Origin of the sequence: Streptomyces sp. RLB3-17 (assembly GCF_007113425.2) — a bacterium.
GTDB classification, from domain to species: Bacteria; Actinomycetota; Actinomycetes; order Streptomycetales; family Streptomycetaceae; genus Streptomyces; species Streptomyces mirabilis_D.
Genome location: NZ_CP041610.2, coordinates 10010731 through 10126073, shown reverse-complemented (window position 1 = coordinate 10126073; position 115343 = coordinate 10010731). Strand labels below are relative to the sequence as shown.

Genomic DNA, 115343 nt, shown 5'->3' with positions numbered 1-115343 from the left:
ATGGGTGGCAAGGTGGCTCAGCTGCTGGCCGCACGCAAGCCCGCCGGTCTGAGGGGAGTCGTCCTCGTGGCACCCGCGCCGCCCGCGCCCATCGGGGTGACCGAGCAGGTGCAGGAGACGGTTTCCCACGCCTACGACAACGAGGAGGCCGTTCTTCAGAGCATCGACCTGATGCTGACCCGCGGCGGGCTGACTCCCGAGCTGCGCCGGCAGGTGGTCGAGGACAGTCTGCGCGGTGGCGACGAGGCCCGTCTCGAGTGGCCGCGCCAGGGCCTGGTCCAGGACGTGTCGGCCGGCGTCTCAGCCATCGAGGTGCCGGTTCTGGTTCTCGCGGGCAGCCACGACAAGGTCGACCCGCCGACCGTGCTCGCCGACCACCTGCTGCCGCTGATCCCGACCGCCACCCTGACCGTCCTGAAGGACACCGGCCACCTCTCGCCCCTTGAGGTGCCCGACCAGGTGGCCGCGCACATCGGCGCGTTCGTCGCGCAGCTGTGAGCACAGCGCTCCAGCCGCACATCCCCCGTGGGGCCATCGGCTGTCGCTCCACATGTCGTGCAGCCGCACCCCCATACCCGGCACGCGTGAGCGCGCCGCCCAGCCACCGTACCGATCTGCCCCGGACCGGGGTTCAAATGAAGGAGACACATCATGACCACCGACGCACACCTGTCCGTCTTCGAGCAGCTCGACCTCCCCGACACGAGCCTCACCCGGGACACATTCGCCCTTGCGGCACAGGCCACGCCTGCCTTCATTCACGATCACTGCGTCCGCAGTTACGTCTTCGCCCGCGCCCATGCCCAGAACCAGGGTCTGCGCGCCGGTACCGACTACGACGACGAGTTGCTGTTCGTCGCTTGCGTCCTGCACGACTTGGGACTGAGCGAGGAGGGCAGCAACAGCGACCAGCGTTTCGAGGTCGACGGCGCCGACATCGCAGCGGCATTCCTCCGCGAGCGCGGTGTCGAGGAAGAGCGTATCGCCGTCGCCTGGGACGCCATCGCTCTGCACACCTCGGACGGCATCGCCTCGCGCAAGGGCACGGAGGTGGCGCTGGCCCAGGCGGGTATCGCCACCGACATCCTCGGAATCCAGCGTGAGAGCCTTCCGCCCGGCCTCGCCGACGAAGTGCACGCCCTGCTGCCGCGTCGGGACCTGGCCCACGGGTTCAGCGACCTCATCATCACCCAGGCCGTGGCCAAGCCCCACAAGGCGTCCCCGACGACCTTCATCGGCGACCTGCTGCGTCGCCACCTGCCCTACGGCGCCTATCCCAACTGGTACGACCTGATCGACGCGGCCGGCTGGGGCGACAAGCCGGTCGGCGTCACCGCCCGGCGCCGTGCCGAGACGCCCCAGCAGGTGGGGACCTTGTACATGGAGTACCTGGAGGCCGGTGACGTCGAGGGTCTGGTGTCGCTCTACGAGCCGAACGCCCACTTCGTCCCCACTCCCGGAACCCACTTGGTGGGCACGGACGCAATCCGCAAGGCCATGCGGCAGATGGTCGACAGCGGTGCCCGCCTCAAGCTCGAACCGCGTGAGATCCGACAGGTCGACGATGTCGCCCTGGTGTCGAACAACGCCATCCTCACCGGGGTCGGACCGGAGCCGGTGCTCTCCACCACCACCGAGATCCTCCGACGCCAGCCCGACGGCGGCTGGGTGCACGTCGTGGACGACCCGTTCTTCAGCTGACCGCGTCGGGCAGCCTGGGCACGGAAGCACAGGCCGCCCGCCCCTCCCAGGGCTTGGCGGGCATCTGATCAATGTGCAGGATGCTGTGAGGGATGTTCGTTGCGGGCCAACCGCGTCCCGCCTCATCGCCGCGCGGCCCAATCCCCGATGCCTGTTGTGGAGTTCTTCAACGTCTCCGACCAAGGTCATTGCCATTCCCGTATTCGGTCGGCACGCCGGCGCACCGATCGCCGGCCACATCGCCGACCTCGGCATCCACTCCAGACCCTGGGTCTGGACCCGCCTCCGGTTCGCCCCGTTCGTCCTCGTCACACCCCGTTCGTGCCCCGTAAGACCATCGCCCAGCACTGGGCCGGGGCTTGCGCCGCCGGTCCTCCGTAACGCCGCGGGTCCGCTGACGCCGTGGCGCCCGCGGACCCGGGTGGTGGAGCAGCGAATCGGATCAGTAGGAGAACTGCTGGATCTGGCTGCTGTCGGCCGCGTACGTCCAGCCGGTCCGTGTTGCCGGGTCGAGCTGGATGGCACGCTCGTGATGGCTCGGCAGCCGGCCGTTGAAGGCGCCGGCAGGGAGGTACTCGACGCCGGTCACGGTGCCCACCGTCTCGCCCGTCTTCAGGTCGACGACGGCGATGCGGCCGGTGGCGTTGTTGTCGCCGAAGCCGTACTGCTGAAAGCCGCCCGTCGGCTTCAGGTCCGGGTACCGGAAGGCGAACAGCCCCAGTTGGTGCACGCCGTCGATGGCGAGCGCTTCAGCCGCTTGGTTCGTTCCGAGGTTCACCGGGTCCCCGCTGGGCAACTGCGCGTAGTACCCGGTGCCGGCGAAGTTGACGCTGGCTGAGTGGTACCACGTTTCGTAGAGGTTGCCCTTCTGGTCGGAGGCGAGGTTCCCGGCGCAAGGGACTCCTGCGCCGCTGTGGGTGACCGTTGCGCTGTCCAGGTTGATCGTGGCTATGGTGCCGGACCCGGTCGAGGCCAAGCAGTTGATGGTGCTTCCGGTCTTCTGCGCGGAGAAGACGCCGGTCGACTCGTCTATGTCCAGCAGGCCGTACGTGGCAAAGCCGTCCGGGGTGGGCTCGAGCTCGAGCGGCGTCCCTTGAGCGCCGGTCGCCGTGTTCACGGGGAGCACGAAGCCCGCACGGTCGCTTGAACGGGAGGCGAGCACCGCTGCACGGTGGCGCTTGGCGTCCACCCGCCCGCCGGTCACGACGTACTGGTCGTCGACCCGGACGGGGCTGCCGACCGCGTTGCCGGTGCTCGTGTCGTAGGTCTCGAGCCACTGCTCGCCGGTGGTGGTCTGCTTGTGCAGGACCAGCGTGTGGTGGGCGGAGTCGACGCCGAACACCTCGTAGATGGAGCCGTACGCGGGGTCGCTCGTCAACTTGCGCCCATAGGTTCCGGTGGCGGCGTTGTAGTCGTACACCGAGCCTTCACCGGTGGGGGTTTCGACCGCCGCGACGGACGTGCCGCCGGGGACGATCGCGAAGTTGGTCAGGTTGGTGTCTTCGGGGGCCAGTCCGTCGTCGTATCCCAGCAGGGACGTCGGCGAAGCCTGGCCGACTATCCTGCCGTGCTGGTCGACGGCAAACACCCGCAGGTCGTAGGCGATCGACGAGGGAAGCTTGAGCGCGAGGGCGTCGAGTGCCGCCGTGCCCCTCGTGCCCTTCAGCGAACGGTCGAGCGTGGCCGGGTTGTCCACTCCGTCGTGGTCGCGGGTGGTGCCGTTCTGATTGCTGACCAGGTTGTACGAGTTGTACAAGTTCGGCCCGGGCGCGGAGAACTCCAGCAGCGTGCCGGTGGCGCCCTTGACCCCCGATACGTCGTAGTGCACCGAGAACCGCGGTGCGGCCCGGTTGATCTCCAGCAGGTGACCGAACTCTCCGGATGTCTTCGCGGCCAGGGTCGGCGCTGCCGGGCGCTGTGAGGGGCCACCGCCGTCGACCCGGATCGAGGCGAACTCGCCGTACAGCGGGCCACCCTTGCGGTTGCCTGTGGGGTTCTGGAGGATACCGATCCCGTAGATGCCGCCGCCGGCGGAGAAGGCGCCGGCCGGGACGGTGACCGTGCCGTGAAGGCCCGTCAGCGGGGCGGTGTAGGAGGCGGAGAAGATGGGCGCCGACGCGGGGTTCCAGTGGCCGACTCCCGACACGACCAACTGGGGCGAGCCAAGGTTCCGCACCCCGGTGAGGTCGTAGCTCACCTGAACGGAGTGTCCCGCCTTGACGACGGGCTGGACCACCGGGGCGAGCGACTCGACGTAGCCGCCGTCGGTGGGGCCGAAGGTCAGCTCGTGGGTGGCCGAGGCCAGTACCTGGTGGCCGTGGCGCACCTCGAAGGTGAGCGAGACCTGACGGTCCGTCGCGGAGACGACCGGCAGTCCGGCCGCGGTCAGCATCTGCCTGGGGGTCAGCCGGATCGCCGGCACATCGGAGGCGAACTCGTGATGCCCGATGCGCAGCGCGTAGCTGACGCCTTGCTGGTCGGGCAGGCCGGTCACGTCGGCGCCGATGGTCACCGGTCCCACCAGGCCCTCCCCGGTGGCACTGGAGCCCGAGCCCGGTCCGGCCAGGTCGATGCGTCCGGGGTCGGTGGCCTCCAGGTACGAGCTCCCGAGTCCGCCCGTGGTCTGGCGATGCGCCACGGAGAGCCGGACGATGCGGGGCGTGCCTGTGTGGGCGTGGCCGCCGTGCGCCTTGGCCAGGACCGCTTGCAGCGCGGCGGTGACGTCGAGTTGCGGGCCCACGTGCAGCGGCTGGTCGATCTGCGGCGGTGTGGGCACGGCCCGGCCGGTGCGCTCCAGCAGCGAACGGACGTCATCGGGCGACGGGTGCTGCCCGGTCAGCCGGGAGGCCTGCAGCACGACCGCGGCAGCGGCCGCGATCTCGGGTGCCGACGCCGAAGTGCCTCCGCTGAGGACCTCCGTCACCGACTGCGCGGTCTGGCCCTGGTGCTCGAAGGCGGGAATGCCGTCACTGGGCGCCGAGACGTTCACGCGCGTGCCGAATCCTGAGGAGAAGACCCCGGAACCGTTGAGCCTGGTGGTCGCCCAGGTCCCGTTGGCCGATGCGGCTCCGCCGTTCTGCGGCGGCACGGACAGCGTGTCGTCGGTCGTGGTACCACCCGCGGTGATCGCGCCGGAGTCCAGCACCTTGCTGGGCGTGGTCGACAGCTGGTCGTCGTCGATCCGGGTGGTGTCGGCGGCCTTGCGGGTCACGTTGGTCGCGGTGCTGCCGCCGTCGGGCCCGACGGCCGCGTTGGTGTACAGCCTGGTCCCGTCGTTCGACGAGACCACCATGGTGATGCCGTACTGCTGCACGATGGACGCGATCACGGCCTGCTGGACCGGGTCGTCCTCCAGGTAGCGGCCGGGGAGCCCCGCAGCGTCGGTGCCGTAACCGAGGCTGGCGGTGATCACGGTGGGTCGCGGCTGCTGCCGGGCCGCGGCCAGCAGCGCCACCGCGATCTGGCTGAACGTCGGCTGCTGCGGGACGACGAGCCGGTAGGTGGCACCCGGGGCGATGCCCAGGAGATCGGAGGACCCACTGCCCTGCATGCCCGGGCGCTGCAGTTCGTGCGGAAGCGGCGCCATCACCGAGAAGTCCAGAAGGACCTCACCCAGTGCGGGGTCCTGCCCCTGGGCCGAGCCCGTCGGGTCGAGTGCGCCGGTCGCGTCCGCGGTGTAGGTGGGTATCAAGGGCATCGTGGGGATGTCCAGGTACCGCTGGCCGTTCTGGACGACGGTCGTCGGCCCCGCTGCGCCCAGGTTCGGCGTCGACGTGTCGGTGAGGTCGCCGATCGAGACGTTGGTGATGGTCTCACCAGTGCCGGGCAGCTGGTCGAACTTCTGCTTCAGCAAGCTGTAGGCGCCCGTCGCGTTGACACCGCCGGCGTTGAGGAAGCTCTGCAGCGAGGTGCCGAGAGCCGCGTTCCCGGGCACACCGTCGGAACCGGTCGCCGCGCTGTTGTGCCCTTTCGCCGACGAGCCGGCCTTCCCCGCCGTGGCGGTCACCGAGGAAGGCAGCGGCACGGAGCCGGTGTTCATGGGGGAGACGGTCTGGTCGGGCTCGGCGTAGACGACGCCGGGCGTGGCGGCCAGCGCCCGGGCTGCCGCCGAGGCGTCGCCGCCGGCGAGTTGGACGACCTGGACCTTGGACAGGTCGATCGCCCCGGAGCCCAGCTTCGGCAGGGCGGCTGAGCGCAACCGCTGGGCCTCGGCGACCCCGAGACCCGGCAGCAGGGGCCGCATGGAGACCGCGTGGGCCCTCTGGAGCGCGGTGTTGACCGCGGTGTCCGAGGTCAGCGGGGTACGGACCCGCAGATTGCGCTGCTTGCCCAGCGACTTGCCCGTCGCCTGGGTGGCCGAGCCGAGTACCACGAGGACCTGGTGAGGGCTGTTCTTCGCCGACTGTGCGGGCGTGGGCTTCAGGAACGAGCGCCACGGACCGAGCGCTGAGGATCCGGGTGTGGAGGGCAGCGCAGCCCCCGCGGACGTACCTTTCACGCCGGAATCGGCCGCCGGGTTCTGTGCTCCTGCGGCCGCCGCGTACTGCACGGGTGTGCCGAGCAGTACGGCCGCGCTGGCTATGGTGGCGACACCGCGAGCGATCGCTCTTCTCCGCCGTTTCATGGGCACTCCACTTCTCGCAAAAGAACTCAGGAGGAAGTACAGAGATGGCGCCACCCCCGGACAGCGCCCACGCTTCGGGGAATCTGTCAACCTGGCGAAGCCGGCACAAGATCGCGAGGGCGGCGGACTTACGCCAACTGGCAAGAAGTCGCCACCGAAACGGCTTGATTGCACGGCATTCAACGTGCTGTGCAAGACGGCCGAAGCAGAGTGTTGCCGGGACGCGTCTGCAGCCTGCCGCGGTAAGTGGCCCGAGAGTTGGCGGACGGAAGCGGGACGACCCGTGCCGCGGAATCGGCCGCCCACCTCACCGTGTGGCGCAGGCTCCCCCACCGCGGCCCCCTCGCGGTGACGTTCACACTCGCCGCTGAATCAACGATGCCGCGGCGGCGCCTACGCCAGGCAACGTCGTCCTCGCCGGGCCGCTGGGGCTCCAGGTACGGCTCAGAAACTGTTGCTGATATCAACGGCTGTTGACACTTGGCCGGCCGGAGCCCCGCGACGACTCGACCGCTGATGGGGATACGCGGCTTGATCGCTTCGTAGGGCGCCGCCGGACCAGGCGGCGGGACATGACGGTGATGCACACCCACGGGATGTGCGCTTCGGCTGCCTGGCGCTCGGCGCGGGGACGCCGGCCCGCGGCGAGGGGGGCGGACACCGGAAGGGAAGATGTCGATCACGACACGAGCCACACAAGGCGACAGAGGTGGCCGTCTTCCGCCAGCTGACGGAAGCCGCCATGGAAACGGTGAGAACGCATGGCATTCAACGTGCTGGGTCTGACGGACGAGACGGAGCGCGCGTACGCCGTGCTGGTCGGCCTGCCGCGGGCCACGGCCAGAGAACTGGCGGACGCCTGCGGCTTGTCCACGCCGGCCGTGGCACGGCTCTTGACCGCGCTGGTCAACAACGGCCTGGCGATGCGAGCGACCGGCCGGCCGCCCCGGTTCACCGCGGTGGCACCCGATGTCGCGGTCACCGCCCTCATCCGCCGACGGGAAGAGCAACTGGGCGAGGCCCGGTTGCTCGTGCACCAGTTGATGGACGCTCACCGCGAGGCATCCCGGATCAGCCACCCCGACATGCCGGTCGAACTGCTCACCGACCGCACCGACGTCATCGCTGCGGTACGGCGGCTGACCGCCGAGGCACGCCGCGAAGTACGGGTCTTCGACCGGCCCCCGTATGTCGACCGCCCGGGCAGCAACTTCGAGGGACAGATCCAGCGGCAACGCGCGGGCGTGGCGCACCGAGTGGTCTACGACCGTGCGGCGGTGGCCTTGCCAGGCCGCCTGAGCGACGACATCCTGCCCAGCGTCCGGGCCGGCGAACAGGCCCGGGTCCGAGCCGAGTTGCCGCTCAAGCTCGTGATCTGTGACAGCCGGGACGCTGTTATCCACTTCAGTCTCGCGCCGGGCGGACAGTCCGCCGCCTACCTGGTGCACAGCTCGCCGATGCTGGTGGCCCTGGAATCACTCTTCGAGGCGGAGTGGGAGCGAGCCGTTCCGGTGTCCGTGACGGGCCAGACGCCGCCCGCCGGTACCCCGGAGGAACCTGCGGCCGACGGACCCGACGTGGAGACCCGCCACCTGCTCACGCTTCTCGCCGCCGGGCTCACCGACGCCGCCATCGCCCGGGTCCAGGGCTGGAGCGAGCGCACCACGCAAAGGCGCATTCAGCGTGTGATGGCCCAGTTGGGTGCCCCCACACGCTTCCAGGCCGGCCTCCTCGCGGCTCGCCGCGGCTGGCTGTGACCATGACCGCCGTACCCGAGTGCGGGGCGGTCTCGGCGGGAACTCACGTCGTTACGAACCGCTGCCGAAGCCACCAGGTTCCGTTCTCGCGAACCTTGTCCATGGCAACACGTTGCCCACCAGCATAAATAATGCCCGGCCGAAATGAGGAAACAAGTTCCATTTCCCTCTGCCTCCTTTGGCTTATTTCAACTCCTTGGTGCAGTTGACTTGCATCAGGAAATCTCAATAGCGTGCACATGACCAAACTTTCGACAGGGGGAACTGACCCGTGCACAGAAAAGCGATCAGCCTGTTCTTTGGAGCCGCGACCATCGCGGGCACCGTCGCCATGGGTGGCGCAGCTGAGGCAGCGACGCCCAACTCGGCAGCAGCGGACGTGACGCACCACGTCGTCTGGCAGTCGGGCAAAGTAAGCCCCATGCATGTCCCGAACCACGGCTTCAACACGTACTCCTTTAACGGGGTGTCCTGGCGCGCAACGGTCACCGTCGATTACGGCCGCACTGGGGCGTGGACTCACTGCAGTGATGGCACGGACATCCATGGCCCGCTGCAGGGGCCCGGTTTCTGGGACTTCGGCGGCAGCTGCAGTGGTCACGGCACCATCACTCAGTACGGTTGGTATGACGGCTGATGATTCTTCCGGAGGCGCAGCGGAAGACTAACTGCACCGAATAGACGGCAATGGTGGTGTACCGGAATCTGATTCATTGTCCGGTACACCATCACCCGTGCGGGGCCACACCGAATTTCGCGTTTCCCTTTCGTATAAGCGCTGGGCGGGTTGCCTCCCCGGCGGTCGGTTGCCGGCGGCCGAGACCCGCCAGCTCGCACATTCCGTGCACGCGCGTGCGGAGCGCCGGCGTAAGAAGCCGTCCGGCTGGGCGGAGCACGCTGGACTCTGGAGACGGCACACCCGGCGGGGTGCCTGCGCGAGGCCGTTGACCAGGTCGGGCAGCGTCAGCCACCACACGAGTGTTGGATTTCGGAACGAATCAGCCGAGCAGGCAGTCTTGTTGGCACGTGCGTACGACTGATCATCCTGGCGCTGCCCACCAGCAGGGCCACCCCTGTTCCACAGCGATCCGGCCGCATCCGTCCCCGAGCCTGAGCCCGGGCACTACGAGCGCAAAGCCGTCTGAAGGACTGGCGACGTGCTCAGCCGGTGGCTCGTGGCGTGTCCAGGGAGCGGGCGAAGTCGGCGAGTGTGCGGAAGTCGTCCTCGCGCAGACCGATTCGTGGGTTGACGTGGTGCAGAAGCCCAGGTCCGTGGTGGTGGGCGGTCACGTATGCCTGGTCCAGATCGCTCTGTTCGTCGTCCACCCAGGCGAAGGGACGGCCGTTGGCGTAGTCCACCAGGGGACCGGTCTTCCAGTGGACCCCGTCAGGGCGGTCCTGGAGCAATGCGTCGCCGAAGTCCACGAAGGGGAGTTCGGGAAGGCCGAGCACCGGAGCGATCCACCGGTTGGCGGCGTCCATCCATGTGGTGGCCCAGCACAGCTCGTAGCCAAGCTGGAGCAGGGATCGCCCGTGCTCTGGGTTGAGCCAGACCCGCAGGGGGCGCCGCCGGGCCGAGAGGCCTCTGTGTTCGTCTGAAGTTCCGCTGTCCGGGGGCACTCTGAGTGTGGTGTAGCCGTCGGGGCGCCTCTCCGGCTGGGCCGCATAGGGGTTGAGAGGCCCGTCCACGTCGAGGAACAGCAGCGGTCGGTTCACGATTTCCCCCGGTCTTGCGGAGCATCGGCTGTGCCGTGGAAGCGTAGCTGCAGCGATCGTCTCGGCGTCGGCCTGGTCTGATGTGATGATCCCGGCGTGGTGGGTGTGATCACGGCGTCGGAGCCGTCCTGGACAGCCCCGCACACCGGGCTGAGTCCGCGCTGTTGGCGGCAAGTTGGTGACCACTCCGCGGCGCGACGGAGCAGACGCGGTGCGCCGGCGCCGACCGTGGAGCCTGTCGCCGGAAGACCGGCTGCTGCTTGGTCACGGCGTACTGGCGCACGAACTTGACGCTGCGCCGGCTGTCCCCGCTGTTCGGCGTCTCGAAGTTCGCAGCCGACCGCATCATCGGCCGCCTCGGCTCTCTTCTCGCGCTCCGGCCCCGCGGACGGTTCGGTAGGGACACCGTGCTCATTGTGGACGGCACCTTGGTCCCCACCCGCGCGGCCTGCGCCGCAAAGGCGAAGAACTCTCCATCTGGAAGCAGGAACACAACGAGTTGCACGAACGAGTCCGCGCCCGAGTCGAGCACGCCTTCGCCCGCCCATGAAGTCCAGGAAGGTCCTCCGCAACTGCCGCCCGCCGCAGGGGCGACGGCGTTCACACGCCATGAGCGGCATCACCCCGCCTGCACAACCTCGCCCGTGCTGGATGAACGAGTGGGCCGGACACCGACAGAGCGAAGACCAAGCAGGATGCCGTGAAACCCATAGTCCTCACGGACGCCGCGGAGCGAGTGCTGTTCTGCAGCCCGGTCCGGCCGGGCAGTTGCGCCGACATCACTCAGGCCCGAGAGCTTGGGACTGGTCCAACTCCTGGCCGGCGGTCCGTTCGTGGAGATCCTCGCAGACGCCGACTACCAGGGCCTGGGCGCGCAGCCAGACGGACGGGTGGTGACACCACTCCACCGCCAGTTCAAGAAGAACAGACTTCGACGTGCCACGGCCAACCGTGCACGAGGTCGTCAGGCGTGCGGGTCAGCCGCCCTGACCAGCGCTTCCGACCGGGCCGACCTTCTCCGGGGAGCCGGAGCCGTCCGTGACGGGCAGCGTGGCGGCGCCCGGCCAGTTGAGGGTGACCGACTTCGTCTCGTCCGGCGGGGTCACCACCAGCCCAGTGATGCGAACGCCGGAGCCGCCCGACTTGTTGAACGGGTAGTTGACGGGGAAGTACGTCGACTTCCCGTTCTTGAGGATGGCCGAGCCGGCCTGCTGGCCGGTGCGCTTCGCGGACAGCGATCCCGCGCTGGTCTTCAGGTCGACGCCCGCATACCCGGAGATCGTGCAGTCCCGGCCGCTGTGGTTCGTCAGGGTGACCACGACCGTGCCATCGGGGTCGCCGTCGATGGTGTTGTCCTTCGCCGTGATCTCCAACTCGTCGGTGCGGCACTTGCTGACCTTGGCGTTCGCGTTGGAGCCGGTCCCGGCAGCCGTACCGGTCCCGCCAGAGTTCGTTGTGGAGCTCGTCCCGGCGGAGTTCTTCGCGCCGCCCTGGTCCGAACTGCCCGAGTCCGAACCGCCGCCCGAGGACGACGGGGTGGTCCCGGACGACACGGTGGACGGAGATGACGGGTCGCTCTGTCCCGTGCCGGTGTTGTCGTTCTGGCAGGCCGTGAGCGAGAGACCGGCGGCGACGGCCAGGGCGGCGAAGGTGAGCTTGTGAACGCGCATCGTTTCTTCCTCAGGATCGGTTGGCAGTGTCGGCCGCTCGATACGGGTCGGTACGAGCGAGCGTTTACGACCAACAGGACCGGCCCGGCCCGGTGGGCCGTTCCATACAGTCACCTCATAAGACATCCCTGTTACACGCACAGCCAGGCACAACGCGCGCCATCACCGGGCAGACCTCGCCGGGACGCGCCGCCGGCCAGCCGGGACGGCGGTTCCCGCCACCGTCGCGCGCCTGTTCGCAGCCGCCGCCCGTTGGGACAGACCCGTAACCCGACGGATCACAACCGATCGCCTGCCCTCTTCATCCCGCTCCGCTCGCTCACGGGAGCAACCGCCCGGCCTCACCGCCCAGTCCGCGAGGCCAGGTTTCCAGCACATCGAAGGCACGCATCGACTCGTCTCGTCTCGTCTGCCACGATTTCCGCGGTCTCGGGCCTGGCCCGCCCACCGGGGGTGAGGCCCTGGACCGGCCGGAACAACACCCGGTGCACGGCCACGACGAGCGCCGCCGCCATACGCGGGGTGACGCCGTCCGCCGCACTCACCGCAGCCGGTGCCCAACCAGTCCCAGGGGCCGTGGGGGGAATCGCGCGCTGTGGGCTCGAGGTGCCTGTCAGCGCATAGGCCGCTACCGTCGAATGAGGTGAGGTCGCGATTCAGGACACGTCCCGCGACGCGCTTCCGCAAGGGTGGGCCTGCAGCCGGGAGACGTGCGTCCCTCGCTTTCACGCGGCGACCTCGACGACAGCGCCGCATCGGTCTTCGAGCGGCACCATCCAGCCGGCGCCGGACCCCACGCTTCGACGTGAGGCCGCGGCCATCCCTTTCGTGCTGGGACAGCGCGAGAACGTGGAAGAAAGAGCAGAGCCATGCGAGCACATCGCGCCAAGCGGGCCTTCGCCTGCGTCGCGGCCGGCTTCCTGCTGGCAGGCGGCACCGCAATCGGGGTGGCGGGCACGGCCGCAGCAGCCACCCCCGCCACGACGACCGTCTCGGTTACGGGCTGCTCGTGGCACAGCGGCTGGTACGACCGTTACCACCACTGGCACCAGGGCTATTGGGACTGCAACTCGAACAGGAACAACCGCTGACCTGCCCGCCGTCCGGCGCCTCCATCGTCGGGTTCGCCTTCGCCCACATGCTCGACTTCAAGTTGATGCCGAGGCCTCATGCGGGCCGCAGCGACCGTCGGACATATATGCCCCAGAGTGCTTCACGGACATGCGCTCCCTCTACGTTCGTTTGGTGCGGCTGCAGGGGCCGCGGGACCGCTCGCGGTGACCCTGCAGCTGCACACCCCCTCACTCCTCAGGGTCCGGCGCTGGCGAAGGCCCCCGCATCGCCTGTATAGGCGTACAGATCACGGCGGTGTGGCGATGTCCTCTGGGCACGTGACATACGCATGCAGCGGTGCGGCAGCCTGAACGTCGGATTTCGGGGGCTGCAATCCGGTCTGGAATCAGGCCCGTCGGGCGACGGCGACGCGGCCGGAGCGCAGCGACGTACGGCCCCGCATGCTGGACTCCAGGCGATTCGCGATGGCCAGCAGGTCTTCGTCGGAGACGACTCGCAGCCCGTATTCGGCGAGCAGGGCCGCCATCTTCTGCGGCTTCCACAGGGACCGCCACGGCTCGCTCGCCGTGACAGAGCTGTTCAGGACACGCGCGATCAGCCGGCCTGCGGAGGCCTTTACCGACGGGCCCTGGTAGTTGAGGACCAGCGCGCTCCCCGGCGCCGAACGGTCGGCGACCGCACGTACCGTGGCGCGCACCTCGTCGTGTGTCAGGTACGGGACGACCCCCTCCCACAGCCAGGTCGTAGGGACGGACGCGTCGTGACCGGTGGCCTCAAGTGCGCTGCCCAGGTCGTCGGTCGCAAAGTCGACGGGCGCGAAGCGTACGGAACGTGCCACGACGGGCGGTGTGCCCGCCTCAGCCAGGCGTTCCTGTTTGTCCTGCTGGGAGGCCGGGTGATCGACCTCCCACACGTCCGTGTCCGCGAGCTCCGGCAGCCGCCACGCACGCGAGTCCAACCCGGCGCCGAGCACCACCAGCTGGGGAGTCCCGTGACTGCGCAACGCGTCGTCGATCGCGACCGTACGCGGCACAACGACCTCCGCACAGGCCCGCACACCCTCGTACGTCGCACGCGCCTTCCAGCCCGTGGAGGGAGTACCTGCGCGCACCTCGTCCACAGGGGCCCTCTCCGGGGGCCGCAGCAGCCGCACCGCCACCGCGTCTGCGAACCGGCCCGCCGCAAGCCTGCCGTCCGCTGCCGCCCGCCCCTGACACACCAGGACCGCCGTACGGCTCGCCGTGCGCTCGATGTCGCTCATGAGTGGTAGTTAATACCATCCTCGTGCGGTGTACGGGCTGGGTGATTGCTAAGCGTTTGATCTTGTGTAGGTGCTGGTCAGCTGAGTCCGAGGAGCTTCAGCGGCCGGTCGAAGGGCCGGAAGGACATCTCCCGTACACGTGCGGATGGTTGAGGCGTCCTCGCGGTGGGCGACGTCGCGGATGAAGTGCAGCCGATTCTGCGAACAACCGATGGTCTCTCGGGTGCGCTTGCCAGTAGTGCGCACTGTGCGGTCCCCGTGCCGCCAAGGTCGTGAGGATCGTCAGGCACAGCACGGTCACGACGCGTGTCTCCAGGCGGCCGTGGCCGCGGGTGCGGTCGTAGTACGTCGCCGTAGGACAGCAGATGAGCGGCCGGAGTGCCGGCAGTGCGCCAGCCGCGCGCTCTTGCCGTCCACGGCGAGGGTGGCGGCCCCGGCCGGATCGGCTCCGAGGAGGTCGGCCGGCCTGCCCGGGCACGCCTGGCCCAGCACCCGGCGGATGGCCGCAGTCGAAGGCGCGATGCGCACCGCGAACGCGGTGACCCTGCGCGCCCCGAGGATCGCGAGGGTCCACTGGGGTGCCTCGGCGGCCCATTGCCGATCGCCGTGAACGACATCGCGCCGGCCACTACCGCCGCACAGGCGATCAGCAGCACGGCCACGCGCCGTCGAACCACGGCGACTTGATCGGACAGACGGTGGTGGCAGACTGACGGCACATCGAAGCTCCGGTGGTGGACGGCGACTTGCTACGGTCACCCATCCACAACGGAGCTTCGTTGCGTCCGGCATGCCCCACCTGGCCACTGCGATCAAGCGTTCGGCGGCCGATGCCAAGGCCACCAGCATCGTGGCCGACCTGGCCGTGGGCGCGGACAGCATCGACGACCCGGAGGTGCCGCGGCACGGCGCGATGCCGGTCGCGTTCGGCGGGATCGCTGCCCCGTCCGCCCCGGGCACCTTCCTGCATGCGTTGCCCCACGGCCGCACCCTCCGACTCCACGTCGCGCTCCGCGGATTCCTGGGCGCGCACACCCCGCCGCTGCCCGGCTCCGGCGCGCAGGCGTTCATCGACGCCGGCTCCACCCACAAACGCGTCTGCGGCCGCAGGTGCGCCCCCGGCCGGCCGTTGCCCCTCGGTCAGACAGTGGTGACCACTTGCGCGTACGCCAGACGTGGGGAGCGCGTGAACCACGCGTTCTCGCCCGGCCTGCCGATGTTGACGACGACGAGAACCGAGTGCTCACCGTCGCTGAAGAACTCCTTGTCGATGCCCTCGGCGTCGAAGCCGGTCATCGGTCCTGCGGCCAGGCCGGCCGCGCGGACGCCGATGATGAAGTAGCCGACCTGCAGGAGCGCGTTGAGCTTCGCGGACCGCTCGCGCACCGCACGCTCGGCGAAGAGACTCTTGGCCTGTGGGAAGTGCGGGAACTGGCTGGGCAGTTCCTCGTGGAACTCATTGTTCGTAGATGGCCTCGATCTGGTCGTCCGTCACCGGATCGTCGGTGAAGGTGTTGGCGGTCCGTGCCTCCCGGAACAGGAGGTCCTGGGCGGCGGGATCGAGGGCGAGGGACATGGTGAACCTCTTACGGTTGAGTGTCTGTGGTTTCTCGGTGATGGCGAACTGCGAAGCAGAGGAACTGGGCGCTGACACCCAGCAGGTACACGGCGGTCGTGGCCGTCCCGACGAGCCCCCAAAGGAGGGGCCCTGAACAGCACCGGGTCAGCAACAGGCTGGCCAGCGCGGCGCAAGCCGCCATGGGCAGGTGGAAGGCCGCCCAGATCCGCGTGCCGGCCGGGGCGGACCGCTCCGGCATCATGGGGGCACCGCCGTGTGCGACAGCGGCCAACGCGACGAAGGCGAGCGTCGCGCCGGCGAGGAGCGCCAGGACGTCGGCTGCCCCCGGGGCGCCGCGATCGGACGACGTCACCGCGGTGGCGGTCCACAGCGCCAGGGTGTACCCGTGCGGGGCCGCGCTGGCGGTCACGACGGCCCGGAGCTGGCCGCGGTATCCGCGCTGCGGGCCTGTACGCGCACCGGGCCCGGCCGCCCTGGGCCGCCGTTGGCTATCCGTCCGCGACATGGATGACGGCCTTGCCACGCGGGTGCTCCCTCTCGGGCGGCGCGGCGGTACCGGCAAGGGCGCCGCCGGGGTGCAGAGGGCCCCAGGGCCGGGTGTGCGTGTCCCCGCCCGCCGTGTCGCGTACGACGTCCACCTCGGCCACTTCGAACCGGTGGTCTTGGGCGAGTTGTTCGGGGCCTTCGCGTCGGTGAGCGCGTACTGCGCGCATCGTGTTCATGAGGCGGTCACCTCCTGATGAATGGCGGTGCCGTGCCAAGGGCCACGCCGTTGCGTCCAGCATCACGGTGGTGCCGGAGGCAGGCGTCACCCATTCAAGGGATCCTGGCCGCCGTGTTCTGCGGTCGGTGCGCCGCTCAGTCGGCCCCGTCGGCGCTGATGGCCCGCTCGATCGCCAGCCGGGTCAGCTCGACCCGCGAGTTGATGCCGAGCTTGGTGAAGATGTGCTTCATATGCGTGTTGACGGTGTGCACGGACACGTAGAGCCGGTCGGCGATGGCCCGGTTGGTGAGTCCCTCGACGACGAGCGGGATCAGTTTCCGCTCGGATTCGGTCAGGCTCCCCAGCCCCTGGGGGCCGGCCGTGTGGTTGCGCACGGGGCCGGTGCGCACGCCGAGCCGGCGCAGGCGCCGCCTGATCCGTTCTTGGTCGCGCCCGGCTCCCGAGGCCGATGCCAGCCGGCCGGCTTCTTCGAAGTACGGGATCGCCGGCGTCGTGTCGGCCGATGCCGCCATGAGCTCGCCGAGGTCCTCGCAGGCCGCTGCCAGGGCCAGCGGCCTGCCGGTGCTCCGGTAGCCGGTGATGGCGGACGCCAGTGCGCGGGGGTCGCGGTGGAGCAGGCCGTCCACGTGGGTGCGGACTGCCCCGATGATCTGCCGGCTCTCGTCCTGCGCGGTCAGGCTGCGCAGTGCGCCGGACACGGCCTGCGCGAGCGACCGGTCCTTGTCGCGGAGCGCGATGCGCACGATCCCGGGCCAGTGGGACGGAGGTACGGCGAGCAGCCGCGTCGGCTCACGGCTTTGGAAGCTTGCCGTGAGTGCCGCCGCCGCTTCGCCGTCTTCGCCCTCCGCGTCTGCCAGGCCGGCGCGCGCGAGAGACACCCAAGGGCCGTAGCGCTGCGTCGTGTTCGTGCCGGAACCGGTTTCGGCGGCGCGGAGGTGGTCTTTGGCCTTGGCGAGGTCACCGCGTCTGATCTCCACCAATGCCAGTACGGAGCGGGCCTGCGGGTTCGGCAGAGTGATCTCGAGTTCGCCCGCCACCATCAGGCTGGCCTCGGCTTCCACGGCCGCGTCGTCCAGCGCTCCCTGTTCGAGGAGTGCGCAGGCACGGGCGGCATGCCAGTGGGGTAGTGACCAGCCCAGGCCCAGCGCTTCCGCTTCGCGCTGTCCCTCCCGCAGGACCCGCTCGGTGTCCGCGAGCCGGTCGGTGGCGGTCAGCACGGTGGCCAGCCACAGCGCCGGGATGCGCGGGGGCCGCAGGTAGAGCGCGGCGGACTGGGTGCCGGCGCGCCGGGTGGCTTCCTCGGCGAGTTCGAGGGCGCGGGCCAGGCGCCCGCGGTAGAAGGACGTCTGCGACTGGAACACCATGGCGCTGACGACGACGGCCGGGTCATGGCTGCGATAGGAGGCCTCGACCAGCCAGGGGCCGGTCTGCTCGGCAGCGGTGATGTCTCCGAGGTACACGTGGCCCGTCGCCTTGGTCTTCAGCAGCCGCACGCGCAAGTCGGGCGGCAGCGCGGGAAGGTCCAGTGCCTGCTGGAGATGTGTCATCGCGGCGGCGTCGTCGCCGGCGGCCTGGTGGATCTCGGCGGCCACCAGGCGCAGGTATGCCTCCTGCAGTGGCTCGAGGCCTTCCGGCAGGGTGGTGTCGACCAGGTCGAGCGCCTCGTGGACGCGGCGGGTCCGGCCGAGGTACTCGGCGGCGTCGGTCAGCAGGGTGATACGGCGCCCATCGTGTGGGGGCAGCAGTCCGGCGACCCGCTGGGCCAGGTCCGCAGCCGCGTCGGGGGCCGACGACGACAGTTCCCGTACGGCGGTGGTCAGCGTGGTCACGGCATCGTCGTCGACCGGGCCGCCCGACATGACGACGTGCCAGGCCACCTCGGCCGATCGTGCTCCGATGCCGCGCAGGCTGTCGGCCGCTTCCCGGTGCAGAGCGGTCCGTACGGCCAGGGGGAGGTTCTCGTGGACGGCCTGCCGGATGAGGTCGTGGCGGAAGGCGAGTCGCGGGCCGTCGGCCGAGAGCAGACCGGCGTGCAGGGCGGCCTCGACGCCCGACAGCAGGCTGCCGACCTGTCTGCCGAGCATGCGGGCGGCCGTGCCGAGGTCGAATTCGCGGCCGAGGACGGATCCGATCTGGAGCAGGCGTACGGCATCGTCCGGGAGCCGGTCCAGGCGCGCGGCGATACTCCGCCGGAAACTGACGGGGATGCCGTCGTGCAGGAGGCCCGCCTCGCCCGCCTCCATTTTGGCGGCATCCGTGTCGGCGAACGCGCGCACCAGTTCAATCGCCAGGAAGGGATTGCCCGCGACGGCTCGCAGGAGCCTGGCCAGGCCGGGTGACGGCCTCGCTCCGAGGACGTCGGCCGCGATGTCCTGCAGTTCCTGCTGTGGCAGGGGGCCGAGGGTGAGCCACCGGGCTCCGAGGCGTTCGAGGTCCTCCCGCACTCTGGCCACGGTCGGACGCTCGGTGTCCGACCGTACGGCCAGCACCCACAGGATCCGTGAGGCGGCCAGTCGTCCAGGCAGGGTGCGAAGGACGAAGAGGGTGGCCGGGTCCGCCCATTGCGCGTCATCCACGAGGACGGCCACCGGGGCGTGCTGAGCCCGGTCCTCCAGAGCGTCCGTGATGCTGTCCAGCAGCCAGAGCCGCTGGTCGTCGGTGGCTGCGGCGGCTCGGTTGGAACCGTCGGAGGAGTGCAGGGCGGACTGCAGTGCGGCTCCTGCCGCGTACTGGTCGAGCTCGTCGGCCCGTACCGACACCACGTCGAACCCGGACCGCCGCGCCATCTCGTCCAGTTCCGCGAGCAGCCGGCTCTTGCCGACGCCAGGCGTGCCTTCCACGACGACGCAGGCGCCCCGTCCGCCACGTACCGTGTCCAGGGCTTCACGGACAGCCGTGATCTCACGGTCCCGTCCCCGCAGGCGCAGGCCGGTCATGGCCTGGTTCCCACGCCCGCCTGCCTGGTCGTCGGCGGGGTCTGTGCTGCTCATGGGGCAAGCATGGCTCACAGCCGTATCCGCCCTCAACGCCGGTTTCCCGGTGATCGCCCCTTTCACCCGGGTGATTGCCGGCCGTGCGCCGTCCTGTCACCCCGTCGCGACGCATGCTCCGTGCCATCCGGATCTTTGCCCCTGGAGAGGAGCACGACGTGCGTACAGGCAAGGAATACCTGGCAGCGCTGAACGACGGCCGCAAGGTGTGGGTGGGTGACGAACTCGTCGACAACGTGGCCACGCACCCGAAGACCAGGGCGTACGCCCAGAGCCTCGCGGCCTTCTACGACCTGCACCACCGCCCGGACCTCCAGGACGTCATGACGTTCGTGGACGAGGGTGGCGTCCGGCGGTCCATGACGTGGTTCCAGCACCGCTCCAAGGAAGACCTGCGGCGTAAGCGGCACTACCTGGAGACGGTGCAGCGGGAACTCGGCGGCGGGGCGATCCCGCGCACACCGGATGTCAACAACTACGTCCTGCTGACCTACGTCGACGACCCGGAGCCCTGGAGCAGCCAGTCGGTCGGGACCGACGGGAGGGACCTCACCGAGGGAATCCTCGACTTCTGGAACGTGGTGCGGGACGGCGACCTCAACGCGACGCCGGCGTTCGTCGACCCGCAGGCGGACCGCTCGCGCGATTCCGCACAGGCCGAGTCGCCTGCCCTGCGGGTGGTCGCCACCTCGGACGAGGGCATCACCGTGCGGGGTGTGAAGGCGATCAGTACCGGCGCGGCCTTCGGGGACTGGATCCACATCGGCGTCTTCTACCGTCCCGGAATCGTCTCGGAACAGATCATCTACGGGGCGGTGAAGCCCGACACCCCCGGGGTCACCATCATCTGCCGGGAGAGCAACGTCCGCGACGGTGAGGAGGTGGAGCACCCGCTCGCCTCGCAGGGTGACGAGCTGGACAGTGTCATCGTGTTCGAGGACGTGCTCATCCCCTGGAACCGTGTCTTCCACATCGGTAACCCCCAGCACGCGTCGCTGTACCCGCAGCGTGTCTTCGACTGGCTGCACTACCACTCGTTGGTGCGTGCGATGGTGAAGGCCGAGCTGATGCTCGGCCTGGCCCTGCTGATCACCGAGCACATCGGCACGTACCAGCTGCCGCCGGTCCAGGCCCGGGTCGCCCGGTTCGCCGGCTTCCACCAGACGCTCAAGGCGCATACGGTCGGTTCGGAGGACGAGGGGTTCTTCACTCCCGGCGGCATCTTCAAGCCGAACGTCCTGATGTTCGACTTCGGGCGGGCGTACTACATCGAGCACATCACCGACATGGTCCACGAGCTCCTCGACCTGTCCGGTCGTGCCGCGCTCATCTACCCCACCGAGGGGCAGTGGCAGCAGCCCGAACTGCGGCCGTGGCTGGAGGCGCTGCAGACCGGACCGGTGGGCAGGCCCTACGACCGGCTGAAGATCAGCCGAGTGATCCGCGACATGTTCCTGTCCGACTGGGGCGACCGCATCAGCACCTTCGAGAACTTCAACGGCACGCCCCTGCTGGCCATCCGCAGCCTCACCATGAAGCGCGCCGAGATGTCCCCGAGCGGCAGCATGGCGGACCTCGCGCGCAAGGTCTGCGGCATCGAGAGCGTGAACGACGAGGAGGAGACCGCGTACAAGGCTCAGGCGAACTACGCCCGACGCCAGGACGCATCCCGCCAGGACGCCTCCTAGCAGGATGCCGGGGCCCGGGTCAGAGCACGCCGCACTCCCGGGCCCTGGCGACCGCTCCGCCCCTGTCGTGCGCGTCGAGTTTGCGGAAGATCGCCCGTACCTGTGTCTTGACGGTGTTGTGGGACACATAGAGCTCGGAAGCGATCTCACGCAGCGTCAGCGGACCGCACAGGGCCCGGAGCACCCGCCGCTCCCCCACCGACAGGTCCTGGGGGCGGGGGGCGGCCGATACCACCGCCGTGTCCCCGCCGGCTCGGGCGAGCAGGTCCGTCAGCACCCCGGGCGACTCGCACCGGGCCGCCGCCCGCCCGGCCGCCTCGCGGGCCCTTCGCGCCGCGTCCGTGTTGCGCCGCGCGCTCTCAAGCCGCGACCGCGTGAAGTGGCACAAGGCGCGCACGTGGGGTTCGCTTTCCGTCCGGGGCGAGCCCGCCAGCACCGCTTCCGCGCCGGCCAGAACCCGTTCGGCCTCCTCGGTCTGTCCCTCTTCGAGGAGCAGGCCGGCCCGGCCGATGTAGGCGGGCACAGAGACGAAGTGCCGGCCCAGGCCGACCGCCGCGACTGCCTCGAGGGCCTCGTCACTGAGAATGCGCGCCAGTTCGTGCCGACCGGCCAGGAGCGCACACACCACCCGCAACCCCAGCGCGCGGACGAGCGCCAGGCCGTGCCCGGCGGCATGCGCATCACGGGTCGCCTCGCCGAGCAGCGCCTCCGCCTCCTCGTACCGGCAGGTCCAGAGCAGCGCGGCACCGCGGGCCGTACAGGCCAGGGCACGCCAGGCAGTCAGCGGCAGGGTGCCGGCGACGGCGGCTTCGCCGAGACGGCCGGCGGTCAACACCTCCCCCTTCAGACAGCAGGCCACGACCTGAGCGACGGCTGCGGCGTCGGACACGGTGCTGCCTTCGCCGACCGTCTCCAGTCCCGTCTGCCTGAGCTGGGCCACATCCAGCCAGCGCCGGGCCGTTTCCGGGGCGCCTCCTGAGAGAGCCGCCATCGCCGCCACGACGCACAGCCTCGCGTCGGCGGCGACCGTGCGGGGCGGCAAGAGATCCAGCCAGTTCGAGACCTGCGCACCACGACCCGCCGAGATCGCCTTCTCCCAGCCGTCGAGGACCGACGCGACGGCCGCGGGCTCATCGCCGCCCAGCGTCCAGTGCCGTACGGCCGCGGTCGTCTCCCCCTGCCGGGAGTACCACTGACCCGCCGACCGGTGCAGGGACACGACGGTGTCGGACCCTTCGGACTCAAGGACGTCGGACAGCAGCGAAGCCAGTGCCCGGTGATGCCGGTACGCCGACGGATCGGCGGCGGGCACGAGCAGTTGCACGGTCCGTGCGAGCTCGCGCAGCAGTACGCCCGCCCGGTCCCCGGCCAGGGCCTGGCACGGCCCGGCGCTCAACTCGTCGAGCACACTGGTACGCAGCAGGAACCGGCGCTGTTCGGTGGTGAGCCGATAGAGCACCTCGGTGGCCAGATACTCGGTGACCGCCTGCCTGCCGCGGGCCAGATTACCTTCCGTGTCTGCCTCGTTCGCCGAGCGGGCGAGGGCGCGCCCCATGATGCACAGCCCCGCCGCCCATCCCTCGGTGGCCTCGTACAGCGCGCTCGAAGCGTCCGCGGTCGGAGCGGACCCGAGAAGACCGGTGAGCACTGCCTGTGCTTCCTCAGGGGTGAAGGCCAGGTCGTGCTGGTCGAGTTCGGCGGTCAGACCCCGGGCGCGCAGGGTCGGAAGGGGGCTTCCGGGAACGTGCCGGGTCGACAGAACGACGCGGAAACCGTGGGGAAGCCTGGTCAGGAAGTCCGCCAGGCTGCGCACTGCGTCGGCGTCCGTGATGGATTCCAGCCCGTCGAGGATCAGTGTGAGCGGTCCCTCCCCGCCCAGTCCGGTCACAAGGCCCGGCAGGATCTCCTCGAGCCATGCGTCCACCGTCCACCCATCGCTGTCGAGGCGGCCGGGCAGGTTCGGTCGTGCGTGGTGCACCGCTCGCAGGATGCAGGACCAGAGCCGGTCCGGGGCGTTGTCGTACGCGTCCAGGCTGAGCCAGGCGCACTCCCCGCGGGCCGCCAAGCCCTGCGACCACTCGGTCAGGAGCACCGTTTTCCCGGCACCGGCCGGCGCGGAGAGCACCACCACGGGCTCGGTCGCCGCCTCAAGCCGGCGCAGTAGACGCGGGCGTGTCAGCAGATGCGGGGGCTGGGCCGGAGGATGCAGCTTGAATGTCGCAACGGAGCTGGTCATGGCACTTTCCGTGGAGTCGTCGGAACGGGCGGAGCCCCCGACGGCCATGGCTCACCTCGGGGGAACCGGACATCGGGGGCGGTGGCGGCGGCGGTGGCGGCCGGTCACGGGCCTGGCGGCGGCTTCCTTCGAACCGCCGCCTCCAGGACTAGTGCGGAGCCCGGAGTGCGCCGAAGCCGCCCGCGAAGTGGACCAACGGTCGGCAGTCCGCCTTGTGTGCCCAATGGCGGACGTCGCCCACGAAGATGGTGTGATCGCCGCCGGGGAGCGCCTCGGCGACGTCGCACACGACAGCCGCGATGGCGTCCTTCAACACCGGCACGCCGTGGTCGTCGAAGGTCTCGACGCCCGCGAACTTGTCCGCTTTGGAAGCGGCGAAGTTCCGCGCCAGGTGCTCGCTGTCCTCGCCGAGCACATTGACGGCGAAGCGGCCGTACGCCGCGATCGCGGTCCGCGTGTACAAGTGGTTGCCGATGCACACGAGCAGCTGGAGCGGGTCGAGGGAGAGGGCGGACACGGCGCTCGCCGTCATGCCGATGGGTGTGCTTCCGGAGCACGTGGTGATCACGCTGACACCCGTGGCGAGCCGGCTCATCGTGGCTCGGAAATCGACTGTCATGTCAAGGGTTTCGGTCATCGGAGGACCTCCGTGAAAGTCGGGAAGAGCGTCGGCCTGTCGGGCAGGTCACGGGGTGAACTCACCGCGCCACCGGGTGGGTTGGCGGGCATGTCGTTCGAGCGGGGCAGGAAGGCGGGCGGCTGCCCCATGACGTACGCGAGGTCATCGCGCGCGTGGTGGACGGATCGCGCTTCGCCGAGTTCGGGGCAAAGTTGCGTCCGGTCCCGTACCGGGGGTTGTCACGGTCTGCCGGCTCATCGGCGCAGCCGGTCGGCCAGGCGTCGGAAGTCCGCGGGCGGCGGCACTCCGGGCTCCTTCGCTCTCAGTCCGCGGGCAGGGGTTCGAGGACGAAGGTGTGGCGCAGCAGGGTGTAGGGCACGTCGGTCAGCCCGCGGCAGGGCCCGGCGTCGGCCGCGTATGTGTCGTAGGACTCGACCAGCGACTCCTTGACTCCGAACACCGGATCGGTGTCCAGGTACGGGTCGTCCGAAGGGAACAGCATGCTGGTCACGCGCTGGAATCCCGGAGCCTTGATCAGCAGGTGCACATGGGCGGGACGCATGGGCGACCTGCTGGTCGCGCTCAAGAGTTCGCCGACCGGGCCGTCAGCGGGTATCGGGTAGCTGGACGGGCGGATGGAACGGAAGCTGAAGTGTCCTCTCTCGTCGGTCCGGAACAGCGCGCGCATGGCCGTGTCGACCTGGCCGGGCACATCCACGTCGTAATGGCCCTCGGAGTCGCTGTGCCAGACATCCACCGCGGCGCCGGTCACCGGCGCTCCCTCACGGTTGACGACCCGTCCCTCGAAGAACAGCGGGGTGCCGGGCAGGCCTGCGGAGATGTCGGCGGCGTCGGCGTGCTGCGGCCTGTCTTCCCTGAAGAAGGGGCCCAGGACGCTGTTCTGTGTGGCTTCGGCGGGACGTCGGTTGCCCAGGGCGTCGACCAGCATGGTGATGCCCAACACGTCGGACAGCAGGATGAATTCCTGGCGCGTCGGTGTGCACATCTGCCCGGTGCGTGTCAGGAAGTCCACTCCCCGGGCCCACTCCTCCTCCGTGGGTTCGACGTCACGGACGAAGGAGTGGAGGTGCCGCACCAGTGATTCCAGGATCTCCGCGAGGCGGGAGTCCTTGGTGTCCCGCATGGTCGCGATCACGGCCTCGGTGATGGTGTCGCTGGTCAGATCACGCATGGCGTGCTCCCGTGGTGGTCGAGGGTTCGATGACGGAGTCGGTCTGGGGTTGTTCGTTGCCCGGTGGCGTCCGCGGCGTCTCCCCGGCCCAGGCGCGTGTCAGGAAAGCGCGGACAGCTGTCCGGTCGACTGGGCGCGGATTCCAGTAGCCGTCCCGCACGATGAGTTCGGCCGCCTGCTCGATCCCCGATTCGGGCATGCCGAGGTCTCGCAGTGCCCTGGGGGCACCGAGCCTCCCGGCGAAGTCGAAGAGACCGCTCGCGGCGTCGTCCGTCGACAGCGCCTGCGTGATGCGTGCCATGGCTTCGGGGGCCGCCGGCCCGTTGTAGGCGACCACGTGCGGCAGGACGACTGTGTGGGTTTCGGCGTGCGGAAGGCCGAATGTGCCGCCCAGCACGTGGCACACCTTGTGGTGCAGGGCCATGCCCACCGTGCCGAGGCACGTGCCCGCCAGCCACGCCCCGTACAGCGCATCCGCCCGTGCCTCGCCGTCGTCCGGACGTCGCGCGATGACCGGAAGGGATCGGGTGAGGGAGTCGAGCGCTTCACCGGCCATCAGGAAGGCGACCGGGTCCCGGTCCTGTGCGTAGAGGGCCTCCACGGCGTGCGCCATCGCGTTGATGCCGCTGACCACCGATATCGCCGCCGGCAACGTGAGCGTCAGGTCGACGTCGTAGACCACCGTCCTGAGCAGCGCTTCCGGCAGCCGCCGGGTCGTCTTCCTGCGGCCTTCGGTCTCTCCGAGGATCGGCGTCATCTCCGAGCCGGCGTACGTGGTGGGCAGCGCCAGCTGCGGAAGACCGGTCCGCACGGCGATCGCCTTGCCGAGGCCGATGGTCGATCCGCCGCCGATGGCGAGCACGGAGTCCGCTGCCACGGATCTGGCGTACGTGACCGCCTGGTGCGTGACCTCGACGGGGGTGTGCGGGGCAGCTTCGGCGAACGTTCCCACGGCTGCCGCACCCAGCAGGTCGCGCATCTCCGCTGCCTGGGCCACTTGACCAGGTGTGCACAGGATGAGCACCCGACGGCATCCGAGAGCATCGGCCTCTTCGGGAATACGGCTGCGTGTACCGCTGCCGAAGACCACCTTGGTGATCTGTCCCCGATGCACGAATGTCTTCATGAGAATTTCCTCGGTCCTGCCGATCCTGCGTTCATGGGGAAAGCGTCGGCACTCGGATGATGCGCGTCAACGGAATCCGTGAGTGATAACGGGAATCGGTGAGGGAATACCTTGTTCGCGCGACGCTCACCGACAGTGCGGCCTGGGGATCACGGGCGATATCACTCATCTGCGGGATACCGGCGGATGCCAGGGCGCTGGACCGTGGGGGCAGGTGTCGGTCAGGTGAGATGCGAATGAGACGGACATGTCTGCGGCGGATCCGCTCCCGCGATTTCCGTGACGCCCGCGGAAATATTACAGAACCCGGCCGAATTCTTGACATTGCACGGAAACAGCGTCTGATGGGTCCACATTGACGAGAGGCAGAGTGAAAAAGGATGGATAAAGTGGTCGCCACGGCCTTGGAGGCGGTGGCGGATGTGCCGGAGGGTGCGTCGTTGGCGGTGGGCGGGTTCGGGTTGAGCGGTGTGCCGAACGTATTGGTCCAGGCGCTGTTCGAGCGGGGGGTGTCGGGGCTGTCGGTCGTCTCGAACAACTGCGGGGCGATGGAGTCCGGGCTCGCGGTGCTGCTGTCCGCCGGGCGGATCGCGCGGGTGACCGGCTCCTACATCGGGGCGAACAAGGAGTTCGCGCGGCAGTATCTGGCCGGGGAGCTGGAGGTGGAGATGATCCCGCAGGGCACGCTCGCGGAGCGGTTGCGTGCGGGTGGTGCGGGGATCCCCGCCTTCTACACCCCCGCCGGGGTGGGCACGCAGGTCGCGGACGGCGGGCTGCCCTGGCGCTATGACGGCTCGGGCGGGGTGGCGCTGGCCTCGCCCGCCAAGGAGGTGCGCGAGTTCGACGGCACCGAGTACGTGCTGGAGCGCGGCATCCGCACCGACTTCGCGCTGGTGAGGGCCGCGAAGGGCGACCGGCATGGCAACCTCGTCTTCAGCAGGTCCACCCGGAACTTCAACCCCCTCGCGGCGATGGCGGGCAGGGTGACGATCGCCGAGGTGGAGGAGCTGGTCGAGCCCGGCGGGATCGACCCGGACGCGGTGCATCTGCCGGGGATCTTCGTACAGCGGGTGGTGGCCCTCACTCCCGAGCAGGCCGCCGCGAAGATGATCGAGAAGCGGACGGTGAGCGGCTGATGGCCTGGAGTCGTGAGGAGATGGCGGCCCGTGCGGCACGCGAACTCCAGGACGGGCAGTACGTCAATCTCGGCATCGGGCTGCCGACGCTGATCCCCAACCACCTCCCGGCCGGCGTCGAGGTGATCCTGGAGTCCGAGAACGGGATCCTGGGCACCGGCCCCTACCCCACCGAGGACCAGGTCGACCCGGACCTCATCAACGCCGGCAAGGAGACCGTGACGGTCCTGCCGGGCGCCTCCTTCTTCGACTCGGCGCTGTCCTTCTCGATGATCCGGGGCGGCCACATCGACGTGGCCGTGCTCGGCGCGATGCAGGTCTCCGCGCGCGGTGACCTGGCGAACTGGGCCATCCCAGGGAAAATGATCACCGGGATCGGCGGGGCGATGGACCTCGTCCACGGCGCCCGCACCGTCATCGTGGTGATGACACATGTGGCGAAAGACGGCTCGGCGAAGATCCTTCAGGAGTGCGCGCTGCCGCTCACCGGCAAGGCGTGCGTCAACCGGATCATCACCGACCTCGGCGTCCTCGACGTCACCGACGACGGGCTGATGCTCATCGAGACCGCGCCCGGCGTCACGGCCGGAGAGATCATCGCCAAGACCGCCGCCAAGCTGACCGTCGCGGAGGACCTGCAGTGAACACCGTGTACATCGTCGACGCCGTACGGACCCCGATCGGCCGCTACAACGGCGCCCTGGCGAGCGTGCGTCCGGACGACCTGGCCGCGCATGCCCTTCGTGAACTCCTGGCCCGCACCCCGGACCTGGACCCCGCCCGGATCGAGGACGTCTACCTCGGCAACGCCAACGGCGCCGGCGAGGAGAACCGCAACGTCGCCCGCATGGCCGCCCTGCTCGCCGGGCTGCCCACCTCGGTGCCGGGCGTGAGCGTCAACCGGCTGTGCGCCTCCGGCCTCGAAGCCGTCATCCAGGCCGCCCGCGCCATCGCCGTCGGCGACGCCCACATCGCCCTGGCCGGCGGCGTGGAGTCCATGACCCGCGCCCCCTACGTCCTGCCCAAGAACGACCGGCCCTTCCCCGCCGGACACACCCAGCTGTACTCCACCACCCTCGGCTGGCGCATGGTCAACCCGAGGATGGACCCCCAGTGGACCATCCCGCTCGGCGAGTCCGCCGAACTCATCGCCGACAAACACAAAATCAGCCGCGAGCAGCAGGACGAATACGCCCTCGCCAGCCACCACAAAGCCGCGAAGGCCCAGCAGGAGGGCCTGTTCGACCGCGAGATCACCCCCGTGCCGATCCCCCAGCGCAAGGGCGACCCGGTCATCTTCGCCGCCGACGAATCCGTCCGCCCCGACACCTCCCCCACCGCCATGGCCAGGCTCAAGCCGTCCTTCCGCACCGAGAACGGCACCGTCACCGCGGGCAACGCCTCCCCCCTCAACGACGGCGCCGCCGCCCTCCTCCTCACCGACGAGGAAGGACTGAAGACCACCGGCCGCGAACCCCTCGCCCGCATCCGAGCCACCGGCGTCTCCGCGACCGACCCCCAGTACTTCGGACTCGCCCCCGTCGAAGCCGTCACCCGCGCCCTGGCCAAAGCCGGCAAGACCTTCGCCGATCTCGACGTGCTCGAACTGAACGAGGCCTTCGCCGCCCAGGTCCTCGGGTGTGTGGCCGAATGGCCCGAGTTCGACCCCCAGGTCCTCAACCCCCAGGGCGGTGCGATCGCCCTCGGCCACCCCCTCGGCGCCTCCGGCGCCCGCCTCGCCGGCACCGTCGCCCACCAACTCGCCCGCAAGGGAACGGGAGTTGGTGTCGCCACCCTCTGCATCGGCGTCGGCCAGGGCCTCGCCCTCGTCCTGGAACGCTGACACGGATTCGCCCGCATCGGCGTCGGTTCCGGTTGCGGCAGCTCTACCACTGCCCGCAGACCAGCGACCTGTTCGACGGACACATCGCACTTCCCTCCCAACTGGCCTTAACAGCTTGCCGACTTGGCATCGTGAGATGTCTCAGCGAACAGTGGCGACCGGGCGCGGACGGTGACGGTGCGGTGAGGGTCGAAGACCACGGGGACTGGTCGTTCTTCGCCCTGGAGTACGGGGACGCGTGTCGAAGCCGTCCGCCACGGCCCGTGCGACAGCACTCGCGCAGGGGCACCACCTGGATCACGGGTGAGCAAGGGAAGCCATGCCGCAGCCGGGGCCGGTGACTCTGTTGCGGGGACGGCGAATGTGGTGACGGGCCCGGCGACCGGGCCTCCTGCGCGGGGGCAGCCTGACCTCCCGCGCAGGGCCGGTCGGTGCGGACGTAGGGGTGCTGGTATTCGCGCCATACGGGGAGACGGCGCCGCACAGCCCTACGGGCCCCCGCCGGACCGGTGGCTCGCATTCGAGCTCTACCCCGACGGATCCGGAGTCACCGCAGGCCGCGGCGTGACCCGATGAGCCTCGGACGAGCGTCAGAGCGGCTTGATGCGGGCCTTGAGCAGGCAGAACTCATTGCCCTCAGGGTCGGCCAGGACATGCCACTGCTCGTCCCCGGTCTGGCCGATGTCGGCCCGGCGGGCACCGAGCTTCAGGAGGCGTTCGAGCTCGGCGTCCTGGTCACGGTCGGTGGGGTTGACGTCGATGTGCAGCCGGGACTTCCCCGGCTCCGGCTCGTCCCGGACGCTGAAGAAGATCGTGGGCTGCGGACCGCCGAACCCTTCCGGCGTACCGATCTCCACGCAGCCCTCCTCGCGGCCGACCACGACGTAGCCCAGGACCTCGCACCAGAACTGCGCCAACAGTTCGGGGTCGCGGCAACCGAGCACAAGCTCACCGATACGACATGCCATAAAGAAACCTTCCCTCAGTCGGCGGGCCGCCGGGGCCACGGGCACAGCTCATGGGCTCTCAGCAGCGAAGACAACTCCGCGACCGTACCGAACGAGGCAAGCTTGGGAAAGATCTTTTTTCCGTGCCGAGGGGCGGCTTCTTTCCGTGCCGAGGGGCGGCCGGGCACGCCGGGCGGTCGACGTCGAGCGAGGGACGGGTGGGGGCTTCCCAGGCCAGCTCACACGACCCACCGGACAGGCCCCAGCCGACGGGGTCGGCAGCCGCAGGACACGCGGCCGGCGTCGATCACCTGGTCGGCAACCCGTGCGATCCGCTCCGGCCGGCGCGTACAGAAGCCACGCGTCCAGGCTGTGCACGTCCTCTTCCTCCGCTTCGGCTTCCGCCACTTCGGCCACGCAGTTCCGCACACTCGGCATGCCTTGACAGCGGAGGGGCAGGAAGCCAGCATGGAAACTATGGAAACTACATCAGTTTCGAAAGTTTCCGAGCATGGCGGGCAGCGTGCTGACGTGATCGTGGAGGCGGCCGGCCGGCTGTTCTTCGCGCCGGGTTCCGTGCGGGTGAGCATGGACGATCTCGCCCGTGAACTCGGGATGAGCAAGAAGACGATCTACCGTCATTTCCCGGACAAGCGCAGTCTGCTGGCCGCGGTGCTGGACCGGCAGTTCGCGGCGGTGGAGCGCACGCTGATGGCGGCGGCTCAGGACGCGCAGGGGCAGCCGTTCGATGTGCGGGTCCAGCGGTTTCTGCTCGCGGCGGGCAGTGAGCTCGGGCGGATCGGCGCTGCCCAGCTCGCGGCGGGGCGGGGCGATGCGATGCTGCGCCAGTACGTGGAGCGGCGCGTGGACACGGTGGTCTACCGGCGGCTCGACGAACTGTTCCGGGACGGGCACCGGCAGGGACTGCTGCCGGCGCCACCTGAACTGCTGAGTGAGATCACCCGCGGCGCGCTGGAACGGCTGCTCACCTCGCAACTGCCGCGCGAACTCGACCGGACTGCGGCCGATCTGCTGCGGGCGACCGTCGACACCGTGCTCTACGGCGCGATCCGCCCGGCACACTCCGGGCACCCCGGCACCGGCGATGAACAACTCGAGGCGGTCATTCCGACGGCCCGCGATGAGGAGGTGGGCCCATGACCGGGACAACCGGCAGGGTGGTCTTGGTGACAGGGGCCAGCAGCGGAATCGGTGCGGCCACCGCACGCCTTCTGGCCGCCCGGGGGATGCGCGTGGTGGTCAACTACCTCCGCAACAGCACGGCAGCCGGGGAGATCGTGGCCGGCATCGAAGCCGCCGGCGGCCAGGCCATGGCCGTGCAGGCCGACGTGCGCGAGGCGGCGGCGGTCGAGAACATGGTCGGGCAGGTCCAGGCGGCATGGGGCGGCGTCGACGTGCTCGTGCACAACGCGCTCATCCCGTATGCGGTCAAGTCGTTCCAGGACATGACGTGGGAAGAACTGGGCGGCAAGCTCGACGGCGAGATGCGTGCGGCGTTCGCGGTCACCAAAGCCGTCCTGCCCGCGATGACCGAACAGGGCTGGGGACGCATCATCTACATCGGTACCGGCCTCAGCCGCCTGCCCCGAGAGCACATGATCGCGCTCGGCACCTCCAAGGCCGCACTGGAGCAGTTCGCCCGCTACCTCGCCCAGGAACTGGGCCCGCAGGGCATCACGGTCAACGTCGTCGCGCCCGGCCCGGTGGAGGACACCCGCATGGCCCGCATGACGGATGTGTTCGACGACGCCCACAAGAAGCGCCAGGTGGCCGCCACCCCGCTGGGCCGTCTGGCCCACCCGGAGGACGTCGCCCAGGCGGTCGCCTTCTACGCCGGCGAGGACAACGCCTTCATGACCGGCACCACGGCCGCGGTCAACGGCGGCATGCTCATGTACTGACGCCCCGCCGTCCTTTGCACACGGGGCCATACCGTCCGGGTCCGGCCGTCGGCCGCACCGCCTCCGGCACACCGTCACCTCAGCACCATGAGCCGCAGCACCATGGGCCGCAGCGCCCTGCGCCTGCGGCCCGCGCGGGCACAGGGCGGCGACACGATCAAGGAAAGACATTCATGCACACGATCGATCTCGCCTACGTCGGGCGGGGCCTGCACGAGGAACTGGTCGCCCACATCGCCGACCAGCAGGACTACTACGCCGACGAGGGCGTCCACGTCGCACTGCGCGACGGCTGCTCCTGGGACGAGGAGCGGCTGCGCCGCGGCGCCACCATCGGGCTCGGCCGGGCACTGCTGTCCCGGCTGACCGACAGCACTCCCTGGGTCGCGCTCCAGGTCAACACCACCCGCCCGCTGTTCTGGTTCCTCGCCCGCCCCGGCCTGACCTCCCTGGCCGACCTGGCCGGTCGGCGGCTGGCGGTACACGCCCCACACACCGCACCCGGGTGCTTCACCCGGATCGTGCTGCGCCGGGCCGGCCTCGACCCGGACCGCGACATCCACACCGTGGTCCGCCCGCCCGGCGACTACGGCATGGACCTGCGCCGACTGCACGACGGCAGCATCGACGCCGCCCTGGTCGGCAGCACCATGGCACCGGAGGCGATAGCCGCCGAGCACGGCTGGCAGGTACTGGGCTGGGTCGGCGACCACTTCCGGATCCCCACCGTCGGCCTGGCCGTCGACCCCACCTACACCGACCCGGACGACCCCGCGGTCCAGGCCGTCCTACGAGCCCACCGGCGCGCCCTGCGCGTGATTCACGACGAACCCGACACCACGGTGCGGCACATGCGGACATTCCTCGGCCGCCACACCCCGGACGAAGTCCGGGCCCACTACGAGACGTTCATCTCACCGTATTTCACCACCGACGGCCAGGCCGACCCCGACGTCGGCGCCGACGCGATCACCGCGGTCGCCACCGAACTCGGCGTCCCCGCCACCGTCACCGCAACCGAGTTCTACCGCACCGCAGCCACCACACCCTAGGGCCTGTCCAAGGGGCCACATGACTCGGCTCCACCTCCTGTCGGGTCCGTCAGCACTCCGCAGGTCCTCGCTCCCGGTCAGTGGGGCGATGCCCCGCAGTTGATCCCTGTGCCGCGGGCCGCCACGGGCGCCCGCGGCGATGCGGAACAGTCAGTTCTGCACGCAGGAGGGGAAGAAGCGGTCCACGATCACCATGTCCCGCCCGTACCAGGCGGCCTTGTAATCCAGAAGGCTCCGGAACTCTGCCCACGCGGCATCGCTGATGGCGCGGGCGAGTTTCCGTTCCTGACCATATTGCGTGCGGTCAGGCCCTCGATCACGAGCGTTGGGATTTCGCGCACGAGTCGAGAGGTCGGCTTGTGCAGGCCGTCCCTGCGCCGGTCCGTGATCCCGGTTCGCGGAGCCTTCTCCTTGCGGGCACAGTGGCGCTGTGCCGTGGCGAGGTGAGCGCGGTCAAGGCGCTCGTGCCGGGGGTTGGCGATCTTCTCACCGGTCGACAGAGCCAGCAGGTGGTCCAGGCCGACGTCGATCCCCACCGCCGCATCCGTGACCGCGAGCGGTTTCACCGTCGGGTCGTCGCACCACCAGACGATGTCCAGCGGGCCGGCCATCTTGGGGCTGCGTGCTTCCCGGAGGAGCCGGTGCCGGCCTACGAACCCCTCCCCCAGTCAGCCGACCGCAGTCTTTCCCAGCTGTTCCCGGTGTGCCCGGGCCGTGGCCATCAACCCATCGAGCGTGTCCCTGGTCCGCACGAGGTCGGCGATGTGCGTGGAGAGCCGATCGCGCTCCAGTGCCATCCGCTCCAGCGCAGAGTCGGAGTTTTCCTCGCTGGGCGAGTCCACGCAGGGCAGCAGCTCGGTGATGGTGCGGCTGGACAGACCGGCGGCGTACAACCGCTGGATGAACGCGACCCGTTCGACCTCGCCCTCCGTGTAGTGCCGCTGCCCGCTCGGACTACGGGTACTGGTGAGCAGCCCCTGCTCCTCGTAGTAGCGCACGGACCGGACACTGACTCCGGCGCGTGACGCGAGCTCCCCGATCCGCACAAAGTCCTCCCGGCTGAGTTCTGCGTCACAGACCCTTGCCTCTGACGTCAGTGTGAGGTTTTAGCGTAGCCGCCGTGCCCGAGGTGCGGGCACGGCGGAACGCGAAGGAGTCCCGACATGACGACCCTCTTCACCAGCTACCGGCTCGGCGGCCTCACGTTGCCCAACCGGATGGTCATGGCCCCGATGACCCGGGTCCGGGCCGCCGCCGGTGGCCTGGCGACGTCGTCGATGGCGACCTACTACGCCCAGCGGGCCACAGCCGGGCTGATTGTGAGCGAGGGGGTGCAGCCGAGCGCGATCGGGCAGTCCAACCCGGGTACACCGGGACTGCACACCGACGAGCAGGTCGAGGCATGGCGCCCCGTGACCGCCGCCGTCCACGCCAACGGCGGCCGCATCTTCGCCCAGCTCATGCACGGCGGCCGGGTCTCACATTCCGACACCACCGGCCTGCAGCCGGTCGGGCCCTCAGCAGTCCCCGCCGTCGGCGACGTGTTCACCCCGACCGGACTCCAGCCCGCCCCGACGCCGCGCGCGCTGGACACCGCCGAAGTGCCCGAGCACGCGCGGTCGTATGGCGAAGCCGCGCGCCGCGCCGTCGATGCGGGCTTCGACGGCGTGGAACTCCACGGCGCCAACGGCTACCTGATCTCGCAGTTCCTCTCGTCCAACGCCAACCTGCGCACGGACCGCTACGGCGGCCCGATCGTCAACCGGATCAGGTTCGCCGTCGAGGCCGTCGCCGCCACCGTCGAGGCCGTCGGCGGAGACAGGACCGGCATCCGTCTGTCACCGGGCGGGACGTTCTGGGGAGTTCAGGAGACCGACGTCCGCGAGCTCTACGCCGCGCTGCTGGACGAACTGGCCCCCTTCGGGCTGGCCTATGTGCACCTCGAAGCCACCGCCGACGAAGAGGTGCTCGTCGCCCTGCGGCGAGCGTGGCCGGGCACCCTCGTCGTGAACCCTGTCCTTCCGATGGGTCCGAAGCAGACCAGCCGGGACGACGCCGAGCACTGGCTCGGTCTGGGCGCCGATCTCATCAGCTTCGGCCGCGCCTTCCTCGCCAACCCCGACCTGGTCGAGCGGCTGCGGGGCGGGCTTCCGATCGCCCCCGTCGACGAGGCCACGTATTACCAGGGCGGTGACGCGGGCTACCTGACCTACTCGGCCCACCAGTACGCGGGTTGATTCCCAGCTGCGGCAAACGAGCGTGACCAGCGCGGGCGGTGGTGCTCAGCCTCGCTCACGAGCACTCCCGCCGGCTGTCCCAGCCCTGCACTCACGAGCGTGGAACAACTTAGCCGGACCCAGGTGTCGCAGTCACGTCATCACGTCAGGAGTGGCCGAGGACTCGGTGTGGCTGGTACGGGGCTTCCAGGCGGGCGATCTCCTCTTCGCTGAGGGACAGCCCCACCGCCGCGACCGCGTCGTCCAGATGGTTCAGCTTGGTCGCGCCTACGATCGGTGCGCTGATCGCCGGCTTGCCCAGCAACCACGCCAGGGCGATCTGCGCGGGCGGCAGCCCACGCTCACCGGCGACCTCGCGCACCGTGTCGACCACGTCGAAGTCGGCGTCCCCGTATAGTTCCTCGGCGTACTGGTCACTGCCCGCGCGGACCGTGAGCTGCTTGCCGCCGCGTTCGCGTGAACCGGCGAGCAGCCCGCGCGCCAGTGGGCTCCACGGGAGGCAGCCCACGCCCTGGTCTAGGCAGAGGGGGATCATCTCGCGCTCCTCCTCGCGGTAGGTCAGGTTGTAGTGGTTCTGCATCGACACGAACTTCGTCCAGCCGTGTGTCTCCGCGACGTGCTGGGCCTTGGCGAACTGCCAGGCGTACATGCTGGACGCGCCGATGTAGCGCGCCTTGCCGGAGCGGACCACGTCGTGCAGCGCCTCCATGACTTCCTCGATCGGCGTCTCGTAGTCCCACCGGTGGATCTGGTAGAGATCCACGTGGTCGGTCCCCAGTCGCCGCAGCGAGGCATCGATGCCGGACAGGATGTGCTTGCGCGACAGGCCGCCGTCGTTGGGTCCGGAGGCCATCGGGAAATAGATTTTCGTGGCGAGCACGTAGTCGTCACGGCGGGGGAAGAGCTTGTCGAGCAGCCGTCCGGTGATCTCCTCGCTCAGGCCGTGCGAGTACATGTCCGCGGTGTCGAAGAACGTCACCCCGGCCTCCGCTGCCCGCCGCACGATGGGCTCGGCCGCCTCCTCGTCCAGGAACCACGCGCGCCGGGCGGGGTCGCCGTAGCTCATCATGCCGAGGCAGACCCGCGAGACCTTCAGCCCTGTCGAGCCCAGCCTGATGTACTTCATGTCTGCACCCTTAGACGTTCGCCACCCGTTGCGTCAGCTTACGCTCGGCCGGCGCTCGCGGTCGTAGGGAAGCATCCAGTCGGCGACTTCGCCGGCGATCCGCCGTACCTCGGGTTGCCTTCGCGAGACTCCGCGCGGCTGGAGGCTGGTGCAGTGAGCGAAGCGTCATCTGGTGGGCAATGACCGGACCGGGCCTGTGCCGGGAATCAAGTGGTCGTGGAGCTCCCAGTGGTGGGGCCGCGGTATCGGGCACCATGTCATGGCTGCTCTGCGTTCGCGGCTCCCCTTGTCTGAGCGGGCAGGGGAAGGGGCCGGGCAGGGGCGTCGGAGGTGTAGGCGTCGGCGTCGAATCGGCTCAGTCGGCGCACGAGCCGCCCGGTGGACCATGGCCAGGCGAAGGTGTTCCGCCCGGTGGAGGTGAAGTAGTAGCTGGTGCAGCCGCCCGTGTTGTAGACCGTGGTCCCGAGCGCGTCCTGGACGGCGGTGTTGTGGGCGGCCTGTGCGGCCGACCGGACGTCCAGGGCACGGTGGCCGCCCTGGTCGAGGTGGGCCAGGGCGGCGATGAGGTACGTCAACTGGGCTTCCAGGACCGTGATCGCGGAGGTGGAGCCGCCGAGCAGATTGGGTCCCAGAAGCAGGAAGAGGTTGGGGAAGCCGCTCACGGTGGTGCCCATGTACGCCTGCGGTTCACCGCCCCATGCTTCGTCGAGTGTCCGGCCGTTCGTGCCGTACAGACTCTTGGCCAGCGGCAGCTCACCGACGCGGAAGCCTGTGGCCTCGATGAGCACGTCGGTCGGGACGGTGGTGCCGTCGGCGCCGACGACCTCGTTGCCGCGTACGGCGGTCACCGCGGTGGGATGCAGGCGGACGTGCGGCTGAGACAGGGCCTGGTAGAAGGTGCTGGACGTCAGAAGACGCTTGCAGCCCAATCGGTAATCCGGTGTCAGCTGCCGACGTAGCTGCCGGTCGCGGACCGCGAGCCGCAGGTGTGCGCGGGCGCCTGCTTCGAGGAGGCGGGCGCCCTGAGGGTGGCGGAAGGCGTAGCCAAAGCCCTCCTGCAGGGCGTACTGCCCGGCACGCAGGGCGCCGCGCGCGCCGGGTACGCGGTCCAGAAGCCGGTTGAACGCCGCGGGTAGCAGCAGATCGGGCTTGGGCAGCACCCACTGGGCGGTGCGCTGGAAGAGGCCCACGGACGCCGCCTGGGCTTCGATGGCCGGGACGACCTGGACGGCGGAGGCGCCGCTCCCCACCACGGTCACCCGCCGCCCGGCCAAGTCGACGCTGTGGTCCCACCGGGCGGTATGGAACACGGGACCGTTGAAGTCCTCGATCCCGGGGACCTCCAGGCGGCGCGGGACGTGCCACGGGCCGGTGGCCAGGACCAGTACCGCCGCACTGTAGGGCCCGTCGCTGGTCTCCAGCAGCCAGCGGCCGGCCGCCCCGTCCCACCGGGCCCCCAGCACCTGAACACCGCAGCGCAGCATGTCATCAAGCCGGTACCGCTTTGCCGTCGCCCGCAGATAGGCAAGGATTTCCCGCTGCCCGGCGAAGACCCTGCTCCAGGCGGCATCCGGGGTGAAGGAGTAGCTGTAGAGCGTCGAGGGCACATCGCAGGCGCAGCCGGGGTAGGTGTTCTCCCTCCAGGTGCCGCCGAGTTGCGTGCCCTTCTCCAGAACAAGCACATCGTTGAACCCTGCTTCGCGAAGCCGGACGGCGGCGCCGATCCCGGAGAACCCCGCTCCGACGACCACGGCCCGCAGGTCCCTGTCGGTCCGCGTCCTCTGAGCCGGGATCACAGCAACGCTCCGGTCGGGCGGGGGGCGGTGAGACCACGGCCCGCGCGCAGCTCTCGCGGAGCCGTTCGGCGGACGGATCCCGAAGAGAACCCGGCTCCACGGGCCGCCTCGGCCGCCCGTCGTGCGGTCCCTGCCACAGCCTGCCCACCTGGAACGTACGGCCATGGCGAGGTGTGCGGGTCTGGCTCGGTCACAGCAGCCAATGGCAGACCTGTCTGCATCAGTACCTTCTTTCCCTTGCTCCGGGTAGATGCCGTCGGTCGGCGAGCCACCCGTGCCGGCCGACGGGTCACCCGGACACATCCACGACGTCGGCCACCCCGGCGCGTGGTCGTCCGTGCGGCGTCGTCCGCATCCACGCCACTTCGGCCGAATCCGGCGTGAGCCCCTCATGCGTGCAGTTCACGAGAAGTGCTCGGGTGCGTGAAACAGGGACCACAAAGCGTTCCACTGACGCCACGCACTGCATGATCCCGAAACACTCACGCCGGCAGCCCACGTAACGCCGGCACCGGGTGACGGTGAAGAAACCTCACATGCTGGGGATTTGTTCAGTCCGGGCCGTCGAGAACATCACTCGAACGAAGCACGGCTTATGGAGCCGTGCCCGGCACCCAGACCTCGGCCACGCCGGTGTCGTCGACGTAGACGGTCATCGCCGCGTCCATGCCGGACTTGAACAAATAGGCGATCCCCCGTGTGGGATTGCCCTGGGCGTCCTTGATGCGCACGGTCAGCTTGTGCGTCGGGTCCGCCAGCAACACCGCTGTGTGGGTGACCGCATTCCCCGCCGCGTCGGTCGCGCTCAGCGCGGCGGGCACATCCACTCGGCCGCTTCCGACCTGGAGGACGTTTGTGTTCCCAAGCAGCTGCGAGCTGCTGACCAGCAGGTCCTTCAGCTGGGCGCCGGTGAGTCCGGGGTGGGCGGCGGCGAGCAGGGCCGCGGCTCCGACCGTATGCGGGGCCGCCATCGACGTACCGCTGAGCGTCTGGTAGCTGCCCTCGCCGTCGGGAGCGTACTGGGACCGCGCGGCGAGGGTTTACGGCAGGCGCGGGCCGGAGCGGCGGCGGAGGGCGGCGGCTGGGCACTACGCCTTCGTCACGAAGCGTTCGGTGACGGCCAGGGCGGCCGCCATGATGCTCAGTTGGGGATTCACCTCCGGACAGCTGGGCAGCACGGAGCCGTCCGAGATCAGCACGCCGTCGACGCCGCGCAGGCGCCCGTCCGGGTCGGCGGGTGACCGCTCGGGGTCGGCACCGGCTGCCGCCGTGCCCGTGGGGTGAAACGCGGACACATGCAGATGGCGTGCGGTCACCGTGTCCAGCAGCGCCTCGAGCTGGGCCGGGGTGCGGGCTCGCGGCACCTGCGGTACACCGGTCAGCACCTCCTCGGCGCCCGCCGCGAACAGCAGGCGGCCCATGGCCCGTTGGGCCCGGAGCAGGCGGCCGGCGTCGCGCGGCGTCAGGTCGTAGCGCAGCAATGTGCGGTCCCTGCCGAGGACACGCCCCGAGGGCCGGTCGGCGATCATGGCACCGAGTGTCGCGAGCTGATCCGTCCCCTCCAGTTCGCGGCGCAGCTCGCGACCGAGGCCGGGCAGCACGAACGAACTCATGCCTGCCGGCGCCGCGGTGGCTTCGATCAGGATGCCGTCGTCGCGCAGGTGCTCCACCCCGACGCTCTGCAGGACGCCCTTCCAGCCGGTGACCGGGCGGCCGAAGCGTCCCGCGACGCTGATCGCCGGGTGCACGCTGAGGTTGCGGCCGAGCCGCGGGTGTCCCCCGAGGCCGGAGCGGCGCAGTAGCGGCGGGGTCTGCAGGGCCCCCGCGGCGACCACGACCAAGGGGCTGAGGATCTCCAGTTCGCTGCCGTCCGGGCGGCGAACCAGCACCCCGGCAGCGCGTGGACCGCCCGGCCGGTCGCGGTCGACGAGGATCCGCCGGACGCGAGCGCCCGTCACGATACGGGCGCCGGACGCGCAGGCCTCGGGAAGCACGGACAGCTGGACGCTCTGTTTGGCACCGGTGGGGCAGCCGACGACACACTGGCAAGAGCCCCTGCAACCCGGGGCGTTGCGACGCAAGGGTGCCGCGGCCCAGCCGAGCGTCTTCGCTCCGGCCAGTGCGAGCAGCCCGTTGTTGCCCAGTACCTGCAACGGCTGGGGTGCTACTTGCAGGGTGCGTTCCACCTCGTCGAGGTGGACGTCGAAGCCTTCGGCCGCCGCGAAGCCGTGATGGTCCAGCCAGCGGGTGAGGACGTGGTCCGGTGTGCGATAGCACGTTCCGGAGTTGACGACGGTGGTGCCGCCGACCGCGCGGCCCACGGGCAGGACCAGCGGGGGGCTGCCGAGGGCGATCGTCGCGCCGCCGTCCCGGTACAGGTCGGTGAAGCGGTCGAGCGGGGCCCGGCGCCCGAACGACGCACTGGTGTGGTGCTCCCCCTCCTCGAGGACGACGACACGCATCCCGACGCGGGCGAGTGTCCGGGCGGCCATGGCTCCGCCGGCGCCCGAGCCGACAACGACGGCGTCGGCGCTTGAACGCGTGGGCCAGTCGCGGGACGGCGTGCAGTCGAGCGGCGGGTCGTCGGGGCCGGACGCCGGGGGCGCAGGGCGGTGCTGATGCAGCGTCCGTTCGGTGCCGGCGGCCAGCAGCAGCGGTACTTTGACCGCGTCCAGGAGCGGCAGCAGGGCCCGGTGGGAACCGAGTGAGCCCATGACCTGCTCCCGTTGCGCCGCGCTCAGCGTGGACAGCCGCCTGCCCGTTCGGGCGACGGTGTAGGCGTCGATCGCCGCGGCCGCGGCGCGCACGGCCGTCCGTACCGGAGCGGGCATGGTGTCGAGCAGCGTCTCGGCCCTGCGGGGCACGGCCCGCGTCCACGCGGTCGTGCCGTCGTCCGCGAGCAGGGCGGCTGCGAGTCCCGCCAAGGCGGTGGGACGTCGGGAGTTCATCGGTCGCCGACCTCCGCGTGCGCGGTGCCCGACAGCCGCCATACGGCCTCCCGCCGCCATGTGCCCCACCAGCGTTCCAGGCTGACCACCGCGTCCGCCCTCTCGCTGTTGCGGCAGACCGCGGTGGAGCCGTCGGGGTCGGTGTAGCCGAGCGTCAGTGTCTGTTGCGGCGGCTGGGTGACCGTCACCTGTATGCGGCTCAGGCCCGCCCTGCCCTCGACCCGCCACTCGGGCAGGCGGATGTCCGCGCGGAACCGGCCGATGCCCGCCCAGCCCACGGCAGAGCGTTCCGCGCGCCGAGGCCAGGTACGGCCGTTTCGGTGCAGGCGCAGGAAGACCAGGGGCGGCAGCCTGTCGAGTCCGCGTCGCATGGATACCGCGGCGATGATTTCCAGGACGTCGCCGCCACCCAGGTCGGCGTGGAGCCAGGCCCAGCGGCGGGCGTTGCCGTGGCCGTAGATGCGGGCGCCGGCTCCCGGAGCGTCGTCGAGCCGCAGCTCACCGGTGCCGTACCGGATGGTTCCGCTGTAGCGGGCGCGGGCGGCGGGGAGCATGTGCGAGGCCGGCAGCCAGGGACGTCGCCAGGACCAGCGGGGGAAGGTGTGAAGCGGCGGACCTTCGGGTCTCTCGGTGAGTGCCCAGGTGAACGTCCCGGCGGAGCCGGTGAGCCGGCCGGGCCGGACGCAGATGCCCTCGGCGGTGAAGCCCTCCGGATGCGCCGTCCACGGTACGGGGCCGAAACGTGTGTGTTCGGCGGGGCCGTCCTTGGGGAAGACGGCGATCCAGCCGTGCGCGTAGGCAGCGGAACCGTCGGAGGGCGCCACCAATTCGTGGTGCAGCCAGATCCCGCTGTCGGTGGCCGGATCGGTCAGGGTCGTGTACCAGACCTCGGTCCGCCCCGGTGTGCCGTCCCAGCGCGACGACAGATGCCCGTCGGCAGGGGACGCGGCCGCACGAGGGAACCGGAAGCTCGCGAGGAAGGGCAGCAGGCCGGTGGCGAGGGGGAAGCGCAGCGTGCCCTCGCCCACCCGGTCACCGTCCTCGTACAGGGTGTACGGCAGTACGGTCAACGAGGCGAGCGGACGCTTGGGCGACACCGACTTCCAGCCGTCCAGAGTGAGGCGCCGGCCTTCCATCACGAAGGTGATCCGGTAGCGGATCCTGCGGCGCGACAGGGGCGCTATCTCCAGCTCGCCCTCGGCTTCGGCGTCGTCGGCCCGTCCCGCTATGCGTACCCGTCCGCTCACGTGCGCCCGCGTCGTACGGTGGGGCAGCAGCACGGCGTCGGCACGGGCCAGCAGGTCCAGCCGCACGGGGCGGTCGCCGTCCTCGTCGGCCAGGCGCACACGGCCCAGCATGGTCTCCTTGAACACCGTCCCGTGTGCGCTCACAGGGCACCTTCCCCGCGTCCGCCGGAGCGTGCCAGCCCCTTGAGCATGATGCGTTCCGTTGCCGACAGATAGTCGCCCGCAGCGGTGCGAGCCGCCTCCTGGTCGCCGGCGGCCACCGCCTCGACGACCGGTGCCAGACGGTCATGAGCGGCCCAGGGATCCTCGAAGGGCCCGACCAGCGCCCCGCGCACCGGCAGGTACGCGTTGAACAGGGTGTTGGTCAGCAGGACGTACACCCGGTTGCCCGTGGCACGGGCCAGCGCTCGGTGCACCTCCACGTCCGCGAGCTGCACGGGCTCGCCCCCCGCCGCATCCCCGACGGCCGCCAGCAGCAGACGCAGTTCGGCGACCTGGGCCGCCGTGGCACGGATCGCAGCGCGTTCCACGATCAACTCACCGATGCCGCGCCGGACTTCGAAGATCTCACCGATCCAGTCGGGGCTGTGGCGCACGAGCACCGGCAGGAGGTCCGCTCCGCCCAGCCGCAGGAAATCCCGTACCCGGGTACCCACTCCGTGGCGCGTCTCCAGCAGCCCGGCGTGCGCCAGTCGACCGAAGGCGTGCTTGAGAGAGGTGCGGGTGACCCCGAATCCGTCGGCGAGTTCACGTTCGGGAGGCAGGTAGCTCCCGGCGGGATGACGCCCGGCGAGGATGTCCTCGCGCAGCCGCTTCTCCAGCACGTCGACGATCGTCTCGCGTGGCAGTGCCTCCACCCCGGCCCCCAATGATTCAGTGGTTCAGTGGCTCAGCCACTGAACCACTGTTGATGACACGGCGTCAATAAGAGCGGACGGCACTGATCGACCCGGAGATCGACGGCGCCACCCTGTCCCTGAGGCCGATCGCGGGGCAGCAGTGCCGAAGTCCTGGAAACGGCGCCGCTCCGCGATACCGAGTTCTCTGGTGAACCGGCAGCACGGATTCCCGTCATGACACCGGAGTTTGGGTGCCGGTTTACGGATGGGCTTGCGTGCGGTCTCGTACGATGATCTTTCCGGTGTTCTCGCCGCGCAGCATGCCCAGGAACGCGTCCACGATGTGTTCGAAGCCGTCAACCACCGTCTCGTCCAGAGCGAGCCTGCCGCTCTGCAGTTGCGGCACCGCGAACTCGTACAACTCCTCCTGCAGGTCGCGGTAGTTGCTGACCAGGAAGCCCTCCATGCGCAGGCTCTTCTCCACGATGTCCGCGTAGTTGAAGCGCGGCGGCGGCGCGTCGGGGGTGTTGTACTGGCTGATCGTGCCGACGCGCACGATGCGCCCGAACTCCCGCAGCGCTCCCACCGCCGCGGCCAGCTGGGCGCCGCCGACGTTGTCGACGAACACGTCGATGCCGCCCGGCGCGGCCTTGCCGAGCAGGTCGGCGGCGGGACCGTCGTGGTAGTCGAAGACGGCGTCATAGCCCACCTCCCGCGTGAGTTGGGCGGCCTTCGCCGCCGAGCCCGCGCTGCCCACGAGCCGTCCGGCGCCCAGCAGTCTGGCGAACCGCCCGGTCGCCGTGCCGACCCCGCCCGCGGCGGCCGACACGAACAGGTCCTCCCCCTCCTGGAGCCGGGCGATCCGGGTCAGGCCCACATAGGCGGTCAGGCCGGTGCCGCCGAGGGCGCTCAAGTACGCGGTCAGGGGCACCTTGTCGAAGCGGGGCAGCTGCCGGATCTCCTCGGGCGTGACCACCGCGTGCGTGCGCCAGCCCTGCCGGTGGAACACGATCTCGCCCTCGGCCAGCCGGGGCGTGCGCGAGGCGATGACCCGCCCGATGGTGCGGCCCTCCAGCGGTGCGCCGAGCACGAAGCCGCCGGGCACGTCGTCCATCATCTCGCGGTGGTAGGGGTCGACGGACCAGTAGAGGTTTTCCACGAGCGCGCTGCTGGCCGCGTGGCCGGGAAGTGCGGACTCGACGAAGGCGAAGTGCCCGGCGGTGGGAAAGCCGTGGGGGCGGGCGGTCTGGTGGACGGTGAGCGCGGTCTCGTTCATGCCCGGACCGTAGGGCGGGAATGCGCCCCCCGGGCAGCCGGTTGGGCTCATGCGACACACCGTTCCATGAGCAGTTCTCATACGTTGAGGTGAGCGCCCCGTGACCCGCACGACCGACTCCGATCTCACCCCGCAGGAACTGCGCGTCCTGGTGGCGGTCGCGGACAGCGGCGGCTTCTCGGCCGCGGCCGGCACACTCGGTCTGACCCAGTCGGCGGTCTCCCACTCGGTGCGCGCCAGCGAGCGCAGGATCGGTGCCGTTCTCTTCGAACGCGGCCGCACCGGCGCCCGCCCCACCCCTGCCGGAGAGCAGGCCGTCGCGTACGCCCGCCGCGTCCTGCGCCTGCTGGACGTCCTGACCGCCGAGGCGCGCGGCGCGGCCCGGCCCGGTGCTGCGCAGGGTCCGCTGCGGATCGCGGCTTTTCGCAGCGCGGCTCTCCACCTGCTGCCGGCCGTCCTGGAGCGGCTGCGCGCCCGGTACCCCGGGATCGAGCCGCAGGTGCGGATCGTGCGCGAGGTGGGGCGCGGCACCGCGGGCGAAGTGGCCGACGGGAAGGCCGACATCGCCATCGCCACGCTGGGCGGCTCGGTGCCGCTTCCGCCTGGTCTGATCGCGAGCGGGCTCCTTGAAGAGCCGTATGCGCTGGTGCACGCGACGGGTCATGCCGCCCCACGCTCGCTGCCGCTGGTCGACTGGGCCGAGAACTGTGGCTCGTACACCCGCGGCTGGTGGGCTGCGCAGGACTGGATCCCGAAGGCAACCGTCGAGGCCGAGGACGACGGAGCGGTGCTCTCCTTGGTGAGCGGAGGCCACGGAATGGCGATCATGCCGGCCCTGTCCCTGGTCGGAGCACCGGACTCGGTCGGGATCACTGATCTCGGCCCGGAGCGCCCGACCCGCCAGGTCGGCTATGTCACCACTTCCGAACTGGCCGGATCCGCTGCCGTGCGCGCCTTGGTGAGGGAACTGCGGGCGTCGGTCCCACGGGGTATGAGCCTTGTCAGCGGCGGGGCTTGATCGGGTCGGGTGTGCGGGCCGCCTGAGCCTGGATCCACCGGCTTGATGTCTGTGGACAGTTTCTCGGGGAACGAAGAAGTGCCTTGTGACCTGCGATGATGGGGTTTCTCTAGGACCACATCAGGCGCGATCAGCAAGGCACTTCCGAGATGCAATCTTCCCATGCCGCAGCGGCGGTCTCATCCGCGTTCGACGACCCGAACCTAATCGCGTACGGCGGCCTGGAGCCGGTGGTGCGGTTGGCCGAGCGGTGCGGTCTGCCCGCACTGGTCGGGGAGTACATCCGTCTGCCGGCCTCGAAGGACGGCACCGGTGCCTTCCCCGCGGCGAAAGTGATGTCGCTGGTGGGCGGCATGGTCGCGGGCGCCGACAGCATCGATGACATGCACCGGCTACGGCACGGCGCGATGGGCCGCCTGTTCTCCGGTGTGCGGGCCCCGTCCACGCTGGGGTCGTTTCTGCGTTCCTTCACGCACGGGCATGTGAAGCAATTGCACGCCGTGGCCCGCCGGTTCCTTCCCGAACTGGCCCGTCACGCCCCGCTGCTGCCCGGCGCGGACCAGGTCGCCTACGTGGACATCGATGACACCATCCGCCGCACCTACGGCTACGCCAAGCAGGGCACCGGTTACGGATACAGCAAGGTCAAGGGCCTGAACGCGCTGCTCGGCATCGTCTCCACACCCCTGGCCGCCCCGGTGATCGCCGCCACGAGGCTGCGCAAGGGACCATCGAACTCCGCGCGCGGGGCGGCAGCGTTCGTCGCCGAGACCATCCGCACCGCCCGCGCCTGCGGCGCGAATGGCCTGCTGGTGATGCGCGCGGACTCGGCGTTCTACGGCGCCGATGTCGTCAACTCCTGCCGGGCGCTGGGCGCGCGGTTCTCCATCACCGTGCGGATGAACGCTTCCGTCAAGGCCGCCATCGCCCGCATCGATGAGGACGCCTGGATGCCGATCAAGTACCCCAAGGCGGTCTGGGACGAGGAGGGCCAGTGCTGGATCTCCGACGCCGAGATAGCCGAGACCGGCTACACCGCCTTCACTTCCAAGCCGAAGAAGCAGCAGGTCACCGCCCGTCTGATCGTGCGCCGCGTCAAACGCCTGAGCACTGGCACCGTCCCCGCCGGACAGGGCACGCTGTTTGACACCTGGCGCTACCACGCCGCGTTCACCGACTCCCCGCTCTCCTTGAACGATGCCGAGCGTGATCACCGACGGCACGCTGTCGTCGAGCAGGTGATCGCGGATGTCAAGAACAGCGCCTTCGCCCACGCACCCTCCGGGCATTTCCAGGCCAATGCCGCGTGGCTCGCCCTGGCCGCCCTGGCGCACAACCTGACCCGCGCCGCTGGCGCACTGGCCGGCACGTTCCATGCCAGAGCGACCACCGCCACCATCCGTGACCACCTGATCAACGTGCCCGCCCGCCTGGCCCGCTCCGCCCGCCGCCTCACCCTGCACCTGCCCGAACGCTGGCCCTGGAGCACGGACTTCACCCAGCTCTTCAGCATCGTGCACGCGCCACCAGCCCCCTGACACTCCCCGACCGACCTGCCCGAAAGGGCCCGAGAACTGCGGAAAAGTGGAAAGGCTGGGCAGACCAGCGGCCGCCCCACGCCCGAATCCGCAACTCAGCCCCGACACGCCCTGCACGACCCCGAACCGATCACACCACAATCAAGCCGGTGGATCCGGGCTGAGGCAGGCGGGAAGAACTCCATGGAATCCGGCAGAGGGTACGGCTCCGCGAGCGCGATGCTGTGTGGACTGCGGGGCGTGAGTCACACGTCCCTGCGACCCCAAAAGGGTGTCTGGATGGAGGAGCCCACCCGGCAGCCAGTTGGGCGCCGCCTCCGAACCCGGGCCTTTAGGGCCGGGTCAGGGACTCCTGCTGCCCCGGCGGCTGTTCAGCAGGTGTCTTGCCGGCGAGCACATCCTTGAGGCGCCGCGTACCGAGAGTGACAGCCTGCTGGGTGGAGTCGGCCTCGGTGCCGCCGAGCCCTCCGTTCGTCACCGCGATCGCGTTGGTGCCGACACGGACGGCGGCAAGATCAAGCGTCAGCGTGGCGGGGTTGCTACCCACCGGGCCCTGAAGCCTCAGGCGCAACCCCTGGCGGGAGTCGCCGGCCTTCGGCAGCGAGGTCTCGATGACCTGAGCGGTGCGGGTACTTCCGTCCTTGCCCGTGACGGTGAACTGGTCACACTTCACCGGCAACGTCTTGAGCCAAGCCAGCGACGAGTCCAGTTGTCCACGGTCATGGCCGGCGACCTGATAGAGCATTCGGGCGCCGTCACCACCACCCGAGAAGCCTGCCACCGCACGTGCCCCGGAGGGCTTGCCCAACAGCGCGTCGCTGTAGAGCACGTCGAGCAGCTTCTGGCAGTCAGCAGCGGTCGTTTTGCTGTCGGTGAAGAACTGCGCAGCATCCACTTTGCCGATGAGCAGCGAATCCCGCCAGGTGGCGGCATCGTTGACCCGCGTCCAATTGCCCTCCAGATCCGTCGTGTTGATCAACGCAGTTTCCGCCTCCGCCTGGGTCAGAGCTCCAGCGGACCTGGATGACGTAGAGGTCGCTGCGCCGCTCCCGTTCGAGCAAGCCTCAGTGGCCAGCATGGCGCCCGCAGCCAGGGCCAGGGCGAGGAACCGGGCAGCACGGGGTGGGTGACGAATCATCGCCGATGCCTCCTGAGGGACTCCCAACAGCACACTCCTGTCCCACTGCATCACCGCCCCTCCCGCCCCACGAGTCCTGCGGCCCGTACGGGTGGCGGCTCACCCCCACTCCGTGCGTTCGCCCGTCCGGAGATGCGACCACCTTCCGCCCGCCCCAGACCTCCTGCTGCCGCAGGCGCGCAGCGGAACCGCGAGGCGACCCAAGGGTTGGTGGCCGCGGATGATTCCCCCCAGCCCCCGCCGGACAGCCGTACGCTCCCGGACTGGCATGCGGACGCCCATGGGGCCATAGGCCCCAGCGCCGAGGGGACGGCCACGGGACACCCTCCCCTCCACTGCCCCACCGGCCCCCCTCCCACTCAGTGGGCACCGACACCCCCGCGCGCACCAAGAGGCCACTGAGACGTCCGGCCGCTCGTGGCAGCACGTGCGCCCGGCCGGCATGCCCCGCCTTGCGAGGGCCACCGTCTCCCAGCAGCCTGGTGGACGGGAACGGCGAGAAAAGGGAGCCCTGATGACCCAGCATCCGCCCACGGCGCCGCTCGACCGGCCGGTGGTCGGCTCGTACCCGACCTACGAGGGCGCCCAGCGCGCGGTCGACTTCCTCTCCGACAGCAAGTTCCCGGTGGAGCGCACCGCGATCATCGGCTCCGACCTGCGGATGGTCGAGACGGTCCTCGGCCGGCTCACCCGCGGCCGGGCCGCCCTGGCCGGCGCGGGCTCGGGAGCCTGGTTCGGCCTGCTCATCGGCCTGCTCCTGTCGCTGTTCGCCGCTGGCAACCACCACGTCCTGGTGCTGATGATCAGCGGCCTGTTCTACGGCGCGATCTTCGGTGCGCTCTTCGGCTTCGCCGGCCACGCGTTCACCGGAGGCCGCCGCGACTTCGCCTCCCGCAGCCAGATCGTCGCCGCCCGCTACGACGTGGTCGCCGAGACGGAGGTCGCGGAAGAGGCGAAGAGTCTGCTCATCAAACTCGGCTGGCGCGAAGGCTGAGCGGGACGGCCGCCACGACCGGGATCAGTCGGCCCGCAGGGGCAGGAGCGGCGGCACACGGGGGCGGGAACGGTTGGCGCGCGAGGACGGGAACGGTCGGGGCGGGGTGCTGGGACGGTCGGTGCGGCCGCGGCAGCAGCCCCGGCGGCGGGCGCACGGGGGGGGCAGTGCCGTACGGGCGGCGGGAGTTCGGCCTGCGGTGGGCGTTCCCGCGGCCGGCGCCTTGGTTAATCTGCACGGGTGACCACCGACCTGACCCTGCTGCCACGTGTCGCCTATCGCGGGCAGGAGGTCACCGCGCCCCGGCTCCGCGGTCTCCTCGCGCTGCTCGCGGGCGACTTGCGCACGGGCTGCAGCACCGAGCGGCTGGTGGCCGGGCTGTGGCCGGAAGAGCTGCCGGAGCGGCCGGGAAAGGCGGTGCAGGTCCTCGTGTCCAGGGCGCGGGCGCAGCTGGGCACCGGCGTCCTCGCGAGCACGCCGGCCGGATACCGGCTCGCCCTCGCCGAGGACCAGGTCGACAGCTCCGCCCTGCTGCTGCACGCCGCCGCCGGCGCGGAGCGGGCCAGGGCCGGGGACCACGCGGGATCGCTGGCCGCGGCCGAGGCCGGGCTCGCGCTGTGGGAGGGCACTCCTGACGGGGCCGGCAGCGCCGACGACCCCGTGGCCGCGTTGCGCGCCGAGCGTGCCCCGGTCCGCGGCGCGCTCGTACGCGCGCGGGCGCTCGCGCTCGCCCGGCTGGGGCGGCACGCGGAGGCCGCCGGGCCGCTGGGCGTGGCCGCCGCGGAGCATCCGCGGGACGAGGAAGTGCTCGCCGAGTTGCTGCGCGGTGAGGCGGCGACGGCGGGGCCGTCCGCCGCCCTGATGCGGTACGAGGCGTACCGGCGTGAGCTGCGCGAGACGCTCGGCACGGATCCGGGCGCCGGGCTCAAGGCCGTACAGCAGGAGCTGCTGCGCGGCGAGTCGCCCGTGGTCCGGCACGGTGTGCCGCACGAGCCGAACCCGCTGCTGGGCCGGGACGAGGACGTCGCGGCGGTGGAGCGGCTGCTGCGGGCCTCCCGCGCCGTCACCGTCGTCGGCCCCGGCGGCCTCGGCAAGACCCGGCTCGCGCACGCCGTCAGCCGCCGGGCCGAGCAGCGCGTGGTGTATTTCGTGCCGCTCGCCGGTGTCACGGCGGACGAGGACGTGGCCGCGGAGGTGGCTTCCGCGCTCGGCGCGGGCGAGGGGCGGCCCGGCGCTGTGCGCGGTCACGACCCGGTGTCCGGCATCCTCGGTGTGCTCGGCTCCGGGTCCGCGCTGCTGGTGCTCGACAACTGCGAGCAGGTCATCGCCGGTGCCGCCGGCCTCGTACAGGCACTGGTCTCGTCCTCGAAGGACCTGCGGGTGCTGGCCACCAGCCGGGCCCCGCTGGGCCTGACGTCGGAGGCGGTGTACGCGCTGCCGGAGCTGGGTCTCGGCATCTCCGTCGAGCTGTTCACGCAGCGGGCCCGGGCGGCGCGGCCCGGCGTGGAGCTGCCGCCGGACGCGGTGGCCGGGCTGTGCCGTCACCTCGACGGGCTGCCGCTCGCCGTGGAGCTGGCCGCGGCTCGGGTACGGGTGCTGTCGGTGCCGGAGATCGCCCGCCGCCTCGGTGACCGGTTCGCGCTGCTGCGCGGCGGGGTGCGGGGTGTGCCGGAGCGTCACCGCACGCTGCACGCGGTCGTGGAGTGGAGCTGGAACCTGCTTGCGCAGGACGCCCGGGCGGCGCTGCGCACGCTGTCCGTGTTCCCCGGCGGTTTCGGCGGTGAAGCGGCGGAGCGGGTCCTCGGCGAGGATGCGCTGTTGCTTCTTGAGCAGTTGGCCGGTCAGTCGCTGCTCACCGTCTCCGAGACCCCGGCCGGGGTGCGGTTCCGGATGCTGGAGACCGTACGGGAGTTCAGCGCGGCCCGGCGGGCGGAGGCGGGCGAGGACGAGGAGGCTGTGGGCCGGTTCCTCGCGTGGGCGCGGGACTTCGGGGTCGCGTACCACGACGCGCTCTTCGGCTCGGATGCGCAGGCCGCCTGGGAGCGGATCAAGGCCGAGCAGGACAACCTCGTGCTGGCGCTGCGGCATGCCCTGGCCCGTACGGACAACCCCGCCATTGCCGCCGTCACCGCCGTCCTCGCCAGTCTGTGGTCCACAGGCACCAGCTTTCCCCGCCTCGCCGCCCTCGCCGCGGACACCGGGCCGCCGCTGTCGCACTACCGTCCCGGGCCCGAGTACGTCGAAGTCGCCCGCACCGCCGCGGTGTTGGGGACGGCGACCGTGTTCATGGGCCCCGGCCCGCGCGCCGTGCGCCAGCTCGTCACCCTGCGGCGGCTGCCTCCGGCCCCGCCGGACACGCTGATGCGTGCCACCGCGATCGTCCTGTGCGCGGTCCCCGAGATACGGCCTCCCGGCTACGACGTGCTGCGGAGGCTCTGCGAGGGCGAGGACGAGGGCGGCAGCGCGCAGCCGTTGCTCTCCGGCATCGCCGAGTGCGTCGCCTGCTACGTCTGGGAGTTCGAGCACGACATCGACCGCGCGCTCGTCTCCGCACGGCGGGCGGTCGCCGGACTGGCGGCGGTCGACAATCCGTCCGTGCAGCTGATGGTGCACTCCCGGCTGAGCGAGCTGTGTCTGCGGACGGCGCGGGGCGAGGAGGCGTACGAGCATCTCCAGGCGGCGCTCAAGGTGCTGCCGCGGCTCGGGGACGGGCAGGACTACATCAGCATCCGCTCGCTCCTGGTTCTCGCCTGTCTGCAGCGCGGCGAGACCGACGAGGCCGAGGACTGGCTGCGGCAGGCGGAGAGCGACAACACCCCGCAGGAGGACGACTTCTACCGGCCCGACCTCGGCGGGCGCGCCGAGATCGCGCTCGCCCGCGGGCTGACGGAGGTCGGGCTCGGCCTGTGGCGCGGTGCTGTGGAGCGGATGCTCGCGGCCGGCTCGCTGCGCGGCGGCGACTCCCGGCTCGACCCGTGGGCGTTCCTGATCCAGTCGGTGGCGGTGACGGCGCACGCGCACGCCGGCCGGCTCGGGCTGGTCGCGCAGGTGGTCGACCGGTTGCGGCAGCGGCTGCGGACGCTGCTGTGCGATCCGGTCGGCTCACCCTCCGAACTCCCCTTGTTCGGAACGGTGTTGCACGCCCTCGGCATGGCTGGGCTCGCGTCCGGCGACACGAGTGCCGTACGGATGATCGCGCTGGCCGAACGGCTGGGGGTGATGCGCGAGTTCCAGCCGACGATGTCGGCGGACCGCGCCCGGAAGGCGGCGGAAGACGCCGACAGGGCGGCGTACACCGACGCGGTGTCGGAGTACGCCGCCCTGGAGCGGGACGAGTTGCGGGAGGCGGCCCGCGCTGTCATGGCGGCTACTTCGGGTCGCGGTTGAAGGACGCCGTCGACCAGCGGTAGCCGAGCACGGTCAGGCCGACGCACCAGGCGATCGCGATCCACCCGTTGTTGCCGATCCCGGTGCCGAGCAGCAGACCGCGCAGGGTCTCGATGGCCGGGGTGAACGGCTGGTACTCGGCGATCGGCTGGAACCAGCCCGGCATCGTGTCGGCCGGGATGAAGGCGCTGGAGATGAGCGGCAGGAGGATCAGCGGCTGTGCGCTGTTGCTGGCCGCCTCGGCGTTCGGGCTGGCCATGCCCATCCCGACGGCGATCCAGGTGAGTGCCAGGGCGAACAGCGCGAGCAGGCCGAACGCCGCCAGCCATTCCAGGGCGGTTGCGCCCGTGGACCGGAAGCCGATGGCGACGGCGAGGGCGCCGACGAGGACCACGCTGGCGATGCACTGCAGCACGCTGCCGACGACGTGCCCGACGAGCACGGACCCGCGGTGGATGGCCATCGTGCGGAAGCGGGCGATGATGCCCTCGTTCATGTCGGTGGCGACGGACACCGCGGTCCCGATGACGGTGCCGCCGATGGTCATCATCAGGATGCCCGGGACGATATAGGCGATGTAGTCGGAGCGGTCGGCGCCGCCGATGCCCGTGCTCATCACGTCGCCGAAGATGTAGACGAAGAGCAGCAGCAGCATGATCGGGGTGAGCAGCAGGTTCAGGGTGAGGGACGGGTAGCGGCGCGCGTGCAGGAGGTTGCGGCGCAGCATGGTGTTCGAGTCGCGGACGGCGAGGGAGAGGGCGCTCATCGGACGTTCTCCTTGGACTGGTTCGGCTGGGTGGGCTGGTTCGGCTGGGTGGGGATGGTGGTGGGGCCGGTCAGGGCGAAGAACACGTCGTCGAGGTCGGGGGTGTGCACGGTCAGCTCGTCCGCCTCGATGCCGGTGGAGTCGAGCCAGTCGAGGATGGCGCGCAGTTCGCGCTGGCTGCCGTCGCTGGGGATCTGCAGCGCCAGTGCCTCGTCGTCACGGGTGACCTCGCGCAGGGCGACGGCGGCGGACTGGTAGGCGGCGGGGTCGGTGAAGCGGAGCCGGACGTGGCCGCCGGGGATGAGCCGCTTCAGCTCGTCGGCGCTGCCTTCGGCGGCGATCTTGCCGTCGTTCAACACCGCGATGCGGTCGGCGAGTTCGTCGGCCTCGTCCAGGTACTGGGTGGTGAGGAAGACGGTGACACCGTCGGAGACCAGCTCGCGGATGATCTGCCACATGTTGTGGCGGCTGCGCGGGTCGAGACCGGTGGTCGGCTCGTCGAGGAAGATGATCCGCGGGTCGCCGACCAGCGTCATGGCGAGGTCGAGGCGGCGCTTCATGCCGCCGGAGTAGGTGGAGGCGGGCTTCTTCGCGGCCTCGGTGAGGTCGAAGCGCTCAAGAAGTTCGGCGGCGGTGCGGCGGCCCTCGCTGCGGGAGAGGTGGTGCAGGTCCGCCATGAGGAGCATGTTCTCCTCGCCGGTGATCAGACCGTCGACGGCGGAGAACTGTCCGGTGACGCCGATCGCGGCCCGTACGGCCTGGGGGTCGGCGGCGAGGTCGTGGCCGCCGACCCGCAGCTCGCCGGCGTCGGCGGTGATGAGGGTGGAGAGGATCTTCACGGCGGTGGTCTTGCCGGCGCCGTTCGGGCCGAGCAGGGAGAAGACCGTGCCGGCCGGCACCGCCAGGTCGATGCCGTCGAGGACCGTCTTGTCGCCGTAGGCCTTGCGCAGCCCCTTGGCCGCGATGGCGAGTGAGTGCGAGGTCGTTGTCGTCATGCCGAGGAGGTTGCGGCAAGGCGCATTCAGCGCGGTTTCACGATGGTTTCAGCGCCCTGGAACCGGGCGGCGGAGGGCAATGTTTTGTTGCCTCGCTGCTGTTGCGGGCCTCGGCACGGCAGGCCCCGCGCCCTGGTGGGCGGGGCCTGTGCCCGGGCCGCCGGGTGGGGGCGGGAGGTGTGCACGGCTCGTACCGACGCGGCCTGGACGAGGGGCCGTTGGGGTTGCCGACGGGTCGTCGTCCGGAATCCGGCATCCGCCACGGCGCTCTCCTGGCCGCGGCAGGAGAGGCGGCTCGCGTTCCGAGGCAGGGCTCCTGTATGTGCCGTACAGGGGACGGAAGGGGCCCTTGGCCGGCGGTGACGCCGTACAAGGGCCCCTTCACGCGATGAGTCTGCGTCAGCCGTCGGACTCCGAGGAGGGGATGTAGGCGCCCGGGACGTCCTTGGGCGCGAAGATCTTGCTCTCGCCGGGGTAGGGCTTGGTCCATCCGTGGGTCTGGTACCAGGTGAAGTGGTTCATCTGTGCGGGGTTCGCGAAGTCGGGAATGGCGCCCGGCCCGGTCAGCCGCTGGTGCGTCTTCCACTCCTCCCACGTCGCCGCGAGTGCCCGCTTGGCCGCCGGCACCTTGGCCGAGGGCACGGGCGCCGCGCTGGGGTCCTGCGGTGCCGGGGTGTCCACGCCGCAGGAGGGCGGGGTCTTCAGGCCGTCGGTCAGCGAGGTCCGGTTGGGCAGCGCCTTGAACGGCGTGAAGTCGGGGTGCCGGGTGAACGCCCCGCGCATCGGGCTGGCCGCGCTGTCCTTCTGGTTCATCGGGTGGATCCCGAGGATCTGCTCGATGGTCCGGATCATCGTGATCTGCGAGTAGTAGTGGCTGTCGACGGCGGCGTGCTGGGCCCAGGGGCTGATGATCTGGATGGGGGCACGGTGGCCGTCGACGTGGTCCAGGCCGGCCTGGGAGTCGTCCTCGACGACGAAGATCGCCGAGTCCTTCCAGTACTTGCTGTGCGAGATCTCATCGACCATCCGGCCGACCGCGAGGTCGTTGTCCGCGACCTGGGCGGCCGCGTTCGCCGGGCCACCGGTGTGGTCGTTGGAGAGCCAGAACATGTTCAGGTTCGCCGGACCGTTCTTCTCGAAGTCCTGCTTCCAGATCTGCTCCTTGTAGACGTCCGGGACGCTGGTGTCGAACAGCGGGAAGCCGGGCACCGACACCTTGTTGAGCGACGGGATCGCCGAGCCCGTTTGGATGGGGTAGGCGGTGTTCTGCCCGGTCGCCTCCATGTTCTTGGTGTCGCAGTACAGGTTCTGCCAGGACGCGCCGGCCGGCTTGCTCTCGAACGACTGGAACTCGCCGAAGTCCCTGACGGACTTCCCGGCCGCCTGCGCACCGGTCCAGATGAAGCCGGACTTCTGGTGGCCCAGAGCGTCGTCCTCGGTGTCGTAGCTGCGCGTGTACTCACCGGCCGAGGACTCGGTGTACTCCGGGTCGTCGGCCTGCATCAGCCAGTTGTGACCCTCGGCGGAGTTCGTGCCGATGTCGTAGGTGTTGTCGTACAGCCCGAACTGCGAGGCCAGCGCGTGCTGGTTCGGCGTCACGTTCTCGCCGAACTGCGTCACCGACGGGTCGCCGTTGCCCTGCGGCATGTCACCGAAGACCTGGTCGTAGGTCCGGTTCTCCTTGACGATCATGAAGACGTGCTTGATCGTCGAGGGGGCGCCGAGCCGCGCCGGGACCGGCACCTGCTTCTGGTCGCCCTTGCCATGGGCCAGCGAGACCGAGCCGCGCGTCCAGCCGTTCTGTTGGAAGACCTTGCCCGTCTGGGACCTGATGACGCTGTCGTCCGGCAGCGTGAACTGCGTCAGGCTCGACGTGGTGTCGTGGGTGCCGTGCCCGGCCTTGTTGGTGGGGCGGCGGGCGTCAATGCCGCGGGTGTTGGAGACGATCACCTTCTTGCCCACGGTGGTGATCTCCGCGGGGAAGTAGTCCGTCGGGAGCAGGCCGACGTAACTGGCGGGCTCCTGAGGGGACTTGTAGCGGTAGACGGCGACGGCGTTGGCGCGGCCGAGCGTCACCAGCAGACGGCCGTCGTCGGTGAGCGTCACCGCGTTGGGCTCGTAGCCCACCGACGCCTCCGGCCACGGCTGGGTGGCGATGGTCTGCACGACCTTGTTCTTGCGGGTGTCGATGACCGACACGTTGTTGTCGGCGGTGTTGGTGACGAACACCGCCCCGTTCTTGGCGTACACGGCCGTCGGGTGCAGACCGACGTCGATGCTCCCGACGGCTGCGGTCGGGTCCGTCAGGTCGATGACGCTGACCGTGCCGGTGGTGGTGGCACCGGTCTGCGGGTTGGCCGGAACCTGGGTGCCGTAGGAGTTGATCGTGGTGTCGCCGGCCTTGGCCGGGCGCCCGCCCTCGTTGCTGACGTAGAGCTTGTTGCCGACCATGGCGATGCCACGGGGTGCGTTGCCAACGGCCCAGCTCTGCTTGATGGTCCCGGTCGCCGCGTCGATGGCGGCCACCCGGTTCTGGCCGTTGACCGCGCCGTACACGGTGGAACCGTCGGCCGAGAACACCGCGGCACCCACGAGTGCGTGCTTGGAGCCGTCGGCCGGGATCGAGATGGTGGTCGGGCTGGAGAGGGTGCCGTCCGGGTTCACGGTGAACTTGGTGTAGCCGTCGCTCTGGCCCAGCCACAGCTGCGAACCGTCGGGCGAGTACGTCGGCCCCTCCTGGCCGACGGCGCCGCTCGTGATGCGCAGGTCGTCCGTCGCGGCGGTGCCGACGCGCTGCTGCACCTGCCCGGTCTTGAGGTCCATGACGACCAGCGACGCATCGCCGTCGGTGACCGAGGCCGCGAGATGGCTCCCGTCCGGGCTGACCGCGGACGACATGATCTTGCCGTTGTTGATGACGGTGCGGCTGCCGTACGGGGCGATGTACTGGTCGCTCGAGATGACCTGGCCGTTGGCGGTGACCTGACCGACCTGCTGGGTGGCGAACTGGCTCGTCGAGGCAACAGCGGTGCCCGTGACAGCGAGGGCCACAGCGATGCCCGCCGCTACCAGAGTGCTACGGCGGCCGACGCGTCTGCCAAAGAGGTTGATCTGTTCCTTCTCGTTGCTCCGACGCTGCCGTGCTACCTGCATGGAGTTATCCCTTCGGGGTGGCGAGCAGGTCGACGTTGCCGTCGAACTGCCACAGCGGGTTGGGTGCGTCCCCGGTCGGGGTGCGGACCAGGAAGTAGCCGTTGACTTCCTTCGGTCCGTCGCCGTCGGCCATGAAACGACCGTCAGGTGTGAGGTCGAGCTGGTAGATCGCCGTCCCCACGACGTCGATGCCGGGCAGATGCCAGGACACGACGCAGCGCCAGTCATTGCCCGGCCCCTCGGCGGCGACCTTGACGCTGCCCTTGTCGCACGTCGCCGTGGCCTTCAACTGCGCTTCTGTGACGGCGGGGCGGTTGAGCTGCTCGGTCTGCAGGCGATAGAGGTGGGCGAACGCCGTGGCAACCGAGCGCTGCACTTTGTCCTGCTCAATCCCGGAGCCCGAGGCCCCGCTCGCCGAGGCGAGCACCGCGACCGTGACGGCGACCAGAGCGGCGAGCGGCAGGCCTGCGGCGGTGACCGCGCGGCGCCCCGAGCCGTCGTAGGTCGGGTTGGTGAAGTCGCGCCGCAGGAAGAGCACGTAGGCCAGCGCGGTCGCGGTCACGGCCCACAGCAGGCTGACCCCGATGCCGATCAGGAGCGGGCCGAGTTGCATGGGGCTGGTGAACAGGCCGTTCCAGGCGATGAAGGCGTAGCTGGGCAGGGCGAGGCGTACGGCGACGGGCAGCGGCATCATCTGGGCGAGCTGCATCGCGAGCGCGACGAGCGCGGGCAGCAGCAGTCCCATCGGGGAGCGCCCCAGCGTGACGGACCCGAGCAGTCCGATCGCGGCGAGGGCCAGGGTCGGGGCAAGGACGCAGATCCAGGCGAGCAGGACCTTGCCGGCGGCGTCCGCCGGGCTCAGCAGGTGGCCGTCGAGGCCAGCGAGCGGCTGGTTGCCGACCGCCACGATCCCGCCGGCCGTGCTGGATGTGGCCAGTCCGGCCACGAGCAGCAGGATGACGGTGAGGCTGGCCAGTGCCTTCGCCGCGAAGATCCGCCTGGGTGAGCGGACCGCCACGAGCAGGTGGCGCCAGGTGCCGAGCCTGTCCTCGGAGGCGAACACGTCGCCGGCGACCACCGAGGTCAGCAGTGGGAGCGCCCAGGTGCCCGCGAAGCCGAGCATCACCAGCGTTCCGGCCCATCCGGTGGCGTGCATCCAGCGGCCGAAGAGGGTGTCGGAGGGGAGTGTGCTCTGCTGGCTCACCGCGGCGACGAAGAGCGCCGGCGCGATCCAGCAGGCGAGGACCAGCAGCCGGATCCGCCATTGCGAGACGAGTTTGACCAGCTCGAAGCGGTAGGCGCGGGGAACGGAGACACGGCGGGCCGCGGCAACGTTGTCGTGGGTGAGGGTCGCGGTCACCGGCCGGTCTCCTTCTGCTCGGTGAGGGCGAGGAACGCCGCTTCGAGCGGCGACACCTGGGGGGCGAGCTCGCGCAGCGCGATGCCCGCCTGTACGAGCCGCACCACCAGTTCGTCGAGGGCGGGCACCGGCGCGCGCACGACGAGCGCCTCGGCGTCGTGGCGTGTCCCGGTGTCGTCGACGACGCGGATCGCGGCCGCATCGAGGGCCAGCCGGCGGGCGGCCTGCGGGTCGGAGGTGAGCAGCCGGTAGTCGAGTTCGCGGCTCTCGGCGGCCAGCTTGCTCAGCGGGCCGGAGAAGACGACCCGTCCGGTGGCGAGGATGGTGGCCTCGGAGCACAGTGCCTGGAGGTCGTCCATGCGGTGGCTGGAGAGCACGACGCTGGTTCCGTCCGCGGCGAGCCGGGTGAGGACACCGTGTACGTGTCTTTTGCCGGCCGGGTCGAGGCCGTTGGAGGGTTCGTCGAGCACGAGCAGCCGGGGCTTGGTGAGCAGGGCGGCCGCGAGTCCGAGCCGCTGGCGCATGCCGAGGGAGAAGCCGCGGGCCTGGTCGTCGGCGACATCGGTGAGCCCGACCTGGTCGAGCACGTCGTCGACTCCCGCTGTCCGCGCGTCGCGGCCTCGCAGAGCGGCCAGCGCGGCGAGGTTCTGCCGGGCGGTGAGCGAGGGGTAGAGGCCGGGTCCGTCCACGAAGCCGGCGACGCCGTCGGGAGCGGCGAGCGCGCGCCTGAGCGGTGTGCCCAGGATCTCGAGGTGGCCGCTGTCGGCGACGGCCAGGCCCAGCAGGAGACCGAGCAGCGTCGTCTTGCCGGCGCCGTTCGGTCCGACCAGGCCGTGGATCTGGCCCTGTGCCACGTCCAGATCGACGCCGTCGAGTGCCACGACGTCACCGAAACACTTGGTGATCCCGCGAGCCTGAACTGCGAGAGGTGTGTCCATGAGCCCCTTCTTCCGAAACACTCAGGGACCTTAGGGACGGCACACAACGCAGACACAGGCGGCTGGCTGAACGTGCAGGAAACGGATCGTCAAGGCGTCGGCAAGTCCGGGTGCACAAAATGGCCAGCATCGAGCCAGAGTTGGGCAACCGGTCCTGAGGACTGAACGGGAGTGAGTCCTGATGTCATTCCGGGCGGGTACGGGCAGGACGCGGCCGAACGGATCCGGCAAGCGGGCTTCCGGGGGGAAACTTCGACGCGTTCATCGACACGTTCGGCGACGGCTACGTGGAGCCGGCAGTGGAGTTGGGCGTGCGGCCGGAGGGGATCGACACGATCGGCGGCCGGCGGGCCACGGCCAGGTGGGGGCGCGAGCCTACGGATAAGGTACGGCGGTACACCCACAGCGAGATCATGCTCCGGCCCCAGGAGCCGTCCCGCCGGTCATGTGTCCGTTTCGTGATCCGTTGCAGCCGCCGGCTGCCCAGTTTCCCGCTGCGGGTTTTCCACCGGGAAGTGGATCGGGCTGAGCAGGTACTGTGCCCGCTCAGGGCTCGGCCGGTTGGCCAGTCTCGGTGCGATGGCCGCGCGGAGTTCACCGGTCAGTTCTTCCAGTTCTGCTGGGCTGAGCCAGAGTGCGTGTTGCCGGTAGCCCACTTGGTCGGCCACCGGGTCGGCCCCTTCGCGGGCGAGATAGGCGTTGAACTCGGCCAGCAGGGCGGTCATCGCGGTGGCGAATGTCTGGCGATGGTCCGTCGGCGTGAGCGTGCGGACCGTCTCGGAGCCGATCACGGCACGGTCCTGCCGCAGCCGGTAGTGCCGTTGTACTGCGCCGCGCACCCTGTGTTCCTCGGCGACCTCCAGAATCCCGCCGTCCACCAGCAGATCGATGTGGCGGTAGACGGTGGCCTTGGAGGCTTCGGGGATACGTGCGCAGAGCTGAGTGGTGGTCAGCAGCCTTCCGCCGCCCATCGCATGGACGATCCGCAGTCGGATGGGGTGGGCGAGCAGGTCCAGGGAGTCCATGCCCAGACTTTCTCACAACTGCTACCTTTCTCAATCATGAGAATTGACAAGGGTGGGGCCATGGAGGTGGCGCGAGGCTTCGCCGCGCTGCTGCAGGCGGAGCGTTTTGACGAGATCGTGGAGCTGTTCGCGCCACCCCTGCGCGCCGCGGTCTCTGCCGAGGCGCTGAGGCTCGCATGGGCTGCCCAGGCAGCCGGACATGGCGGGGTCAGGGCGGTCGAAGAGCCGGCGAGCCAGGCCGACGAGGCCGACCCCGTGCGCGTGCACATCGCAGTGACCTGCGCGAACGGCGGCTTCACCGTGGTCACTTCGGTCGGAGGCGACGGCCTGCTGCACGGACTGCGCCTCGACCCGCACGGCGGCTCCGAGTGGCATCCACCGCACTATGCGGATACGGCCCGGTTCACCGAGCGGGACATCATGCTCGGGACCGGTCCGCTCGCCGTGCCCGGCACGCTCAGCCTGCCTGTCGGCCCCGGACCGTGGCCCGCCGTAGTGCTGCTCAGCGGTGGCGGTGCGTTCGACCGAGACGAGAGCAGCGGCCCGAACAAGCCGCTCAAGGACCTCGCCTGGGGGCTCGCCACCCGGCAGGTGGCCGTGCTGCGCTTCGACAAGGCGACCTTCGCGCACCCGGATCGCCTGCCGCAGGACTTCACCATGGCCGACGAGTACCTGCCGCCCGCGCTCGCCGCCGTCCGTCTGCTCCGGCAGCAGCCCGAAGTGGCCCCGGACCGGATCCACCTGCTCGGCCACAGCATGGGTGGCAAGGCGGCACCCCGGATCGCCGCCGCCGACCCGTCGATCGCGGGCCTGGTGCTGCTCGCGGCAGACGCACAACCGATGCACGAGGCGGCCGTCCGGGTGGCCCGCCGTCTCGCGGCACTCACCCCCGGGCCCGGCGCGGAGGATATGGTTGCCGCACTCGTCCGGCAGGCCGCGCTGGTGGCATCCCCCGGCCTTACCCCTGACACACCGTCAAAGCTGCTGCCGCTGGGATTCTCCGCCTCCTACTGGCTCGACCTGCGCGCCTACGACCCAGTGGCCACGGCAGCAGGGCTGACCTGCCCGATGCTGATCCTGCAGGGCGGCCGGGACTACCAAGTGACCGTCACCGACGACCTGGTCCGCTGGCAGAACGCCCTAGCGCACCGGCCCGAGGTGACCATCCGGATCCACCAGGACGCCAACCACCTTTTCTTCTCCGGCAGCGGCCACCCCACCCCGGCCGAGTATGCGCGGTCAGGACACGTCGAGCCGACGGTGGTGGACGAGATCACGGCCTGGCTGACGCGACGGTAGGCGACAGGCCCTCTGGCACAGAAGGAACTCCCGGGCTGTCGCCACCCGTCACGGCAAGCGCGGCTCCGTCTCCCAGGCACCGTCACCGCAGCAGCACTCGTCATCCGGCTCCGCATGACCGGCCGGACAGTTCCTGGCACTGGACGCCCGACGAACGGGCCCGGTCCAAGGGCGCGACGGACAGCGGGCCGGACGGAGCCGATCAGAGCCTGCCCAGAGCCGGCAGAGCCCAAAGGCGTACATCCCCGGACTGACACGCCGCCCGGAAATCCGCCGGAGGCTCGATGCCGCCCGGCGGCTCACCCTGAAGGGTGGCAGCATGGGTGAACCCAGAACACTGACGAAGCGTCATAAGCGTTTCCTGCCAGGCAGGTCGGCGGCTGTCGCGGCCGCCCTCTGTCTCACCTCGGCCACCGTGGCCCTCCTGCCCGCGGCTTCCTCCGCCGCGACGGGGCCGGACGGCGAGACGGTGGCCGAGGGCGGGCACACGGCCCAAATCAGCCGGACGGAGTACGGCATCCCGCACATCCTGGCCCGGGACTTCGACGGCCTCGGATACGGCTACGGCTACGCGTTCGCGCAGGACAACGTGTGCGAACTCGCCGACCAAGTGGTGACCTTGCGGGGCGAGCGGTCCCAATTCTTCGGGCCCGGCGGGGAGTCCGGCGAGGGCGCCAACCTCGCGAGCGACACGTACTACACGGGGCAACGGCGCGCGGGCACCGTCCAGCGGCTGCTCGACCGGAAGGCGCCGCTGGGGCCGACGGCGGAGCTGCGCCGGATGGTCGATGGGTACGCCGCCGGGTACAACCGTTATCTGCGCGACACGGGCGTCGGCAAGCTGCCGGACCCGCGTTGCAAGGGCAAGCCCTGGGTGCGGCCGATCACCCCGCTCGACCTGTGGAGCGTCGTGTACGACGTCAACAGGGTGACCGCGGAGGTGCCGCTGGCGCCGGACATCGGCGACGCGAAGCCTCCGGCGGCAGGCACGGGCGGCACGGCGGCCTCCGGGGCCCCGGGCGGCAAGGGCATGGCAGTCTCAAAGACCCCGGACGGCAACGACGCGGCAGCCATAAAGACCCCGGCCGTCAAGGGCACGGCGGCCTCCGGGACCTCCCGTGCGACGGCCCTGGGCGCGCAGGGCCTCGCCACGACCGGCGTCGGCAGCAACGGCTGGGCACTCGGCCGGGACGCCACCCGCACCGGCAACGCGATGGTCCTCGCCAACCCGCACCTTCCCTGGGCCGTCGGCCGCTTCCGCTTCTACCAGGTGCAGTTGACGATCCCCGGCACCCTGGACGTGTCCGGGGCCGGCCTGTACGGCACTCCCCTGGTCGAGATCGGCCACAACCGAAGTCTCGCCTGGACGCACACCGCGAGCGACGCCCAGCACGCCTCCTTCTACGCCTTGAAGCTCGTGCCCGGCGACCCGACCAGCTATGTGGTCGACGGGAAGGCCGAGCGGATGAAACGGCGCACGGTCCCGGTCACCGTCCGCGATGAGAACGGCAAGCTGTCGACCGTCGACCGCACCCTGTACACCTCACGCTTCGGCCCGGTCCTCTCCTCCGCCTGGACCACGAAGACCGCCTACGCCGTCCGCGACGCCAACGCCGACAACCTGCGCTCCATGAACGCCTGGCTGGCCATGGGCAAGGCCCGCGACCTCGCCCAGCTGCGCACCGCCCAGGACACCTACCAGGGCATCCCCTGGACCTACACCCTCGCGGCCGACACCAGCGGCGGTACGTACTTCACCGACTCCTCGGCCGTCCCGCACCTCACCGACGCACAACTGGGGCGCTGCACCCTTCCGGCCGGCGAGGAGACGCCCGCCGCCCTGGACGGTTCGACGTCGGCCTGCGCCTGGGGCAGCGACCCCGACGCGCTCGTGCCGGGCATCTACGGCCCCTCCCACCAGCCGAAGCTGAGCCGCACCGACTACGTCGCCAACTCCAACAACGGACCCCAGTACACCAACCCCGAGGCGCCCCTCACCGGCCTCCCGGGCGTGTACGACATCGATCCCCGCCTCGACCAGCGGGCCCAGCTCGGACTCCGCATGATCGCGCAGCGCGCGGACGGCACGGACGGACTCGGCGCCCCGGGCTTCACCCAGGCCACCCTGCGCGCGTCGATGCTCGGCAACCGCGTCCTGTCGGCCGAGACGGGCCGCGACGACGTGGTCGGCATGTGCCGCGCCCACCCACGCCTGACGACCACGGACGGCACGGAGGTCGACGTACAGCATGCATGCACGACTCTCGCCCGCTGGGACACCCGCGCCGACACCACCGGCCGGGGCGCCGCGCTCTGGATCACCTTCTTCAACCGCCTCCTCGACAACGGCCCGTCCGACACCTGGCGCCGCGTCCCCTACGACCCGGCCCGGCCCCTCACCACGCCGCGCGGCATCAACGGCGACGACGTACGCGTCCAGCATGCGCTGGCCGACGCCGTCCAGGACTTCGCCGCCCGTGGACTCCCGGTCGACACCGAGCTCGGCGCCGTACAGAAGTGGGCCGGCATCCCGCTGCCCGGCTGCGACGTGGGCTGCTTCGACGTCGTGGACGCGAGCCCCCGCTCTGGCACCGGCACCCCGCCCGTCGGCGCCTTCGGCAGCAGCTTCCTGATGGCCGTCGAACTGACCCCGGACGGGCCCCGCGCCCACACCCTCCTCACCTACGGCGAGTCATCGAACCCGGCCTCGCCCCACTACACGGACCAGACCCGCCGCTTCTCCCGCAAGCAGTGGGTCACCGAACGCTTCACACAGGCGGAGATCGCCGGCGACCCGGCCCTGACGGTGACGACCTTGCACAGCTCACCCGGCCCGGCGTGGAGCGGGCCGATCCGGGTGCGGTGACCACCAGCGCCCGAACCGGTCCGAACTCCTGATCACTCACCGCCTGCCGCACGCCGTACGACAACGCCGTCCGCCATCATCCATCAGCCCTCTTGCCGCCTTCTGCCTGCTCACGGCCCGGTCCGGCCGCATAGGCCAGCGGAGGAGCGATCGCCTGGACATCCGCTTCCTCTGCGACCCACAGCGCGATGAACAGCGCGGCGGTCGCCTCCAGGAGCCCCGCCCGTTCGAGACCGCCGCCGGCCACGGGCGCGCAGCCCACGTCCCGCACCAACTCACGTACGCGCGCGAGGGCCGCACGGTCGTCCCCGCAGACCGGAACGGCCAGTGGCCGCCCGTCGAAAACGGGCGGCCGCATGCGCCACACGTCCTCGTGGCAGAGATTGAACGCCTTGACCACATGGGCGCCCGGTGCCGCCGCGGCCAGCTGCCGTGCGGCCGAAGGGCCGCCTTCCGTCAGCAGCCGGAAACCCGGCCCGACCGGATTGGAACAGTCGAGCAGCACCTTGCCGTCCAGGGCCACCCGCAGCTCCCGTGCCACGCTCACCCCAGCGTCAAAGGGCAGCGCGGCCAGCACCACCTGACCGAACTCGGCCGCCACACGCAGACTCGCAGGCTTCGCGCCGCCCCCGATGCGCGTCGCGAGCCGCTCCGCCTTGTCCACGTCCCGTCCCCCGACGGTCACCTCGTGCCCGGCCCGCACCCAGTGGGTGGCGAGTGCGTCCGCCATGCCGCCCGTTCCCAGCACGCCGATCCTCATCACGCGATTCCTCTCCGTGCCTGCTTCGACCTTCCAGGACGACGCTAGGCGGCCTTTCGGGCACCATTCGGTACGTGACCACCGACGCCTTCCTCGCCGACTGCCGCGCCCGCCTCGCCTTCGACCTGCTCTCCAACACCTGGAACGCCGTAGTGCTTTGGGCACTGCGCGAGGGTCCCAGGCGCCCGGTCGAACTGCGGGAGCGAATCGGGGGCATCAGCTCCAAGGTCCTCACCGAGACACTGCGGCGCCTGCAGTTCAACGGACTGGTGGACCGGCACACACATCCCGGAGCGCCACCGCGGGTCGAGTACCAACTCACCGCCCTGGGACAGACCTTGTTGGCCCCCATCGACGCCGTCGGAGCATGGGCCTTCGAGCACGGCGATGAGGTCATGGCCGCCCAGGAAGCCGAGACGCCGCCGGAGCACACAAAAATGGGCCGCAGGCCGTGACGAGCCGGACCCTCACGCGCCCGAACGCTCCCGCGGCGGACTGAGCACCAAGGTCCGCCTGGCCGCTGACGACGGCACACGTCCCCTTGCCTTCGCCGTCACAGCGGGCCAGACCGGCGACGCACCGGCCTTCGAAACCGTCATGGCCCGCATCCGCGTCCCCCGCCCGTTGGTGTCTTCGCCGGCCGCGGCCCCCGTAGACCCAACCGCATCGGGGTGACGTGCTGCGCCATCGAATCCGGCCACGGCCGCGAACTGACGGTGCTGGGCCTCGACGCGGTCTTCGGCACCCCGGTCATCGACCTGGAGCCGACGCTGGCGGAGTTCCGCGCGGTGAACATCAAGCAGCCGGAATGGGTCAGCCGCCTGATGTCGGAGTACTTCCAGCCGTAAACGGCCCCCCGCCAAACCGCCCGCACTCACCGAGAGACACGCCCAAGACCACTCGGCGGCGTGAGCTCGGACGTCGCCGGCAGATGAGTACGCAGGATGGGCGTCTTGAAGTCCCCTTTCGCGCCGCGCAGCTTGTCCAGAAGGGTCTGGCGCAGCCGGGGCCGCACACCGGCCCAGCGGCGAAGAACCGAGGGAATCCGCTGACCTGCTGAAACGCGGCTCGTACCGGGTGGAGCCCGCGTTGGGGCGTGGACATTCCCTGTGCCGTTCAGGGCTGTTCAAGGGTTCTGCTGCTCCAGGGCACCGCTCTTTCGGTGAGGCCGCCACACGCCTGCCGCCTCCGTCCCTGCCGCCACCTCTCACGCCATATTGGAGACATGAACGCAGACGACAGGAACATTCTGGCCGGGGCACGTGTGGCGACCAGGCTTCCCGCCCAGGACCTGGACCGAGCACGGCGCTTCTACTCCGAGCAGCTCGGTCTGGAGCCCGTCGATGAGCGGCCCGGCGGGCTGCTGTACCGGTGCGAGGGCGCGGACTTCGTCGTGTTCCGGTCGACGGGAGCCTCGCCCGGCACCTTCACTCAGATGGCCTTCGAGGTCGACAGCATCGAGACGGTCGTATCGGAGCTCAAGCGGCGCGGCGTGGTGTTCGAGGAGGTCGACGTGCCCGGGTTCCGGACGAGGGAGGGGATCGCGGAGATCGACGGGAACTACCCGAGCAAGGGCGCACGGGGTGAACGCGGCGCCTGGTTCCGTGACAGCGAGGGGAACATGCTGGGCATCGGCGAGCCGGTCGTCTGAGGAGAGTGCCCGATCGGCGTCCGTGTCCGTTGTCGGCGACGGTGGTCGAAGGCAGCCGAAGGTGATGAACCGAGCTGGTCGGACTAGATGATCGATTCCAAGGGGTAGTTGCGGCCCCGGGTGACCGATGAGCCTTGCTGATTCCTGTGACCGGCGTTCTTCGTGGTGACAGTCAGGTCCGGTGGACGGGCCTCGTATGGGGACAGCCGACGGGAGTAGATTCTGGCCCTCAATACAGGCGCGGATGAGGAGCAAGGCCAGTGACCAGCGACAATCGCATAGGACCGCCCAGTTTTGGAAGCGAACGCGACATGCTGCGGGCTTTTCTCGACTACCACCGCGCGACCCTCGCCATGAAGTGCGAAGGGCTTACCGACGAGGAGCTGCGGCAGCAGTCGATGCCGCCGTCCACGCTTTCGCTGCTCGGTCTGGTGCGGCACATGGCGGAGGTGGAGCGTGCTTGGTTCCGTCGAGTGTTCGAGGACAACGACGCTCCCATGGTCTGGTCCGACAAGATCGACTTTCAGGCGGCCTACGACGCGAGCGCGTCGACCAGGGACGAGGCGTTCGTGGCCTGGGAGGCCGAGGTGGAGAACTCGCGCCGTATCGAGCGGGAGGCCGAGTCCCTGGACCGGGCCGGGTATCAGCCGAGATGGGGCGAGGAGGTATCGCTGCGAATGGTGATGGTGCATGTGCTCCTGGAGTACGGCCGCCACAACGGGCACGCGGACTTTCTGCGTGAGGGTGTCGACGGGACAGTGGGCGCCTGATTCCGCAGGAGCCATCGGTATCCCATTGCTGGTCCGTTCCAGGGAATCGCCGGCACGACTGGAAGGGGTGCTGCTCCGAGTCGGTTGGTGGAGGGGTGCTGATCAAGCGTGGTCTGGGAGGAACTACTCGGCGGCCCTGTGCAGCGACAGGACTTCGGCAGCGGGTGAGGCCGCCGAGCAGTGCGTTCCTGGTACCGGTCCCACCAGTACAACGCGTATCTGGCTGGTGTGCGGCCGGGGGGACAGCATCGGTCGGGCAAGGAAGACATGTGGTTGGGGAGCGCGGCTCGGGCAGGGCGGCCCAGGTCTCCAGAGAGGAGTTCGCAGCCTCGGTTCCACGCCAGGATGTCGAAGCGGGGGTTGACGATGAAGGCCGGGTTCGGGTCGAGGTGGGCCAGCAACAGTTCGTACTGCCGGGGCAGTTCGGCGCGGACCCGGGAGGCGGTGTCGCCGGGCGGCATCTCGCCCGCGAGGCGGAAGAGGTGGTTCCGCTCCGCGGCGTCCAGACCGAGAGCGCCTGCCAAGCTGCCGAGCACCTGACGCGAGACACGGATCTCGCGCGCCTGTTCCAGCCAGGTGTACCAGGTGATGCTCACGCCGGCGATGGTCGCCACCTCCTCGAGCCGAAGGCCCGGAGTGCGCCGGTGGCCGACGGACGGAAGCCCCACGTCCTCGGGCCGGTGCCGCTCTCGCCGGCTGCGGATGAACTGGGCGAGCTCGTGGCGCTGTTCGTCGGAGGGCACCTGATCTCCTTCTCCTCTACCCCTCCACCCACCGTAATCGGCGGACACCGGTGAAACGCAGGCGGCCGGTTACGGCCGGCGCGCGCACGGGTGTTCAGCCGTTGGCGCGGGTGGTGTTGCCCCGACTCGGGTGGCGACGGCAGCCAAGGCCGCGGCCATGCTCCCACCCATATGTGTGGTATCTGCGCTCACCCGGCGGCAGTCACCCCGGCAGGCCCGTCCGGCGCCACGGTGGACCCCCGGGCGCCGGGTGCGCAGCCGCTTGTTCAGGTCCCCGCGTGCGCCCGCGGTGCCGTCACATGTGCGGAAGTGTGCCGCTCACTCGAAGGGGGTCAGGAAGTCCCGGGTGGCCAGGGCCCTGTTCACGACGCGGGTGTCGCCGATCCATCCGTAGAAGCCCTGCCCGAACCGCTCGTCGAACTGCGTGGCGCCGATGACGAAGGGCTTGCCGAGCGTGGTGATGCCGGTCGACGGCTGCGACGGATTGCGGGCGATCTTCGAGCCGTCCACGTACATCACCGTCCGGCGGCCGTCGTTGACGAGTGCGATGTGGATCCACCGGCCGACGGGCACGGCGTGGCTCCACGACGTGGGGTCCGCGTCCTGCTTGTAGGGGTAGACGACGAACTGGAGGAACCTCTCGGGCGACAGGTTGAGGCTGCAGGTGGGCTCCAGCGGGGACCAGCCCGTGGTCTTGCCCGCGTCTCCGTTGCGGCCCTCCCAGCTGAGGATGCCCATCCAGCTGTGGTCACCCTCGAACGGCTCGGGCAGCATGAGGTACGTCTCGATGGTGTAGCCGCCGGTGAACTTCTCGCTGTTGAGGGCGGCGCCCGCGGCGGTCGTCAGCACGGCACCGCGGTCCGGGCTCTTGCCGCCGTCGAAGCGGAGGCTGGCGTGTGCCGGCTGGCCGGGGTGGTGGTCCGCCGACCAGGTGAGCGCGTCGGGCCCACTGGAGTGCAGACGGCTCACGGTCAGGTGGTTGCCGTTGCCCGTGAGGTCGCGCACGACCGCTCCGTCGGCCACGGTGGCGCCCGGCGATCCGGCCGCAGCCGTCCCGGACGCGTCGAAACGCCAGTACGCGACCGTGCCGCGGGGCATCACGGCGGATGCCGGACGCGGCTTCGGCGAGGCGGCCGGGGCGAAGCCCTTGAAGCGCTCGTCGAAGTCGACGCTCAGGCTGAACCGGTCGGTGGGGCCGGTCAGTTCGATCGTCTCCGCCTCCAACGGCGACCGCTTGTGCGGGTCGCAGGCGAGGAACCACGGCGAGAAGGTCTCGACGTCGATGACCTTGCGGACCAGGTCGAAGCCGTACAGGCGGATCATCCCGGCGCCGCCGTAGTAGCGGTCCTGGTAGTTGGTGATGTGGACGTGGACATCGTTGTCGGCGTCGTTCGTCAACACGGTGCGCCCCGGCGGCCAGTAGTGGCCGCCCAGCGCGAGGAAGATCTGGTCGTTGCCGCGGATGAGACCGTCCCACAGCCGCCTCCCGTGGTCCGACAGCTGCGCCGCGCCGTCGTCGTCCGACCAGGCGAGGTCGTGCGTGGTGAGGACGGCGGGCAGCGTGGGGTGCGCGTCGAGCACCCCCTGCGCCCAGCGCAGTCCGTTGTCCGACACCCGCCAGTCGAGGGCGAGGACCAGCCACTCCCGGCCCGCCGCACGCAGTACGTGGTAGCTGTTGTAGCCGTCGGGAGAGGCGCCGCGGAAGGTCGGCATCGAGGCGTAGCGCTGGGGTCCGAACTCCGCGAGGTAGGCGGAGTCGCCGCGCTGGTCGTCCGTGGAGGAGCGGATGTCGTGGTTCCCCGCCAGGACGCTGTAGGGCACCTTGCCGTGGATGGTCCTAAAGGTGTCGGCGGCGAGTGCGATCTCCTGCTCGGTGCCGTGTTCCGTGACGTCGCCGAGGTGCGTCATGAAGGCGATGTTCGCCTCCTCCCGCTCGGCGGCGAGATAGCGGAACGTGGCGCGCAGGGGTGCCGGGTCGGAGCTGTCGGCGTCGAAGAGGTACTGCGTGTCGGGCAGGACGGCCAGCGCGAAGCGGGGGCTCTCGGTGTCGAAGTGGGACCGGCCGCCGCTGGGGGCTGCCGTGTCGGCGTGTGCCGCGGTCGCCTCGAGTACGGTCGCCACCGCGCCGGCCGCGGGTATGGTGACCGCGGCCTGCAGCAGTGCGCGTCTGTCCAGTCGGTTGTGGTGCCCTGCTGTGCTCATGTGCCCTCCAGATGAGGAACGTTGGGTTCGCAAGGCACGGTCCTGAGCGGCCGTGGCCATGTGGTGGCAGGTAGCTGAACGCCGCGTTCTGTTCGCCGCACGTTTGGCTTCCCTCGCTGCGGTGCGAGGCGGGGTGCGCCGTCGGAAGAACGGCTCGCGTGCGTTGTCCCTGCCGGCTCGACCGCTGCCCCCTCCTCCCTCTCCCCCGGGGCCCTGCCCTCCCCCGGGCCTCTGCGTGGCCGCTGCGGTCGGGGACGCCCGGAGCCGTTCGGCGAGGCCGACGAACACGCGTAACGCCGCCGTCTGGGGGGAATCGGCTCCGCCGACCCCCGGTCCGGTCCGGTCCGGCCCTGCCACACCGGCCGGGGCGCGGCCCGGGGGGCGGGAGCAGCCGTAGGCAGGAGGGTCGTGGCCGTACGGCGTGAAGCGGCCGCCCCTCGCATGGGCCGCCCCTCGCACGGGCCGCCCCTCCAGAGCCGGCAGCTGCGCCCGGCCGTCCGCCCGGCTCGCGCAGGGCCTCCAGCCGGACCCGCTCACCCGGGCCGGGCAAGCCCCGTCACCTTCCTGCGGCCTGCCCCCGAGCGGCAGGCCCTCGGCGTCCCGTCGTCGGCCGGTCAGCGGTCAGCGGTCAGCGGTCAGCGGTCAGCGGTCAGCGGTCAGCGGTCAGCGGTCAATCGTGGTCCTCCTCGTGCTGGTGCGCCGCGACCAAGGCCTCGATCATGTCGACGGCGCTGCCCTCGTGGTCGCTGCCGGCTGTTCCGCTGCCCTGCTGGATGTTCGCGGTCCGGTCCACCTCGAGGATCGAGTCGGCGTGCGAGTTGTCGAGGACGGTGATCAGGCTGTCGCCCGCGGCCGCCGGTGTTGCCGCGGCGCCCAGCAGGGCCGCCGACAGCACGGCGGCCGTGCGCAGTCGCGGTGGCGGGACGCGTGCCGGAGTCACGCGCTCACGCCCTGGGGTTCCGGCCGCAGCCGGGCGATGTTGCGCTCCAGAAGCTGGGTGGCGGTCTTGACGCCGACGCCGTCCGCCGTGTTCACCACGGGGAGCCGGCCGTCCGCCCTTCTGAGGTCGGCGAGCGCGGAGTGCATGGCCTGGTGGGCCGCGAACAGACACGGGGTGCTGTAGATGGCGACGTCCACGCCGAGTTCGGACAGTTCGGTCAGCGAGAGCCGGGGGGACTTCCCGCCCGCGATCTGGTTGAACAGCAGGGGCTTGTCGCCGACCACCTTGCGGATCCGCCGGATCCATTCCACGCTGCGTACTCCGTCGACCAGCACCACGTCCGCGTCGGTCGCGGCCAGTTTCTCGGCCCGGTGCAGGATGTCGTTCTCGTCGGTGGCGTCCGTACGGGCCACCACCACCAGGTCCTGCCGGGTCGCCAGTACCATCTCCAGCTTGGCGAGGTACTCGGACAGCGGCAGCACCTGCTTGCCGTCGGCGTGCCCGCACCGGCGCGGACGCTTCTGGTCCTCCAGGATCACTCCCGACGCCCCGGTCCGCTCCAGTCCCTCCACGACATGGCAGGCGACCTCGGGGTCGACGTATCCGTCGTCGATGTCCACCAGCAGGTGGTGGCGCGGGAACGCGCCCCGCAGCCGCTGGACGAACGCCACCATGTCCGGCCAGGCGATGAAGCCGATGTCCGGCAGCCCGTAGTACGAGGCCGCGAAGCCGAAGCCGGAGACGAACATCCCGTCGTAGTGCTCGGCCGCGATCGACGCCGAGTACATGTCATACACGCCGATCAGCGGAGTGGTCTCCGGCCCGGCGATCTGTTCCCTCAGCTTCTTCCCGTAGGTCAACGTCCGGTTCCTCTCGTGGGGTTGAACACGTCACTTGGCGAGGACCGCCGCAACACGACCACCCTTTGCCAGAACAAGAGGATCCCTATAGCGACACCGGACTCTCTCCTTGTAATTGCTTTACTCACCTCAATGGCGCAAGCGGTTCACCGGAGAAACGTCACTGGTCCTCCGTCCGGGCCGCCCAGTTGATTCCGCCGCGCGGACGGGCGTGGAAGCCCCGGTCCGCGCAGGCGGCCGGGGCCGCCACCCGGGGGGACGGCGACTCGTCGGCGGCACTGTCGTCCGGTTGCCCGAGAGGTCTCCTGGCGCGGCGCCGCGGTCCCCCGGCGATCAAAAAAGCAGCCCCGTCTCCGGGAGACCGGAGGCGGGGCTGTGCGGAGCGCCGGGCAGGCCTTGCACCTGCATCTCCCCGCAGGAAGCGGGGCGTCTTTCCTTGGACCACCAACGCGAGGCCGACCGCCGGAAGTTCAGCGGCTTGCTCAAGATCAATGGTAGCGCAGTCCCAGCGTCCCGGATCACGCGGCGGCGCAGGAACCGCACCGGCTGCCGTGCGGGACAGCGTCCGGGTCCCCAGGCGTTCAGGTCAGCGGAATGACGACTTCGTCCTCGACCGGCGGGTCGAGTTCCTGCGCGCGGTTTCCGGTGGCCGCGAAGCAGCGCAGCCGGACCGACTCCGGGGTGACGTCCAGGCGCAGGAAGCACTTGAAGAACGGCGGGCTGTACGTCGCCGAGCTCGGTGAGAAGAGCTGGGTGTAGATCTTCCGCACGGGCAGGCGGAAGCGCGAGGTGCGCTCGGGGCGGCCGCCCGCGCCCAGCAGGTTCGCGATCAGACGGGTGCGCCGGGTGACGCGGGCGGGCGGGCCCTGGGTACGGGTCGGCGGGATGCCGAGGCGCTCGGCGACGACGGCTGTCGCCTCGGCCTCGGTGAGGGTGAACAGGCGGCGCAGGCGGAGCCGGTGTCCGTAGAGCCTGCTGTAGAAGGCGAGGGAGTCGCCGCGCAGCGGGTAGCAGCGGAACTCCTGCTCGGTGACGTTCGCGACGGAGACGCGGGGGATGGTGTGGGTGGCGTGCATGAAGGCTCCGCCGCCGCCCGACACCACGTACTGGATGGTGCGGCCGTCGACCTGCACCGGGTAGCGCTGGTAGTTGTGGATGTCGCCGCCTATGGCCGCGAGGTAGCGGTGGTCCGGGTCGCGGACGAGGTCGTCGACGGTGCCGCCGCCTTCGATGGGGCAAGGGTGGTGTTCGCCGTCCACGTACAGGGGCGAGCCGGTGACGAGGATCTTGGGGAGAGGTCCCTTGGACACCTCGCGCAGCCATGCGCCCTGCTCGGCGTCGATGGTTCCCAGAAGTCCCGTGTCGATGCCTATGATCCGCACCGGACCGGCGTCGATGGCCCAGTACGGGCCCGGCTGGACGGCCTGTTGGGCTGGTGACGAACGCAACTTGCGTGCCTCAGTGAGGTGTTGTCCGTCGGCCGGGTGCGGCCGGTGCCACAGCAGCGACCGCAGCCAGGCCCGTGAGAGGGGGCGCGGCGCGGGCTGCGGGGCGAGTGGCGGGGCGTCGTCGCAGAAGACGCGCATGAAGCCACCGAGGTCTTCGTACCAGTCGTGGTTGCCGGGTATCGCGTATATGGGTGCCTGGTAGTCCTGGTACGGGCGGAAGAACTTCGTGCCGTAGTCATCCGTCCGGCCGACTGGGTAGATCACGTCGCTGGCGATGACGGCGAATTTCGTTCCCTGACTGACCTTCAGGAAGCCGGGGACGACGGCGTATTGGGGGTCGTCGCCCTCGCCGGTGTCTCCGATGACCATGAAGGAGAAGTGGTCCGGGTCGTCGCGCCGGATCACCTTGGCGGCGGGTGCTCCGGCGGCCGTCCGCTGTGCCACCCAGCGGCTGCGGGTGCGGCCCGTGGGGTCCCCGAACCAGGAAGCCAGCACGCCGTTGCGTGCGGCCCACAGGGTCTTCGGGTTGAGCCATGAGACCTTGTCGACCTGGTGCGGCATCAGGTGCTTGTATTCGCCGTGTTCCAGGGTGCCCCAGCCGGCGCCTTCGGCGGTATCGCGTGAAGAGTCAGACACCGGTGAACCGTAGCAACGATCCAGGAACGGACCGGGGGAAGGGTGCCTCGCGACACTGCCGCCACTTCGTCTCCAGGCGGGCGAAGACGTCGAGTTCGTACATGTGCAGCGGGCCGTGGTCGTGCTCGGCGGCCTCGCTCCTGTCCGGCATCCCGTCGCGGCCGAACAGCGACGTCTTGTCGTCGTCTGACGTCCGCCCGACTCGGGACAGTCCGCAGACTTCACCGGTCCTGGAGCGAATCGGGCTGTTCCCGCCCTCCCCCAGATCACCCGGATCACCCGGATCACCCGGATCAGACTGCCCTCAGCTGCATCGCCTTGCGGGCAGCCTCCTCGTGGCCGGTGCGCGCCGCACTACCCGGCTGCTCAACGCCGACCACGGCTCGGGGGGGGCGGTCGGAGGGCCGCTCGGGTCCGTGGCCCCGGGCCGCGGCCAGACTGGGCAGTTTTGGAGAAGCATCGGCGACCCGGCTGCCCCTACCGTCGAAGACATGAACTCCATCGACTCCGTCTCCCTCGAGGTGGCCGACACCACGGCCGCCGCCCGCTTCTACTCCACCGCCTTCGGACTGGACTCCTCGCACGTGCGCCTGCGCGCCTGCGAAGTCCCCACGACCGGCTTCCGCGGTTTCACCCTGTCGCTCGTGGTGTCCCAGCCGGGCAACGTCGACGCCCTCGTCGGCGCGGCCCTCGACGCCGGCGCCACCGCCCTCAAGCCCACCTCGAAGTCGCTGTGGGGCTACGGCGGCGTCGTTCAGGCCCCGGACGGTACGATCTGGAAGATCGCGACGTCGACGAAGAAGGACACAGGCCCGGTCACCCGGGACTTCGACGAGCTCGTGCTCCTGCTGGGCGTCGAGGACGTGAAGGCCAGCAAGCAGTTCTACGTCGAGCAGGGCCTCACCGTGGGCAAGAGCTTCGGCGGCAAGTACGTCGAGTTCGCCACCGGGTCGGGCCCCGTCAAACTGGCCCTGTACAAGCGCCGCGCTCTCGCCAAGGACGCGGGTGTCCCCGCCGACGGCACCGGATCGCACCGGCTCGTGCTCTCCAGCGCCGCCAGCCCGTTCAGCGACCCGGACGGGTTCGTCTGGGAAGCCACCGCCCCCCTGGCTGCCACCACCTGAGCCGAGCCACCTCCGTCCACGGGACAGCACTTTGGGGCTGGCATCTGCGGGGCCATGCTTTCGCCGCCATCGGTCCCACTCAGGCCACGGTCGTCCTCCCTCCTGCACCTGGCACGGTCGGGGCTGCGTACATTCGCTCTCGGTGACGAGGAACTGCTGCTGGGGATGCATTGGATCGTCTTGCTCAACGGCAGATGCGAGGACCAGGGACCTGAACATCGTCTGTGTCCACCGCCGGTGGGGCATGGCCAATCTGCCGAAGGTCGGCCGCACAGCGCAGGAAGCACCCCGAGCCCGGCGCACGCACCTCCCGCCGGCCGCGGGGAACCGACGAAATGCGGCTCCCGGGGTGACGGAATGCGCGGAGCAGAGTCAGCGGGCCGGACGGCCGCCGCGGTTTCGTCGACGCTCACGCTGCGATGGGTTCCCGGTCTGGGAACGCGGGATCTGCTCGGAGATCTTGGGGCGTTCCTGGTAGGTGAACGTTCCTGGTAGGTGAACTCGGTGGCGAGTGCGAGGGCCCGGCGGGCCGACTCGGTGGTCAGTCGGCTGGGCGGCTGCCACATGTCCGTCGGTTCTCGCGGGACTCACAGTGATGCGTCGGCGCCCGCTAGCCGAGCTTCCGCAACACCTCGGCGATGGTGGCCCGGTACGTCCGCAGCGCCTGCAGCCCGGCGGCGTAGCGGTCGCGGTGCCGTGTGATGTCCACGGCCTGCTTCTGCGCCCGTGCGGCGTGCCAGAGCTCGGCCGTATGGTGGCGGCGCTTGCACGTGACGTCCGCGACGGCGGTGGCCCGCTCCCGCTGCGTATGCCTGGTGTTGCCGTCACTGCCCCGGTGCCAGGCGGTGTCCGTGTACGCCGCGACGGGGTCGGGGTAGCGCGTGAATCCTTGTTCCGCCACACAGCGGGACCACACATCCCAGGCCGCGCGGAGGCGCGGGTCGCGCTTGACCGCCTTGTCGACCTCGATCGCCCGTGTGCTTGCGTAGAGCCAGTCCCGCTTGAGGTCGATGCCGCGCAGCAGCCGCCGGCTCGCCTCGGCGCTGCAGGCGGGGAGGTCCGCATACTCGGCGTTGGTCATCCGTCGGCCCTTCGGCCGGAGGGCCGGGGACTTCGCCGGGTCCCAGCCGTAACCCCAGCGGCGGGCAGTGGCGAGATCCAGGACGCCGTAGTCGGTGCTGACTGCGGTGGCGACGATGGGATCGCTGGGGTAGCGGGGGTCGAGCGGGAAGTCCGGGTGGCCGTGCTCCGCCATGCACTGCCGGATCAGCAACGCCGATGCACTCTGCGATCGCTGGTAGTCCTGCGGCGTGTAGTCGTAGCGGTCGGCCGGGAGGGGGCCGAGGTCCGACGCCGTGCGGATGACCTCCGGGCGTTCTGGACCGGCGGCGCAGATCGCCGCCAGCACCACCACGGCACCCAGCCGCCACCCCCGCCTCGTCATACGAAGGGATGCTAGCGGGCGGCGTGCAGCGGGCGGCCGTGGCCCCCAGCGACTCATCCACGCACGCCGACCCTCCAGTTCTGGCCGGGGCTGCGTCTCCCCCCATTCACCAGCTTCGCCACGTGAGGGTGTTGTGGTGGGGCCGTGCCGTTCGTGGTTCGCGTCGGCGGTGATCGCAGAGGGCAGGGGGTGCGTCGCCGCGTTCGTCGCCGTAGGGGGCGCGGGGCCCGGCGGGCTGCGCCGGGACCGTTCTGCGGCCGGAGTGGACGGCCCCGAGGGAGATAGGCAGGCTGCCTGATAATATTTGTCAGGTGGCCTGCTCATCTCCGCCGGGATCTCCCCAGCAGGCCTGCCCCGTTGCGGAAGGTCCCGGAGGAAGGAGCCGCGCCGTGCCGTCTGCCGGTGACACCCGCGCTCCGGAGCGGATATCCGAGGCCGGAGCGCCCCGTGGCAATCCCTTCGGTGCGCGTTTTGTGGCGCCGCTGTACCTGGGGGCCTCGCTCAACCCGGTCAACAGCTCGATCATCGCGACGGCGCTGGTCGCCATCGCCGCGGCCCTGCACATCCCCGTCGGGGACACCGCGATCCTGATCTCCAGCCTCTATCTCACCAGCGCGCTGGCCCAGCCCGCCGCCGGGCGTCTCGCCGAGGAGTTCGGGCCCCGGCGGATCTTCGTGGCCGGTATCACGCTGGTGCTCGTGGCCGGGATCGTCGGCTCGCTGGCCCACTCGCTGACGGCACTGATCGTGGCCCGGGTCCTGATCGGCGCGGGCACCTCGGCGGGCTACCCGGCGGCGATGCTGCTGATCCGCCGCCGCGCCGAACAGGCCGACCACGCGGCCCCGCCGCGCGAGGTGCTGGGCGGTCTGTCGATCACGGGTGCCGCCACCGTCGCCGTCGGCCCCGCCATCGGCGGACTGCTGATCGGCGGGGCGGGCTGGCGCGCCGCCTTCTGGATCAACATCCCGGTAGCCGCCGTCGCCCTGTTCCTGGCGCTGGCCGGGATCGCCCGGGACCCCGACCCGGTGCGTTTCGGCTCGCCTCGCGCACTCGCCTCCCGCATCGACCTGCTCGGCATGCTGGGCTTCGGCGGCTCGCTCACCGCGCTGATGATCTTCCTCGACGCGCTGCCGCGCCTGGACTGGCCCGCGCTCGCCGCCGCCCTGGTCCTCGCCGCCGCCCTGGCCGGCTGGGAACTGCGCGCCGCCCAGCCCTTCCTCGACGTACGGCTGCTCGTCGCCAACGGCGCCCTGACCCGTACCTATCTGCGCAACGGCCTGACCCTGATGGGCACGTACGTGATCCTGTACGGGCTCACCCAGTGGTTGGAGGTGGCCCGCGGGCTGTCCGCCTACCAGGCCGGGCTGATGCTGATGCCGATGGGTGTGCTGACCGCCCTGGCCGCCCGGGTGGTGTCGCGGCGGGCGGCGGTGCGGTGGCCGCTGATCGCCTGCGCGGTCCTGCTGCTCGTCGGCGCGGTGGCCACGCTGTTCGTGGGCAGCGGCACCCCGATCGCGGCGGTCATCTGTGTCACCGCGGTCTTCGGCCTGACCTCCGGCGCCGGGACGGTCGCCAACCAGACCGTCCTCTACCAGGAGGCCCCCGCCGCCGCGCTGGGCACCGCTTCCGGACTGCTGCGCACCTTCGGCTACATCGGGTCCATCGCCTCGGCGGCGATCACCGGCACCGCCTTCCACCGCGGCGTGAGCGACAGCGGCCTGCACTCCATAGCGTGGGTGCTGGTCGCGATCTCCGCTCTCGTCCTCGTCATGACCGTCCTGGACCGGCAGTTGGCCCGGGCCGACCGGCACCACACGAACCAACCCCCGGCCGGGGCCCGGAATCCGGGCCCCGCGCCCAGCACAGAACCCACTCGTGCAGAACCCACTCGCACAGAACCCACTCGCACAGAACTCCCTCGTACAGAAAGCCGATCCGCTGACATGACCACTGGTACGCACACCACCCCCACCCCCGCCCTCGACCCGGCCCGCACCGCGCTGCTGCTGATGGACTTCCAGCCCGTCGTGCTCGGCGCCGTGCCCGACCCGCAGGGCGTGCTCGCCCGCGCGGGCGAGGCGCTGGCCTGGGCCCGCACCCACGGGGCGCATGTCGTCTTCGTGCGCGTCGCGCTCGCGGACAAGGACGCCGCCGCCGTGCCCGCCCACAACAAGACGTTCTCCCAGGCCGTCGCGGCCGGGTACCTCACCGACGGCACCGCGGCGACGGCGGTGCACGAGTCGCTGAAGGCCGAGGAGGACGATCTGACCGTGCGCAAGACACGGATCAGCGCCTTCGCCAGCGACACCGACCTGCCCGCCGAACTCCGCGCCCGCAACGTGGACACCCTGGTCCTCGCCGGGCTGACCACCAGCGGCGTGGTGCTGACCACCCTGCGCCAGGCGGCCGATGAGGACTACCGCCTGTTCCTCCTGGCCGACGCCACCGCCGACCCCGATCCGGAGGTGCACCGGGTGCTCATGGAGAAGGTCTTCCCCCACCAGGCCGAGATCATCAGCACCGCGGACCTCGCCGCCCTGAGCACGGCAGCGCAGTAGCCGGCACGACGCTAGGCGGTCTCGGAGTCCGCCAGGCGATTCATGATCTCGGCGGCCTTGTCGAGTGTCCGGCGCTCGGGGGCCCGAAGCGCGGACCCGATCACATCGGCCAGCCACGCCTCACGGGCCGCCGGGATCCGCTTGGTCAGCGTCCGCCCGGCCGGGGTCGCGCTCACCAGGGCCTTGCGCCCGTCGCTGGGGTCCTTCGCGGTGGTGACCAGCTCACCGGCGCGCAGCGCGGCCACGGTCTCCGCCATCGACTGCCGCCGCACGTGCTCGGCCTGCGCGAGCTCGCTCACGGTCATCGGGCCGTCCGTGACGATCCGGTGCAGCGTGGTCAGATGCGACCAGTTCCACGGCAGGTCGTCGATCGGCGCCTCGGTGCGCAGCCGCGCGCGCAGCCGCGTCATCGCCCGCATCAGCTCGACGGCGGTGCCCTCTGGCGGAACCGGTTCGCTACTCACCAAGCCAGCATATTGCAGGGCGAAGACGCCCTGACCAGGGATGGGAACCGGGAGGGGTGGATCCCCGCGCAGACAGACCCGATGCCCCGTCAACGGCTCGCCGGACAGGACCGGTTGCCCGTACGGAGCTCACCTGTTCCACGGGGGGCCGGTGCCCACGCCGCCGCTCCCGCCGCTCGTCCCCGCGACGGGCCGCACGATGTCTTCGTGTCTTCGTGTCTTCGTGTCTTGGGTCCGGCGCCGGGCCCCCGGACCCGTCAGCGCGCCTGGGTGTGCTCGCGTCGCGCCGCGGTGTCGCTGCCGTCCCACTGGTAGCGGTCCGTGCCAGGCAGGCCCAGGAACTGCAGGACGCGTTCGACGAACTCGTCCCGCAGCTGCGCGAGTGTCTCGGGCACGTTGTAGTACGTGGGGATCATGGGGTACACGGTGGCGCCCGCTTCCGTGACAGCAACCATGTTGCGCAGGTGGATGAGGTTCAGCGGCGCTTCCCGCAGGCACAGGACGAGTCTGCGCCGTTGCTTCAGCATCACGTCCGCGGCTCGTTCGATGAGGCTCTCGGTCTGGCCGTGAGCGATGCGTCCGAGTACGCCGGCCGCGCACGGCAAGATGATCATTGCGTCGCTCGGGTAGCTGCCGCTGGTCACTGGTCCGGACATGTCGGCCGGATCCAGGAAGCGTACTTTCGGTGACGTCGCCTCCAGGGCCTGGACCACCGAGTCCGGGTCTTCGCCGGTCCGGAATTCGAAGGCCACCAGTTTGCGCCCGTTGGCCGACACCAGAAGATCGACATGGCCGACCCGGTCGTCCCTCTGAAGTGCGGTGAGCAGGGCCTTGGCCACACCGGTGCCGCCCGCTCCCGTGACAGCGACGGTCACATTCTGCTGGGTCACGACTGTCCCTTTTCCTGACTCATCGGGTCGGCAACCGCGCTGACTCGTGCCACACAAGTGATGTCTCGACGCCTGGGGTTGGAGGACCGCTGTCCGCTTCGGTCCGACGCGCACGCTGATCGGTACCCGCCGGTGATCGCGAGATCCCCTCGGTCACTCGACCAGCGGCTACTCGTCATTCCTCATTCACCCGGTCGGCGTCCACCGCTCAGCGAGGTACGGGCCCGCGCACGTCGATCCACCCGGTTCCGCGCCTCGGCCACTGGGCCCGGTCCGACGCCCGCCCCCTGACCGCCGGGCTGTGGCCGGTCAGGGGGCGGGCGTCGTGCCGGTCGTGTGGCGGGCCACGACCACCTGGTGGTGGCCTACGTCCCAGACGTCTTCGGCAGCGCAGGTGCCGGCTCTACGGCACCCGAGTGTCAGCTCTACGGCACCGCAGGTGTCAGCTCGATGCGGCAGAGCCACTGTCGCCCGTCTGCTCGGCGGAGCCGGTGTCGCCCGTCTGCTCGGATTCGGCGGCCAGGACCTTGGCGCGCACGGCTGCCGGGAAGACGCCGTCGAAGGTGGCGGGCGGAACGCGTCCGCTTCCCACCGCCGGGAGCAGGGCGTCGTGTACGACGATGGCTCCCCAGCCGTTGTGCAGTTCCTCCTCAAGGAAGCACGGGTACCACGGCATGATCGGCCCGTGCCACTGCTCCTGACGGAGCGACGGATGCACTCTGGTGGCCAGCGCCCACAGGAGATCCGAGTCGTTCGCCGGGTCCACGTCGTCGTCGAGGACGTAGACGACCGGGGAGAGCCGGCCGACCCGGGTGCCGTTCAGTACCTCGCCGATGCGGTGCACGAATCGCGCGGTGTCCATGCCCGGCAGCACATCGCGCCAGTTCTGCGGGACCGTGATCACCGTCCAGAAGCAGGCGGCGCCGAGCGGCAGCCAGGCGGTCGTGATGGGCAGTCCCGCCCCCTGCAGGACCGCGACGACCTCTGCGGAGATGCCCGCGGCCGGTGCGACATGCGAGTCGTCGACAGGCCGCCCGGCGGCGGCCAGCGGCCAGATCGGGTCGTCGCGGTAGGTGATCGCTTCGATGCTGAAGAGCGGTTGCGGCGATGTCTCGGGCAGGGCCCAGCCGTGGAACTCCGCGAACGGGCCCTCCACGGCATCACGCGTTGCGGACAGGTACCCCTCGATGACGACCTCGGCGGAGGCCGGCACCTCCAGGTCGTTCGTCTCGCACTTCACCACGTCGACCGGCCTGCCCAGCACCGCTCCGAGATACGCTCCCTCGTCGACCTCGGTCGGAACGGTCATTCCGCCGACGACGGCAGCGCCCGGGTCGCCTCCCTGGAATAGGGCGTAGGGCATCGGCTCGCCGATGGCCTCCCACTCACGCCAGATCATGCCGAGGTGCTGACCCGGCAGCACCAGTCCGGTCATGTGCCGGTCGTCGATCATCATGATTCGGGAAATGGACCAGTTCGTCCATCGGCCGTCCGGTGTCCTCGCGACGATGACACCCCACGTATTGACGTAGGGACCGCCGTCGCTCTGGTGAACGAACGGGATCGGGAACCGGTCGAGACGGGCCTCTTCCCCCGTCAGGATGTTCTGTTTGCAGGGCGCCGAGTCGGCTGCCACACGCCGCGGCGGGATCAGTTGCCCGGTGCCCGCCTGCCTGAGGTGTTCGACCAGTTCGGCGGCGGTCGTGGTGTACGGCAGGCCGAGGGAGAGGGAGACCCGGGCCAGTGGGTGCCCGGGAACGCTCGACAGGGCGCCCGGGGCTCCGATCATGCGAAACCCCTCGCCGACCCCGCTGAGGTGCTCGAAGAACGGGGCGGGCCGGCCGTTCTCGGTGGACCGCCGGGTGACGGCCGCCGCTTCCAGATTCGGATCGATCACGCGCGTGATGCGCTGGATGTCCCCCAGCGCGTCGAGCGCGGAGAGGTAGGACCGCAGGTCATTGGTTTCGGACATCAGTCCCTTGCGCCTTTCAATTCGGATGGGCGAGGCATTCCGTCCCAGCGCCGCGCCGACGGCACCTGGATATCCAGCTGGTCCAGCACTCGGACAACGACATGCTCAACTAGTTCGTCGATGCTTTTCGGGCGGCTGTAGAAGGCCGGCATCGGCGGAACGATTCTCGCTCCCATACGGGAGAGTGCCAGCATGTTGTCGAGATGGATTTCACTGAGCGGGGTCTCCCTCGGCACCAGCACCAGGGGACGCCGCTCTTTGAGCGTGACATCGGCGGCGCGGGGGATGAGACCATCGGCGTATCCGGTTCGAATTCCGGCGAGCGTCTTCATGCTGCACGGTGCGATAATCATTCCATCAATTCGGAATGACCCCGAGGAAATCGCCGCACCCTGATCGTTCCATGAATAGGTCACGTCCGCCAGATCGGTAACTTCGCGAACCGACAGGCTGGTCTCCAGATGGATTGTCGCTTTGGCCCACTGGGACAGAACGAGATGTGTTTCCACGTCCGGCTGGTTCCGCAGCCGGCGGAGCAGTTCGACACCGAAGACGGCGCCGGTCGCCCCGGTCATTCCCAAGATCACTCTTCGCGGCACGGGAACCACCTTCCGTACACGGTAAGTCCGTACACGGACGAATGTAGAGGATGAAGCTTTCGGTTGCAAACAGTCCGTGTACGGACTCACAGTGCACGGATGTATCCTGAGCCGGTGACGATCGGAGCTCGATACGACGGGGTGCTGGCCGACGGCATGGCCCACCAGCTGCGCCGCGCCTCGCAGGCGGTGAACGCCTCGTGGCAGCTGCGCAGCAGCGACCTCACGCCCGCACAGTTCGCGGTGCTCCAAGTCCTGGACGAGCGCGAAAGTCTCGACCAGAAGACCCTCGGTGCCCTCGCCGCGGTCGACCGGTCGACGCTCACCCCCCTCCTCGACCGGCTCCTGGCCCGTGACCTGATCACCAAGAGCACGGATCCCGGCAACCGCCGCCGGCAGCTGATCGCCCTGACGCCCGCCGGTCACGAACGAGCGGCTCTGGGCCGTCGGCAGGCACAGGAAACGAGCCGCTGGATCGAAGACCTGCTCGGGCCTGAGCGGCTCGCGACCCTCACCCTTCTCCTCAAGGAACTCGGGGACGCGGGCCGCGACCAGCAGCCCGGCAGCAACCGCTCATGAGCAAGCCCTCCGGGCGCCGAGCCGCCATCCGCTGCACCCGCCGCACCGGCCGCACCTGACGATCCCGGCATCGCGGCAGGCGCCGGCTGCACCACCTCCCGTACGGCCCCGGCGGCGGCAAGCCGACGGGCTGGTCCTGCCCCGGCCGCCGCGCGCCACGCCGCCGTGGTCGCCCTGTCGCCCTGTCGCCCCGGCCGGCCTCGGTCCAGAGCCCGGGATGCCGCGGCCGGGATGTCCCGGCCGGCCGGGCTGCGCGGGTGCGGGCGCGTGCAGCGGCGACAGGGCGTCCTGGCGCACCGGACGCATCGCATCCCCGGGCTGCCGGGCGGCCCGGCTCTTCACGCATCGACCGCACCGCACTCCCCCGGTCAGGCCCCCTGTTGTGCCGGGTGCGGGCCGCCGCCGCGGACTCCTGAACCACGCGCGTCCGGCGTGCGCCACCTCGTCCCGCGGCTGCGCGAACCCCGCCGTGCTCACTGCCGGACAGGGCCTGGCCGCTGAACTCCGGGGCTGTTCGGCGGGGTTGATGCCACCGCGCGTCACAGGCGGCGTAGCGCGCCGTCCGCTCGGAGGTCCTCAAGAGCCGGGTAGCCGTCCACCGCCATGATCAGGTCGGCCTCGGCAAGCAGCGCGCGCAGGACGTGGACGATGCCCTGCGTGCCTCCGAGAGCCAGCCCGTATGCGTACGGGCGGCCCACACCCACGGCGGTGGCCCCCAGCGCCAGCGCCTTGACCACGTCCGCACCGCTGCGGACACCCGAGTCGAACAGAACCGGCAGGCCGTCCGCCGCCTCGACCACTCCCGGCAGAGCCTCCACGGCGGGCAGTCCGCCGTTCGCCTGGCGGCCGCCGTGGTTGGAGCAGTAGATCCCGTCCACGCCTCCGTCCCTGGCGCGGCGCGCGTCTTCGGGGTGGCAGATGCCTTTGAGGACGAGCGGCAGGTCGGTGATCGACCGCAGCCAGCCGAGATCGTCCCAGGTCAGTGGATTGCCGAAGATCCGTGCCCACTCCAGCACCGCGGCCCGCACATCCTCCTCGGGGGCTTTGGCCAGCCGGGCCCTGAAGACCGGGTCGGACGTGTAGTTGGCAAGGCAGTGGCCGCGCAACTGCGGGAAGTTGCCGGTTGCCAGGTCGCGGGGGCGCCATCCCGTGATCCAGGTGTCCAGCGTCACCACGATGCCCTTGAAGCCCGCCGTTTCGGCCCGGCGCACCAGGCTCTCGGCCAGATCCCGGTCGGTGGGGGTGTACAGCGAGAAGAATCCCGGGGTTTCCCCGAACTCGGCGGCGACCTCCTCCAGCGGATCGGCGCTGAGGGTGGAGGCCACCATCGGCACGCCCGTACGGGCGGCTGCGCGGGCCGTGGCCAGGTCGCCGCGGCCGTCCTGCGCGCACAGCCCGATCACCCCGACGGGTGCCATGAACAGCGGGGAGGGCAGGCTCGTCCCGAACAGGTTCACCGACATGTCGCGCCGAGCCGCGCCGACCATCATCCGCGGCACCAGCCCCCACCGCAGGAACGCCGAGACGTTGGCCCGCTGGGTGGACTCGTCTCCTGCGCCACCAGCGACATACGACAGCAGTGACGGCGACAGCGCCGCCTGTGCTCGTGCCTCCAACTCCTGGAACTCCATCGGCAGGGCGGGCAGCACGCCGGACAGCCCGTCGATGTAGATCTCGTTCTGGTAGTCGCCGAACTGCCCGTCGAGCTCCCGGTTCATCCGTGGGGTCACCGCCCTCGCCTCACCTGCCCCGGCCGTCGGGGACCAGTGCTTCTCATCGTGCGGCCGAGACGGGACGGCGGCCAGGTCACAGCGGTACAGACCGCGCTGAAGGGGTTGTGGCCGGCGTACATTGATCCGCCGCCCCTTGGTCACGTCCGCGTGCGCGGTCCGCCGATGAGCAGTCGGTGATCTCGTTTTGTACGATCGGGGCATGGCTGCGGAGTATCCCGAGGCCGCAAAGCAGCTGTCCGTGGTCGCGGAGAGTGTGGGGGCACATCTTTCCGACGTCAGCCGTGACATCGGGGAGCAGCTGCTCACGGAGATCCCGGAGCTCCGAGGTGACGGGACCGTCATCAAGATCCTCGAAGCGAGCGTCGCGGAGAACGTCGCCACGCTCCTGCACATTTTCGAGAACGACATACCGCTGGACAACGTCGAGAGGCTCCCGGTCGCCTCGGAGTACGCCAGGAGACTGGCCCAGCGGAACGTACCCCTCAGTGCGCTGATCAGGTCCTACCGGATCGGGCACTGGCGTTTCCTGCAGTGGTGTCTCGACGAGCTCAACCGTCAGGGCGCCGACGAGTCCCTGGCCGCCGCGACCAACTGGCGCATGCTGAGCCTGAGCTTCGGCTACATCGACCGGGTCACGGAGCATGTCATCGATGTCTACCAGCTCGAGCGCGACCACTGGCTGCTGAGCCGGACAGCCGTGCGCGCCGCGCGCGTGCGGGACATCCTCGCCGGGAAGGACGTCGATCTCGACTGGGCGGAGTCGGCTCTGGGTTACCGCATCCGGCAGTACCACCTCGGGCTGGTGTCCTGGCTGCCCCCGCTGGCGGAGGCGGGCGCGGGGCTGGCCAGACTCGACCGGATGACCACCGTGATCGCCGAAGCGCTCGGGTGTCCTGCCCGGCCGCTGTTCGTTCCCCGGGACGAGGCGCTGTCCTGGGCGTGGCTGCCGTGCGGCTCGCACCACGACGTCTCCTGGGAACAGCTGTCGGACGCGATCGACAGCACTGATCCCTCGGTGCATGTGTGCGTGGGGAACGTGGAGCCCGGCATCGGGGGATTCCGCTCCACGCACCATCAGGCACTGCGCACCCAGGAGCTGGCGACGCTGGCCAGTCCCGGTACCCGGTTCACCGAGTACTCCCGGGTGGCTCCGATCGCCTTGATGTGCGCCAATGTCGAGGACATGCGCGCTTGGGTGTGGGAGGTTCTGGGCCCGCTGGCTGTCGATGACGAGAACTGCGCGCGGCTGCGGGAGACCGTGCAGATCTTCCTGGACACCGGCTGCAGCTACACCGCCACGGCCGGCGCCCAGATTCTGCACAAGAACACCGTGCACTACCGCATCCGGAAGGCCGAGGAGATCATGGGCCATCCCGTCCAGGAGCGCCGCATCGATCTGGAAGTCGCGTTGCTGGCCGTCCAGTACCTCGGCCTGACGCTCCTTCGCAGCACCCCGGCATGACACGCCCTCGCGCCGGCCGACGGGACTGCCACCCCCGGGCGATCGGTGAGCCGCTGCTCGCCGTCAGTCGGTGCCGGCCGTGACCGGCTCCCAGCGGGCGTACTCGTCCATCAGCTCGGCGAAGCGGCCGCGCACCATCTCCAGGCCGGCGGTGGCCACCGCGAGGTGCAGCGGGGGCTCGTCGATGCCCGTGATGTCGGCGACGGCGGCCATGGACTTGCCGAGGTCACCCCGCACCGCCTGCTGGTCGAATGCGGCCATGGCGGCGTAGGAGGGCGCGTAGGCGGGGATGGACGTGGCGGGGAGCTTCGCGTTGGTCCCGAAGCTGGTGTTGTAACCCGCCGGCTCGACCAGGGTGACGTGGATGCCCAGCGGGCCGACCTCCTTGGCCAGTCCCTCGCTCAGGTTCTGCACGGCGCTCTTCGAGGCGCAGTACACGGCCATCGTGGGCAGGCTGACGTGGCCGCCCATGGAGCCGATGTTGATGATGTGGCCGCGGCCGCGTTCCCGCATGTGCGGGAGTACGGCCTGAATCACCTGGACGAGGCCCACCACGTTGGTTTCGAACTGGTCGCGCAGTTGGTCGGGGCTGACTTCCTCGACCGTGCCCACCTGCCCGTAGCCCGCGGCGCCCACGAGGGCGTCGATGGCGCCGAAGCGGTCGACGGTCTCCTTGACGGCCTGCTCGATGACGGCGGCGTCGGTGACGTCGAGGCGTGTGACCAGGACGTTGCCGAGGCCGGCGAAGGCCGGATTGGCCTTGGCCGTGTCGCGCATGGTGGCCACGACGTTCCAGCCTCGCGCGGCGTACTCGAAGGTGGCCGCTTCGCCCATACCTGTCGAAGCACCTGTGATCAGAACGGTCTTGCGCATGCTGCCCTCTCTCGTGGCGTGGCCTCTGCACCCACACTCACTACTAAACAGAATCTACAAAACATGTATAGCATGCTCATTCGGTATGGTGTGCATATGGCAGCGACCCGGGGGGACACCCAGCGCCGCGAGCAGGTGCTCGCGGCGGCACTGACCGTTTTCGCCACGTTCGGCTATCGCAAGACGTCGATGGACGCGGTGGCTCAGGCGGCGGACATCTCCCGCCCCGGCCTGTACTTCCTCTTCTCCGGCAAGGAGGAGCTGTTCCGCGAGACCATGCGGCAGGCGCTGGACGAGGCCCTGGGCGACGTCCGCACGGCGCTGGCCGCGCCCGGCGCGGACCTCAACGCGCGTCTGGTGGCCGCGCTCGACGCCAATCTGGGCCGGTACGTCGGCACACACATCAACGAGGGCGTCGACGACCTGCTGGAGCACGGCACGGCACAGCTCCAGAGCATGTACGACGACTACCGGGGCGCCTTCCTCGACGCGCTCACCGAGGCCGTCGCCGCCTCCGGCCGGCCCACCGCAAGCGTCACCCCGCGGCAGATCGCCGAGGTCCTGAACGCCGCCGCCGAGGGCTGGAAGCACCGCGTCGCCGACCGTCCGGCATTCGTCGGCAAGCTCACCACGGCCGTCGACGTCGCCTTGCGCCCCTGAATTCCGCCGACGGCATTGCCGCAGACGGGCGTGCCGGGCCCCGCGTCTGCGGCCTGGCCGGCCGGGCACGCCCTAGAAGCTCCTGCGCACGCCCCCGTCGACCGACAGCATCACGCCCGTGAGGTAGGACGCGGCGGGCGACAGCAGGAAGGCGGCGCTGCGGCCGAACTCCTCGGGGGTTCCGTAGCGGCGCAGAGGGACACCGGCGGTCGCACGGGCGCGGGCGGCGTCGGCGTGGCCGGTGTGCGCGTCGAGTTCGCGGACCCGGTCGGTCTCGATGTGGGCGGGCACCAGGCCGACGACTCGGATGCCCCGGGGTCCCAGCTCGTTCGCCAGGTTCTTCGCGTAACCGGCCAGGCCCGGCCGGAAGGCGTTGGAGAGCGCGAGACCGGGAATCGGCTCGTACACGGAGCTGGAGAGGACGAAGCCGATGACCCCTCCCCCGTCCAGCTCCGCCGCGACGGCGCGGGACAGCCGCACCGCACCGAGGAAGACCGACTCGAAGGCGGCGCGCCACAGGTCGTCGTCGATGGTGTCCGACGTACCTGCCGGCGGGCCCCCGACGCTGATGAGCACCCCGTCCAGCCGATTGAAGGCATCGCGTGCCGCGCCGATGAGCCGGCCCGGGGCAACGGGGTCGGCGTTGTCGGCCACGACACCGACCGCCTGCCCCCGGCCGCCGAGCTCCGCCTCGGCGGCGGCCACCGACTTCTCGCCGCGGCCGCTGACGACCACCCTCGCCCCGTCCGCCACCAGTTCGCGCGCGGCGGCCCTGCCCAGACCGCGGGTGCCACCGGTGACGATGTACACCCGGTCCTTCAGTCCAAGGTCCATGACCGCTGCCTCCTGTCCCGCCGTGTCGCTCGCATGTCCCGCCGTACCGCTCGCACGGCCTACAACATCGCCTTCTGGGGCTGCGTGGGCACCACGATGACGGTGGTGGTGCCGGCGGTCAGGGCCGCCTTGAACTCCCGCTCCAGGTCCCCCGCGGTCTCCACCTCGACCGCACGGCATCCGAATCCGCGGGCCACGGAGGCGATGTCGAGCCCGGGCAGGTCGAGTCCCGGAACGCCCGGCGTCTCCTCCAGCACCGCGAACGACTTGAGGATGGAGTACTCCTGGTTGCGCATGACCACGTACACGACCGGGAGGTTGTGCCGGGCCGCCGTCCAGATGGCCTGCACGGAGTACTGGAAGGAACCGTCACCGATCAGCCCGACCACCGGCCGCTCGACGCCCCGCTCCCGGTCGCCCAGCGCGACGCCCACCGCGGCCGGGGTGCCCCAGCCGATCCCTCCGCTGGCCGTGGCGAAGAACGATCCGGTCCTGACCGTCGGAAGCCACTCGACCTGCTGCGCCATCGTGGAGGTCGACTCGTTGACGATGACCGCGTCCGGCGGCCGGACCCTGCTCAGGGCGGCGTACACCTCCGGCGGGGTGAGCGGGCTGCTCGGCGTCTGCGGCAGCTCACGGGGCCGCGCCATCGGCTCCGGAGCGGTTCGCGCGGACCCCTCGGCGACCATGTCCAGGAGCAGTTCGATCGCCGTCGCCGGATCGCCCAGGAGGCTGTCGCCCACCCGTGCCGCCGCGGCAACCCCCGGATTGCCGGTGATCTGCAGGAGCTCGGTGCCGTCGGGGAGGTAGTCGCCGGGCACGTAGGGGTAGTAGCGGAACGCCTCCGCGCCGATCACGACCACCAGGTCGTGCCCGGCCAGCCGGTCGCTGATGGTCTTCACCGACATGCCGAGCGGGCCGCGGAAGAGGGAGTGGTCCTCGGGGAAGGAGGCGCGGTCCAGCAGCGGGGCGCCGTAGACGGAAGCGCGCAGCTTCTCCGCCAGGGCCACGGCCGCGTCCCAGCCGCCGGCGCGGTCCACCTCCGGCCCGAAGACCAGCGCGGGACGGCGGCTTGCGGAGATGCGGTCGGCGAACAGCCGCAGGCGCCGCGCGTCGGGGGCGACCCGGTCGCTGACGGTCCGGACCCGGGTGAATCCGGACAGCGGCCGCTTCCAGTCGTCCATGGGAATCGACAGGTAGACCGGTCCCGCCGGCGGCTGCAGTGCCTCCGCGTAGGCCCGCATGAAGGCCTCGGGGACGTCTTCGGCGCGGGCCGGCTCGTAGGACCATTTCACCCACGGCTTCGGCAGCGTGGTGGCCTCGCGGTTGCCGAGATACGGCTCCCCGATCACGAGTTCACGGTGCTGCTGTCCCGAGGTGATGATCAGGGGCGTGTTTCCGTGGTAGGCCGCCACCAGGTTGCCCACCGCGTTTCCCACGCCGGCCGAGGAGTGCACGTTGACCAGTGCCGGGCGGCGCGTGACCTGGGCGAAGGCATCGGCCATCGCGATGACGGACGCCTCCTGCAGCGCCAGGACGTAGGTGAAGTCCTCGGGGAAATCCTGCAGGAAGGTCTGCTCGGTCGAACCGGGATTGCCGAAGACCGTGGTGAGTTTCAGGGTCCGCAGCAGGTCGTAGGTCACGCTGTGGACGGTGGATCGCTCGGTCATTGTTGCCACCGACTTTCGTGCTGGAGTCGGGCGCAGGGTCAGCGGCCCTGCCCGTGGGGTGCGCGCTTCTCGGTGAAGGCCCGGGTGCCTTCCCTCGTGTCGTGGGACGCCGGAACCAAGCGCCGATCCGATCCTGCTCGACACCGGCGCCCTCGTCGCGAAATGCGGTCCGTTCGGTGACGGCACGTCCGACGGCCGCCACGACCAAGGGGGCGATGCCGCAGTGGACCTCGGTCTTCCCTCGCGTTCATGCACCGTTCCTTTGCCGCGCTCGTGTACGGCTCCTTCGGGTCCGGGGACCGGACCGCTTCCGTGAGGACGACGCTAGAAGCGTGCGCGGATGGAGCCATTGGGCGACGAACACCACGTTTGCCCGGAACTTGGTTTCCTGGCACCAATATGCGCGGCACTGACTGGTATTTACTTGCTTGACAAAGCAGATGACTGCCTGGGCATACTCGGTCGGTCGGTCCGGAACACGGGAGCCCGCATGAACCTCGGCATGGCCATCGCTGACTTCACCCAGCCCCAGGGCCCGGCAGGCATCGCACGTCACGTGGGCCGGCTCGCCCGCACCGCGGAGGAGTACGGGTTCACGCGCATCGCCGTCATGGACCATCTCTTCCAGATCGGGATCGTGGGGACGTCCGAACAGGCAATGCTGGAGGCGTACACCACGCTGGGCTACCTGGCGGCGAGCACCGAGCGCGTGGAGCTTCTCGCCCTGGTGACCTCGGCCGGCTACCGCGAGCCCGGCCTGCTGGCCAAGATGGTCACCACGCTCGACGTGCTGTCCGAGGGCCGGGCGGCCCTGGGCATCGGCGTCGGCGCGGGGTTCAACGTCGCCGAGGCGCGCGGACTGGGCCTGCCCTTCCCGCCCGTCGCGGAGCGGTTCGAACGCCTCGAGGAGACGCTGCGGATCTGCCTGCAGATGTGGAGCGACGACGAAGGGCCCTTCAACGGCCGCCACTACCGGCTCGAACGCACCCTCAACTCCCCCGCCACGGTACGGCGCCCCCATCCGCCGGTCCTGATCGGCGGGTCCGGCGAGCGGAAGACACTGCGGCTCGTCGCGGAGTACGGCAACGCCTGCAACCTCTTCCACGGACCGGACCTCCGGCACAAGCTCGACGTGCTGCGCGGGCACTGTGACCGGGCCGGGCGGGACTACGACACGATCGAGAAGACCGTCCTCTTTCCCCTCGACCCCGGGCCGCGGGGCGAGCACGTGCCGGGCCTGCTCGCCGAACTGCGCCGGCTGCACCAGATCGGCATCGACCACGTCATCGGCCCGGTACGAGGAGCCGACCAGCAGGCAGCCCTCCATCTGCTCGGAGAGCGCGTCGTTCCCGAGACAGCGCATTTCTGAGATACCGCATCTCTGAGATACCGCATCCCCGACCGCAGCACGCGGCAGGAACCCGACCGGCCCCGCAGTATCAATTTGCTTGAAGAAGCATCCAAAGATGCATCCCCTGACAAGTCCTCGGAGGCAAGTCCGTGAGCGACAGCAACGACCGGCCGGGCAAGGACGCCGATGTCATCGTCGTCGGAGGCGGATCCGCGGGCGCCGTACTCGCCGCCCGGCTCAGCGAGGACCCGCAGCGCGAGGTCCTGCTGATCGAGGCAGGCCCGGACTACCCCGCGGGGCAGTTCCCCCACTGGCTGCGGACCCCGCATCTGCTGGCCGATCCGGACCACGACTGGGGCTACACCGCGCGGGGCACCGACCGGGCCCCGGGCATCCCCGCTCCACGCGGCCGGACCATGGGAGGCAGTTCCGCCGTCAACGCGGGGGTGGCCATCCGGGCGCGCTCCGCGGACTTCGCCGCCTGGGCGGACCGTTACGGCATCAAGGGCTGGTCCTACGAGGACGTCCTCCCCACGTTCAGGCGCATGGAGAACACGCCGGCCGGCGACGACGCCTACCACGGGCGCTCCGGACCCTTCCCCGTCCGCCAGTGGTCCTACGAGCAACTCACGTCGCCTCTGCGGGCGTTCGTCGACGGCTCGGCGGACCGCGGGTTCCGGCGTGTCGAGGACTTCAACGGGGCCGAGCAGGAGGGCGTCGGCGGCTACCCCGTCAACATCGTCGGCGGGGTGCGGCAGAACACCGCCCTGGCCTATCTGACGCCACCGGTGCGACGGCGCCCCAATCTCCGGGTGCTGAGCGAGGTCACCGCCGACACCGTACTCATCGAGGACGGCACGGCGCGCGGCGTGGTGAGTGCCTCCGGCACCGTGTACCGGGCCGCCGAGGTGATACTCGCCGCCGGCAGCTACGGCAGTGCGGCCATCCTGCTGCGCTCCGGCGTCGGCCCGGCGAAGGACCTGCGGGCACTGGGCATCGACGTGGTCGCCGACCTGCCGGTCGGCCGGAGGTTGCAGGACCATCCCTTCTTCCACTCGCTGTTCGCCCTGGCGCCTGGGCACCAGACGATGACGGACGCCTTCTCGGCGGGCCTGTGGTGCGCGTCGGCCGAAGCCCAGGCCGGCGAACTGGACCTCGGCATCGTGGCCGTGCACCTGCTGGACGGCTCCTTCAGCCCGACCGGCGCAGCCCTGCTCCTGGCGACGGCCGTCACCCGGCCGGAGTCACGGGGCTCCCTCCGCCTGGCCGGCCGGGACCCCTACGCCGCTCCGGTCATCGACGACAACTACCTCGCGACCGCCAGGGACCGCAGCCGCATGCTGGAGGGCGTGAAGCTCGTGCGCAGCCTCGCGGGCACGCCGCGGTTCGCACGGGTACTGGCCGGCGAACTCGTTCCCGGTGACGCGGTCCGGGGCGACGAGGAACTGCTCGACACGATCGAGACCGGGATCTCCACCTACGGTCACCCCACCTCGACCGTGCCTATGGGAGGGCCCGGGGACGAATGGGCCGTGGTCGACGAGTCGGGCGCGGTCAAGGGGGTCGAGCGGCTGCGCGTCGTGGACGCCTCCATCATGCCGGAGGTCCCGTCCACCGTGACCAACGCGACCACCATCATGATCGCGGAGCACATCGCCCGCCGCGTGTACCGGGCCTGACGGGACGTCTCATACATCGGGCCGGACGGGGCCGTGGGGAACCCCGGCGCCGGGGAGCGCGACGCGGACCACCCGGCCGGTGCGATCCGCGTCGGCTTCCACCGCGTGGGCGCGCAGGCCCGCAGGCGGCGACCGCGTTGATCAGGTACTCCCGCGTCACGGACGCGTCGCTGAGCCACGCCTCGACGGCAGCGGACGCCGGTGACCGCCTCGATCCGTCATCCCGGCGAATTCGTCGAGCAGGACGGCGGCGGGCTCGTCGTCGAGCGCGGACCGATGGCCGACCGGACCGGGACACGGCCGTCCGTGGCCTGGTTCAGTCGAGCTTTTTCACCACGGCCTCGAACTGCCGCACCAGAGCGGGCAGGGAGCGTCCGTCGAGCTGGTCGACGACCCGCTTACGGGCACTCGCCAGATGAACGGGGTAGGCGGACTGAAGACGCTTCAGCCCCTCCGGGGTCAATGAGGCCACATTGCCCCGCCCGTCGCCTTCGTGGCGCCGCTTGGTCACCTGGCCCCGGGCCTGGAGGGTGTCCACGATCCGGGTGATCCGGCTCGCCGACAGGGCGCTGGCCGCGGCGAGATCCGTCATCCGCAGCTCCTGGTTCTCCGCTTCGGAGAGACTCATGAGGACGACGTACTCGGTGAGCGTCAGTCCCGTGGCCCGCAGCAGATCGTCGTCCAGCGAGCGCGGGAGCGCGATGATGACGCGCATCAGGGCACGCCAGAATCGTTCTTCCTCGGCGGCCAGCGGATCAGCGTCATTCATCCGTGCAGCTTACATGCTCAAGCAAGCAAGCTCAAGCGGTGATCGGATCCCGGATTCCCGTGCAGTCTGCGGCACCGACAGGACCGGCCGACGACCGCCTACGCCTGCGCCTGGGGCAGGCCATGGACCGACTGGATCCCACGACCGCCAGCCTGTTCGCTGCACAGAGATACTTGCTTACGCAAGGAACAATCCGTCGGAAGCTATCAGGTCGATCGGCGCGATCGTCTATCACCTTCACCACCCGGCACATGTTCGGCCTTGGCAGGGTGAACGGCACTTTCGCGCTGGAGTCGGCGAGCATCTCCGTCGCCGAGTCGGTGACCGAGTCGGCCGTGTACGCGGTAGTCGCTGCGGGCAGCTTCCACACCGGTGCGGCTCGCCGGGACGATCACGTGCGCTCGCCCGCGTTCCTGGACACGGACCGGCACCCGGCCATCCGCTTCGAGTCGAGCAGGGCAGTCCGCGGCGACGACGGCGTCTGGACGGTGGAGGGGTCGCTCACGGTCCGTGGGCACCGGGCTCCCCTCCGGCTGACGATCGACTCACTGGCTCTCAGGGACGGATCGCTGCGGCTCTCCCTGACCGCCACCGCACCCCCCACCGCCGGCCCCACCACGAACCCGACCGCGCATCCGACCGCGCACCCGGCCCTCGGCACGGCGACTCGCGCCGTCGTGCCGGCAGAAGAAGCAGAAGAAGACGCCGTGCCGGAAGCCGGCTGCCGGGTGGTCGCGGGCGGGGTCCGTGCCGGTGCGGTGGTCGCAGAAGGCGCTGGAGTGGTCGCGCCGGCCGTCGCGGCCGGGGAGGCCGTGGGCGGCTTGCGTCCGGACGCCACCGGCGGGGCAGCCGTCTCCTGGGAGCCGGCGACGGGCGTGGTCGCGGCGTTCCCGGTACCGGCGTCGCGGCCGGAGCGGAGGACCACGATCAGGGAGACGAGCAGAACGGTGGCGACCATCGCCAGCGCCGTGCCGGTCACCAGCCCTCGCCTGCGCGGGCGACGCCGCGCGGCCTGCCTTGTTGCCTTCATGTCCGTCCGATCACAAGAGCGAGTCGATGGTGCGCTGTTCAGCGGCCGCAGGAGCCGGAAAGCTTGCTCTCGCCGCGCACCGGCTGGACTCCCCGCCCTCACCGCCGTCCCGTGAAGGAAGAGGGCGATCGGGTCCGTACCCCGCCGCACGCCGCCGGGTCGGGGCGGCGACGACGTTCCCCGCGCGGGGCGGGACATCAGGTCAGCGGAGGACTGAACGGCCCCGCGACACTCTCAAAGACTTCGAGGGTGATCTCCGGGACGAAGACAGCATCGCTCTCCAGGCCCTCGGGAAGGTGTCCCCGCATGTCCTCACGGCACAGGAGCGTGCCGTCGGGAATGACGATCCCCGCGCCGAGCCGGTCCGCCAGCTCGATGATGATCTTCCACACGTCGCCGGCCTGCGGGCGTTCGACACCGATGCCGCTGTCGAAGACGAACACCTCGGCCTCGCTGCCGTCGGCGGCACGGATCCAGAACTCCGTATCGTCCTCGGCCGCCTTCTCGGGCGCGGCGTCACAGGGCGAAAGGACCGCCCGGACCACGTCCATGTCCGGCTTGGCCGGCTCACCGTCCAAGAACCGGTAGAAGCCCAGGCTGTAGCTCATTGCGGTGGCCCCGGTCTTACCCCGGGCCCGATCGCCCCGACGTCGTTACCGAAGGGCTCGATGTCCCCGCTGCCCAAGAGGGGCCTCCTTCGCTGTCGTGTGCGGGGATCATCGCATCGGCGACTGACAGCAGGCGCCAGAACTCCCGAACCAGCCGAACCGCTCCCCGGTCCGGGGAAGAACGCACCTCGCACTAACGTGGCCGCATGCGCTTTGCCTTCAAGACGTCACCGCAGAGCACGACTTGGGACGGCATGCTCCAGGTGTGGCGGGCCGCCGACGACATCGAGACATTCGAGTCCGGCTGGACCTCCGACCACTTCTACCCGACGCACGGCGCCGACCCGGCCCTCCCCCGCCTGGAGGGCTGGATCACGCTGACCGCGCTGGCACAGGCGACCAGCCGACTGCGGATGGGCACGCTCGTCACCGGCATCCACTACCGGCACCCCGCCGTGCTGGCCAACATGGCGGCAACCCTCGACGTCGTGTCCGGCGGCCGGCTGGAGCTCGGCATCGGGACCGGCTGGAACCAGGAGGAGTCCAGCGCCTACGGCATCGAGCTGGGCACACCGAAGGAGCGCAGCGACCGGTTCGAAGAGGCGTGCGAGGTCATCACCGGTCTGCTCAGCCGGGAGACCACGACGTTCAAGGGCAGCTACTACGAGCTGACCGGCGCCCGCTGCAACCCCAAGCCCGTGCAGCGGCCGCACCCGCCGCTGTGCATCGGCGGCAGCGGCGAGAAGCGCACCCTGCGCACCGCCGCCCGTTTCGCACAGCACTGGAACTTCGACAGCGGCACGGTCGGGCAGTTCATCCGCGCGCGCGACGTACTCCACCAGCACTGCGCCGACGTCCGCCGGGACCCGGCGGAGATCCTGCTGTCGAGCCAGGTGCGGTTCAGCGGCGATCCGGCCGCGACGGCGGCCACCGCCGCCGAGCTCGGCGAGGCCGGTGCGGAGCTTGCCATCGTCTACCTGCCGCCGCCCTACACCCCCGCCGTGCTGGAACCACTGGCCACAGCACTGGGCCAGCTGCCCTGAGCCCAGGAACGGAGCCCTCCAACAGACCTGGCCAACCGTCAAACGCCCAGAGAGCCTGATCGAACGGGACGGAACCAGACCCTGACTAGGGTCGTGGGAGACTCCGAGTCTGTTTCAACCCCGGTGGTCAGGTCGCGGTGGGGATATGGCGCGCTGCTGCCAGTTTGGCCATCGTTCGAAGTCTCGCGAAGTAGGCGGCGCAGTACTCCTCGTTGATCAGGGGCACGATCTTTTCAAGGTCGGCGATGCACGCCCAGAGGATGGCAATGCCACGGTCGTCGAGTCCGCCGTTCAGCTCCCTCTGGACGAGGCCATGGACGTCGGCGTCCAGGAGGACCAGGTCCACGCCCTCGATGTCGACGCCGCGGAAGCTTGCGGGGAACAGCGCGCGCCGGTGTTCCTCCCACAGCCCGGCGAGTTGGTCTTCGGGCTGTGCTCCGCTCGTATCGGCGGCTGTCGCTTCTGCCACGACTGATGGGCGAAGGAGCAGGGAGACAGCGTCGAAGACGACACGCACCATGTCGGTGGCCCTGACCGGGCCGAGGGCGGCACTTGTCACGGCGCCCTGCGTGATCTTGTCGCGCAGCAGTCGGCCGCGGTCGAGTTCGGCGGCGAGTTCGGCCGCGATCAGCCCCGCGTCGACGGCCCTCTCGATCAGGTCCTGGAGTGGCTTGTCGACGGCCAGACGCTCGGCAAGGACGTGCTCCAGGGCGTACAGGGAGTGCATGACGGCGACGGTGGCGAACTCGTACCGGTAGTAGGAGTGCCGGATGAGCTCGCGGGAGGTTTCCATCGCACTCATCACGTACATCGACGCGTCGCCGGGCAGAACCAGGTCAGCAACCAAGGCGTGCATGCCCGCATAGTCGAGAACGACGTCGTGGGCGCGCGGGTCCGGTACCGGTAGAGGGAGCGGGCCGGGCGACGGCGGCAGGGTGTTCACGCGTGCAGTCTTGTCGTCTGAAGGCTGCCGGTGCCATCGGATTTGCTCGGGGTGATCGGCGACGCGGCTGCGGCATGTCGCCACTGGCCCGGTCCGACCTTGAGGAACAGGTTTCGCAGACGAGGCCTGCGATGGCACGGCGGACACAGTGTGTGCCGCCATCATCACCCAATCCGCTCCGCCGCAGGTCAAAGTGGTTGTGATGTGTGATCGGCGGCGCACTCGTTCGGGGTGCGCGCGAAGGTGGCCGGAGGTAGGCGGGTCAGCCGGCGGCTTGGGGCTTCACCTGGCAGGCAGTCCTGCGACGACCTGAAGGGCGGGAGCTGCATCCGTCGCGGCTGTGGCGCTGTCACAAAACCGATCGCTATTCGGTCATTAGGGGAAAAAGGGGCGAATCACTGGAGCCCCGTGCCGTCGACTTTCCCAGACCCCTGAGGACAGCACTTGATGACTACGACCAGCCTCGACGCGATAGCACTCGGTAAGCAGTTGCACGCGTCTGACATATCCGACACCGCAATCGCGCTGCTCGACGAGCAGGGGACGGTCGCCGCATGGACGCACACCGCCGAACGGCTCGTCGGATTCCGTGCCGGGGAGGTCGTGGGCCGGTCCGCCGCACTCGTGCTGCCGTCCTTCAAGGAAGCGACCACGACATCAGCGTTTGTCGAGCGGTGCCGTGCCGAAAACGGCTGGTCAGGGGCGACGGCAGTGCGCCACCGGGACGGCCGCGTACTCGACGCCGGCGTACGGCTCACGATGCTGCACGGTCAGGACGGGACAGCGCGATGGCTCGCGTCCGTGACCGACGCCGTCCCGCAGTCCGGGGACGCGACAGACAGATCGGTGCGGGGACCGCTTCTCGCCCACACGCCGATCGGTGTCGGCATTCGTGACCGGCAACTGCGGTCCACCTACGTGAACGACGTTGCTGAGAGCCATGACGGCCTTCCCCGTGAGCGACGTCTCGGACGTCGAATCACCGAGGTACTGCCCGGTGCCAATGCCGAAGCGATCGAGGCGGTGATGCGGCAGGTACTCCAAAACGGTACGACCAGGATCCACGAGTACCGGACGTGGCTGCCGACGTGCCCGGAGCACCAGTTCGCGGCCTCATTTCAGTGCCTCCAGGGCGCCGACGGCCAAGCGCTGGGGGTGTGCACCATCGGCGCCGACGTCACCGCGAGCCGGCGGACGCGTGAGCGCCTCGCCGTCCTCAGCCAGGCCAGTACGCATCTGGGCAGCACCCTGGACGTGACACAGGTCAGCCAGGAACTGGCAGACCTGGCCGTGCCGTTGCTCGCCGACCACGTCACCGTGGACCTGGAGCAGTCGATCTCGTTCGGGGAGGGGGCCCCGGTCCACATCGGCGCGACGGGCCAGCGCCTCCCCTGTCTCCGACGTGCCGGTCTGGCCTCGATCCACCAGGGGGACCGGCCATCCCCATGGGCGCGCGGCGAGCCGGTATTCGTGCCGCCGATCTCACCCTTCACCGACGTCCTGCGTGCCGGGAAGTCCGTCCTGGAGCCGGTCCTGGACACCTCCTCGGGCACATGGGTCGACAAGGTGCCGGAACTGGCGCACGGGGTCCGCGAGCACGGCGTGCACTCGATCATGATCGTACCCATCCGTGCACGGCGCTCCCTGCTGGGCGTGGCGCTGTTCGTCCGGACAAAGGATCCCGCGCCGTTCCATGAGGTCGATCTCCTCCTGGCCGAAGAGCTCGTCGGCCGCGCCGCGCGGTCGTTGAACAACGCCCGTCAGTACGCTCGCAAACACACCGCCGCCCTCACCCTGCAACGCCATCTGCTGCCCCGCCGGTTGGCAGGCGGCACGGCGGTCGATGCGGCGTCGCGCTACCTGCCCGCGGACCTGGACCACGGTGTCGGCGGCGACTGGTTCGACGTGATCCCGCTGTCCGGCGCACGGGTGGCGCTCGTCGTCGGCGACGTGATCGGACACGGCCTCCACGCCGCCGCGACCATGGGCAGGCTCCGCACCGCCGTCCACACCCTCGCCGCCATGGAACTGCCCCCCGACGAAGTGCTGGCCCATCTCGACGACACGGTCCAACGACTGAGCGAGGAAGACGCCGACACCCCGGTCCAGACCCCCGCGGTGGTGGGCGCCACCTGCCTGTACGCCGTCTACGACCCTGCCACCCGCCGGTGCACCATGGCGCGGGCCGGGCATCCCCCGCCCGCGATCATCGACCCACAGGGGCGGGTCACGTACCTCGACCTCCCCACCGGAGCCCCCCTGGGTGTCGGCCTGGGGGACCCTCCCGAATCCGTGGAACTGGAACTGGCCGAGGGAAGCGTCCTCGCCCTGTACACCGACGGCCTGATCGAGACCCGCGACCACGACATCGAAGAGGGAATGCGCCGGCTGGGCACCGTCCTCGCACAACCGGGCCGGTCTCTGGAAGACCTCTGCGACATCGCGACGCAGTCCCTTCCGGACCAGGCACCGTGCGACGACGTCACACTCCTCCTCGTCCGCACCCGCTCCCTCTGCCCGACCCGGGTTGCCTCCTGGACCCTGCCCGGGGACCAGTCCGCCGTCCGCAGCGCCCGCACCCTGGCCGCACGACAACTGACGGAATGGGGCCTGCAAGGTCTTCAGGACGCCACGCAACTGATCGTCAGCGAACTCGTCACCAACGCCATCCGCCACGGCACCGGGCAGATCGAGCTGCGGCTCGTCCGGCACCAGGTCCTGACCTGCGAAGTGTCCGACACCGGCCCCTCCACCCCGCGTCCGCGTCGCGCACGCACCATGGACGAGAACGGCCGCGGCCTCTTCCTCGTCACCAACCTGTGCCGCAGGTGGGGCTCCCGCCCGGTACCGGGCGGCAAGGTCGTCTGGGCCGACCAAGACCTCCCCCACACATCCGGCCTCCGAGCGGCGGCGGCCTGAGGCGAGCCCACCGACCCCGCGAACGGGCTTCACAGAGGCGTCCGGCACGCCTCCGCCCCTCTCTGCACCACTTGCGCCTGGCGGCCACTTCGCAAGGTCGACGGCACCACCACCGAGGTCACGGTGTTCCCCGGCCGGTCCCACCTGATGCCCGCCCAGGACGGCCGGCAGGAGATCGTCGATCACGCCTCGGCTGGCCGCTCGCCCACTCCTGACACTCCAGCCTCTTCCTGCGGGGTGGCGGCAGGTTTTCGCGGGTCGCGCCGCGGCGGCCCACACCACCGGTGGGTGCCGGCCGGCCGCAGCATCGAAAGGCCGAGCAAGTTCAACTTCCCATCATCACCTACGTGTTCACGCGCCGATCTGGTCAAGGTGGCGACGCCAGGCCGTCGCCCGCGGCGCACCGCAGATCGAACGTCCTACGGTGCGGCCAAGGCCGCCATCAGGGGACGTCCTCAGTCCGACCGAACCACTTCACCGCTACGGCTCCCTTTACCCGCCGACCGCACACCTGGGACACCCTGAGGCTCCGCCGGCAGGGGCGGAGCCTCTCGGTGGCCTGGTTGAGGGGGCTACTGGACGAGTTCCCAGTCCTGCGAGCCGTCCGTGAGCGCGTTCTCCAAGGTGAGCGGCGCGCCGTCGGACGGGCCGGTCAGGTACAGGTTCGTGTTCCTGACCGACTGGAGCTTGTAGAACCCGTCGGTGGTCTTGACGAGGTTCCAGCTGCCGGTGGCGCTGTTGTCGACCCACTGACCGATCCGCTGCCCGGCCGTCGCGTTGCCGGTCCAGACGGCCGCCGCGCGGCCGCCGGACTTGTTCAGCAGGGTCACGCCGCCGTTCGGCTCGGTCACCACGTGCCAGTGCTGGGTGTCCGGGTTCGCCGCGGAGCCGGGGGCCTCCAGGACGACGTCGGGGACGTCCGCGTTGCCGATGTTCGCGTCGTTGGTCTTGTTCCCGGTGCCGATCACCTGGCCGGTCCTGCGGTTCACCAACTGGTAGTAGGCGCCGCCCGATTGGCCGAGGTCGACCTCGGCGTAGGCGATCGTGGAGGTGCCCTGGTTGTTGAGGATCGCGATACGGCCCGTGCCGTCGACGTACTGCAGGCTACGGCTGTAACCGGCCTTCGAGGTGGTCTGGTACTCCTTCCACGTACCGTCGCTGCGTCCACTCTCGTTGACCCACACATTGCCGCTGCCGGCCGCGTTGTAGACCAGGCGTCCCCCGGGAAGCCTGATGACGACCGGGCTGCCGCCCGTCGCGAGCGGCCGGGAACCGGTGTCGACCGGCAGTGAGGTGACGGCTTCGCCGGTCGGGGAACCTCGGTAGAACTGCAGCGGGTTGTCGGCGACCACGTACCTGGTGTTGGCTCCGCCGCCCCAGTACTCGAAGGTGAGGAGCCACTTGCCGTCCGCGGTGCGGACGACGTTCGCCATGCCCGGCCGCCCGCCGCCGATCTGTGTCCTGCCGCCTCCCACGCTCTGGGTCAGGCCCGCGATGTCGACGACGGGAACGCTCCACTGCGCACTGCGCCCGTCCCAGGTCCTATGGGCGAGGATCTGGCCGTGCGAGTCGGTGGCGGTGGTGTTGGCGGGGTCGAGGGTCGGGACGCCGGTGGTCGCGTTGAAGCCGGTGTAGTCGTTCTCGTCCGAGTAGTAGCACACGAGTTGGCCCTGATAGACCATCAGATACGGCTCCCAGACGGGGTCCACCTGCTGGTGTGTGTTGGCGGCGGCGATGTTCTGGCCGATCGCGCCCGCGCTGCCGCCCTGCCAGCCGCCGGTCGCGATGACGTTGACGACCTTCCAGGACGCGCCCTCGTCGGTGCTGGAGTACAGCGCGATGGCGAGGTCGCCGCGGTCGCCGTCGTTGGAGGGTGTCCAGCTGGGGTCGGCCGCCTTGTGCTCACGGTAGTACTGGTCGTCGCCCGACACGACACTCGCCAGGAGCAGCGTGCCCTGCTTCAGGTTCCCGACGTCCTGCGGCAGCGTGTAGAGGTACGGGTTCGTCCAGTTGCTGGTGTACTTCGCGTACTGGCGGTCGCTGGAGAGGTACGCGGGAGCCTTGACCTCCGACAGCGGCTGCCAGGTCGTACCGTGGTCGTCGCTCTTGTAGACCGGGAGGGTCTGCCTGTCGGCGCTGCCCGTCGCCGCTACGACGGTGGACTTCTCGAACGACGCGACCAGGCGTCCGCTCGGCAGTTGCGCCGACTTCGGGTAGACGGCGCAGTTGCCGCGCCCCTTCAGGCACGGTTCGTTGCCGAGCTGGTAGAGGATCCCGCCCGTCGGGTTGTAGGCCTGCGCACCGGTGGTCATGGGTATGGCCAGTATCGCGGCTGCCGCGATGAACGTGCCCAGTGCCTTGGCCGCTCTTCTTCCCTGCACAGCTTGCACGGCTACTCCTTCGGGGAGACGAGTACGCGTACGTCCCACGGGCCGAGGTCCAGCACGGTGCCCGCGGGCAGGAGGGTGCCGTTCAGGGCGTCGGCGAGGTTCACCGGAGCGGGGACGCTCGTGGGCTGCCAGCTCCAGTTGTGGACGATGTGGACGCGGCGGCCGTCGGGCGCTGTGCCGGTCGTCGCGGTGACGGACGCCGGCAGGTCACGCCACGCGCTGCGGGAGGCCGGCGCCATCCAGGCGGCCAGCGCCCGGGCGAGGTCGCGGCCGGGCACGGTGCCGACGCAGGTGACGCGGCCTTCGCCGTGGCGGCGGGTGGTGATGGCGGGAAAGCGGCCGAAGTGCGGGTGCTCGTAGGTGGCGAGGACGTCGGCGTCGGTGACGGTGAGGCCGTCGGCCCAGTGCGTCGCCGTCGCGGTCTCGGGCAGTGGGAGGGGGCTGTCCGGTGCGGCGTGGACCGGGAGGGCGTGGGTGAGGTTGCTGAATTCGTCGTACGTCACTCCCGCGGCGCCGGTGAGGCGGGCGGGGGCCGCCTCGTGCCGGGCCCGGGCCTCCTGGTCGGCGTAGCCCGTGCGGGGGCCCAGGACCAGGTGGCCGCCGGCGTGGGCGTAGGCGGCGAGCCAGTCGAGGGTGGTGTCCTCGGCGAGGTACAGGGCGGGGACGACGAGGACGGGGTGGCGGTGCGCGGCCTCGTGGGGGGCCATGCCTTCCCGCTGGCCGCGCGGGTCGTGCAGTTGGCGGGCGTGGACGATGCGGACCTGCCGTCCGGCGTCGAAGGCGCCGCGGTAGAAGGGGTCGAGGATGCGGTGGTAGGCGGTCGGGTCCGGTGCGCCGTCGGAGGTCGCGAGGGGCGGGTGCTTCTGCATCAGCCACTTGCTGGGGGTGGAGTAGACGATCGTGACGTCGGCATCGGGTTCGAGCCCCGCGACGAGCGGCCCTACGGCCTCGAACTCCTTACCCAGCCGGGCCAGTTCGGCGTACGTGCGGCCCGGTCGGCCGCTGTGCGGCAGAACGCCGCCCCAGTAGGTCTCCGCGCCGAAGCGCAGGGTCTGCCACTGCCAGTACTCGATCATGCGGGCCCCGCGGCCGACGAGGGCCCAGGCTGCCTGGCGCCACTGGCCGTCGTAGGCGGGGCGGTTGTCCCACGCGTAGCCGATGGAGGAGGCGTTGGTCTCGGTGACCAGGAACGGTTCCTGCCGGGAGGAGAACATCCAGTCGGCGGTCTGGTACAGCGACCAGACGCCGGTGCTCTGCCACTTCTGCTCGTGGTCGTCCGGTGTCGGGTCGGGCAGGAGCAGGCCGTCCTGCATGGCGTAGTAGGGGTTGCCGGTGGCGATGTCGAGGCGGTCGGTGAGCTCGTCGTCCTCCACGGCGGGGCGGGTGTAGGAGATGCAGGTGGTGACGAACTGCCCGGGGCGGGCGTACTCGCGGACGAGGTCGGCCTGCCAGCCGATGAACTCGGTGCACTGGCGGGCCTGGAACTCCCGCCAGGCGACGTCGTATTGGGGCTGCACGTTGCCGTCGGGCGTCCACAGGTCGGCCCAGGTGGACAGGCGGTGGGACCAGTAGACCAGGCCCCATTCGCGGTTGAGGGTCTCGACGTCGCCGTACTTGGCGCGCAGGTGGTCGGTGAAGCGCTGGAAGACGCCGTGGTTGTGGAAGAGCTCCAGGCCCGGTTCGTTGTCGACCTGGAAGCCGATGACGGCCGGGTGGCCGGCGTACCGGGCGACGATCTTGCGGATGATCCGCTCGGCGTGGAAGCGGAAGGCGGGGTGGGTGAAGTCCACTTCCTGGCGGGCGCCCCAGCCGATGCGTTCGCCGGTGCGCCGCTCGCCGGTGATCTCCGGGTACTGGCGGGCCAGCCACGGCGGTACGGCGTACGTGGGGGTGCCGAGGATGACGGAGATGCCGCGTTCGTGGGCGCCGTCCAGCACCGGCTGGAGCCAGTCGAGTGCGAAGCGGCCGTTCTCGGGTTCCCAGGTCGACCAGACCGACTCGCCGACCCGGATGACGGTGAAGTGCGCGTCGGCCATCAGGTCGAGGTCGGTCTTGAGCTGTTCGTCGGGCCGTACGTCCGGGCCGTAGGCGGGGTGGTACTCGTGGTAGTAGGCAGCGCCGAACAGCACGCGGGCGGGCAGGTCCGCCATGGACAAACCTCCAGGGATTAGGGGGTGTTGGGGGTGCTACTGCTTGACGCCGCCGGTGGCCAGGCCGCTCTGCCAGTACCGCTGGAGCATCAGGAAGGCCAGGACGAGCGGGACGATCGAGATGAGGGAGCCGGTCACGACGAGGGCGAGCATGTCGCTGCTGGCTCCGGCGCCGCCGTTCTGCGCCTGGTCGGCCCAGCGGGAGAGCCCGACGGTGATGGGGTACAGGTCCGGGTCGTTGAGCATGATCAGCGGCAGGAAGTAGTTGTTCCAGGTGGCGACGAGCGTGAAGAGGATGACGGTCACCAGGCCGGGGGCCAGCAGCCGCAGCCCGATGGTGAGGAAGATGCGGAGCTCTCCGGCGCCGTCCATGCGGGCGGCCTCGACGAGGCTGTCGGGGACGGCGTCCTCGGCGTAGATCCGCATGAGGTAGAGGCCGAAGGGGCTGATGAGGGAGGGCAGGATGACCGCCCAGGGGGTGTTGACCAGGCCTGCCTTGGCGAAGAGGAGGTAGGTGGGGATCGCCAGCGCGGTGGTCGGGATCATGATGGCGCCGAGGACCAGGTTGAAGGCCGCGCCGTGGCCGCGGAAGCGGTACTTGGCGAACCCGTATCCGGCCGCCGCCGCGAGCAGCGCGGCGCCGAGTGCGCTGGCCCCGGCGTACAGGACCGTGTTGAGCAGCCAGCGCCCGAAGACGCCGTCGTCCTGGGTGAAGGTGGCTTTGATGTTCGACAGCAGTTGCGGGGCGTGCGAGAACCACAGGCCGAAGCTGTTGAACAGGTCCTGGGTGCTCTTGGTGGAGGCGATGAGCAGCCAGAACAGCGGGAGCAGGAAGTAGGCCAGGACGGCCAGCATGGCGATGGTGAGCGGGGTGCTGCGGCGGTGCATCGATGAACGGCGCGGCGGGCGGGCCTCGGCGGGCAGCCGTTTCGCCTTCGACGGGGTGGCGGCTGGGGGCGTCACGGTCGTCATGCGGTCCTCCTGCGGTTCGCGGTGAGCAGGAAGGCGTACGACACGATCACGATGACCAAGCCGAGGATGAAGGACACCGTGGCCGCGTAGTTGGTCTGCTGGCTGATGAAGGCGACGGAGTAGGCGTAGACGTTGGCGGTGTACGAGCTGGTGATGACGTCCGGTGCGACCTTCATCAGCAGGTTCGGTTCATTGAAGAGCTGGAAGCTGCCGATCACCGAGAACAGCAGGGTGAGGGTCAGCGCCGGGCGCAGCGCGGGGAGTTTGATGGACCAGGCGATGCGCCAGGCGCCTGCGCCGTCCATGGCGGCCGCCTCGTACAGCTCGGCGGGGATGGTGCGCAGGGCGGCGTACAGGATGATCATGTTGTAGCCGACGAACTCCCAGGTGACGATGTTCGCGAGGCTGCCGAGCATCCAGCTGTCGCTGAGGAAGTGCGGGGCCGGCAGGTGGAGGTCGTGGCTGATCTGGGCGAAGGGGCCGAAGTCGGGGCCGTAGAGGTAGCCCCACATGAGGGTGGCGATCACGCTGGGGACGGCGTACGGGACGAAGATGCCGAGGCGGATCACGCGGGCGAGACGCAGCAGGCCGCTGTCGAGGGCGAGTGCGAAGAACAGGGCCAGCAGCAGCATCACCGGGACCTGGATGACGAAGAACAGGGCGACGCGGCCGATGCCTTTGAGGAGGAGGGGGTCTTTGAGGGCGGTGATGTAGTTGTCGAGGCCGACGAAGGTCGAGCCGCCGATGAGTTTCTCCTGGAAGAGGCTCAGGTAGGCGGCGTAGCCGAGCGGGGCGAGGAAGAGCAGCAGGAACAGCGCCATGAACGGGGCGATGAACAGGGCTCCTGCGGTGCCGTGGCGTCGGCGTGGCGTGGACTTCGTGCGGTTCGTGCGGGCGGGCGACGCGGGGGTGGCCGCTGTGGTGGCCATCGTCAGCCTCCCTTGACCGTGAAGCCCTGGCCCTTGGCGAAGGTCGTGATGCGCGACTGCCACGAGCCGAGGGCGCGGACGGTGTCGGTCTTGTCGGCGAGGGACTTGCCGACGGTCTCGGTCCAGTCCGTGGCGACCCGGTCGAGGAACGGCGGCCACTGGAAGGCGGGGTTGACCTGGGTGCTGATGTCCGCGAAGACCTGGTTGACCTTCTGGCCGCCGTAGAAGGCGGGCGTGTCCCCGAGGAAACTCGCCTCCGCGAGCAGGGTCTTGGTCGCCGGGAAGAAGAACTGTTCGGTGGTGAACATCCTGGCGCTTGCGGGGTCGCTGTTGAGGAACTGGGCGAACACCGCCGCCTGGATGGGGTTCTTGGTGGAGCGGATGACCGCGGTGGTCGAGCCGCCCCAGTTGCCCGCGCTGGGCTTGGCGGCGTCCCACTGCGGCAGCGGGGCCGCGCGCCACTTGCCCGCGGTGGCCTTGGCGGAGCCGGACAGGAAGGCCGGGCCCCAGGCGCCGGTGAGCCAGGTGGCGTACTTGCCCTTGTTGAGGGCGGCGTACCAGGAGTCGGTGAAGTCCGGTTCGACGCCGATCACGCCTTCCTTGGCGAGGGCGCCCCAGTACTGGCCGAGTTTCTTCGAGACCGTGTCGTCGACGCTGATGGTGATGTCGCTCTTGCCGGAGGTCACGTACGGCTTGGCGCCCGCCTGCCAGAGCAGGCCGTGCCAGGCGGCGACCTGGTTGGCGGCGAGGTTGGTGAGGTAGACGTCGGGGTCGGCCTTGTGGAGTGTGCGGGCCGCGGCGGCGAACTCGTCCCAGGTGGTGGGGACTTGGATGCCGTGCCGGTCGAAGATGTCCTTGCGGTAGAGCATGCCCATGGGGCCGGTGTCCTGGGGGATCGCCCAGATCTCGCCGCCGCTGCCGGAGACCTGCCCCCAGGTCCAGTCGACGAAGGTGGACTTGAGCGCGGAGGCGCCGTACGGGCGCAGGTCCAGCAGGCTGCCGGTGATGGTGAACGTCGGGATGGCCTGGTACTCGATCTGCACCATGTCCGGGGCGCCGCTGCCGGCCTTCAGCGCGGTGCGCAGCTTGGTGTACTCCGGTGTGCCCTGACCGGCGTTGACGACCTTGATCTTGACGGCCGGGTACTTCTTCTCGAAGAGCGCGACCTCCTTGTCGATGTTCGGGACCCAGGTCCAGAACGTCAGCTGGGTCGGGGTCTTCATGGCCTTGTCGATGTCGGCCTGGCCGACCGGCTTGGCGGAGGAACCGGCGGTGGAGCCGCCATCGCCGCCGCAGGCGGACAGGGTGGCGGCCAGCGACAGCGCGCCCGTGGCGGCGAGGAAGCCCCGGCGGCTCAGGGGTGACGGGCTGGAGGAGAGGCTCGGGAAGGGGCTGGAGAAGGGTCCGGACATGGTGAACTCCCGCGGAAGGGTGTTGAGGACCGGCACACCGGGCGACGGCGTGCTGAAGCTGGATGCGGTGGTGTCAGGCGCGGTGTGGCGTGACGGGCGGGGCCGGGAGGGCGGGCCTGTCAGAGGTCGCGCCGGGGAGGGCGCGAGAGGAAACGGCGGCCGGTGCCGGGCCTGATCGAGGCCCGGGGAGCGGCGGTGGGTACTGCTGAGGAACTGGGCTGGGCTGAGCTGAGCTGGCTTGGGCTGAGTTGAGTTGGGCGGGGGCTGGGCTGGGGCAACGCCGGCAACGGTGGAAGCGGTGGAAGCGGTGGATGGCTCTGGTGGGGCGGACCTCCGTCGGTGAGGGGGACTGCGGTGGCCCGGCGGCTAGCGGGGCGGCGGGGGTGCTGACGAGGCGCGGACGACGAGTTCGACCGGTGGGTCGGTCATCGGCAGCGGGTCGGCCTGCGGGTTCTCGATGGCGTGCACGAGGAGCTTCAGGCCGTCCTGCGCCATGGCGTCGAACGGCTGACGCACCGTGGTCAGCGGCGGGGTCACGTAGGCGGCGACCGGGATGTCGTCGAAGCCGACCACACTGACGTCCTCCGGCACACGCCGCCCGGCTTCCGTCAGCGCGCGGATCAGGCCGATGGCCATGTCGTCGTTGGCGGCGAACACCGCGGTCACACCGGGGTCGGCGAGAAGTTCACGGCCGGCCGCGTAGCCGGAGGCGGCCGACCAGTCGCCCTCGGCGACCGGCGGCTCGGCCCGGCCGTGCGCGGCGAGCGCCTCGCGCCATCCGTCGAGACGGTCCCGGGCGGAGTACCAGCGCTGTGGACCCGCCAGGTGGTGGACGGTGGTGTGCCCCAGCTCCAGCAGGTGCTCGGTGGCCGCCCGCGCCATCTGGCTGGAGACGATGCCGGCCGTCACCACATGGGGGGCGGCGAAGGGCGGGGGTGCGCCGAGGACGAGGACCGGCACATCGACCCGTGCGGAGAGATCCGCGCCGTCCGCCTCGTCGATCGGCTCGGAGATGACGATGCCGTCCACGCCCTGGTCCAGGAGCGAGTCCACGGCCCCGGCGATGCCCGCCCTCTCGCCTTCCATGGTGTTGACCACACGGAGTGCGTAGCCGGTGTCCCGCACGGCACGCTCGACACCCATGAGCAGCGAGGCCGGACCGTAGAGGGCGGTGCCGAGCGTCACCACACCGATGGACCGGGTGCGTCCGGAGGCCAGGGCGCGGGCCGCGTTGTTCGAGCGGTAACCGAGTTCCTCGGCCGCCGCCAGGACGCGGCGACGCACGTCCGCCGAGACGTACGGCTCGTCGTTCATGACACGGGACACCGTCTTCTGCGACACACCCGCCAGGCGCGCCACGTCCACACTGCGCGGCGCGGCTCCCGCGCCGCGTCCTGCCACTGGTGTCATGGTGTCTCCCGATCTTCGGCAGTCGGATCCTAGTCCAGATCCGTTGTATGACTGCGCTGTCATGACTGCGCTGTCATATCTACGCAACGGGGCGGGGCGCGTCAAGACTTCGCGCAACATCTCTGCCGTCCGGAGGGTGCGGGGCGCGAGTGCCCGCCGGTGCCGCCGGGCGCCGATGCGGCCGGTGTCCGGCATGGCGGTGCGGGGCGCGCGGCTCGCACCGCGTGCCCCGCACCGCCCGGGACGACCTTCTTCAGCCCTGCCCTAGCGGCTGCTATTCATTATTGTTGTTGCCGTTGTTTCCACCGATTTTGATGAACTTGACACTCTTGGTCGTCTTGACGACCTTCTTGATCACGACGCCGTCGGAATTCTTGGTTATTTTGGTCGTCTTGGTGATCTTGGTGATCTTGAGGCCGTTGATGGTCAGTTCCTTCTTGACCGTCGTTTTGGTGGTGGTGGTCGTACTGTTCTTGACCAGCCCGGTGATCTCGGCGGCCCGGTGGCCCTGGTGGCTTGCCGTGACCGCGGCCACGGGCCCGGTGTGTGGCGTCGCCGGGGCGGCGAAAGCGCTGGAGGGTATCAGCGCGCCTCCTGCCGCCAGGGCGGTCGAGGCGGCAAGCATCACAAGGCGCTGAGTACGGGAAGTGCGGGTCATGGGAATTCTCCTCCGTGAGAAATAATCGGGGTTTCCGAACAGTCCTGATAATTCGCGGCCATTCGGTGAGGGCCAGCTGCTGTTGAACCGGCCCGCATCTCTATTAGGCACTGGCGGACAAAAGGAGTCATGCCCCTGGAATGCGTGGCAGGAGAACTCGGGACTTGACGGACGACGGCAGCTCCGCTGCGGACGCACGGCACATCAGGGGCACATCAAGGGGCCCGGAGCGGGGGCGGAGCGGGTGCGGGCTAGCCTGGCAGTTCCGGGCTGGATCACCGGCACCTGACCGCCCGATGCCGGCGGAGCACCCCGCCGCTGTCCACCCGGGCCGGACGAGAACGGAGCAGCCGACGTGAGCGACGCCCAAGCCAGCACCCAGGAAGGAGCCGTGTCACCGGCGGCCGATCTGCTCGAGCGGATACGCCGGCACCGGCGCCACACGCTGGAGCTGCTCACCGTCTGCGCCCTCGGTCTTGTCCCGTGGACTGTCCTGCTGGCGATGACGCTGCCGTCCGTGTACGAGGTCCGCCAGTGGCGCGTGACGTGGGTCGGATTCGACGCCCTGCTCATGGTCGCGATGGCGGCCACGGCACTGCTCGGGTGGCTGCGGCACCGCGCTGTGATCGTGTCGGCGACCGCGACGGCGGTGCTGCTGATCTGCGACGCGTGGTTCGACGTGTCGCTCGCTTTCGGCACCGCGGGGGTGTGGCTGTCGGCGGTGCTCGCGGCGTGTGTCGAACTGCCGCTGGCCTTCTACCTCATCCGCCGGGTGATGGGGATGCTCTCGCTGGCGCAGTGGCCCACCGCCAAGACCGCCGCCGACAGCAGCAGACAGCCGGCCCGCCCGGACGCCTGAACTCGCCCCGCCTTCCCGCGGAGGAGACGACCGGCGACGGTTCCTGACTGCGCTCACCGGGCCGCACCCCGGACGCTGCCGGCGGGGCGGGCCCCTGGGAACGCAGCGCTTCCCGCCCGCCGGACGCCCAGGCGCGGCGCCACTGGTCGACCGACTTCTCGCTCACCCGTAACTCCCGGGCGACGCACGGGACTTTTACGTCCTCCTCGAAGAGGTCAGCGGCCCGCATGCACACCTCTTCGCGGCGCTTGCGCTGCTCGGCGGTCAGGCCGCCCTCGTCCGGATACCGCATACTTCCGGGCTACCAGCCACGACGGACCCGGCCACCAGGTCCGACAAAGATCCAGACGCCATGACGCCACGGTCAGTAGCAGCGCTGCGAGGATGAGCGAGGAGACTTCATGCCAGACATCAGCAGGTTCGCACTGGGTCTACGAGCACGGCTGGCGGGAGGGGTCCGGCAACACCCCGTCCTCTCGATCGCCCTCGCGCTCCAACTGACAACAGCCGTGGCGCTGGGTGCTGTGTGGCAAACCAAGATCCGCCACTCCGGAGACCTCAACGACTACCGCGACCTTCTCGTGGACGACCCCGGCGGATCAAGTGGAGCCACGGTCAAGGTGACCTCATTGGGCACCACCATGATGCTCGTCGACGACGGCACCACGCAGATCCTCATCGACGCTTTCATCACCCCGGCCGGCCTTCTCGATGCCGCGCTCGGTCGACCGGTCTCCACGGACCCCGACTCAGTGGACACCGCACTCGACAAGGTGGGCGCGGACCGCGTACGCGCCATCTTCATCTCTCACTCCCACCACGACCACGCGCTGGACGTCGCCTACATCGCCCACCGCACGGGAGCCACCGTCCACGGATCACCGTCCACGTTGAACATCGCCAGGGGTGGCAACGTCCCCGAGGACCGCTTGGCACTTCTGGACCCGGAGAAATCCGTCACGGTGGGCAGCTTCACGGTGCGCACCATCGCCTCCAAACACTCCCCCAACCCGATGGGCGGTGAGGGTGCGACCATTGACAAGCCGCTCCTGCAGCCCGCCCCCATCAGCGCATACAAGGAGGGCGGCACCTACGACTTCCTCGTGGCGGCACCAGAGACGAGCATGCTGTTCAAAGGCTCAGCCAACTGGATCCCCGGCGCGCTCGCCGGAGTCCACGCTGACGCCCTGTTCCTCGGCATCGGCGGTCTCGGACGCGCCGAACAAAGTTTCAGCAAGGACTTCCTCGACGCGACCATCGGCACCGTTCAGCCTGCCATTGTCATCCCCACCCACTGGAACGACTTCTTCTGCCCGGTTCACGAGGGCCTTCCGCTGCAACGCAAACTGATCGACAACACTCCCGCCGCGTTCGACACCGTGCTCGCCCGCACCAAAGCTGACGGCGTCGACATAGGCCTGCTGGAAGCGTTCGCCAGCATCACGATCCACTAATCGGATTCTCGTGGCGGCGGTCTGAGTGAGGTCAGTGCAGTGGGTCGTACTGCGCCGACGGCGGCCGAGCCGAGCAGTAGTTCGGTCAGGTTATGCGGCTGTGCCTGTTCACTGGTCGGAGCCGCTGCTGCGATCCGGTCCAGCCGGAAACCCCGGCCGGCCCGGCGTGTGCGGCACCAGGCGATGAGGTACCAGCGGCCGTCGGCCGTGAGCAATCCGGCCGGTTCCACGACGCGGTCGCTTTCGTGTCCGGCCGCGTCGGTGTAGGACAGCCGCAGCACCAGGTTGTTGGCGAGGGCCTGCTCCACCGCGGTACGGACCTCGCAGTCGCTGCGCGTCGGCAGGGTAACGATCCGCGCGGCGAGTTCCTGCGCCGCCGCCGAGGCGGGGCCGGTCATCGAGGCCGCAATCTTCTGGGCCGCCGTGCGGGCCGCGCCGACGTAGGGGGTGGAGGCGTCGGCCGCGGCGAGCGCAGTAATCAGTGCCGAGGCTTCGTCGGCGGTGAGGCGGACCGGGGGCAGGGTCATCTCCGGATCGATCGACCAGCCGCCGCCTCGCCCGGGTATGGAGCGCACCGGGACACCGGTCTCCAACAGGGTTTGCAGGTCACGCTGCACCGTGCGTGTGCTGATCTCGAACCGCGTGGCGAGCACCGCGACCGTCAGCGGCCGCGGTGCCACCGCGCGGTCACGCAGTGGCCAGGAAATCCCGCTCGCGCCGCAGTTCCCGCTCGGTGATGGTCAGGGGGAACAGTGTGAAGCCGTGCATCGCGCCGGCGACGACGCCGAGCTGCACAGGCGCGCCCGCCGCCTGCCACCGTTGGGCCAGGAACAGCGAGTCGTCCAGCAGCGGATCCTCGGTGCCGACGACGATCCGGGCAGGCGGCAACCCGGTCAGGTTCGCGAACAGGGGCGACACCTCGGGAGCGCGGCGCTGCTCCTGCCCCATCCCTGGCGTGAACAGCTCATAGCTGCCTCGGATCGCGGCGGTGTTGCTCAGTAGTTGTCGGGGGCCAAACGACCGCTGGCTTGGTGTCATCGACAGGTCGTAGGGGCCGAAGAGCAGGTGGGCCGCCCGGAACGCGCCGGTGAT

89 protein-coding genes and 5 pseudogenes (2 of these 94 only partly in view) are annotated in these 115343 nt (G+C 70.1%); 36 read left to right on the top strand and 58 right to left on the bottom strand.

Going from position 1 to position 115343, the window contains the following annotated elements; translation table 11 throughout:
• Together FNV62_RS45430 and FNV62_RS45425 are read left to right on the top strand one after the other, a co-directional pair.
• Positions 1 to 498, top strand: partial view of an alpha/beta fold hydrolase gene (locus FNV62_RS45430; protein ID WP_144316205.1) — the 3' portion only. The gene continues 303 nt to the left of window position 1, outside the view; the window shows 498 of its 801 coding nt (coding positions 304-801); the start codon falls outside the window, past its left edge; its stop codon occupies positions 496 to 498.
• 153 nt (positions 499 to 651) lie between these two features.
• The gene (locus tag FNV62_RS45425; protein ID WP_144316204.1) at positions 652 to 1701 is read left to right on the top strand and encodes an SgcJ/EcaC family oxidoreductase; all 1050 of its coding nucleotides are present in this window, start codon (positions 652 to 654) and stop codon (positions 1699 to 1701) included.
• Between the two features lie 442 nt (positions 1702 to 2143).
• Here FNV62_RS45425 and FNV62_RS45420 read toward each other — a convergent pair whose 3' ends face one another.
• Positions 2144 to 6325 (bottom strand): S8 family serine peptidase, encoded by a 4182-nt coding sequence (locus tag FNV62_RS45420; protein ID WP_144316203.1) that lies wholly within the window; start codon positions 6323 to 6325, stop codon positions 2144 to 2146.
• Positions 6326 to 7086: 761 nt separating this feature from the next.
• Here FNV62_RS45420 and FNV62_RS45415 point away from each other — a divergent pair.
• Both FNV62_RS45415 and FNV62_RS45410 read left to right on the top strand, forming a co-directional pair.
• Positions 7087 to 8082 (top strand): TrmB family transcriptional regulator, encoded by a 996-nt coding sequence (locus FNV62_RS45415; RefSeq protein WP_143604043.1) that lies wholly within the window; start codon positions 7087 to 7089, stop codon positions 8080 to 8082.
• 271 nt (positions 8083 to 8353) lie between these two features.
• Positions 8354 to 8719 carry a hypothetical protein gene (locus FNV62_RS45410; protein WP_097287663.1) on the top strand — a complete coding sequence of 122 codons (366 nt, stop codon included), beginning with the start codon at positions 8354 to 8356 and terminating at the stop codon, positions 8717 to 8719.
• 524 nt (positions 8720 to 9243) lie between these two features.
• Here the strand turns inward: FNV62_RS45410 and FNV62_RS45405 are convergent.
• A complete protein-coding gene (locus tag FNV62_RS45405; RefSeq protein WP_144316202.1) occupies positions 9244 to 9798 on the bottom strand; it encodes a hypothetical protein in 555 nt (184 codons plus the stop codon).
• 96 nt (positions 9799 to 9894) lie between these two features.
• Between FNV62_RS45405 and FNV62_RS45400 the strand changes: the two are divergent.
• A pseudogene (locus tag FNV62_RS45400) lies at positions 9895 to 10453 on the top strand (transposase family protein).
• A 322-nt stretch (positions 10454 to 10775) separates the two neighbouring features.
• Here FNV62_RS45400 and FNV62_RS45395 read toward each other — a convergent pair.
• Positions 10776 to 11468, bottom strand: a complete 693-nt coding sequence (locus FNV62_RS45395; protein ID WP_144316201.1) for a DUF4232 domain-containing protein — start codon at positions 11466 to 11468, stop codon at positions 10776 to 10778.
• 869 nt (positions 11469 to 12337) lie between these two features.
• Here FNV62_RS45395 and FNV62_RS45390 point away from each other — a divergent pair.
• Complete coding sequence (locus FNV62_RS45390) at positions 12338 to 12559, top strand: hypothetical protein (protein ID WP_143610217.1); 222 nt, start codon at positions 12338 to 12340, stop codon at positions 12557 to 12559.
• Between the two features lie 368 nt (positions 12560 to 12927).
• Here the strand turns inward: FNV62_RS45390 and FNV62_RS45385 are convergent, their stop codons facing one another.
• The 5 genes and pseudogenes from FNV62_RS45385 to FNV62_RS45365 form a co-directional block, all read right to left on the bottom strand.
• The gene (locus tag FNV62_RS45385; protein WP_144316200.1) at positions 12928 to 13803 is read right to left on the bottom strand and encodes a class I SAM-dependent methyltransferase; all 876 of its coding nucleotides are present in this window, start codon (positions 13801 to 13803) and stop codon (positions 12928 to 12930) included.
• A gap of 1140 nt (positions 13804 to 14943) precedes the next feature.
• Positions 14944 to 15457 (bottom strand): annotated as a pseudogene (locus FNV62_RS45380) (nitroreductase family protein).
• Positions 15390 to 15791, bottom strand: coding sequence for a hypothetical protein (locus FNV62_RS45375; protein WP_164657674.1), 402 nt, complete (start codon positions 15789 to 15791; stop codon positions 15390 to 15392). The pseudogene FNV62_RS45380 and the gene FNV62_RS45375 overlap by 68 nt, the downstream one beginning before the upstream one ends.
• A gap of 79 nt (positions 15792 to 15870) precedes the next feature.
• Entirely contained in the window at positions 15871 to 16104 is a 234-nt protein-coding gene (locus tag FNV62_RS45370; RefSeq protein ID WP_144316198.1) for a hypothetical protein, read from the bottom strand.
• Between the two features lie 136 nt (positions 16105 to 16240).
• Complete coding sequence (locus FNV62_RS45365; RefSeq protein ID WP_144316197.1) at positions 16241 to 19096, bottom strand: helix-turn-helix transcriptional regulator; 2856 nt, start codon at positions 19094 to 19096, stop codon at positions 16241 to 16243.
• Positions 19097 to 19254: 158 nt separating this feature from the next.
• Between FNV62_RS45365 and FNV62_RS45360 the strand changes: the two genes are divergently transcribed.
• Positions 19255 to 20784: a 4-hydroxyphenylacetate 3-hydroxylase family protein gene (locus FNV62_RS45360; RefSeq protein ID WP_225900618.1), complete on the top strand. Its 1530-nt coding sequence runs from the start codon at positions 19255 to 19257 to the stop codon at positions 20782 to 20784.
• A 19-nt stretch (positions 20785 to 20803) separates the two neighbouring features.
• Here FNV62_RS45360 and FNV62_RS45355 read toward each other — a convergent pair whose 3' ends face one another.
• The 4 genes from FNV62_RS45355 to FNV62_RS45340 all read right to left on the bottom strand — a co-directional run bounded on the left by FNV62_RS45355 (position 20804) and on the right by FNV62_RS45340 (position 25957).
• A complete protein-coding gene (locus FNV62_RS45355; RefSeq protein WP_144316195.1) occupies positions 20804 to 23020 on the bottom strand; it encodes a helix-turn-helix transcriptional regulator in 2217 nt (738 codons plus the stop codon).
• A gap of 148 nt (positions 23021 to 23168) precedes the next feature.
• Entirely contained in the window at positions 23169 to 23657 is a 489-nt protein-coding gene (locus tag FNV62_RS45350; protein WP_225900617.1) for a flavin reductase family protein, read from the bottom strand.
• A gap of 304 nt (positions 23658 to 23961) precedes the next feature.
• Positions 23962 to 24831, bottom strand: a complete 870-nt coding sequence (locus tag FNV62_RS45345; protein WP_143610211.1) for a dioxygenase — start codon at positions 24829 to 24831, stop codon at positions 23962 to 23964.
• Positions 24824 to 25957: a maleylacetate reductase gene (locus FNV62_RS45340; protein WP_143656461.1), complete on the bottom strand. Its 1134-nt coding sequence runs from the start codon at positions 25955 to 25957 to the stop codon at positions 24824 to 24826. The genes FNV62_RS45345 and FNV62_RS45340 overlap by 8 nt, the downstream gene beginning before the upstream one ends.
• 380 nt (positions 25958 to 26337) lie before the next feature.
• On the opposite strand from FNV62_RS45340, the gene FNV62_RS45335 reads away from it, so the two are divergent.
• The 3 genes from FNV62_RS45335 to FNV62_RS45325 are packed head-to-tail and all read left to right on the top strand — an operon-like array spanning position 26338 to position 28936.
• Complete coding sequence (locus FNV62_RS45335) at positions 26338 to 27093, top strand: CoA transferase subunit A (RefSeq protein ID WP_144316194.1); 756 nt, start codon at positions 26338 to 26340, stop codon at positions 27091 to 27093.
• Positions 27093 to 27737 (top strand): CoA transferase subunit B, encoded by a 645-nt coding sequence (locus FNV62_RS45330; protein WP_144316193.1) that lies wholly within the window; start codon positions 27093 to 27095, stop codon positions 27735 to 27737. The genes FNV62_RS45335 and FNV62_RS45330 overlap by 1 nt, the downstream gene beginning before the upstream one ends.
• Complete coding sequence (locus FNV62_RS45325) at positions 27734 to 28936, top strand: thiolase family protein (protein WP_144316192.1); 1203 nt, start codon at positions 27734 to 27736, stop codon at positions 28934 to 28936. Before FNV62_RS45330 ends, FNV62_RS45325 begins: the two co-directional genes overlap by 4 nt.
• Positions 28937 to 29526: 590 nt before the next feature.
• On the opposite strand, the gene FNV62_RS45320 is transcribed toward FNV62_RS45325, so the two are convergent.
• On the bottom strand, positions 29527 to 29904 hold the full coding sequence (locus FNV62_RS45320; protein ID WP_054228059.1) for a VOC family protein: 378 nt from the start codon (positions 29902 to 29904) through the stop codon (positions 29527 to 29529).
• Between the two features lie 510 nt (positions 29905 to 30414).
• Here FNV62_RS45320 and FNV62_RS45315 point away from each other — a divergent pair.
• The 3 genes from FNV62_RS45315 (at position 30415) to FNV62_RS45305 (ending at position 32857) form a co-directional block, all read left to right on the top strand.
• Positions 30415 to 31044 (top strand): TetR/AcrR family transcriptional regulator, encoded by a 630-nt coding sequence (locus FNV62_RS45315; protein ID WP_205523195.1) that lies wholly within the window; start codon positions 30415 to 30417, stop codon positions 31042 to 31044.
• Positions 31041 to 31805: an SDR family NAD(P)-dependent oxidoreductase gene (locus FNV62_RS45310; protein ID WP_097287648.1), complete on the top strand. Its 765-nt coding sequence runs from the start codon at positions 31041 to 31043 to the stop codon at positions 31803 to 31805. The genes FNV62_RS45315 and FNV62_RS45310 overlap by 4 nt, the downstream gene beginning before the upstream one ends.
• Before the next feature lie 173 nt (positions 31806 to 31978).
• On the top strand, positions 31979 to 32857 hold the full coding sequence (locus tag FNV62_RS45305) for an ABC transporter substrate-binding protein (RefSeq protein WP_143629441.1): 879 nt from the start codon (positions 31979 to 31981) through the stop codon (positions 32855 to 32857).
• 165 nt (positions 32858 to 33022) lie between these two features.
• On the opposite strand, the pseudogene FNV62_RS45300 reads toward FNV62_RS45305, so the two are convergent.
• Together FNV62_RS45300 and FNV62_RS45295 are read right to left on the bottom strand one after the other, a co-directional pair.
• Positions 33023 to 33471: pseudogene (locus FNV62_RS45300) on the bottom strand (RNA-guided endonuclease TnpB family protein); the annotation flags it as partial.
• Positions 33472 to 33525: 54 nt separating this feature from the next.
• The gene (locus FNV62_RS45295; RefSeq protein WP_164657673.1) at positions 33526 to 33903 is read right to left on the bottom strand and encodes a MerR family transcriptional regulator; all 378 of its coding nucleotides are present in this window, start codon (positions 33901 to 33903) and stop codon (positions 33526 to 33528) included.
• Between the two features lie 117 nt (positions 33904 to 34020).
• Here FNV62_RS45295 and FNV62_RS45290 point away from each other — a divergent pair, with 117 nt between their 5' ends.
• Entirely contained in the window at positions 34021 to 35094 is a 1074-nt protein-coding gene (locus FNV62_RS45290) for an alkene reductase (protein ID WP_144316190.1), read from the top strand.
• Positions 35095 to 35239: 145 nt separating this feature from the next.
• On the opposite strand, the gene FNV62_RS45285 is transcribed toward FNV62_RS45290, so the two are convergent.
• From FNV62_RS45285 to FNV62_RS45255, 7 genes and pseudogenes are all read right to left on the bottom strand, one after another.
• Entirely contained in the window at positions 35240 to 36220 is a 981-nt protein-coding gene (locus FNV62_RS45285) for an aldo/keto reductase (RefSeq protein ID WP_144316189.1), read from the bottom strand.
• Between the two features lie 257 nt (positions 36221 to 36477).
• Entirely contained in the window at positions 36478 to 38016 is a 1539-nt protein-coding gene (locus FNV62_RS45280; protein WP_143604025.1) for a flavin-containing monooxygenase, read from the bottom strand.
• A gap of 593 nt (positions 38017 to 38609) precedes the next feature.
• Positions 38610 to 39026: pseudogene (locus FNV62_RS45275) on the bottom strand (S8 family serine peptidase); the annotation flags it as partial.
• A gap of 78 nt (positions 39027 to 39104) precedes the next feature.
• On the bottom strand, positions 39105 to 40964 hold the full coding sequence (locus FNV62_RS45270; protein ID WP_144316187.1) for a GMC family oxidoreductase: 1860 nt from the start codon (positions 40962 to 40964) through the stop codon (positions 39105 to 39107).
• Positions 40961 to 42355 (bottom strand): hypothetical protein, encoded by a 1395-nt coding sequence (locus tag FNV62_RS45265; RefSeq protein WP_225900616.1) that lies wholly within the window; start codon positions 42353 to 42355, stop codon positions 40961 to 40963. The genes FNV62_RS45270 and FNV62_RS45265 overlap by 4 nt, the downstream gene beginning before the upstream one ends.
• Positions 42352 to 43068 (bottom strand): FadR/GntR family transcriptional regulator, encoded by a 717-nt coding sequence (locus FNV62_RS45260; protein ID WP_143604022.1) that lies wholly within the window; start codon positions 43066 to 43068, stop codon positions 42352 to 42354. Before FNV62_RS45260 ends, FNV62_RS45265 begins: the two co-directional genes overlap by 4 nt.
• A gap of 241 nt (positions 43069 to 43309) precedes the next feature.
• The gene (locus FNV62_RS45255) at positions 43310 to 44326 is read right to left on the bottom strand and encodes an MDR family NADP-dependent oxidoreductase (RefSeq protein WP_144316186.1); all 1017 of its coding nucleotides are present in this window, start codon (positions 44324 to 44326) and stop codon (positions 43310 to 43312) included.
• A 100-nt stretch (positions 44327 to 44426) separates the two neighbouring features.
• Between FNV62_RS45255 and FNV62_RS45250 the strand changes: the two genes are divergently transcribed.
• Together FNV62_RS45250 and FNV62_RS45245 are read left to right on the top strand one after the other, a co-directional pair.
• Positions 44427 to 45344 (top strand): LysR family transcriptional regulator, encoded by a 918-nt coding sequence (locus FNV62_RS45250; protein ID WP_143629432.1) that lies wholly within the window; start codon positions 44427 to 44429, stop codon positions 45342 to 45344.
• Positions 45345 to 45493: 149 nt separating this feature from the next.
• A complete protein-coding gene (locus tag FNV62_RS45245; RefSeq protein ID WP_144314448.1) occupies positions 45494 to 46882 on the top strand; it encodes an IS1380 family transposase in 1389 nt (462 codons plus the stop codon).
• 331 nt (positions 46883 to 47213) lie between these two features.
• Here FNV62_RS45245 and FNV62_RS45240 read toward each other — a convergent pair whose 3' ends face one another.
• Positions 47214 to 47861 carry a hypothetical protein gene (locus tag FNV62_RS45240; RefSeq protein ID WP_318658487.1) on the bottom strand — a complete coding sequence of 216 codons (648 nt, stop codon included), beginning with the start codon at positions 47859 to 47861 and terminating at the stop codon, positions 47214 to 47216.
• 673 nt (positions 47862 to 48534) lie between these two features.
• On the opposite strand from FNV62_RS45240, the gene FNV62_RS45235 reads away from it, so the two are divergent.
• Positions 48535 to 49014 carry a general stress protein gene (locus FNV62_RS45235; protein WP_054231705.1) on the top strand — a complete coding sequence of 160 codons (480 nt, stop codon included), beginning with the start codon at positions 48535 to 48537 and terminating at the stop codon, positions 49012 to 49014.
• Between the two features lie 240 nt (positions 49015 to 49254).
• Positions 49255 to 52401 carry an ATP-binding protein gene (locus FNV62_RS45230; RefSeq protein WP_144316185.1) on the top strand — a complete coding sequence of 1049 codons (3147 nt, stop codon included), beginning with the start codon at positions 49255 to 49257 and terminating at the stop codon, positions 52399 to 52401.
• Here FNV62_RS45230 and FNV62_RS45225 read toward each other — a convergent pair.
• The 6 genes from FNV62_RS45225 to FNV62_RS45200 all read right to left on the bottom strand — a co-directional run bounded on the left by FNV62_RS45225 (position 52382) and on the right by FNV62_RS45200 (position 60638).
• Complete coding sequence (locus FNV62_RS45225) at positions 52382 to 53167, bottom strand: ABC transporter permease (RefSeq protein WP_144316184.1); 786 nt, start codon at positions 53165 to 53167, stop codon at positions 52382 to 52384. The two genes, FNV62_RS45230 and FNV62_RS45225, sit on opposite strands and share 20 nt — an antisense overlap.
• Entirely contained in the window at positions 53164 to 54162 is a 999-nt protein-coding gene (locus FNV62_RS45220; RefSeq protein WP_097287633.1) for an ATP-binding cassette domain-containing protein, read from the bottom strand. Before FNV62_RS45220 ends, FNV62_RS45225 begins: the two co-directional genes overlap by 4 nt.
• A gap of 399 nt (positions 54163 to 54561) precedes the next feature.
• Entirely contained in the window at positions 54562 to 57315 is a 2754-nt protein-coding gene (locus FNV62_RS45215; protein WP_143656451.1) for a bifunctional YncE family protein/alkaline phosphatase family protein, read from the bottom strand.
• 4 nt (positions 57316 to 57319) lie between these two features.
• Entirely contained in the window at positions 57320 to 58675 is a 1356-nt protein-coding gene (locus FNV62_RS45210; protein WP_143656450.1) for an ABC transporter permease, read from the bottom strand.
• Entirely contained in the window at positions 58672 to 59613 is a 942-nt protein-coding gene (locus FNV62_RS45205; RefSeq protein ID WP_144316183.1) for an ABC transporter ATP-binding protein, read from the bottom strand. The genes FNV62_RS45210 and FNV62_RS45205 overlap by 4 nt, the downstream gene beginning before the upstream one ends.
• A 443-nt stretch (positions 59614 to 60056) precedes the next feature.
• Positions 60057 to 60638: a helix-turn-helix domain-containing protein gene (locus FNV62_RS45200; RefSeq protein ID WP_143604014.1), complete on the bottom strand. Its 582-nt coding sequence runs from the start codon at positions 60636 to 60638 to the stop codon at positions 60057 to 60059.
• Between the two features lie 36 nt (positions 60639 to 60674).
• On the opposite strand from FNV62_RS45200, the gene FNV62_RS45195 reads away from it, so the two are divergent.
• Complete coding sequence (locus FNV62_RS45195; RefSeq protein ID WP_144316182.1) at positions 60675 to 61937, top strand: serine aminopeptidase domain-containing protein; 1263 nt, start codon at positions 60675 to 60677, stop codon at positions 61935 to 61937.
• Between the two features lie 319 nt (positions 61938 to 62256).
• A complete protein-coding gene (locus tag FNV62_RS45190; protein ID WP_144316181.1) occupies positions 62257 to 64803 on the top strand; it encodes a penicillin acylase family protein in 2547 nt (848 codons plus the stop codon).
• 76 nt (positions 64804 to 64879) lie between these two features.
• Here FNV62_RS45190 and FNV62_RS45185 read toward each other — a convergent pair whose 3' ends face one another.
• Positions 64880 to 65563 carry an NADPH-dependent F420 reductase gene (locus FNV62_RS45185; protein ID WP_144316180.1) on the bottom strand — a complete coding sequence of 228 codons (684 nt, stop codon included), beginning with the start codon at positions 65561 to 65563 and terminating at the stop codon, positions 64880 to 64882.
• Positions 65564 to 65637: 74 nt separating this feature from the next.
• Here FNV62_RS45185 and FNV62_RS45180 point away from each other — a divergent pair, with 74 nt between their 5' ends.
• From FNV62_RS45180 to FNV62_RS56255, 4 genes are all read left to right on the top strand, one after another.
• Entirely contained in the window at positions 65638 to 66018 is a 381-nt protein-coding gene (locus FNV62_RS45180; protein WP_144316179.1) for a winged helix-turn-helix transcriptional regulator, read from the top strand.
• 216 nt (positions 66019 to 66234) lie between these two features.
• Positions 66235 to 66411: a hypothetical protein gene (locus FNV62_RS45175; protein WP_263986808.1), complete on the top strand. Its 177-nt coding sequence runs from the start codon at positions 66235 to 66237 to the stop codon at positions 66409 to 66411.
• Between the two features lie 377 nt (positions 66412 to 66788).
• The gene (locus FNV62_RS45170) at positions 66789 to 67214 is read left to right on the top strand and encodes a VOC family protein (RefSeq protein ID WP_054231693.1); all 426 of its coding nucleotides are present in this window, start codon (positions 66789 to 66791) and stop codon (positions 67212 to 67214) included.
• A gap of 260 nt (positions 67215 to 67474) precedes the next feature.
• A complete protein-coding gene (locus tag FNV62_RS56255) occupies positions 67475 to 67984 on the top strand; it encodes a DinB family protein (protein WP_060895750.1) in 510 nt (169 codons plus the stop codon).
• A gap of 335 nt (positions 67985 to 68319) precedes the next feature.
• Here FNV62_RS56255 and FNV62_RS58175 read toward each other — a convergent pair.
• The 6 genes and pseudogenes from FNV62_RS58175 to FNV62_RS45135 all read right to left on the bottom strand — a co-directional run.
• A pseudogene (locus tag FNV62_RS58175) lies at positions 68320 to 68652 on the bottom strand (helix-turn-helix domain-containing protein); the annotation flags it as partial.
• A 393-nt stretch (positions 68653 to 69045) separates the two neighbouring features.
• Entirely contained in the window at positions 69046 to 70929 is a 1884-nt protein-coding gene (locus tag FNV62_RS45155; protein ID WP_144316178.1) for a LamG-like jellyroll fold domain-containing protein, read from the bottom strand.
• A 670-nt stretch (positions 70930 to 71599) separates the two neighbouring features.
• The gene (locus FNV62_RS45150; protein ID WP_181360956.1) at positions 71600 to 71869 is read right to left on the bottom strand and encodes a hypothetical protein; all 270 of its coding nucleotides are present in this window, start codon (positions 71867 to 71869) and stop codon (positions 71600 to 71602) included.
• Positions 71866 to 72729: an isocitrate lyase/PEP mutase family protein gene (locus FNV62_RS45145; protein WP_143604009.1), complete on the bottom strand. Its 864-nt coding sequence runs from the start codon at positions 72727 to 72729 to the stop codon at positions 71866 to 71868. Before FNV62_RS45145 ends, FNV62_RS45150 begins: the two co-directional genes overlap by 4 nt.
• 581 nt (positions 72730 to 73310) lie before the next feature.
• Positions 73311 to 74813 (bottom strand): metallophosphoesterase family protein, encoded by a 1503-nt coding sequence (locus tag FNV62_RS45140; RefSeq protein ID WP_144316177.1) that lies wholly within the window; start codon positions 74811 to 74813, stop codon positions 73311 to 73313.
• Entirely contained in the window at positions 74806 to 74964 is a 159-nt protein-coding gene (locus tag FNV62_RS45135; RefSeq protein WP_164657672.1) for a hypothetical protein, read from the bottom strand. Before FNV62_RS45135 ends, FNV62_RS45140 begins: the two co-directional genes overlap by 8 nt.
• A gap of 340 nt (positions 74965 to 75304) precedes the next feature.
• On the opposite strand from FNV62_RS45135, the gene FNV62_RS45130 reads away from it, so the two are divergent.
• The gene (locus FNV62_RS45130) at positions 75305 to 75937 is read left to right on the top strand and encodes a glyoxalase (RefSeq protein ID WP_144316176.1); all 633 of its coding nucleotides are present in this window, start codon (positions 75305 to 75307) and stop codon (positions 75935 to 75937) included.
• A 610-nt stretch (positions 75938 to 76547) separates the two neighbouring features.
• Here the strand turns inward: FNV62_RS45130 and FNV62_RS45125 are convergent.
• Complete coding sequence (locus FNV62_RS45125; RefSeq protein WP_225900615.1) at positions 76548 to 77381, bottom strand: hypothetical protein; 834 nt, start codon at positions 77379 to 77381, stop codon at positions 76548 to 76550.
• Between the two features lie 389 nt (positions 77382 to 77770).
• On the opposite strand from FNV62_RS45125, the gene FNV62_RS45120 reads away from it, so the two are divergent.
• Positions 77771 to 79939, top strand: a complete 2169-nt coding sequence (locus FNV62_RS45120; protein ID WP_144316174.1) for an MFS transporter — start codon at positions 77771 to 77773, stop codon at positions 79937 to 79939.
• Between the two features lie 11 nt (positions 79940 to 79950).
• Here FNV62_RS45120 and FNV62_RS45115 read toward each other — a convergent pair whose 3' ends face one another.
• The 4 genes from FNV62_RS45115 to FNV62_RS45100 all read right to left on the bottom strand — a co-directional run bounded on the left by FNV62_RS45115 (position 79951) and on the right by FNV62_RS45100 (position 83864).
• Positions 79951 to 80403 carry a MarR family winged helix-turn-helix transcriptional regulator gene (locus tag FNV62_RS45115; RefSeq protein WP_143604004.1) on the bottom strand — a complete coding sequence of 151 codons (453 nt, stop codon included), beginning with the start codon at positions 80401 to 80403 and terminating at the stop codon, positions 79951 to 79953.
• 257 nt (positions 80404 to 80660) lie between these two features.
• Positions 80661 to 81293, bottom strand: coding sequence for a UbiX family flavin prenyltransferase (locus FNV62_RS45110; protein WP_060897432.1), 633 nt, complete (start codon positions 81291 to 81293; stop codon positions 80661 to 80663).
• 442 nt (positions 81294 to 81735) lie between these two features.
• Positions 81736 to 83265 carry a UbiD family decarboxylase gene (locus FNV62_RS45105; protein ID WP_143604002.1) on the bottom strand — a complete coding sequence of 510 codons (1530 nt, stop codon included), beginning with the start codon at positions 83263 to 83265 and terminating at the stop codon, positions 81736 to 81738.
• On the bottom strand, positions 83265 to 83864 hold the full coding sequence (locus FNV62_RS45100) for a non-oxidative hydroxyarylic acid decarboxylases subunit B (protein WP_225900614.1): 600 nt from the start codon (positions 83862 to 83864) through the stop codon (positions 83265 to 83267). Before FNV62_RS45100 ends, FNV62_RS45105 begins: the two co-directional genes overlap by 1 nt.
• Positions 83865 to 83978: 114 nt before the next feature.
• Between FNV62_RS45100 and FNV62_RS45095 the strand changes: the two genes are divergently transcribed.
• Positions 83979 to 84443: a MarR family winged helix-turn-helix transcriptional regulator gene (locus tag FNV62_RS45095; RefSeq protein WP_164331854.1), complete on the top strand. Its 465-nt coding sequence runs from the start codon at positions 83979 to 83981 to the stop codon at positions 84441 to 84443.
• Between the two features lie 539 nt (positions 84444 to 84982).
• Here FNV62_RS45095 and FNV62_RS45090 read toward each other — a convergent pair.
• Entirely contained in the window at positions 84983 to 86161 is a 1179-nt protein-coding gene (locus FNV62_RS45090; protein ID WP_144316572.1) for an alpha-hydroxy-acid oxidizing protein, read from the bottom strand.
• 214 nt (positions 86162 to 86375) lie between these two features.
• Between FNV62_RS45090 and FNV62_RS45085 the strand changes: the two genes are divergently transcribed.
• A complete protein-coding gene (locus FNV62_RS45085) occupies positions 86376 to 87638 on the top strand; it encodes a PucR family transcriptional regulator (RefSeq protein ID WP_143629405.1) in 1263 nt (420 codons plus the stop codon).
• A 63-nt stretch (positions 87639 to 87701) separates the two neighbouring features.
• Here FNV62_RS45085 and FNV62_RS45080 read toward each other — a convergent pair whose 3' ends face one another.
• A complete protein-coding gene (locus tag FNV62_RS45080; protein WP_143610182.1) occupies positions 87702 to 88511 on the bottom strand; it encodes an SDR family NAD(P)-dependent oxidoreductase in 810 nt (269 codons plus the stop codon).
• Between the two features lie 96 nt (positions 88512 to 88607).
• On the opposite strand from FNV62_RS45080, the gene FNV62_RS45075 reads away from it, so the two are divergent.
• Positions 88608 to 89171, top strand: coding sequence for a TetR/AcrR family transcriptional regulator (locus FNV62_RS45075; RefSeq protein ID WP_164657671.1), 564 nt, complete (start codon positions 88608 to 88610; stop codon positions 89169 to 89171).
• Between the two features lie 72 nt (positions 89172 to 89243).
• On the opposite strand, the gene FNV62_RS45070 is transcribed toward FNV62_RS45075, so the two are convergent.
• Entirely contained in the window at positions 89244 to 90005 is a 762-nt protein-coding gene (locus FNV62_RS45070) for an SDR family oxidoreductase (protein ID WP_097287612.1), read from the bottom strand.
• Between the two features lie 59 nt (positions 90006 to 90064).
• A complete protein-coding gene (mdlC, locus tag FNV62_RS45065; RefSeq protein ID WP_143604000.1) occupies positions 90065 to 91675 on the bottom strand; it encodes a benzoylformate decarboxylase in 1611 nt (536 codons plus the stop codon).
• Positions 91676 to 92165: 490 nt separating this feature from the next.
• Between mdlC and FNV62_RS45060 the strand changes: the two genes are divergently transcribed.
• Both FNV62_RS45060 and FNV62_RS45055 read left to right on the top strand, forming a co-directional pair.
• Positions 92166 to 93044, top strand: coding sequence for an LLM class F420-dependent oxidoreductase (locus FNV62_RS45060; RefSeq protein WP_144316172.1), 879 nt, complete (start codon positions 92166 to 92168; stop codon positions 93042 to 93044).
• A 131-nt stretch (positions 93045 to 93175) separates the two neighbouring features.
• Positions 93176 to 94705 carry a GMC family oxidoreductase gene (locus tag FNV62_RS45055; protein ID WP_144316171.1) on the top strand — a complete coding sequence of 510 codons (1530 nt, stop codon included), beginning with the start codon at positions 93176 to 93178 and terminating at the stop codon, positions 94703 to 94705.
• A gap of 316 nt (positions 94706 to 95021) precedes the next feature.
• Here the strand turns inward: FNV62_RS45055 and FNV62_RS45050 are convergent, their stop codons facing one another.
• Positions 95022 to 95474: a MarR family winged helix-turn-helix transcriptional regulator gene (locus tag FNV62_RS45050; protein ID WP_054231675.1), complete on the bottom strand. Its 453-nt coding sequence runs from the start codon at positions 95472 to 95474 to the stop codon at positions 95022 to 95024.
• Positions 95475 to 95596: 122 nt separating this feature from the next.
• Here FNV62_RS45050 and FNV62_RS45045 point away from each other — a divergent pair, with 122 nt between their 5' ends.
• On the top strand, positions 95597 to 96619 hold the full coding sequence (locus FNV62_RS45045) for a YceI family protein (protein WP_144316170.1): 1023 nt from the start codon (positions 95597 to 95599) through the stop codon (positions 96617 to 96619).
• Between the two features lie 82 nt (positions 96620 to 96701).
• Here the strand turns inward: FNV62_RS45045 and FNV62_RS45040 are convergent, their stop codons facing one another.
• Positions 96702 to 97112, bottom strand: coding sequence for a hypothetical protein (locus FNV62_RS45040; protein WP_144316169.1), 411 nt, complete (start codon positions 97110 to 97112; stop codon positions 96702 to 96704).
• Between the two features lie 206 nt (positions 97113 to 97318).
• Here FNV62_RS45040 and FNV62_RS45035 point away from each other — a divergent pair, with 206 nt between their 5' ends.
• Positions 97319 to 98155, top strand: a complete 837-nt coding sequence (locus tag FNV62_RS45035; protein ID WP_144316168.1) for an LLM class F420-dependent oxidoreductase — start codon at positions 97319 to 97321, stop codon at positions 98153 to 98155.
• Between the two features lie 127 nt (positions 98156 to 98282).
• Here the strand turns inward: FNV62_RS45035 and FNV62_RS45030 are convergent, their stop codons facing one another.
• Positions 98283 to 99098 (bottom strand): hypothetical protein, encoded by an 816-nt coding sequence (locus tag FNV62_RS45030; RefSeq protein ID WP_225900613.1) that lies wholly within the window; start codon positions 99096 to 99098, stop codon positions 98283 to 98285.
• Positions 99099 to 99545: 447 nt separating this feature from the next.
• On the opposite strand from FNV62_RS45030, the gene FNV62_RS45025 reads away from it, so the two are divergent.
• Positions 99546 to 102017, top strand: coding sequence for a SpoIIE family protein phosphatase (locus FNV62_RS45025; RefSeq protein WP_143603995.1), 2472 nt, complete (start codon positions 99546 to 99548; stop codon positions 102015 to 102017).
• Positions 102018 to 102589: 572 nt separating this feature from the next.
• Here FNV62_RS45025 and FNV62_RS45020 read toward each other — a convergent pair.
• The 7 genes from FNV62_RS45020 to FNV62_RS44990 all read right to left on the bottom strand — a co-directional run bounded on the left by FNV62_RS45020 (position 102590) and on the right by FNV62_RS44990 (position 111938).
• Positions 102590 to 104329 carry an RICIN domain-containing protein gene (locus tag FNV62_RS45020; protein ID WP_144316571.1) on the bottom strand — a complete coding sequence of 580 codons (1740 nt, stop codon included), beginning with the start codon at positions 104327 to 104329 and terminating at the stop codon, positions 102590 to 102592.
• Between the two features lie 80 nt (positions 104330 to 104409).
• Positions 104410 to 106557, bottom strand: coding sequence for a beta-galactosidase (locus FNV62_RS45015; protein WP_144316167.1), 2148 nt, complete (start codon positions 106555 to 106557; stop codon positions 104410 to 104412).
• 36 nt (positions 106558 to 106593) lie between these two features.
• Positions 106594 to 107529, bottom strand: a complete 936-nt coding sequence (locus FNV62_RS45010; RefSeq protein ID WP_144316166.1) for a carbohydrate ABC transporter permease — start codon at positions 107527 to 107529, stop codon at positions 106594 to 106596.
• A complete protein-coding gene (locus FNV62_RS45005; protein ID WP_143603992.1) occupies positions 107526 to 108458 on the bottom strand; it encodes a carbohydrate ABC transporter permease in 933 nt (310 codons plus the stop codon). The genes FNV62_RS45010 and FNV62_RS45005 overlap by 4 nt, the downstream gene beginning before the upstream one ends.
• Before the next feature lie 2 nt (positions 108459 to 108460).
• On the bottom strand, positions 108461 to 109870 hold the full coding sequence (locus FNV62_RS45000; RefSeq protein WP_144316165.1) for an ABC transporter substrate-binding protein: 1410 nt from the start codon (positions 109868 to 109870) through the stop codon (positions 108461 to 108463).
• Between the two features lie 366 nt (positions 109871 to 110236).
• Positions 110237 to 111280 carry a LacI family DNA-binding transcriptional regulator gene (locus tag FNV62_RS44995; protein ID WP_054231664.1) on the bottom strand — a complete coding sequence of 348 codons (1044 nt, stop codon included), beginning with the start codon at positions 111278 to 111280 and terminating at the stop codon, positions 110237 to 110239.
• A 274-nt stretch (positions 111281 to 111554) separates the two neighbouring features.
• Entirely contained in the window at positions 111555 to 111938 is a 384-nt protein-coding gene (locus FNV62_RS44990; RefSeq protein WP_144316164.1) for a hypothetical protein, read from the bottom strand.
• A 355-nt stretch (positions 111939 to 112293) separates the two neighbouring features.
• Here FNV62_RS44990 and FNV62_RS44985 point away from each other — a divergent pair, with 355 nt between their 5' ends.
• Positions 112294 to 112797, top strand: a complete 504-nt coding sequence (locus FNV62_RS44985; protein WP_097287601.1) for a hypothetical protein — start codon at positions 112294 to 112296, stop codon at positions 112795 to 112797.
• On the opposite strand, the gene FNV62_RS56240 is transcribed toward FNV62_RS44985, so the two are convergent.
• Positions 112700 to 113026 (bottom strand): helix-turn-helix domain-containing protein, encoded by a 327-nt coding sequence (locus tag FNV62_RS56240; RefSeq protein WP_225900921.1) that lies wholly within the window; start codon positions 113024 to 113026, stop codon positions 112700 to 112702. The genes FNV62_RS44985 and FNV62_RS56240 overlap by 98 nt on opposite strands.
• 172 nt (positions 113027 to 113198) lie before the next feature.
• Here FNV62_RS56240 and FNV62_RS44975 point away from each other — a divergent pair, with 172 nt between their 5' ends.
• Entirely contained in the window at positions 113199 to 114251 is a 1053-nt protein-coding gene (locus FNV62_RS44975; protein WP_144316163.1) for an MBL fold metallo-hydrolase, read from the top strand.
• Here the strand turns inward: FNV62_RS44975 and FNV62_RS44970 are convergent.
• Together FNV62_RS44970 and FNV62_RS44965 are read right to left on the bottom strand one after the other, a co-directional pair.
• Positions 114248 to 114931 carry a helix-turn-helix transcriptional regulator gene (locus tag FNV62_RS44970; RefSeq protein WP_225900612.1) on the bottom strand — a complete coding sequence of 228 codons (684 nt, stop codon included), beginning with the start codon at positions 114929 to 114931 and terminating at the stop codon, positions 114248 to 114250. The genes FNV62_RS44975 and FNV62_RS44970 overlap by 4 nt on opposite strands.
• A 7-nt stretch (positions 114932 to 114938) precedes the next feature.
• On the bottom strand, positions 114939 to 115343 hold the 3' portion of the coding sequence (locus tag FNV62_RS44965; protein ID WP_097287598.1) for an alpha/beta hydrolase. The gene runs 528 nt beyond the window's last position; the window shows 405 of its 933 coding nt (coding positions 529-933); the start codon falls outside the window, past its right edge; it ends in the stop codon at positions 114939 to 114941.

Excerpts from the sequence above, each read along its gene's own strand:
- FNV62_RS45045 (WP_144316170.1), top strand. The coding sequence starts at position 95,597 with ATGGACCGACTGGATCCCACGACCGCCAGCCTGTTCGCTGCACAGAGA.
- FNV62_RS44995 (WP_054231664.1), bottom strand. The coding sequence starts at position 111,280 with ATGACACCAGTGGCAGGACGCGGCGCGGGAGCCGCGCCGCGCAGTGTG.
- FNV62_RS44990 (WP_144316164.1), bottom strand. The coding sequence starts at position 111,938 with ATGACCCGCACTTCCCGTACTCAGCGCCTTGTGATGCTTGCCGCCTCG.
- FNV62_RS45390 (WP_143610217.1), top strand. The coding sequence starts at position 12,338 with ATGCGAGCACATCGCGCCAAGCGGGCCTTCGCCTGCGTCGCGGCCGGC.
- FNV62_RS45010 (WP_144316166.1), bottom strand. The coding sequence starts at position 107,529 with ATGACGACCGTGACGCCCCCAGCCGCCACCCCGTCGAAGGCGAAACGG.
- FNV62_RS45385 (WP_144316200.1), bottom strand. The coding sequence starts at position 13,803 with ATGAGCGACATCGAGCGCACGGCGAGCCGTACGGCGGTCCTGGTGTGT.
- FNV62_RS45350 (WP_225900617.1), bottom strand. The coding sequence starts at position 23,657 with ATGACCGAAACCCTTGACATGACAGTCGATTTCCGAGCCACGATGAGC.
- FNV62_RS45135 (WP_164657672.1), bottom strand. The coding sequence starts at position 74,964 with ATGCCGGACAGGAGCGAGGCCGCCGAGCACGACCACGGCCCGCTGCAC.
- FNV62_RS45105 (WP_143604002.1), bottom strand. The coding sequence starts at position 83,265 with ATGTCCGAAACCAATGACCTGCGGTCCTACCTCTCCGCGCTCGACGCG.
- FNV62_RS56240 (WP_225900921.1), bottom strand. The coding sequence starts at position 113,026 with ATGCGGGCCGCTGACCTCTTCGAGGAGGACGTAAAAGTCCCGTGCGTC.
- FNV62_RS45015 (WP_144316167.1), bottom strand. The coding sequence starts at position 106,557 with ATGGCGGACCTGCCCGCCCGCGTGCTGTTCGGCGCTGCCTACTACCAC.
- FNV62_RS45345 (WP_143610211.1), bottom strand. The coding sequence starts at position 24,831 with ATGCGTGATCTGACCAGCGACACCATCACCGAGGCCGTGATCGCGACC.
- FNV62_RS45085 (WP_143629405.1), top strand. The coding sequence starts at position 86,376 with ATGGCTGCGGAGTATCCCGAGGCCGCAAAGCAGCTGTCCGTGGTCGCG.
- FNV62_RS45395 (WP_144316201.1), bottom strand. The coding sequence starts at position 11,468 with ATGCGCGTTCACAAGCTCACCTTCGCCGCCCTGGCCGTCGCCGCCGGT.
- FNV62_RS45060 (WP_144316172.1), top strand. The coding sequence starts at position 92,166 with ATGAACCTCGGCATGGCCATCGCTGACTTCACCCAGCCCCAGGGCCCG.
- FNV62_RS45285 (WP_144316189.1), bottom strand. The coding sequence starts at position 36,220 with ATGAAGTACATCAGGCTGGGCTCGACAGGGCTGAAGGTCTCGCGGGTC.
- FNV62_RS45000 (WP_144316165.1), bottom strand. The coding sequence starts at position 109,870 with ATGTCCGGACCCTTCTCCAGCCCCTTCCCGAGCCTCTCCTCCAGCCCG.
- FNV62_RS45090 (WP_144316572.1), bottom strand. The coding sequence starts at position 86,161 with ATGAACCGGGAGCTCGACGGGCAGTTCGGCGACTACCAGAACGAGATC.
- FNV62_RS45370 (WP_144316198.1), bottom strand. The coding sequence starts at position 16,104 with ATGAACACGATGCGCGCAGTACGCGCTCACCGACGCGAAGGCCCCGAA.
- FNV62_RS45170 (WP_054231693.1), top strand. The coding sequence starts at position 66,789 with ATGAACGCAGACGACAGGAACATTCTGGCCGGGGCACGTGTGGCGACC.
- FNV62_RS45365 (WP_144316197.1), bottom strand. The coding sequence starts at position 19,096 with ATGAGCAGCACAGACCCCGCCGACGACCAGGCAGGCGGGCGTGGGAAC.
- FNV62_RS45245 (WP_144314448.1), top strand. The coding sequence starts at position 45,494 with ATGCAATCTTCCCATGCCGCAGCGGCGGTCTCATCCGCGTTCGACGAC.
- FNV62_RS45425 (WP_144316204.1), top strand. The coding sequence starts at position 652 with ATGACCACCGACGCACACCTGTCCGTCTTCGAGCAGCTCGACCTCCCC.
- FNV62_RS45200 (WP_143604014.1), bottom strand. The coding sequence starts at position 60,638 with ATGGACTCCCTGGACCTGCTCGCCCACCCCATCCGACTGCGGATCGTC.
- FNV62_RS45330 (WP_144316193.1), top strand. The coding sequence starts at position 27,093 with ATGGCCTGGAGTCGTGAGGAGATGGCGGCCCGTGCGGCACGCGAACTC.
- FNV62_RS45125 (WP_225900615.1), bottom strand. The coding sequence starts at position 77,381 with ATGACGAGGCGGGGGTGGCGGCTGGGTGCCGTGGTGGTGCTGGCGGCG.
- FNV62_RS45270 (WP_144316187.1), bottom strand. The coding sequence starts at position 40,964 with ATGAACTCCCGACGTCCCACCGCCTTGGCGGGACTCGCAGCCGCCCTG.
- mdlC (WP_143604000.1), bottom strand. The coding sequence starts at position 91,675 with ATGACCGAGCGATCCACCGTCCACAGCGTGACCTACGACCTGCTGCGG.
- FNV62_RS45025 (WP_143603995.1), top strand. The coding sequence starts at position 99,546 with ATGACTACGACCAGCCTCGACGCGATAGCACTCGGTAAGCAGTTGCAC.
- FNV62_RS45080 (WP_143610182.1), bottom strand. The coding sequence starts at position 88,511 with ATGCGCAAGACCGTTCTGATCACAGGTGCTTCGACAGGTATGGGCGAA.
- FNV62_RS45420 (WP_144316203.1), bottom strand. The coding sequence starts at position 6,325 with ATGAAACGGCGGAGAAGAGCGATCGCTCGCGGTGTCGCCACCATAGCC.
- FNV62_RS45050 (WP_054231675.1), bottom strand. The coding sequence starts at position 95,474 with ATGAATGACGCTGATCCGCTGGCCGCCGAGGAAGAACGATTCTGGCGT.
- FNV62_RS45415 (WP_143604043.1), top strand. The coding sequence starts at position 7,087 with ATGGCATTCAACGTGCTGGGTCTGACGGACGAGACGGAGCGCGCGTAC.
- FNV62_RS45305 (WP_143629441.1), top strand. The coding sequence starts at position 31,979 with ATGCACACGATCGATCTCGCCTACGTCGGGCGGGGCCTGCACGAGGAA.
- FNV62_RS45005 (WP_143603992.1), bottom strand. The coding sequence starts at position 108,458 with ATGGCCACCACAGCGGCCACCCCCGCGTCGCCCGCCCGCACGAACCGC.
- FNV62_RS45225 (WP_144316184.1), bottom strand. The coding sequence starts at position 53,167 with ATGAGCGCCCTCTCCCTCGCCGTCCGCGACTCGAACACCATGCTGCGC.
- FNV62_RS45075 (WP_164657671.1), top strand. The coding sequence starts at position 88,608 with ATGGCAGCGACCCGGGGGGACACCCAGCGCCGCGAGCAGGTGCTCGCG.
- FNV62_RS45185 (WP_144316180.1), bottom strand. The coding sequence starts at position 65,563 with ATGAGGATCGGCGTGCTGGGAACGGGCGGCATGGCGGACGCACTCGCC.
- FNV62_RS45215 (WP_143656451.1), bottom strand. The coding sequence starts at position 57,315 with ATGCAGGTAGCACGGCAGCGTCGGAGCAACGAGAAGGAACAGATCAAC.
- FNV62_RS44975 (WP_144316163.1), top strand. The coding sequence starts at position 113,199 with ATGCCAGACATCAGCAGGTTCGCACTGGGTCTACGAGCACGGCTGGCG.
- FNV62_RS45040 (WP_144316169.1), bottom strand. The coding sequence starts at position 97,112 with ATGAGCTACAGCCTGGGCTTCTACCGGTTCTTGGACGGTGAGCCGGCC.
- FNV62_RS45320 (WP_054228059.1), bottom strand. The coding sequence starts at position 29,904 with ATGGCATGTCGTATCGGTGAGCTTGTGCTCGGTTGCCGCGACCCCGAA.
- FNV62_RS45190 (WP_144316181.1), top strand. The coding sequence starts at position 62,257 with ATGGGTGAACCCAGAACACTGACGAAGCGTCATAAGCGTTTCCTGCCA.
- FNV62_RS45355 (WP_144316195.1), bottom strand. The coding sequence starts at position 23,020 with ATGACCAGCTCCGTTGCGACATTCAAGCTGCATCCTCCGGCCCAGCCC.
- FNV62_RS45155 (WP_144316178.1), bottom strand. The coding sequence starts at position 70,929 with ATGAGCACAGCAGGGCACCACAACCGACTGGACAGACGCGCACTGCTG.
- FNV62_RS45340 (WP_143656461.1), bottom strand. The coding sequence starts at position 25,957 with ATGAAGACATTCGTGCATCGGGGACAGATCACCAAGGTGGTCTTCGGC.
- FNV62_RS45130 (WP_144316176.1), top strand. The coding sequence starts at position 75,305 with ATGAACTCCATCGACTCCGTCTCCCTCGAGGTGGCCGACACCACGGCC.
- FNV62_RS45195 (WP_144316182.1), top strand. The coding sequence starts at position 60,675 with ATGAGAATTGACAAGGGTGGGGCCATGGAGGTGGCGCGAGGCTTCGCC.
- FNV62_RS45220 (WP_097287633.1), bottom strand. The coding sequence starts at position 54,162 with ATGACGACAACGACCTCGCACTCACTCGCCATCGCGGCCAAGGGGCTG.
- FNV62_RS45235 (WP_054231705.1), top strand. The coding sequence starts at position 48,535 with ATGACCCAGCATCCGCCCACGGCGCCGCTCGACCGGCCGGTGGTCGGC.
- FNV62_RS45290 (WP_144316190.1), top strand. The coding sequence starts at position 34,021 with ATGACGACCCTCTTCACCAGCTACCGGCTCGGCGGCCTCACGTTGCCC.
- FNV62_RS45020 (WP_144316571.1), bottom strand. The coding sequence starts at position 104,329 with ATGACCACCGGTGCGCAGGCCTACAACCCGACGGGCGGGATCCTCTAC.
- FNV62_RS45070 (WP_097287612.1), bottom strand. The coding sequence starts at position 90,005 with ATGGACCTTGGACTGAAGGACCGGGTGTACATCGTCACCGGTGGCACC.
- FNV62_RS45335 (WP_144316194.1), top strand. The coding sequence starts at position 26,338 with ATGGATAAAGTGGTCGCCACGGCCTTGGAGGCGGTGGCGGATGTGCCG.
- FNV62_RS45310 (WP_097287648.1), top strand. The coding sequence starts at position 31,041 with ATGACCGGGACAACCGGCAGGGTGGTCTTGGTGACAGGGGCCAGCAGC.
- FNV62_RS45205 (WP_144316183.1), bottom strand. The coding sequence starts at position 59,613 with ATGGACACACCTCTCGCAGTTCAGGCTCGCGGGATCACCAAGTGTTTC.
- FNV62_RS45035 (WP_144316168.1), top strand. The coding sequence starts at position 97,319 with ATGCGCTTTGCCTTCAAGACGTCACCGCAGAGCACGACTTGGGACGGC.
- FNV62_RS45255 (WP_144316186.1), bottom strand. The coding sequence starts at position 44,326 with ATGAACGAGACCGCGCTCACCGTCCACCAGACCGCCCGCCCCCACGGC.